The organism is Micromonospora sp. NPDC049523, from assembly GCF_040676775.1.
Classification (GTDB): domain Bacteria; phylum Actinomycetota; class Actinomycetes; order Mycobacteriales; family Micromonosporaceae; genus Micromonospora_G.
The window spans coordinates 1-115,343 of the sequence record NZ_JBFAPP010000013.1; the positions used below are offsets into that span (position 1 = coordinate 1).

Sequence of the window (115,343 nt, forward strand, 5' to 3'; positions counted from 1 at the left end):
GGGCCACCCACGAGCGGTAGATGATCATGTGCTCCCAGTTTGCTCCCAACGTAAGTTGACGGCCCTCGCCGGTCACGGCGGGCCCGAACCCCCACGACGGCGAACCCGAAACCCAGACAGCCGCCACAAGCGGCAACAGAGACCCCGCCGGTCCAATGTTGCACCGACGGTGACCCCGGCCGGACCCGCGCCTTCCTCGGTGCGACGGGTCCGGCCGGGCTCCGGCTGAGCCGGCGACACTCAGCTAAGCCCGGCGAGCTGATCGCGGGTGAGCGCCCCGTCGACGACCGCAACCCGATGCCGGCGACTGATCCGCTGCCCGGCCGGGATCGTCAGCGTCTGCCGGTAGGCCAGCGCGATGTTCACCCCGGGGTAGCCGTAGGCGCGGGTGAACCAGACGTCGCCCTCGCCCAGGCCGGAGAAGACCAGGGTGTACGGCGCACCCCCGGCGCCCTCCCCGACCAGGGCCAGCCACGGCTCGGAGGTCCCGTTGACCTGGTCCTCGCCCTCGCCCGACGCGGTGAGGACCCGTACCGTGCCGAGCGCCGCCCGCCAGAAGAACCCGCCGTAGCCGGCGCCGTCCGGCCGGCCGTTGGTGGCCGGGCTGCCCAGGGTGACGTCCCGGTCCGCCGGTGCGGTCAGGCTGTACGCGAAGTCGAGCAGCCAGGCGTCGTCGCGGCCGGCGATCGCACCGGCGGACACGGTCCGGTCCTCGGTGAGCAGGAGTTGCCCGTCGGTGCCGAGCCAGCGCAGGCGCTGCCCGAAGCCGTTGTCCGCCTGCCGTCCCCAACTCTCCGGCACGATCCGCCCGTGGTCGTCGAGCCAGGTGTAGCCCTGGTCGCGTACGTAGGTCTTGCCGCCCCACAGGTTGTAGCCGTCGACGTCCTGCACGCCGACGGAGACGCCGAGGTGGTGCGGGTGGTCCTCGGGCAGGATGTCGGTGACCACCACCCCGCCGAGCGTCCGTACGGGGTGCAGGTACGGCCGGGGCGACAGGCGCTGGTCGAGGTCTGGCGTCGGCACGTACTCGGCGACGGTCTCGCCGCGTACGCGCAGCCGGGTGGTGGTGGTTCCGTGGCTCATCTGTCCGCCTCTCGTGGTCGATCTGCTCAACTGCGGGTCGACCAGCCAGGTACGAATTGGAAAGCGCTTGCCCCCGATCGGCGCCACCCTACCGGGCGCGGCCGCTCGACTGCTGCCGGTAGGGTCGGCGCCACGACGCGCGACCGGTGGCGCGGGGATCGATCCGGCAACGCTATTCTTGACACGTTTCAGTCGGCGCGACTAGCCCGACTGCGAGAAGGAGGCGACGGTGGCGGGACCAGCCGTGAGCATCCGTGACGTGGCCACCCGCGCGGGTGTGTCGGTCGGCACGGTTTCCAACGTGCTCAATCGGCCCGACATCGTCGCGGCGTCCACCCGTACCCGCGTGCTCGCCGCGATCAGCGATCTCGGCTTCGTGCCGAACGACGCGGCCCGGCAACTGCGCCGCGGCCGGGGGCGCACGCTGGGCCTGGTCGTGCTCGACGTGGCGAACCCGTTCTTCACCGACGTCGCCAAGGGCGTCGAGGAGGCCACCGGCGCGGCCGGGATGGCGGTCATCTTCTGCAACAGCGACGGCGATCCGGTACGCGAGAGCGCCTACCTGGACCTGCTGGAGGAACAGCGGGTCCAGGGCGTACTGATCACCCCGGTCGACGACGCGAACGAGCGACTGGTGCGGCTGCGCGACCGGGGCGTACTGGTGGTGTTGTTGGACCGGCGCTCGACCCGGCCGGACGTCTGCTCGGTCTCGGTCGACGACCGGCTCGGCGGTGAGCTGGCCGGCCGGCACCTGGTCGAGACCGGACACCGGCAGATCGCCTTCGTCGGCGGGCCGTGGCGGTTGGAGCAGGTCCGTGACCGCTACGCCGGTGCGGTGCACGCGCTGCGCGAGGCCGGTTTGGACGAGGACCGGCTGCGCCGCTTCGACACGGCGAGCCCGACCGTGGCCGCCGGCCGGGACGCGGCCGCCCGCATCCTGGGTCAGCCTCGTTCGGCCCGCGCCACCGCGGTCTTCTGCGCCAACGACCTGCTCGCCCTCGGGGTGTTGCAGGAACTGACCCGCCAGCAGGTGCGGGTGCCCGAGGAGATCGCCCTGGTCGGGTACGACGACATCGAGTTCGCCGCCGCGGCGGCGGTGCCGCTGTCCTCGGTCCGCCAGCCCCGCCAGCGGCTCGGCCGTACCGCGGCGGCGCTGATGCTGGAGGAGTCGAACGAGCCGGACGTGCACCAGCACCAGCAGGTGATCTTCGAGCCCGAGCTGGTGGTCCGCGAATCCAGCCGGTACACCCGCCGGGAGAGCTGAGCCGAGCCGTCCGGCGGCCCTCGGCACCGAGGCCGAGGGCTTCGTTTCCTTGACATCTCCGCGCGCTCGCTCGTAGTTTGAGGGCGGGATTATTGAAACGGTTCACAACTAAGGGGGCCCGGTGCGGAGAGTCTGCTTCGTCCTACGGGTACGACCCGATCGGCTGACCGAGTACACCGCGCGGCACGCCGCCGTCTGGCCGGACATGCTGGCCGCGCTCCGGGACGCCGGTTGGTACGACTACTCGATCTTCCTGCACACCGACGGACTGCTGGTCGGCCACTTCCGTACCGACGACCTGGCCGAGTCGCTCGCCGCGATGGAACGTACCGAGGTCAACGCGCGGTGGCAGGCGGAGATGGCGCCGTTCTTCGAGGGACTCGACGGGCGCCGCCCGGACGAGGGCTTCACCGTCCTGACGGAGATCTTCAACCTCGACGCCCAACTCGACGCCCTCACCCCCGCCGCCGCGGCCCATCCCGCCGCACCCGCATCCGCATCCGCATCCGCCGCACCCGCATCCGCATCCGCACTCGATTCCACTCAGGAGCTATCGTGACCGCCACCGCAGCCTCGCCGGAGGTCCGGGCCGCCCTGCGCGGCCAGCGGATCGAGGTGCCCTCCTGGGCGTACGGCAACTCCGGCACCCGGTTCAAGGTGTTCTCCCAGCCCGGTGTGCCGCGTACGCCGCAGGAGAAGATCGCCGACGCGGCACAGGTGCACGCGTACACCGGGATCGCGCCGATCGTCTCGCTGCACATCCCGTGGGACCGGGTCGACGACTACGCCAAGCTCGCCTCGTACGCCGCCGACCTCGGGGTACGGATCGGCGCGATCAACGCGAACGTCTTCCAGGACGACGACTACCGGCTCGGCAGCGTCACCAACCCCGACCCGGCGATCCGGCGCAAGGCCCTGGGTCACCTGCTCGAGTGCGTCGACATCATGGACGCCACCGGCTCGCGGGACCTGAAGCTGTGGTTCTCCGACGGCACCAACTACCCCGGCCAGGACGACGTCCGGTCCCGGCAGGACCGGCTCGCCGAGGCCCTGGCGGCCACCTACGAACGGATCGGCGAGCACCAGCGGATCCTGCTGGAGTACAAGCTGTTCGAGCCGGCGTTCTACGTCACCGACGTACCGGACTGGGGCACCGCGTACGCGCACTGCCTCAAGCTCGGCGAACGGGCCCAGGTGGTGATCGACACCGGGCACCACGCCCCCGGCACCAACATCGAGTTCATCGTGGCGTTCCTGCTGCGCGAGGGGAAACTCGGCGCGTTCGACTTCAACTCCCGCTTCTACGCCGACGACGACCTGATGGTCGGTGCGGCCGACCCGTTCCAGCTGTTCCGGATCATGCACGAGATCGTCCGGGCCGATGCGCTGAAGGTCGAGTCGGGGGTGAACTTCATGCTCGACCAGTGCCACAACATCGAGCCGAAGATCCCCGGCCAGATCCGCTCGGTGCTCAACGTCCAGGAAGCCACCGCGAAGGCACTGCTGGTCGACGCCGACGCGCTGGCCGCCGCGCAGGCCGCCGGTGACGTACTCGGCGCGAACGCGGTGCTGATGGACGCGTACAACACCGACGTCCGGCCGCTGCTGCGCGAGATCCGGGCCGAGCAGGGCCTCGACCCCGACCCGATGGCCGCGTACGCCCGGTCCGGTTACGCCGAGAAGATCGCCGCCGACCGGGTCGGCGGGCAGCAGGCCGGTTGGGGCGCATGACCACCACCGGCAAGAACTCCGACAACGGCACACACGAGGGGAAACCGAGCACAGCGATGGGTACGCATCCGGAGGTGGCGGCGCTGCTGGGGCGCAGTCACCGGATCGGCGCCGACCGGCGCAACACCAACTTCGGCGGGGGCAACGTCTCGGTCAAGGCCACCGGCGAGGACCCGGTCACCGGTACGCCGGTCGAGCTGATGTGGGTCAAGGGTTCCGGCGGTGACATCGGCACCCTCACCGAGGCCGGGTTGGCGGTGCTGCGGCTGGACCGGCTCCGCGCCCTGGTCGACGTCTACCCGGGCGTCGAGCGCGAGGACGAGATGGTCGCCGCGTTCGACTACTGCCTGCACGGCAAGGGCGGCGCCGCGCCGTCGATCGACACCGCCATGCACGGCCTGGTCGACGCCGCCCACGTGGACCACCTGCACCCGGATGCCGGTATCGCGCTGGCCACCGCCGCCGACGGCGAGGAACTGACCCGGCGCTGCTTCGGCGACCGGGTGGTCTGGGTGCCGTGGCGCCGCCCGGGCTTCCAACTCGGTCTGGACATCGCCACGCTGGCCCGGGACAACCCGCAGGCGATCGGGGTGATCCTCGGCGGGCACGGCATCACCGCCTGGGGCGCCACCAGCGAGGAGTGCGAAGCCCGCTCGTTGGAGATCATCGCCACCGCCGAGCGTTTCCTGGCCGAGCACGGGCGGCCCGAGCCGTTCGGCCCGCTGCTGCCCGGCTACGCCGCGCTGCCGGCCGAGCAGCGCCGCGCCAGGGCCGCCGCCCTGGCCCCGGTCATCCGGGGTCTGGCCAGCACCGACGCCCGGCAGGTCGGGCACTTCACCGACGACGAGGCGGTGCTGGACTTCCTGGCCCGCACCGAACACCCCCGGCTCGCCGCACTCGGCACCTCCTGCCCGGACCACTTCCTGCGGACCAAGGTCCGGCCGCTGGTGCTGGACCTGCCGGCGGACGCACCGCTGGAGCAGGCGGTGACCCGGCTGCGCGAGCTGCACGAGGCGTACCGCAAGGACTACCGGGCCTACTACGACCGGTACGCCGAGTCGGACTCCCCCGCCATCCGCGGTGCCGACCCGGCGATCGTGCTGGTTCCCGGCGTGGGCATGTTCAGCTTCGGCAAGGACAAGCAGACCGCGCGGGTGGCGGCCGAGTACTACCTCAACGCGGTCAACGTGATGCGCGGCGCCGAGGCGGTTTCCACGTACGCACCGATCGACGAGTCGGAGAAGTTCCGGATCGAGTACTGGCTGCTCGAAGAGGCGAAGCTGCGCCGCCTGCCCGCACCGAAGCCGCTCGCCGGCCGGGTCGCGCTGGTCACCGGCGGCGGCTCCGGCATCGGGGCGGCGATCGCCCGCCGGCTCGGCGCCGAGGGCGCGGCCGTGGTGGTAGCCGACCGGGACGCAACCGCCGCCGCGACGGTCGCGGCCGAGATCGGCAACACCGACCGGGCCGTCCCGGTGACCGTGGACGTCACCGACGGCACGGCGATCGAGGCCGCGTTCGCGTCGGCCGCCCTCGCCTTCGGCGGGGTGGACCTGGTGGTCAACAACGCCGGGCTGTCGGTGTCGAAGTCGCTGCTGGACACCACCGAGGCGGACTGGGACCTGCAGCACGACGTGATGGCGAAGGGTTCGTTCCTGGTCTCCCGGGCCGCCGCGCGGCTGCTGATCGACCAGGGCACCGGCGGTGACCTCGTCTACATCGTCAGCAAGAACGCCGTCTTCGCCGGCCCGAACAACGTCGCGTACGGCGCCGCCAAGGCCGACCAGGCGCACCAGGTACGGCTGCTCGCCGCCGAACTCGGCGCGTACGGCATCCGGGTCAACGGGGTCAACCCCGACGGCGTGGTCCGGGGCTCCGGCATCTTCGCCGGTGGGTGGGGCGCCAAGCGGGCCGCGGTGTACGGCGTACCGGAGGAGGAGCTGGGCGCCTTCTACGCCCAGCGGACCCTGCTCAAGCAGGAGGTGCTGCCGGAGCACGTGGCGAACGCGGTCTTCGCGCTCACCGGCGGGGACCTGTCGCACACCACCGGGCTGCACGTGCCGGTCGACGCCGGCGTGGCCGCCGCCTTCCTGCGCTGAGCCACGACCATGGACGAACAGCGATGAGGAGTAACGCGTCGAGGTCGGCGGCGGTCGCCGCGGTCGACCTCGGCGCGTCCAGCGGGCGGGTGATGCTCGCCGAGGTCGACCGCGACCGGGTCACGCTGACCGAGGCGCACCGGTTCGACAACGGCCCGGTACGCCTGCCCGACGCCCTGCACTGGGACGCGTTGCGGCTGTACGCCGAGACGACGACCGGGTTGCGGACCGCCCTGGCCCGCCGCCCCGACCTGGCCAGTATCGGGATCGACTCCTGGGCGGTCGACTACGGCCTGCTCGACTCGGGCGGGGCGCTGCTCGGCAACCCGGTGCACTACCGCGACCGGCGTACCGACGGGGTGCCGGAGCGGGTGGTGGCGGCGCTCGGCGCGCAGCGGCTCTACCGGGTGACCGGGCTGCAACTGCTGCCGTTCAACACGCTGTTCCAGCTCACCGCGGCACTCGGTACGCCCGCCCTGGCGGCGGCGCAGCGGATGCTGCTGGTCCCGGACCTGCTGTCGTACTGGCTGACCGGGGTGGTGGGCAGTGAGGTCACCAACGCCTCCACCACCCAACTGCTGGACGTACGGACCCGCGAGTGGTCGACCGAGCTGATCGAGCAGGCCGGGCTGCCGGCGCGGATCTTCGGCCCGCTGCGCCGTCCTGGTGACCACGCCGGGGAACTGCTGCCCGAGGTCGGGGAGGCGATCGGGGCGACCTGGCCGGTGCCGGTCACCGCGGTCGGCTCGCACGACACCGCCTCGGCGGTGGTCGCGGTGCCAGCCGAAACCGACCGGTTCGCCTTCATCTCCTGCGGTACCTGGTCGCTCGTCGGCCTGGAACTGACCGAGCCGGTGCTGTCCGCGGCGAGCCGGCGGGCGAACTTCAGCAACGAGGCCGGGGTGGACGGCACGATCCGCTACCTGCGCAACGTCATGGGGCTCTGGCTGCTCCAGGAGTCACTGCGCGCCTGGCGGGCCGCCGGCCTGGACGTGGAGCTGACCGACCTGCTGACCGAGGCGGCCCGGCGGCCGGCGCTGGCCGCCGTGATCGACCCCGACGACCCCGAGTTCCTGCCGCCGGGTGACATGCCGACCCGGATCGCCAAGGCCTGCGTACGGCTGGGGCAGCCGGCGCCGGCCGATCCGGCGGCGATGGTCCGGTGCATCGTGGACAGTCTGGCGCTGGCCCACCGGGTCGCCGTCCGGCAGGCCCAGGAGTTGTCCGGTCGGGACGTCGACGTGGTGCACGTCGTCGGTGGCGGTGCCCGCAACGAGCTGCTCTGCCAGCTCACCGCCGACGCCTGCGGGCTGCCGGTGGTGGCCGGTCCGGTGGAGGCGACCGCGCTGGGCAACGCGCTGGTGCAGGCGCGGGCGCTCGGCGTACTCGATGGTGGGCTGGCCGAACTGCGGGCGGTGCCGCGCCGCGATACGACGCTGCGGACGTACCGCCCGGCGCCCGGCGCCGCCGCGGCTTGGCAGGCGGCGGCGGACCGGATCGGCCGACCGGGCTGAGACCTCCCGCGGGAGGGGTGCCCGCGGGTACGGGAAGGGGGTGCCGTGTCTCGTGCGGTGGCACGGCACCCCACCCCCGATCGACCTCGACGGCGGAACGAGCAGGGCGGTGCGGTAGCGGTCGAGACCTCTGCCGCGCGGCCGCCGAGCAGCAGGAACCCGCCGAAGCCGAGCACGTAGCCCGAGACGACCGACCCATAGCAGGCGGCTGATCGGCATACCGAGCGCGCCCTGAATTGAGGGGAGGGCGGCAGCCACCAGTGAGGTGTCCAACGCGTCGAGGAAGAACGCGGCGCACAGTACAGCGAGCAGACCAGCGGCGCGTCCGCGCAGCTTGTCGGCCTCTTGGTGGCCCTTGGTGGCGGCCGTCAGGTCGGTTTCAGTCATGCCAGGAATGTGGCGCGTGCCGCTATGGTCTTACCTATATCGCCGCTATAGCGCGGGACTCGGATGGTGTCGGACACCACCTGTCGGCGGCGCGCAGCGATGTCGGCTCCGCCGGATTCCTCGAACAGTCGGACACCGGCGAGTAGCAGCCGGTCACGGACGGGACTCTCGATCCAGGCAGACCCCTACCGCTACAGTAATATCTATAGCGGCAGGTGGTCCTGGTACGCCTGCCGCGCGGCCCCACTCCGCTCCGTGGCACCGCGCAGCCAGGTCCCCCGTCCACCCAGCCCCCACGCACAACCTCCGGCCACCCCCTGTCCCCGCATCGAGCACGTCAGGGACGAGGTCCGGAGCCATCCCGAAACGGTGTGATCCCATCCATGAGCACCCCCCAGGCGACACAACCCAGGCACCTCAGCCCGGTCCTGGCGGTGACGCCGTGAGATGCACCCGACGGATCTCGCCCCCCGGCCCCGCCGGCAGCACCCTCCACCGGTGGCCACACGAATCGGTTCGGATGACCACGGCCGCATATCGGCAGCGGTGGGTGGTGGAGACGATGGCTCCCGCTCCGGACGACCGCGTGTTGGAGATCGGGTGCGGTCGGGGAGTTGCCGTGTCGCTGGTTTCCGAACGGCTCAGCACCGGCAAGATCATTGCGATAGATCGCGCGGCGGCAATGGCGCGAATCGCATCGGAACGTAACGCGAGTCATATCAGCTCCGGCAGAGCCGAGATTCGACACGCCCGATTGGAATCTGCCAATCTTCCGTCCGGTCGTTTCGACAAGATATTCGCGGTCAATGTCAACCTGTTCTGGTTGGGTGCCGGCACCGCACAGATCGACCTGATACGGAAGCTGCTGGCGCCAGGGGGCATCCTCTACGTATTCGGCGAACGACCCACGTCCGCGAACGCCACCGCCAACCTCAGGTCGACCGAGGCCCTGCTCCGAGGGCACGGCTTCGAGGCGGCGGGATCGACCGCGGCCCGCGGGCACGGAAGTCTCCTCACCTGCGTCGCCGGCATGCCGATCTGACGTTCGGCGATGCGGTCCCGGCAACGGCCGACGATCCGGGCACGACCGTCCGTCGCGGCTCGCGTCCCCGGCACCACGACCCGTCACAGGCACGGGTGTGTCGAGCTCGCCCGGGCGAGCGCCCCGCCCGCTTCGCCAGGCGGCAGATTCGTCCGGGGGAAGACCTTGTTCCGGAACCGTCCCAAAGCATTGACTCTGGGCAATAGAGGAGTCAAAGTGATGCCAGAGAGCGCTCTCACTACCCAGTTCGACACTCGTCCGTAACCCGTCCGACACAAGCTCCGGTGCGATCGACGATGCCCCTTCGGCGCCGCCACCGGCACAGCGGAGTCGGGCGCCACCACACCCCACCTACGGACGTTGCACCGGTGGCGACTCCCACGCCGCTCTCCTGCCCATGCCCCGAAGGAGCCCCATGCACCCGGTCGCACCACCAACCCGTTCCAGACCACGCCGCCTGCGTCTCGTCACCGTGCTCACCGGACTCGTCGCCCTCGTCGGCACCTACCTCGCGGTCGGCGTCGGCCCGGCCGCAGCCGCCGAGGTGACGCTCTCCCAGGGTCGTCCCGCCACCGCGTCCTCGGTCGAGGGTGGCTACGCCGCCAGCGCCGCCGTCGACGGCAACGCCGGCACCCGCTGGTCCAGCGCCTTCAGCGACCCGCAGTGGATCCAGGTCGACCTCGGCTCGGCCCGCCCGATCAGCCGGGTGGCGCTGAACTGGGAAGCCGCGTTTGCCAGCGACTTCCGGATCCAGACCTCCAACGACGCGACCAACTGGACCACCATCCACACCACGGTCGCCGGCACCGGCGGCAGCAAGAGCATCGCCGTCTCCGGCAACGGTCGGTACGTCCGGCTGCACGCCACCAAGCGGGCCACCGCGTACGGGGTGTCGCTCTGGGAGTTCCAGGTGTTCGGTGACGACGGTGGCGCCCCGCCGCCGCCCCCGCCGAACGGGCCGATCGTCCGGGTGGCCGAGTTCCTGGCCGACTGCCCGTTCACCCGCCGGCTGCCCGACGACCCGATCATCTTCCCGGGTCTGGCCGGCGCGTCGCACATGCACAGCTTCTTCGGCAACCTGTCGACCGACGCCAACTCGGACTACACGAGCCTGGCCAACGCGTCCAGCAACTGCAACCCGTCGATCGACCTGTCGTCGTACTGGGTGCCGACGCTGTACAACAACAACGTGCCGGTGGAGCCGACCATCGTCACCTTCTACTACCTCGGTGAGGGCGTACGCGCCGACATCGTCGCGCAGACCCAACCGATGCCGCTCGGCCTGAAGATCGTCGCCGGCAACGCCAGGGCCACCAGCGGCGACGAGAGCATCGCCCGCTGGTCCTGCCTGCACGCCGGACAGGTGCCACCGGGCAAGGACTTCGTCAACTGTCCGGCCGGCACGATGATGGAGTCGTACCTCGACTTCCCGCAGTGCTGGAACGGCCGTGACCTGGACTCGCCCGACCACAAGAGCCACATGGCGTACCCGGTCAACCAGGCCTGCCCGTCCACCCACCCGGTGCACGTGCCGAAGCTGCGCCAGGTGCTGCGTTACCCGGTGAACGGCAACCCGGCCAACTTCCGGCTGGCGTCCGGGCCTGGCTACACGATGCACGGCGACTTCTTCAACGTCTGGCCGGCGGCGGAGATGGAGCGGCGGGTGCTCAACTGCATCCGCCCGGTCATCAAGTGCGGACATGACGGAACCTACTGAACGTGATCCACTAGGCAATGGATGACACCGACGGCGGGGCCCGGCAAGCCGGGTCCCGCCCCGGTCCGTCGCCGACCGCCGGCACCAGGGAGGACGAGATGACTTCGACCGTACGCGGCGCGTTGCTGCTGACCCTGCTCGCCGTACTCCTCGGCGGTTGTGCCGGCGGTGGCGACAAGCCGGCGGCCGGGCCCGGTGCCGGTGCGGCGGCGAGCCCGTCCGCGACGGCCGGCCCGGCTGGCGCACCCGGTGCGGCCGGGGCGGCGGGAAACTTCAACCCGACCGACATCGCCTGGACCCAGCTCATGATCGCGCTGGACGAGAAGACCCTGCTGCTGACCGACCTCACCCCGAAGCAGACCTCGGACACCGGCATCCGCGGCATGGCCGACCAGGTCGGTACCAACCACCGGGGTGAGCTGACCGGGCTGCGGGACCTGCTGCGGCAGGCCAGCGTCGCGGAGAGCAACGAGCACGAGGGCCACGACATGCCGGGCATGGTCACCGCCGACGACCTGCGCGCGTTGACCGCCGCCTCCGGTCCCGCGTTCGACCAGCTCTTCGTCAGCAACATGCGCGACCACCTGGAGCAGACCCTGCGGCTCGCCCAGGCGGTGGAGAAGTCCGGCAGCGAGCCGAACATCCGGGCGCTGGCCACCGAGATCGAACGCACCCGCACGGCCCAGCTCGACCAGCTCACCGCGCTCGAATCACCGGGGCGCTGAACCGACGTACGGGGCGGCGCAGACGTCAGGACCCGCGATACGGTCGACGCCATGCCGAGGGTCCTTCTGGTACCGGGGCGCAACAAAGCCCGACCGGAGCACTGATCACACCACTCCCCTGCACTCGGCGCTGCTGGTGGCGCCGCCGTACCTGGACCCGGACTGGATCCTCGGGCCGGACGACCGGCCGGGCGAGCACTTCCCCCGGTTCGTCCACCGGGAACGGCTGCCGTTGCGCACCATCGTGGTGGCCAGCCGCACCGACCCGTGGGCGACGTACGAGCAGTCGGCGACGTACGCCTCGGACTGGGGTGCCGAACTGGTCGACGCGGGCGACGCCGGGCACCTCGACACCGCCGCCGGCTACGGCCCCTGGCCCGCGGGTGAGCGCCTGCTGGCGGACCTGCTCGGACGGGACCCGCGGGTCAGGTAGTGGGGTTGATCGCGACCTTGAGCCAGCCGGGCTGCCGGCGGTCGAACTCGCGGTAGGCGTCGACGATGTCACTCATCGGCTCGTCCTCGGTGACCAGTCCGGACGGGTCGACCGTGCCGTTGCCGATCATCTCGACCAGTTGCGGCAGGTAGTGCCGGTGGTTGGCGTTACCGGCCTTGATGGTGAGGTTCTTGTTCATCGCGATGCCGGTCGGGAAAGAGGTCATCGTCGGCGGGTACACCCCGAGGATGCCGAGCGTGCCGGCCTTCGCCAGGGCGTCGACCGCCCAGCGCAGGGCCTGGCCGGGCGCGTTTCCCGGCACCCAGTTGTCGTCCTGCGGTGCCGCGTGCGGTGACACGTCGGCCATCTCCCGGGCGATCAGGTCGGCCTGCTGGTCGGCCCGTGCCCCGGCAGGACCCCCGCTCGGACGCTGCGCGTCGACGCCGACCGCGTCGATGGCCCGGTCCACGCCGATGCCCCCGGTCAGCTCGTCGATCACCGACACCGGGTCCTCGGCACTGAAGTCGATCACCTCGGCGTGCTGGCCTTTCGCGGTGGCGAGCCGGTCCGGCAGTTGGTCGACCGCGATCACCCGGCCGGCGCCCTGTAGCTGCGCGGACAAGATGGCAAGTTGGCCGACCGGTCCGCAGCCGAAGACCGCCACCGTGTCCCCGGCGGAGACGTCGGCGATCCGGGCCCCGAACCACGCGGTGGGGAAGATGTCCGACAGCAGGATCGCCTCGTCGTCGGAGACGTCGTCGGGGAGCGCGACCAGGCCATTGCTCGCGTACGGGATGCGGGCGTACTCGGCCTGGAGTCCGGCGAAACCACCGGCACTGTCCGGAGCGCCGTAGTACGCCGTACCGGCGCGACGGCCGCCGGGGTTCGCGTTGTCGCACTGGGCCTGATAACCGGCCCGGCAGTAGGAACAGAACCCGCAGGAGATGGTGGACGAAATCACCACCCGGTCACCGGGCGAGAAGTTGCGTACCGCGCTGCCGACCTGGACCACCTCGCCGACGCCCTCGTGGCCGAGGATGCTGCCCTCCCGCAGGCCGGGTACGGTGCCCCGGGCGAAGTGCAGGTCGGTACCGCAGATGGCACTTGCGGTTATCTTGACGATCGCGTCGGTCGGTTCCTCTATCCGCGGATCCGGAACCTCGTCCAACCGGATATCGCCGACACCGTGCCAGACCGCTGCCCTCATCGCCGAGCCCCTTCCCCAGGTCCCAAACCGTCCGTTGGGCCTACCCGACCCGGCGGTCGGAAAACCGTCCCGACCTCCCGCACCCGGAGCCGACGGGTGCGCCACCGTACGCCGAAGACACGGCGGTGCCCGATTGCCGGAGACACGGCGGTGCCCGATTGTCGGAGACACGGCGGTGCCCCGGTCCAGGTGGACCGGGGCACCATCGGGTCGGCACTCAGCCGAGCTGAGTTGGGGGGGCGCTCAGCCGAGCTGAGTCGGGGGCGCTCAGCCGAGCTGGCTCTTGGCCTCCGAGATCAGCCGCTTGGCGCCTTCCTGTGGCGGGATCCGGCCGAAGATGACCTCGTCGTAGACCCGCTGGAATTCGGCCTTGACCGCGCCACCGCCCTTGGGCTGGGCCGGCGGGGTCGGCAGCAGCTGGTCGGTCACCGAGCTCTCGAACTCGTAGACCAGCTTGTCGTTCTCGGCCAGGGTCGGCGCGAGCGCGTCGCGTACCTTGCCGTTCGCCGGCATGCCGCGGGAGACCGCGAGGACCTTGCCGGCCGCCTCGTCGTTGATCAGGAAGTCGATCAGCATGGCCGCCTGCTTCGGGTGCTCGCTGCGCTCGGCGACGCTGTACGCCATTGCCATCGAGGCGATCATCCCGCGCTTGTCGGTGTCGCTGGGCATCGGCGCGATCGCCAGCGGGGCGCCGTACGCGGCGATCATCGGGCTGAAGCTCGAGTCGTAGTTGACCTCCGCCGTGACGCCCTTCTTGATCAGCGAGGAGTTCTGCACCGAGCCGTCCATCTGGGTGGTCAGCTCGGCCGGGGCGAGCGCGCCGGCCTTGCGGTACTCACCGGTCATGGTCCAGAACTGGGTCAGGTCGCTCTCTTCGAAGCCGAGCTTGCCGTCGTCGGTGTAGATCTTCTTGCCGCGCTGCTGCAACCAGATGTCGAACCAGTCGATGGCGAAGCCGAAGTCACCGAAGCCGGCGACCTTGCCACCACCCGCCTGGTTCAGCTTCTGGCCGGCGGCGAGCAGGTCGTTCCAGGTCCAGGTGGCGGTGGGGGCGGCGACACCGGCCTTGCTCCAGAGCGCGGGGTCGTAGATGACACCCTGGGTGTTCTGCGCGATCGGGATGGCGTAGGTCGCGTCGCCCACCTTGCCGGCGGGGAGCAGCGTGGGGGTCAGGTCGCCGACCTTGAGGGTGCCGTCCTTGATGTACTTCTCGAGGTCGAGCAGGGCGTTACGGTCGGCGTACTCACGCAGGTAGGCGCGGTCCATCTGCACCACGTCCGGGGCGTCGCCGCCGGCGATCTGGGTGGAGAGCTTCTGGAAGTACGCGTCGAAGGCACCGAACGAGGTCTGCACCTTGATATCCGGGTACTTGGCCTCGAACAGGTCGATGGCCTCCTCGGTCACCTTCGCCCGGGCGTCGTTGCCCCACCAGGTGAACTGGAGGGTGACGGGGCCGTCGTCGGCCGCGTCGTCACCGCCGCCGCACGCGGCCAGCGGCAGGGCGAGCAGCGCCGACACGGCGACCGCGGCGGCCCGTGCGACGCGGTGGGCCCGACGGGTTCTGAACATAGGGGTTTCTCCTTCGCTGGGGGCGCGTGGAGCAGGGGGTAAGCGCTTGCCCGGCACGGGCGGCTTGGCCATATGAAACGGTTTAACTAGACCGGACGCTAGGTCCGCTCCACCCTCTTGTCAAGGGATGGTTACCAACCCGCGTCGCCTCTGTTACCTGGGCCAGCGCCCGGTCTCGGCGACGCGGGTTGAATCGTTACATATTCTGTGGGTAGCCTCGCCCGCATGTCCCAGCCCACACCACCGACGGTGGCACTGATCGGCGCGACCGGCTACGGCGTCCAGCACCGGGAGGCCATCGCCGCCCTGGAGCGGGCCGGCCGGGTCCGGCTGGTCGCCCTCTGCGACACCCGGCCACTTCCCGAAGAGGCCACCGGGGCGGTCGCCGTACACACCGATCACCGCGCGATGCTGGCCGCCGCCCGCCCGGACATCGTGGTGGTCAGCACCCCGCCGCACACGCACCTGCCGATCGCCCTGGACGTGGTCGCGGCCGGCGCCGACCTACTGCTGGAGAAACCGCCGGTGACCAGCCTCGCCGACCACGACCTGCTGACCCGGGCCCTGCGCGACGCGGGCCGGATCTGCCAGGTCGGCTTCCAGGCCCAGGGCTCGCACGCGCTGGCGGCACTGCGGGACGCGATCCGCGACGGGAGGCTCGGCAAGGTCACCGGCATCGCCGCCGCCGGCACCTGGATCCGCGACGACGCCTACTACGACCGCTCCCCCTGGGCCGGACGGCGCTCGGTGGACGGCCAACCGGTGGTCGACGGTGCCCTGGTCAACCCGTTCGCGCACACCCTGATGCTCGGTCTCGACCTGGTCCGCGCCGCCGCACCCGGCGCGGTGCCGACCCGGTTCACCCTGGAGCGCTACCGCACCCGGGAGATCGAGGTCGAGGACACCGCCTGCCTGCGGGTCGAGTTCTCCGCCGGTCCACCGCTGCTGATCGCGGTGACGCTCAGCGCGGCCGGCTTCCGCGAGGGCGACATGCTCGTACACGGCACCGACGGGTCGGCGGTGCTGGAGTATCCGACCGACCGGCTGCTGTTCGGCCCGGACTCCGCCACTGTCCCCGGTGCCGCCGCCGGGCTGGCGAGCGGTGAACGGACCGGCCTGCTGGCCAACCTGCTCGACCACCGGCGGGACCCGTCCGTCGCGCTACTCGCACCGCTCGACGCGACCCGCGACTTCACCGCGCTGGTCGAGGCGATCCTGACCGCACCGGCACCCGCCCCGGTGCCGGCCGAACACCGGCACCAGCAGCACGACACCGGCAGCCCGGCCTGGGTGATCGACGGCGTCGACGCGGCGGTCACGGCCGCCGCGACCACCATGACCACGTACGCCGACCTCGGCCTGCCGTGGACCACCACGCCGTACGCGGGCACCCTGCCGGTGGCCAAACCGAATTAACCGGAAACATCCCCGCAACTGGTCTAATGTCGATCCGAAATCCGCAAAAACGACTTGACGACTGGACCATGCGCCGGCTGGCGGGGGTGAACCGGGATGACCGCGCTGGCGAGCCGCGACGAACGTGAAACCCGCTCCCGATCGGGCTTCCGGGGCGACATCCAGGGCATGCGCGCCCTGGCGGTCGTACTGGTGCTGCTGTTCCACGTCGGACTCGGCGTACCCGGCGGCTTCGTCGGGGTGGACGTCTTCTTTGTCATCTCCGGTTTCCTGATCACCCGGTTGCTCCTCGCCGAACTGGAGCGGACCGGCCGGATCTCCCTGGTCCGCTTCTACGCCCGTCGCGCCAAACGGCTGCTGCCGGCGGCGTTCCTCGTGTTGGTCGGATCACTGCTGCTCACCTACCTTTTCCTGCCCCGCACCCGGTGGGCACAGACCGGCTGGGACGTGGTCGCCAGCGGCGCGTACGTGATGAACTGGCGGTTGGCCACCCAGGCGGTCGACTACCTGGCCGCCGCCGAGGCCCCGAGCATCCTGCAGCACTACTGGTCGCTCGCCGTGGAGGAGCAGTTCTACCTGCTCTGGCCCCTGCTGCTGATCGTGGTCGGGGCTCACGCGGCGAAGCGCTGGCCGGGGCACCCGCGCCACCGGCTGCTGCTCTGCCTGGGCCTGGTCGCCGTCGCCTCGTTCGCCTGGTCGGTGCACCTCACCCGGAGCAACCCGGAGTCGGCCTTCTTCGTCACCACCACCAGGATCTGGGAACTTGCCATCGGCGGCGTGCTGGCCATCCTGGGACGACACCTCCTCCGGCTGCCCCGCCGCGTGGCAGCCGCGCTCGGCTGGGGCGGGCTCGGCGCGATCGTGCTGGCCGCCCTGCTGCTCAGCGAGACCAGCCCGTTTCCCGGCTACCTGGCGCTACTGCCGACCCTGGGTGCGGCGGCGGTGATAGCGGCCGAGGTGGCCGGGCGGGCAGGACCGGCCCGGCTGCTCGACCGGCGGCCGATCCGCGCGGTCGGCGCGATCTCCTATTCGCTCTACCTGTGGCACTGGCCCCTGGTGGTCAGCGCCGAAGCCCGCTTCGGTGAACTGAACCCGCTCGGCGGGCTGGTCGTGGTGGCGCTCTCGACCGCGCTGGCGGTGCTGACCTACCGGTACGTGGAGAATCCGCTCCGTACCAGGCGGGTCTTGCGCCGCAGGCCGCTGCTGGCCCTGCAACTCGGCCTCGCCTGCACCGCCACCGCGGTGGTCATGGGCCTGCTGTTCCAGTTCACCGTCTGGCCACCCGCGCGGGTCACCCCCTCGGCCGCCCTGCCGCCCCGCCCGAACGCCACCGCCAGCGGCAATCTGCCCACCGGCCCGCTCGGCGCCGCCGTACTCGGCGCGCAGCCACGGCACGACCCGGCGGGTGAGCCGGTGGACCGTGTCGACTCGATCTTCCCGGCGCCGCTCGCCGCTCGCAAGGACCTGCCCGACGTGTACGACAACAAGTGCCTGGTGGACCAGCAGGACAACAAGGTGCTCAGCTGCGTGTACGGCAACCGGGAGTCCGACTTCACGGTCGCGCTCGCGGGCGACTCGCACGCCGCCCAGTGGCTGCCCACGTTGCAGCCGATCGTCGAGGCGAACGGGTGGCGGCTGGTGACGTACATCAAGGCGGCCTGTCCGCTGATCGCCGTCACCGTGGTCCGGGCCGGTCGGCCCAACTCCAGTTGTACGGAGTGGAACCGGTCGGTGCGGTCCCGGCTGACCGGTGCGGAGCGGCCGAAGCTCCTGCTCACCACCAGTTCGCTCTACAGCCCCGTACGCGACGGCCGCGCGGTCAGCGGCGAGGCCGGTCGGGGTCTACTGGCCGACGGCTTCCGGGAGACCTGGTCCGGGCTGGCGGGGGCCGGGATCGCCACCGTCGTGCTGCGCGGCACTCCGCAGCCGGGACTGGACGTCCCCGAGTGCGTGTCGGAACACGGGGACCGGTTGACCGAGTGCGCCGTCGACCGGGAGACCGCCGTGGGCGGGGTGGGTCCGATCCAGCAGGAGGCGGTCACCGGGCTGAGCGGCGTACACCTGCTCGACCTCAACGATGCGATCTGCCCGGCCGACCGGTGCGCGGCGGTGATCGGCGGGATGCTGGTCTACCGGGACACCAACCACCTGACCGCGAGCTACGCCCGCAGCCTCTCCCCTCGGCTGCGCGCCGAACTCGACCGCGTGCTGGCCTGATCGGGTGCTGGCCTAAGCGCGGTGCACCCGCCACACTCGACGCCCGACGCCGTGACCGGCGCGGATGAGCGGGGAATTTCACCCACTGTCCTCTAATATCAGCTCGAAAGTGGGCATAGACGACTTAGCTTGTCCGTCCGGCGCCGGCGCGTAGGGGGTAGGCGAGATGACTCAGCTGGCGAGCCGGACCGGGAGCGAGGCCACCGGTCGGACCGACCGGCGGGGTGACATCGAAGGGCTGCGCGGGTTGGCAGTCGTACTGGTGCTGCTCTGTCATGCCGGGCCGTGGGCCGTACCCGGTGGATTTGTCGGGGTGGACGTCTTCTTCGTGATCTCCGGTTTCCTGGTCACCGGCCTACTCGCCGACGAACTGGGCCGGACCGGGAAGATCGCCCTGGTCGAGCACTACGGCCGACGGGTACGGCGACTGCTGCCCGCCGCGCTGGTCGTGCTGGTCGCCACCCTGCCGCTGGCGTACCTGCTGCTGCCGCGCTTCCGCTGGGCCGAAACCGGCTGGGACGTGGTCGTCGGCGGGCTGTGGGTGACGAACTGGCGGGCCGCCGGTGTCGGCGGTGACCAGCTCGCCGCCGACGCCTGGGCCAGCCCCACCCAACAGTTCTGGGCACTCGCCGTCGGCGCCCAGTTCCAGCTCGTCTGGCCGCTGCTGCTGCTCGGCATCGGGCTGTTGGCCGCCCGCCGGGACGGCCCGCTGCGCCGGTGGCTGCTGATCGGCACCGGCCTGGTCGCACTCCCCTCGTTCGCCTGGTCGGTCGTGTACAGCCACGGCGAACCGGCGGCGGCCTTCTTTGTCACCACCACCCGGGCCTGGGAACTGGCGCTCGGCGCCGGCCTGGCCCTGCTGATCAGGACGCCGGCTCTTCCGCTGGCCAGGACGACGGCCCTGGCCACCGAACCGGTGCTCCGGCCGGGCAACCCGCCGACCCGGCCACTGCTCCGGGTCACCGGGCCGGTCGCCGGAGCGCTCGGCTGGGCCGGGCTGGTCGCCGTCGGACTGGCCGCGCTGCTGCTGGGGGAGGCGACGCCGTACCCCGGTGTCGCGGCGCTGCTGCCCACGCTCGGTACGGCGGCGGTCATCGCCGCTCGTGGCGCCGGGCCGGGGCGGCTGCTGTCGCTGCGACCGGTACGCGCGGTCGGCGCGATCGCCCTCCCGCTCTACCTCTGGCACTGGCCGCTGCTGGTGGTCGCGCACGCCCAGTTCGGGGACCTGCACCCGGTCGGTGCCCTGGCGGTCCTGCTCGCCGCCGCCGCGCTGGCGGCGCTCACCCACCGCTACGTGGAACGCCCCCTGCGTACGCCCAGGTTCTCCTCCCCCTGGCAGGCCGGGCAGGCGCTGCGACTCGGCCTGCTCGGCACCACCGCGGCGGTGGCCGCGGGTCTGCTCTTCCAGCTCACCGTCTGGCCACCACCGCCACCGAACCCGGCCACCGGGGTGGCCGCGCCACCGGCAAGCGCCAGCCCGACGCCCGCACCCACACCGTCCAAGCCCGAGGGCGCGGCGGTGCTCGGGGACAAGCCACGCGGCAGCAAGGCCGGCGAGCCGGTGGACCGGGTCGAGAAGATCGTGCCGGAGCCGGCGAAGGCCGGTGACGACCGACCCGAGGGGTACGACGACAAGTGCCTCACCCCGGCGCAGGAGAGCAAGCCGCGCTCCTGCGTGTACGGCGACAAGGAGTCCGCGTTCACCGTCGTGCTCGCCGGTGACTCGCACGCCGCCCAGTGGTTGCCCGCGTTGGAGCCGATCGCGCGGTCGAACAAGTGGAAGCTGGTCACGTACACGAAGGAGGACTGCCCGCTGCTCTTCGCCCCGGTGGCGCGGGCGAAGCGGGCGTACCCGAGTTGCACCGAGTGGAACCGGTCGGTACGGACCAAGCTGACCGGCGACGACCAGCCGCAACTGCTGATCACCAGTAGCGCCACGCACAGCCTCTTCGCCGACGGCTACACCCTGACCGGCGAGTACGGCCGGACCGAGCTGACCGGGAGCTTCCGGGAGACCTGGTCCGAACTGGCCGACGCGGACCTGCCGACGGTCGTGCTGCGCGGCACCCCGCAGCCGGGACGGGACGTGCCCGGATGCGTGACCGGGCACCGGCAGCGGCTGACCGAGTGCACCGCCAAGCGGGAAATCGCGCTGGCCGGGATCGGCCCGGTGCAGGAGAAGGCGGCGGCCGGGCTGGACGGCGTACACCTGGTCGACCTCAACGACGCGATCTGCCCGGCGGCCCGGTGCGCCGCGGTGATCGGCGGGATGCTGGTCTACCGGGACAACGAGCACCTGACCGCCAGCTACGCGGCCAGCCTCTCCCCGCGGCTGCGCGGCGAACTCGACCTCGCCCTGGCCTGACCCCACCCCGACCTGCGCGGATCCGCCCCGGCCCTTCACCGCAGGATCACATTCGGACCACCGAAAGTGATCTTCCCTTGCCAAGATCGGGTGCCGGCTGGTATCCACGTATCTATACCTATGCACCTCCGTCAACCCCTCGAGCCGACCGAACCGGTCGGCTCTTTCGCAGCCCCGTCCAAGGAGGATCCCTTGCGTCTACCGGAGCGAACAGTGTTCGGCAACAGATGGCGGGTCATGCCCGCGTTCGCCACGGCCGTCGTGATCGCGGCCACGCTGCCCGGTGCCACCGCCGCCAACGCCGCACCCGTGAAGGCCGCACCGGCGGCTCCGGCCGCCGCAACGGACTCGTCCGTCGACGAGCACAACCACCAGGCCCGGGACAAGGACAACCGCCGGGGTACGGCGAGCCCGAGCAGCACCCAGCGCTCCCGCGCCGACAAGGTCGACTCCTCCGTACGGTGGAACGCGTTCGGCACCCCGCACGCGCTCGGTCCGGTCGACGCCGGCCTGGCCACCGGGCTCGCCGCCGACCCGGAAACCGCCGCCCGGCAGTACCTGCTGGCGCAGCGGGACCTGTTCGGCCTGGACGAAGCCGCCGTGGCGAGCATGGAGAAGCTGCTCGTCCGGCAGATCGGCACCGGTGCCGTGGTCACCCTGCGGCAGCGCTTCGGTGACCTGCCGGCCGGATTCGACGGTCTGGTCAGCATCGCCGTCGACCGGGGCACCGTCGTGCACGTCAGCTCCTCGCTCACCCGCGACACCAGCGCCCCGGCGCCGCTGACCATCACGGCCGACGAGGCGTACGCCGCCGCGCTGGCCGACGCCGGCCTGCGCGCCGACCAGGTGGCCAGCCACGACCTGCGCAAGGTCGCCGTGCCGACCCCGGTCGACGGCAACCGGGCCGCCTGGGAGGTGACGCTGATCGGCAAGGAGAGCAGCGAGCCGACCGCCTTCACCACCTTCGTGGACGGTACGGACCACAGCGTGCTGGTCCGGGAGGACCTGGTCGACTACGACTCGGACAACCCGCAGTGGGCGGTCTTCCCGGCCAACCCGCCGAGCAAGACGAACCCGCGGCACGACGACCGGGTCACCTGGTGCTTCACCTGGACCCGGGGCTGCGAGAAGACGGTGCAGGACGCGGCCAGCGGCCAGGCCTGGGACGTCGACCTCGCCACCGGTGAGCCGACGCTGACCACCCGGGGCAACTCGGCGAACAACGTCGTCTCCTGGGGCGCGGGCACGCCGGTCCTACCGGCCACGCCGAGCCCGACCCGCGACTACGACTACCCGTTCACCGACCAGTGGCGGCAGTCGAAGTGCAACCCGGAGGTGTTCACCTCGTTGCAGCGCAACGACATCGACGCCGCCACCGCGAACCTGTTCGCGATGCACAACCGGATGCACGACTGGGCGTACAAGCTCGGCTTCGACGAGGGTGCCTGGAACCTGCAGGCGGTCAACCTCACCGCCGAGGGCCTCGGCAACGACGCCGAGCAGGGTCGCGCCCAGCAGGGCGCGCTGACCGGCAACCGGAACAACGCCAACCAGTCGACTCCGCGCGACGGGCTGCCGCCGAGCACCAACATGTACCTGTGGCAGCCGATCGCCGGTACGTCGTACCCGCCCTGTGTGGACGGTGACTACGACATGACGGTGATCGGGCACGAGTACGCTCACGCGATCACCAACCGCATGATCGGTGGACCGGACTCCGGCATCGGCGGCCACCAGGGCGGCGCGATGGGCGAGTCCTGGGGTGACCTGCTCGGCACCGAGTACCTGGTCCAGAACGGCTGGAAGCCGGCCGGGAAGACCCCGTACATCGTCGGTGGTTACGTCACCGGCAACCTGGAAAGCGGCATCCGCAACTACGACCTCAGCCGCAGCCCGCTGAACTACTCCGACGTCGGCTACGCGCTGTCCGGTCCGGCGGTGCACGCCGACGGGGAGATCTGGGGCGCCACCAACCACCGGATCCGCTCGGCCCTGGTCGACCGGTACGGCGACGGCAACGCCCTGACCCAGTCGGCCTGCGCCGAGGGCAAGCTGGCGGTCGACAAGTGCCCGGGCAACCGGCGCTGGACGCAACTCGTCTTCGACTCGTTCCTGCTCCAGGCGGTCAGCCAGGTCAGCATGCTCGACATGCGGGACAACATGCTCGCCGCCGACGTGCTCCGCTTCGGTGGCCGCAACCAGGACATCATCTGGAACGCGTTCGCCGAGTCGGGCATGGGCCGGGACGCGGCCACGGTCAACGCCGCGGACACCGACCCGACGCCGAGCTTCGCCTCGCCGCACGCCCGCAACGCCACGGTCACGCTCCGCCCGAAGGGCGACAGCGCGTCCGCACCGGTCCGGCTCTACGTCGGCGAGTACGAGGCCCGCGCGGTCCCGATCGCGGACACCGACCCGGCCACCGCCCTGCCGGACACCTTCGAGATCGTGCCGGGCAAGGAGTTCTCCTTCCTGGCCGTCGCCCCCGGCTTCGGGCACTCCCGGTTCACCGAGAAGTTCAAGTCCGGTGAGCGGGAGAAGCTGGACCTGGATCTGGAGCGCAACCTCGCCTCGCTGACCGCCGGCGCGGTGGTCAGCGGTGACGGGGTCAACCTGGACCGGATCGCCGACGACACCGAGACGACCAACTGGGCGTCGCTGGACGGGGTCGCCGGCAAGCGGGTCACGGTCGACCTGCCCGGTGACCGGGCGCAGACCGTACGGCGGGTGAACGTGAGCGCGTTCCTGCGGCCGGCGATCGCCGGTGACGTGGACACGGGCAACCAGAACGCGCTGTCGGCGCTGCGGTCGTTCACCGTGCTCGCCTGCGACGAGCGTCGGGCGGACTGCACCGACGACGCCAGCTTCCGGAAGGTCTACACCAGCCGGTCGGACGCGTTCCCCGGTGGGGCGTTCCGGCCGTACACCCGGGAGTTGAACCTGCGGTCGTTCGAGATTCCGAAGACGACCGCGACCCACCTGCGGCTGGAGGTGACCGCCAGCCAGTGCACCGGCGGTCCGCTCTACGCCGGTGAGCAGGACAACGATCCGGCCACCGCGACCGACTGCACCGCCAACAGCCCGTTCCGGACCCAGGTCCGGATCGCGGAGTTCCAGGCGTTCGAGCGGTAGTGGTCGAGTGACGGGTCCGCCTCCGGCCGCTCCCCCGGCCGAAGGCGGACCCGTACCCGGTATGCCGCGGTCGGGGGCACGACCGGAGGAGGTCGGTGCGGCAACCGGGGGTCAGTGGTACGTCAACGACGGCGCCAGACCGGAACGGTGGGCTCGTCGGTTTGCCAGACCGGTCGGCCGTACCCCTCGCCCGGGCCCGTACCGAGGTCGATGGCGCCGTCGGCGCCCGAGTCGGCGCGGCGGCGCCGGAACAGCCCTCCGCCGGATCGGCCGGCTCGTGGGACAGTCCGGCCGAAGCCGCGGCCGGCACCACCGGTGACCGCGCCGAGCAGCCGGTGCCGGACCCGCATCAGCAGTCCGACGCCGAGGAAGAGCAGCAGCGCCCCGGTCAGGAAGCCGACCTGGACCAGTCCCAGCCGGCCGGAGTTCGCCGCCGGGTCGGGGCGGCCGCCGCCGGTTCCGGAGGCCACCACGGGCTCCTCCGTCGGCACCGGGATCAGTTCGTCGGGTTGCTCTTCCTCCGCCGACTCCTCCGGTGCCGCCTCGGTTGCCTCCGGTGACGGCGACCCGGTGGGGCGGGTGGCCGACGGGGTGGCCCTGGCCCGGCTGCCGGCCACCGTACGGGTGGCGGATCCGCTGGCCAGTAGCCGGGACCGGGCGTCGAACGCCTCCGCGGTCACGGTCACCCGACCGCCGGCCGCTTCCGCGCCGAAGGCGATCCGGTAGCGCGCGGTGACCGTCCGGTCCCGACAGAGTTCGCCGGGGTCGAGTTCGGTGTCGGTCAGCCGGGCCGTGTCACCGTCGGCCCGCACCTGTACGGGGAAAGAGCCGGTCTCCTCGACCCGGTCGACCCGTACCTGGTCCAGCCGGAGCCCGGCCACCCGCAGCACCAGTGACCAGCGGACCTTGCGGCACTCGCCGCGCTCGCTGGTGCCCACCACTGCGGAGATGGTCGCCGGGTCACCACCGGCGGTGAACTGACCGGGCAGGTCGAGCCGGGTGTCGAACCCCGGCGCCGCGCTGACCGGTGTGCCGGTGGCGAGCAGGCCCACCCCGGTCACTCCCGCCAGTACGACACCCAGCCGGCCGATGATCTGCCGCACCGCCACCACCGCCTCCATTCACGTACACCTATTGGTTTCGGTGATCCGATTACTCCCCGCAACGCTAGAACGGGATCAGGCAGCCGGAAAGGGGCGTAAGTCAGCACCCAGCGCCAATGAAACCCCCTACTTTCACCGACAGTGTTGAACCGGTGACCCAACCCCCGCGACACGCCCGGAGCACCGGCCCGGCACAATCCGGGTGGTGTCCGAAACCTCGGCGGCGTTCGTCCGCCTGCACGCCCGGCTGGCCCCGGTCGCCTTCGTCCCGGAGGTCCTGCTGCACCAGGCCGACGAACCGATCGGCCTGTGGCAGCTCACCGAGGGCGAGTTCCGCAGCGAACAGCCGCCACCGTTCTGGGCCTTCGCCTGGGCCGGCGGCCAGGCCCTGGCCCGCTACCTGCTCGACCACCCGGACGAGGTGGCCGGTCGCCGGGTGCTCGACTTCGCCTCCGGCTCCGGCCTGGTCGCCATCGCCGCCGCCCGTGCCGGCGCCCGGCACGTACGCGCGGTCGAGATCGACGAGCGGGCCGGCGCCGCCATCGAGCTGAACGCCAAGGCCAACGACGTCCCGGTCGACATCACCGTCGCCGACATCCTCGACGACGACGGGGCCGGCGACGCCGACCTCGTGCTCGCCGGGGACGTCTTCTACAGCCAGGCGATGGCCAACCGGGTGCTGCGCTTCCTGCTCCGCGCCGCCCGAGGCGGGGCGCGAGTGCTGGTCGGCGACCCGGACCGGGCGTTCCTGCCCCGCAACCGGTTCGGCAAACTCGCCGCGTACGACGTGCCGGTCCCGCCCGCGCTGGAGAGCGTACGGGTGAAGCCCACCACGGTCTGGGAGCTTGACCCCGGTCGACCGGGTGCCGCTGGGTAGCGTATCGCCGTGTTGTTCCGCAGCTGGGCGGCGGGGACGGTGGACCGGCCGTGGCCGGACGTCGCCACCGTCGCCGACCACGTCGACGTCGACCATCTGGTGGTGACCCGGCACGCCCTGGTCCGCCAGGTGCTCGCCGACCCGCAGACGTACCGGCCGGACAACGCGCTGGACGCGATGAGTCCGGTGCCGATCGCCGCCCTGCGGATCCTCGCCGGGTACGGCTTCCGCCTGCCGCCGACGCTGGCGAACAACAGTGGACACAGCCACCCGGCGATCCGGACCATCGTCGCCGACGCGCTGCACCCGAAGCGGGTCGCCGAGCAGCAGGAATGGCTGACCGGCGTGGTGCGTACGCGGGTGGACCGGCTCTGCGCCGAGCTGGCCGCCGGCCGCCCCGTCGACCTGTACGCCGACCTCGCCGCCGACCTGCCGCTGCTGGTGCTCGCCCGGCTGGTCGACCTGCCCGACGCCCGGATCGACGTGGTCAAGGAGTTCACCCGGTCCGCGCTCGAACTGTTCTGGGCCCCGGTCGACCCCGTACGCCAGCAGCACCTGGCCGCGATCGTCGGCCGCTTCCACACCGTGCTGCGGGAGTTCGCCACCACCGGTTCCGGGCTCGCCGCCCGGTTGCGCGAAGCCGGCCACCCCACGGACGTGGTGGTGGGGGCCCTGTTCTTCCTGCTGGTCGCCGGGCAGGAGACGACGTCGCAGTTCCTGACCCTGCTGCTGCACCGGCTCACCGGGGAACCGGAGGTGCTGCGCGCACTGACCGACGGCACGGTCGAGGTGGCCGACGTGGTGGAGGAGGGGCTGCGGCTGGAGCCGCCGATCGTCACCTGGCGTCGGGTCGCCGCCCGGGACACCACACTCGGCGGGGTCGACGTACCGGCGGGGCGCAGCGTCGTACTCTGGCTCGCCCGTGCCGGACGCGACCCGGCGGTGGTCGCGGAGCCGGAGGAGTTCCGGCCCGGCCAGCCCGGCTCGCGCCGACACCTCGCCTTCGGTGCTGGCGCACACCGCTGCGTCGGCGCCCAGCTCACCCGGATGGAGGCCGCGGTCGTGGTGGCCGCAACCGCGCCGCTGCTGCGCGACGTCACCGTGCTGCGCGCACCCTGGTGCCCGGACAACCTCTCCTTCCGCATGCCGGACGCCCTGGTCGTCGCCCGCCCGCGCTAGCCAGTACGGCCGGGCGACGACCGGGCCTGACGAAGGTCAGGACCGTTCGGTGCCGTTCGGGTGCGGCGCCCGACCCTGCCGGATTCCTACCGTCGACCCATCACGACGGGGGAACCCAGGGAGGCTTCATGATCACCTTGACCGGGCTGACGAAACGCTTCGGCGCCTCGACAGCCGTCGACCACCTGAGCCTGGACATCGCGCCGGGACGGGTCACCGGTTTCCTCGGCCCGAACGGCGCCGGCAAGTCCACCACCATGCGGATGATCCTCGGCCTGGACCGGCCCACCGCCGGCACCGCGCTGGTCGGCGGTCGGCCGTACGCGAGCCTGCGGCACCCGCTGCGGCACGTCGGCGCGCTGCTCGACGCGAAGGCCGTCCATCCGGGCCGGACCGCACGCGCACACCTGCGCGCGATGGCGCACAGCAACGGCATCCCGGTCCGACGGGTCGACGAGGTACTGGCCACGGTCGGCCTGACCGGCGTCGCCGGCAAGCGGGCCGGCACCTTCTCCCTCGGCATGGGCCAGCGGCTCGGCATCGCCGGCGCCCTGCTCGGTGATCCGGGGGTGCTGATGTTCGACGAACCCGTCAACGGGCTCGACCCGGACGGGGTGCGCTGGATCCGCCAGCTCATGCGCTCCCTCGCCGCCGAGGGACGTACCGTCTTCGTCTCCAGTCACCTGATGAGCGAGATGCAGCTCACCGCGGACCAGCTCGTGGTGATCGGCAGGGGCCGGCTGATCGTCGACGCCCCGATCGCCGAGGTGATCGCGGGCAGCTCACGCACCGTGGTCCGGGTGCGCAGCCCACAACCGGCGGGACTCGCCGCGCTGCGCGACCGGCTGGCCGCGCGGTCGGTCACCGTCGAGCCGGGCGACGCCGACGAGCTGCTGGTCTCCGGGGCCGACGTCGCCCTGGTCGGCGACCTGGCCCACGATCTCGGCGTACGACTGCACGAGCTGAGCACCCGCGAGGCGTCCCTGGAACAGGCGTACCTGGAACTGACCGCGGACAGCCTCGAATACTCCGGCCCCGCCACCAGCCCTGCCACCGGGCCCGCCACCAGCCCTGCCACCGGGCCCGCCACCGGCCGTGCCACCAGCCCTGCCACCGTGACCGCTACCAGCCCTGCCATCGGGCCGGACCCGCAGGAGCGCGCATGAGCACCGTACCGACCCGTGGACTCGACCCGGCCGCATCCTCGTCACCGGCCCGGGGGTCGGCGCCGACCGCTGGGGTGCCGACCGGCGGCGGGCTCGCCGCTGGAGTGCCGACCGGCGGCGGGCTCGCCGCTGGGCCGCCGACCGGCGGCGGGCTCGCCGCTGGAGTGCCAACCGGCGGCGGACTGGCTGGCGCGGTGGCCAGCGAGTGGACCAAACTCTGGTCGGTCCGCTCGGTCTGGTGGGCGCTGCTCGCCGGTTTCCTGCTGATGGCCGCGACCGCCGCCCAACTGGCGATCTACGTCCAGAACAGCAACACCAGCGTCGACCCGACCGACGACCGGGGCGTGGTCGCGCTCGGCCGGATCGCGATCGACTCGGTCGAACCGACCCAGTTCGCCGTGCTCGCGATGGCGATGCTGGTGATCACCGCCGAGTACAGTTCCGGCACCATCCGGGCCACCCTGCAATGGACCCCGTCGCGGGGTCACGTCATCCTCGCCAAGACCATCGTCGTCGCCGGGGTCACCTTCGTACTGGGGGTGCTGCTCGGGGCGCTCGGTACGCTGGTCGCCGCCCCGATCCTCGGTGACTGGGGCCGGTACGAGCCCACCGAGACCCTCGGGGACGTGCTCGGAGTCGGGGCGTACCTGGCACTGATCTCGGTGTTCACCCTCGGGGTGGGGGCGGCGCTGCGGGGCGCGGTCGCCACCCTCACCTCGGTTTTCCTGGTCCTCACCGTGGTGCCGGCAACACTCGGGCTCACCAACGTGACGTTCGTCCAGCGGATCGCCGACGCCATGCCAGGCACCGCCGGCCTGCATTTCCTACGCGGCGACACCGACCCGTACCCCCCGCCGGTCGGCCTGCTCCTGCTCACCACCTGGGCAGCACTCGCTCTCCTGTCCGGCCACACGGTCCTCCACCGCCGCGACGCCTGACCCAACCCAACCCCGCGGGGCTGTGGCGTTCCGTTACCCCAATAGGGGCAGTGATTCGCCACAGCCCTGCGCCCGGCCGTGCCTCTTGCTGGGACCGCACGGTGACAGGTGGCACGGCACACGGTGGGATGTGCGTACGTCGGCGCCGGTCACGGCTCACGATCTGACCGTTGCCATGGACTACCGGCAGTTCAGCCTCTCCGGCGGGATGCTCGGTGACGCGGACCTGTCACTGCTCTTGAGGGAGGCGTACTCCGGGCCGCACATCGCCACCGACCGCCACACCGCACTCAGGCCCTGGCCCCCCACCCCGACCACCCCGACCCGAGGGGTTGATCATGAAGTTAGCGACTCAAAATCGCCCTGGCGACGTCGCTAACTTCATGATCAACGGGGCGGGGTGGGGTGGGGGTGGTCAGGTTGGCTTCGTGGGCGAGGATGGCTGCTTGGACGCGGTTGCGGACGTTCAGGCGGGTGAAGATGGTGCTGAGGTAGCCCTTTACGGTTCCCTCTACCAGGAAGAGCCGGCGGGCGATCTCGGCGTTGGAGAGGCCGGCCCCGACCAGCGCCAGCACCTCGCGTTCCCGTTCGGTGAGCGCCGAGGTCAGCTCCCGGGCGGCCGGGCCGCGGGACATCCGCTCCCCACCGAGGGTCAGCACCCGCCGCGCCACCGTCGGTGACAGGTACGCGGCACCGTCGGCGACCGCCCGTACGCCGGCGATCAGTTCCCTCGGGTCGCCGGACTTGACCAGGAACCCGCTGGCCCCGTCGCCGATCGCGCGGGAAATGTAGTCGTCCTCGCCGAACGTGGTCAGCATGACCACCTCGGTCTCCGGCACCAACCGACGGATCTCCGCCCCGGCGGCGAGGCCGTCCAGCCGGGGCATCCGGATGTCCAACAGCGCCACCCGGGGCCGGTGCGCGCGGACCAGCTCGACCGCGGCCCGACCGTCGGCCGCCTCGGCGACCACCTCGATCTCCGGGTCGGTGGCCAGGATCGCCCGTACCCCGGCGCGGATCATCGCCTCGTCGTCGGCCAGCAGGACCGGGATCATCACATCTCCTCGTAGCCAGGGCTCAGCCGGGCAGTTCGTCCTTGGCCACCAGCCGCCCGTCCGCGAAACAGAGCCGGTACGCGGGCAGCGCCAGCGGGAAGTTGCCGTCGGTGTAGAACTCGCAGGCCGCGTTCGCCGGTACCGGACCGGTATTCTTGGCCAACCCCTGCGCCTGCCGGCCGGGCAGCATCGATGCCAGCTCCGTACGCGGCGCCCCGATCCGCAGCCGCTCGAACTCGGAGCGATGCAGCACCGAGTCGAACGTGACGAACGGGTAGTAGACCAGCGACAGCATGGCGGCGATCGCCAGCGGGGCGGTGACCGCCACCAGCAGGCTGCGCCGGACCCGGCGCCGCTGTGCGCGTAGACCGTCGTCGGTCGCCGACCCGGCGGGTGGCCGTACCGTCGTGTCGGGGTCGGCGGTGACACCGTGGGTGACCAGCGGCAACCGGGCGACCACCGCGAACCCACCGGCTTGCGGCCCGGCGGCCAGCGTGCCACCGGCCAGCCGCACCCGCTCGCGCAGCCCGAGCAGCCCGGTGCCGGCCGACACCGGTACGGGCAGCGGTCCGGCCGGCGGCCGACCGTTGTGCACCCGCACCTCGATCCGTTCCGCCGTCCGGTCGACCTCGACCGTCACGGGTGCGCCGGGGGCGTGGCGGGCGGCGTTGGTCAGGGCTTCCTGCACCACCCGGTGCACCGCCCGCCCGACCATCATCGGCAGCTCCGGGTCAGTCTCCGCCGGGCGGGTTTCCGCCGGGTACTCCGGGTCGGTCTCCGCCGGGCGGGTTTCCACCAGGTACTCCGGGTCGGTCTCCGCCGGCAGCTCCGGGTCGGTTTCCGCCGGGTGCTCCCCGTCGCGAGGCCGAGCGAGGTGGTCTGCGCGCCGCTGCGGCCAGCGCAGCTCGACCGCTAGACCGGCCGCCGTCGCCCGGTCGACCAGTTCGGTGACGCTTTCGTCGACCGGCCGGGTCGGTGCCGTACCCGCGTCCTCCCGCAGCACACCGATGATCTCGCGCAGCCGGTCGGTGGCGACGGCCACACTGGCCCGGAGTTCACCCGCGGCGGCCCGTTGCCCGTCGTCCAGGCCGGGGGCGAGCTCCAACGCACCGGCACGCAGCGCGATCAGGCTCAGGTCGTGGCCGAGCGAGTCGTGCATGTCCCGCGCGATCCGTGCCCGTTCCCGCATCCGGACCCGTTCGGCCGCGCCGGCCTGCTCCCGTTCGAGCAGTTCCGCCCTGGCCCACCCGGCCCGGACCAGCTCACCGTGCTGACGCCGGTAGCGGCCCAGCAGCCAGGGGAAGACCCCGAGGAAGAGCAGCATGGTGGCGAGCAGGAACCAGGTGGCCAGTCCGCTGTCCAGCACCCAGAGGTTCAGGCCGGAGCCGCCCGCCGCGATCACCGCGAAGACCAGCCCGGCCGGTCGGGCCCGTGCCATCCGCAGACCGGCGAGGTAACCCAGCACCGGGATCGCGAACAGGAAGTTGCCGTCCAGCAGGGTCGGCAGGATCACCAGGACCAGGGCGACCAGTGGTTGGCGCCGGCTGACCGCCACCGCGATCCCCAGCAGCAACGGTTCGGCGACGAGCAGAACTTCGTCGTACGGTCGGGCCGGCGGGCTGGCCAGCGCAGCGACGATCGGTGCGGCGAGCGCCGCCCAGAGCAGCAGGTCCAACACCGCACCCCGCCGCCGGTCCCCCAGGCCCTGCCACCAACCCACCACTCGGCCAGGCTAGCGGCCCCCGACCTGCACCGACACCGACGAAAGTCAGGTGGGTACGCCGGTCACCCGCTCAGTGCACATCGTCGGCCCAGGTGCGCCAGTCGTCGAGTACGCCGTACAAGGCGGGGGTGAGCCAGCCCGGGGCGGACCGCCGGAACACGCCGGGATCCATCCCCCCGGCCCCGTCCGGCAGCGCACCCACCATGTTCGGCACCAGCTCGCTGAGGTTGGCCCAGTGGACCAGTTCCGGCTCGTTCGGCCACGCCCCGAGCACCACCCCGGCCGGCACCGCCCGCCGCTCCAGCGCCTCCAGGGTGAGCGCGGTGTGGTTCAGCGTGCCCAGCCCGGCGCGGCTGACCACCACCGCTGGCGCACCGAGCGAGACCGCGAGGTCGGCGACCGTCCACGCCTCGCCGGAGGGGCGTACGCCCATCGGCACCAGCAGCCCGCCGGCTCCCTCGACCAGCACCAGGTCGTGCTTGTCGGCTTCGGCGCGTACCGCGTCAACGACCGCGTACAGCTCCAGCGGCTCCAGCGCCGCGACCCTCGCCGCGGCCAGCGGGGCGAGCGGTTCGGGGAAGTTGGCCAGCGTACGGGCGGTCAGTGGGGCGGCGAGCCGGTTCACGATGTCGATGTCCGACGGTGCGCCGGTGGCCGTACCGGTCTGGCCGGGTTTGATGACCGCGACCCGCAGCCCGGCCGCCTGCGCGGCGGCGGTGATCGCGGCGGTGACCACGGTCTTGCCGACGTCGGTGTCCGTGCCGGTGACCAGGATCGGGCCACGCCACGAGCTGCCGCTCACCGGACACCCCCCACGACCGTGCCACGGCACGCGGGCTGCCCGGTCCCGGACCGATCGCGGGTGCGGCACGCGGGCTGTCCGGTCCCGGACCGATCGCGGGTGCGGCACGCGGTTCCGTTCACGGGGCACACTCCACGATCACGTCGAGGGCCCGGTCGAAGTCGGCCCGCGGTACCCCGGTGTTGATCGTCAGCCGCAGCCGGGACCGGGTGTCCGGAGTGGACGGTGGGCGGAAGCAGCCGACCGCGACGCCCCGGTCCAGGCAGTCGGCGGCCCAGGCGGTCGCCGCCTCGGGGCCCGGCGCGGTCACCGAGATCACCCCGGCCGCCGGTGTCGACACGTCCAACCCGGCCAGGCCGAGGCGGCGCGCGGCCGTGGTCGCCCGGTCGGCCAGTTCCGCGCGCAGCGGCTCCCCGGCCCGGGCCAGCCCGGTCGCGGCGAGCACACCCGCGGCCACGGCCGGCGGCAGCGCGGTGTCGTAGATGAAGGTGCGGCCGGTCTCCACCAGGTGCCGGACCAGCTCCGCCGGGCCGGCGACCACACCGCCGGCTCCGCCGAGCGCCTTGGAGAGCGTCGCGGTGACCACCACGTCCGGTGCGCCGGCCAGGCCGGCGTCGGCCACCGCGCCGGCTCCACCGGGACCGCGTACGCCCACCGCGTGCGCGTCGTCGACCAGCAGCAACGCACCGTGGCGGCGGGCCACCTCGTGCAGCCGGGCCAGCGGGGCGAGATCCCCGTCGACGGAGAAGACCGACTCGGTGACCACCACCGCCGGACGGCCGGGTGCCGCCGCCAGGGCGGCCTCGACGGCGGTCACGTCGTTGTGCGGGGTGACGACGGTCTGCGCGCCGGACAGCCGGCACCCGTCGATCAGCGAGGCGTGGTTGTGCGCGTCCGAGACGAGCAGCGTACGCGGGCGGACCAGGGCGCGTACGGCACCGAGGTTGGCCAGGTATCCGGAGGAGTAGACGAGGGCCCGCTGCGCACCGAACCAGTCGGCGAGGGCCTGTTCCAGTGCGGTGTGCAGGTCGGTCGAGCCGCGTACCAGGCGGGATCCGGTGGCGCCCAGGCCGTACCGGTGCAGTGCCTCGGTGGCGGCGGCGGTGACCTCCGGGTGTCGGGCCAGCCCGAGGTAGTCGTTGCCGGCGAGGTCGGTCACCGGGTCGTCGTCGCCGCGCGGGCGCAGTTGCCGGGTCAGCCCCGCCTTGGCCCGTAGCTGGGCACGCCGGTCCAGCGCCTCCAGCCAACTCGCCACGTCGACTCCTCGTCTGCCCGTCCCGCGTCGGGACCTCCCGACCCGTCCCGTGCTCCGCCGGCCCGATCAGTTTCCGCGACCAGCCGACCCGTCCCGACCGGCGAAAATTACCACTTCGCCGGGCGCCGCCCGGGAAGGCGGGCCGTACGCCGGACCCGATCCGCGGGGCCGACGCCGGGCGACGGTCACCTTAGCCGGTTCGGGCGTGCGGCACGACGGGGCCGGTTGCGGTGCTGGCGACGGCGGTTACGGTCGGACCGGTGGCGGGGCCCGCGGACACGATCACCCGGGCAGCCGGCGGCTCCCATCGATGGCCGAACCGCCTTGTAGGGTACGACCATGCCAGAGATCCTCGACCGGGCGCGTGCCCAGGTGCTCGGTGAAGGCGTCGGTCTCGACCAGGCCGGTGTGCTCGCCGTGTTGCGCCTTCCCGACGAGCACCTGTCCGCCGCCCTGCAACTCGCCCACGACGTGCGGATGCGCTGGTGCGGGCCGGAGGTCGAGGTCGAGGGCATCGTCTCGCTGAAGACCGGCGGCTGCCCGGAGGACTGCCACTTCTGCTCCCAGTCGGGGCTGTTCGCCTCCCCGGTCCGCTCGGTCTGGCTGGACATCCCGTCGCTGGTCGAGGCGGCGAAGCAGACCGCGAAGACCGGTGCGACCGAGTTCTGCATCGTCGCCGCGGTACGCGGCCCGGACGCGCGGCTGATGAAGCAGATGCGCGAGGGTGTGGCCGCGATCCGGGCGGAGGTGGACATCCAGGTCGCCGCCTCGCTCGGCATGCTCAACCAGGAGCAGGTCGACGAGCTTGTCGACATGGGCGTGCACCGCTACAACCACAACCTGGAGACCTGCCGGTCGTACTTCCCGAACGTGGTGACCACGCACTCCTTCGAGGAGCGGTGGGAAACCCTGCGGATGGTGCGCGAGTCCGGCATGGAGGTCTGCTGCGGCGGCATCCTGGGGCTGGGTGAGTCGGTGGAGCAGCGGGCCGAGTTCGCGGTACAGCTCGCCGAGCTGGACCCGCACGAGGTGCCGCTGAACTTCCTCAACCCGCGGCCGGGCACCCCGCTCGGCGACCAGCCGGTGGTGGAGGGCAAGGACGCGCTGCGGGCGATCGCCGCGTTCCGGCTGGCGATGCCGCGTACGATCCTGCGGTTCGCCGGTGGCCGGGAGATCACGCTCGGTGACCTCGGCACCCGTGACGGCCTGCTCGGCGGCATCAACGCGGTGATCGTCGGCAACTACCTGACCACCCTGGGCCGTCCGGCAACCGCCGACCTGGACCTGCTCGACGAGCTGAAGATGCCGGTCAAGTCCCTCTCCGCGACGCTCTGAGCGACGGTGTCACGGTGGTTGCAAGCGGAACTGATCCGGTGACGGCGACAACGGCGGTGTGGTGCGACCGGTGTGGCCGGTCGACCGGGGACGGTTCGCACGAGAGCTGCGCGGCGGCCCGCGCGCTGGAGCCGCCCCGGTTCTGCCCGCGGTGCCGGCGCCGGATGAAGGTGCAGGTCCTGCCGACCGGCTGGTCCGCCGTCTGTGTGGAGCACGGCGAAACCCACCAGTGAGCGGGCGGTTCGCCGAGTTCTCCGGTTGAGCCGTATTCGGCCGGCGGCCTACCGCGAGCGGCGGTGGTGTCGGCGGATCAGGAAGATCGGCAGTACGACGATCGCGGTGAGGATCCAGGAGAAGACCACCAGGCCCCAGATGAAGCCGTCCGCCTCCTCGGTCACGAACGCGCCGAGCGTCATCAGCAGCGCGAACCCGCCGACGCCGACGGTGGCTAGCCCGCTCAGCACCAGACCCACCACGGCCAGCCAGCCGTACGGCCGCAGCGGCGGCTTCGCCACCGGTTGGACCGGCGCCGGTACGGGGATCGCCTCCGGGGCCCTGGCCGGCATGTCGACCCGCAGCCTGGCCGGGATCCGGTCGTCGAGCAGCCGAACCGTGTCCGGGTGCAACTGGAACAGGGTCGGCTCGATCCGCATCCCGATACCGTCCAGCCCGATCACCTGGCGGGCGCCGTCCGGCCAGGCCAGCAGGGCTGCGGTCTCGATGTAGGGGACGCTCAGCGGCCCGCCCGGCCCGAGGTAGCTGACGCCGTCGGGGCCGAACCGCAGTTCCCCGTTGCCGTCGATCGAGGTGTACGACGTACCCGGCAGCGCGTCGGTGGAGCGGGTGGGTGCCTCGGCGAAACCGGCCCAGTCGGCGCGGCAGCCCTCCGGCACCATCAGCAGCGCCGAGGACATCACCTCTTCGGCGACCCGGTGCAGGTCGGCGACGGTGACCTGCTTCAGCTCGGCCCGGTACTCCTCCAGGCTCAGGTTGGGCGCCCCGACCAGGAGGTTGAAGGCGAAGCTCGGCAACCGGGCGGCGTGCACCGCCGCGGAGCCGAGCGCGTCGCTGACCTTGCCGACGTGCGCGTCGAGGTCGGACTGCTCGATCCGGCCGACGTTCAGCTTCGCCAGTACGTCGGCGAAACCGCCGAGTACGGCCCACTGCTTCTCCGGCAGCGCGTCGGCGAGCGCGCGGAGGCTGGCGTACTCGTGGTCGCGGGGCTCGTAGACGGCGGTGGCGGTGTAGGAGAGACCACCCTCCTGCCGCAGCGAGCGGAACAGTTCCCGTTCCAGCACCTCGGCGAAGACGCCAGCGGCGGTGTCCCGGCGGACCACCGCGTCGAGCGCGACGGCCCGGGACCCGCTGGTGAAGTAGGCGGGCGTGCTGGGCAGCGCGGACGACGGGGTGGGAACCGGGTGCCGGGTGCCCCCCGGCAGCGGCAGCCGCAGGCCGGCGGGCACCTGGGCGCCGGCAATCCAGAGCACCGCGTTCTCGCGGGTGAAGTACCGGCTCGCCCACGCCCGCAGGTCGTCCGGTTTCAGCATCGACAGCCCGAACTCCGGGTAGCTGGCCAGCCCGTGGTCACGGGCGCCGTGCCGCCACAGCGGCACCGCGTCCATCACGCCCGGCGAGCGGCTGCCCCATTCCGTACGGAGGATTTCCTTCTCCAGGTCGAACCGCTGCACCGGCAGATCGTGCAGGTTGCGGCAGACGGCGGCCAGGAAGTCGGCGATGTCCTGCTCGGAGCCCTGTAGCTGGAACCGGGTGACGGCCGGGCCGGTGGCGCCGTTGAAGTGGTAGTCGGCGAGTCCGATCGGCGCCAGCGCCAGGTGTTCCAGCAGGTGCGTGATGCCGCTGCGGGCGAGCGTCTCGTCGGCGGTGCCGACCCGGAAGGACAATGCGGCCTGCATCGGCCCGTCGGTCGGCGCGAGCAGCGTCGGTACGCCGTCCACCTCGAACTGCTGGATCATCGAGCGCCACCCTTCGCGTACGCCTCCGCCCGGAACTTCTGGAACTGCTCGGTCGCGTCGCCGAGGTAGCCGAACATCGCGTCGCTGCCGAGGTTGCCGAGGGCGGAGAACTGGGCTGCGGCCGCCTTGTGGTCGCCCATCAGGCCGAAGGCCATGGCGAAGGTGCCGCGTACGCCGAGCCAGCCCCAGCCGTGGCGGAATCCGGGGTGCCAGACCGAGCGTCGGGCCGCCTCCTGGATGCCCTGCCAGACCGGCATGCTGAGCAGGTACTCGCCGGCCTGCCGCGGGGTGTCCGATTCGAGTGCCTGCTCCAGGTGCGCGGTCACCACCAGTACGCCGTGGTGCCCGCCCTCGGGCGCCGCGTTCATGCACTCGCGGGCGAAGGTGTGTGCCGCATCCCAGGACCCGCCCCACTTCGGGCAGAGCTTCTGCAGCAGCGACTGCTGGCCGGGCAGGTGGTGCGGCTCGTGGCGGGCGAGCCGGTCGTAGCGTCGCCGCGCCTCCGACTGGCCCATCCCCAGGCCCATGGCGGTGGTGAGGCGCCAGTCCCAGGCGGTCACGTAGTCGGGGTGCCGGGCGGTGACGTCGATCAGGATCTGCTCGGCCTGACGCAGGTACGCGTGGAACTGGTCGAACTGCTCCCGGCTGACCTGGTTGGCCCGCTTGTCCGTACGGATCTTCCAGCCGGTCACGACGAGGCAGGCGGCGAGCAGGGTGGCCGGCAGGGCTTCACCGGGCTGCCGGGCCACCACCGAGCGGAGGAAGTCCTCGATCTCCGGGAGGTCGCTGGCGTGGTTGACCAGGTGCGAGACCGTCGTCGCGTCGCGCCCGTCGAAGAGCTGTTCCACGGCCGGCCAATCGGCGCCGGTCAGCGCCGCGCGCAGCCGCTTGACCTCGGGGAAGGCGGCCCCGGGGTCGAAATCCGGCGCGGGAAGGGGGGCGGGCATTGCGGGATCATAGGTGATCACGATGACGGCGTGGGTCCCGTGGCGAAGCACCGGCGACGGGTCGGATCGACAGCCGTCCACCCCGTACTCACTCGCGATATTAACGATTTGCCCACTTGAGCCCGATCTGCCTGGTTATGGTGCTTGACATCCACCAAAAAGGCGTTTAGCCATCAGCCGGCTGTTCGGTGCTCCCATGACCGCGGAGCCCCCTATTGCCGTCGGTGCTCATGGGAGGGCTGTTCTGTGGCGGGTCAAGTCACTTATCACGTTCGGCGGGCGATCCTGCCCGCATCAGCGGGGCTCGCCGCGGTTGCCGTCATCACCGCGATCGCCCTGCTGCTGGTCAACAGCAGGGGGGCGCAGGCGGCCCAGGCCCCCGTCGGTCTCGGCACGGCGGCGAACTTCTCCGTACTCGCCGGGTCCACCGTGACCAACACCGGCCCGAGCTTCCTCGCCCAGGACCTCGGCGTCAGCCCCGGCAGCTCGGCGACCGGCTTCCCGCCCGGACTCGTCGGCGGCACCATCCACCTCGCCGACGCCGTCGCCCTCCAGGCCAAGAACGACCTCACCACCGCCTACAACGACGCCGCCGGGCGCACCCCGTTCACCAACCTTCCCGCCGAACTCGGCGGCAGCACCCTCATCCACGGTGTGTACCGCATCGGCGCCGCCCAGCTCACCGGGCAACTCACCCTCGACTCGCAGGGCGACCCCTCGGCCGTTTTCATCTTCCAGATCGACTCGACCCTGGTCACCGCCGCGAACAGCAGCGTCATCTTCATCAACGGGGCCTCCCCCTGCAACGTCTACTGGCAGGTCGGCAGCTCCGCCACCATCGGCACGAACACCGCCTTCCTCGGCAACATCCTCGCCGCGACGTCCATCACCATGAACACCGGCGCCACCCTCCAGGGCCGCGCCCTCGCCCAGACCGGCGCCGTCACCCTCGACACCAACACCATCACCGAACCCCTCTGCCTGCAGCCGACCGGCACCCCCACCACCACACCGACGGGTACGCCCACCGCGACGCCAACCGGCACCCCGACGGGTACGCCGACCGGCACCCCGACGGGTACCCCCACCGGAACGCCGACCGGACCTCCCACGGGTACACCGACCGGCGGACCCACCGTCCGGCCGACCCGTACCCACCTGCCGATCACCGGTCCCGGAGGCGGGAACACCCTGGTACCGATGCTGACCGCGGCCGGAACCGGAATGGTCGTGGTGGGCGGACTGCTCGTCTTCCTCTACCGCCGCCGAATGCACGAGTCCTGATCCGGCAGTCCTGATCCGGCAAGTCCTGATCCACGACTCCTGATCAGGAGCGGCACGAGCCGGGACAGCACACCCATCGGGTTGGGTGTGCTGTCCCCGTGCCGTACGGGCCTGGGACTCAGAGACGACGGCGGTACGGCGCGAGCAGGAACCGCAACTGCCCGCTGACCCGCTCCCCCAGCGCCCCCCGTGGTTCGAGCGCCCAAGTGATCATCGTCCCGTTGTACGCGACGAGCAGCGCCTCGGCGAGCCCGTCGAGGTCGACGTCGGCAGCCAACTCCCCCGCCTGCACTGCCTCCGCCAGCAGGTCACGGATCCCGGCGCGCAGGGCGGCGGTGAAGTCCCCGGCCTGCGCGTACAGCTCGGGGTCGGTGAGGTCCATCATCAGGAAGGCCACGTGGTGCGCCATCTGCTCGTGCCGATGGATGCCCCCGGTCAACCCGACCAGCACGTCCTCCAACCGCCTCAGTGCCGGCACACCGGAGGCGCACGGGTGGTGGAATGCCTGGGTGACGTCGTGCACCCCGCGCCGGGACACCGCGACCAGCAGCCCGTGCTTGGACCCGAAACGCTTGACCAGGGTGGCCGGTGACGCGCCGGTACGCTGCGCGACATCGGCCAGGGTGAGGGCTCCCGGACCGAGGTCGGCGATCGCCGAGGCGGCGGCGGCGAGGATCTGGTCGTCGGTGAACGCCAGGGGGCGGGGACTCATGGACGGCAGTCTAGTTGATAGTAAATGAACCAGCATTTACTATCGGCAACGCACCCGACGGAAGGCAGGCAGGCCCGATGAGCACTCCCGAACAGCCCCTGACCGGACAGGTCGCTTTGGTCGCGGGCGGCACCCGGGGCGGCGGCCGGGGCATCGCCGTACAACTCGGCGCGGCCGGCGCGACCGTCTACGTCACCGGACGCAGCAGCCAGGCCGGGCGCTCGGACATGGACCGCCCGGAGACCATCGAACAGACCGCCGAGCAGGTCACCGCCGCCGGTGGCACCGGCATAGCGGTCCGGGTCGACCACGGTCAACCCGACCAGGTCCGGGCCCTGGTCGACCGGATCGCCGCCGAGCAGGACGGCCGGCTGGACATCCTGGTCAACTGCGTCTGGGGCGGCGACCCGCTGACCGACTGGACGAACCCGCTCTGGCAGCAGGACCTCGACACCGGCCTGCGGCTGCTGCGCCGGGCCGTCGACACCCACATCATCACCAGCCGCTACGCGCTACCGCTGCTCGTCGCGCGTGGGCGCGGGCTGGTGGTCGAGGTGACCGACGGCAACACGGCCCGCTACCGGGGCAGCGTCTTCTACGACCTGGCCAAGTCCGCCGTCATCCGCCTGGCCGTGGCCCAGGCCGCCGAACTGCGGCCGTACGGGGTGACGGCGGTTGCCATCACCCCGGGTTTCCTGCGCTCGGAAGCCGTACTCGACCATTTCGGGGTGAGCGAGGCGAACTGGCGGGACGCGATCGCCCAGGACCCGCACTTCGCCGAGTCCGAGACTCCGGCGTACCTCGGTCGGGCCGTCGCCGCCCTGGCCGCCGACCCGGAGGTGCTGGCCCACACCGGCCGGGCCCTCTCCACCGCCGCCCTCTACCCCAAGTACGGCTTCACCGACCTCGACGGCACCCAACCCGACTTCCCCGCCTACTGGGCCAAAGCCCTGGAAGCCGAACACGGCCCCCTCGGCACCCCCCTCTAGCCCCCACCCCCACCCCGCCCACCCCAGCGCACTAATACAGAGAATGAGTGGTGATCCGCGGATAACCCCTCATTCTCTGTATTAGGGCCGGCCTCGGCCCGGCGCGGGGGCGGGGGCGGGGCGGGGTTAGGTGAGGGTGCAGGGGGAGCCGTTGAGGGTGAAGGTGGTGGGGCGGGGGTTGGTGCCGGTGTGGGTGGCGTTGAAGCCGAAGCTGGTGGACGCGCCCGGCGCCAGCGTGCCGTTGTAGGAGAGGTTGGTCGCGGTCACCGAGGTGCCGGTCTGGGTGACGGTGGCCGACCAGGCCTGGGTGACCCGCTGGCCGGCGGTGTACGCGAACACCAGCGTCCAACCGTTGATCGTGCCGCTGCCGGTGTTGCGGACGGTGACAGTGCCGGTGAAGCCGTTGCTCCAGTCGTTGGTGGAGTACGTGACCGCGCACGGCCCGGCCGGGGCGCTGGGCAGCGTGGTCACGCTGACCGGTGCCGACGCGGCCGAGACGTTGCCGGCCAGGTCCACCCCGACCACGTAGAACTGGTACGCCGTGGCCGGCGTCAACCCGGTTACCGCGAGCGTCGTCGCGACCGGCGATCCGACGAGTACGTCCGTCGCGCCCGCCTCCCGGTAGACCCGGTAGCCGGCGAGGTCCCCGCCCGAGGACGGTGTCCAGGTCAGGGTGAGGCCGGTGGCGGTGACCGCCGAGGCGACCGGGGTGCCCGGCGTACCGGGTGGGGTGGTGTCGCCGCCGCCGCTGGCGGTGGTGACCGCGACCGGGGCGGAGGCGGTCGACCGGTTGCCGGCACCGTCGCGGGCCACCACGTAGAACTGGTACGCGGTCGCCGGGCTCAGCCCGGTCACCGCCAGCGACGCGGCGACCGGTGAGCCGATCAGGGTGTCGGTCGCCCCCGCCTCCCGGTACACGTCGTAACCGGCGAGGCCGCTGCCGCCGGTGTCGGTGGAGGCGTTCCAGCTCAGCGTCACGCCGGTGGCGGTGACGGCCGAGGCGACCGGGGTGCCGGGCGTGGTCGGCGCGGTGGTGTCCGGGGTGGTCGGGCCGGGCTCGGTGCCCCAGACCCGTACGCCGCCCTCGTAGAGCGGCACGTTCGGGTTCGGCCCGACGGCAGCCTGGTACGACGGGTCGTTGGCGGAGTTCCAGGTGCCGCCCTCCGGTACGCCGATCTTGAACTGGACCTCCATCCGGTGCGCCGACTGTCCGGCCGGGGCGATCGTGTACCCGGCGCAGTTGACCTCGACGTACCAGAGGTCGCCGGAGGCTTGGCGGGCGGTGCTCGGTGACGGGCAGCCCTGGGTGTATCCGCTGGTCACCTCGATGGCGCTGGTGCCCTCGTGGCGGAAGTAGTACCGGAACGTGGCGGCCTTGAGGGCGCGGGCGGGGAAGGCGGACTTGTTGTAGACGATCGCTTTGATGCCGGTGGACCGGGTCTCGTTCTGCATCATCGTGGTTTCGACGGTCAGCTCGTCGATGTCGGGTGTCTCGGTCGGCGGGAAGCTGGCGAGCGGGGTGCCGCCGTACTCGGAATAGAGCCGGACCAGCGCGGACGTGAAGCCGGCGTTGTAGTCGGTGGCGACCTCGTTCATCACGTAGTCGCCCCGGCTGTCGGTGTACGCGTCGTTCGGCGCGGACGGGCCGCCGACGAGCGCGCCGTAGAGCACGTGCCGGGTCTCGACCGGTACGGTCTGGCTGTCCCACCAGGAGCCGTGCGCGGTGCGGTGGTGCGGGTTTCGGGGCGAGTTGGCGCCGAAGCCGATCAGGTAGCTGGAGTTGCGCGGGTTGTCACCGAGCGCATAGTTGATCTGCTTGACCGCGAAGTCGTGGTAGCGCGTCTTGCGGGCGGTGTCGGTGGTCCGGTCGGCGTAGACCAGGGCGGCGAACGCGGTGTTGGCGGCGTAGCGCAGCGCTCCCCAGGTGTCGAGTACGGCCATCCCGCCGGGCGAGGTACGCACCTTCTCGCCGTTGACGCCGACGGTCCAGTAGTCGAGCCAGCGGTTGGCGTCGTCGACGTACTTCTGCCGGCCGGTCAGGTTCGCCAGCAGCACGTACGTGCCGAACTGCTTGTTGTCCCAGGCCACGGTCCACTTGTAGAGCCGGGTGGTGGACTGCGGTTCGGTGCCGAGGCGGTCGTACTCGGCTTCGGCCTTGGCCAGGTAGGCGGCCTCGCCGGTGGCCCGGTGCAGCCAGATCGCGCCCCAGACCAGTTCGTCCTGGTAGCCGCTCCAGGAGCGGTAGAAGCTGGTCACGTCGGTGATGCACTCGTGGTAGGCGCGGCGCACGGTGTCGGCGAAGATGTAGAGCTGGCGGGCGTGGCTGACCAGCCGGTCGGCGTAGGTCGGATCGGTGGGACGGAACACCATCGAGGAGGCGGCCATCGCGGCTGCCGTCTCCCCCGCCAGGTCCGCGCCGCCACAGCTCGCATCGATCTTGTACGCGGGCCGCGCCATCGGCAGCACCTCGGCCGGTCCCCACCACTTGTGGTCGTCGTCGCCCTTGCCGACCTGTCCATACAGGACGTTGGCGGACGGGTGCGCCTTGATGAAGTAGTCGTTGACGAAGCGCAGGTTGTCCAGCAGGTGCGGGAGTTGCCCGGATGCGGTGTAACCCGCCCGGTACTCGACCGCACCCCAGGCGAGCATGGTGGCGCTGAACGCCATCGGGAAGCCGAACTTGACGTGGTCGCCCGCGTCGTACCAGCCGCCGGTGAGGTCCAGGCCGGCGTCGGCACCGTCGGTGAGCGCGGAGTCGCCGCGCCAGGAGACCCGGTTCCAGTCGGGCAGGGTGCCGCTCTGCTGGGCCTCGTAGAAGAACAGCGACTTCTGCAACGCCTCGGCGTAGTTGTAGGCGGGTGCGGCGACCACCGGGCCGGGCGCGGCGGCGGCGGGTGGGCTGGTCGGGCCGGCGTGCAGGAGGGCGGCTGCGGTTACCGTGAGTAAGCCGAAAGTGGCGAATCTTCGGTACCACCGTCCGGGCCGGACCCTACCGGTGGGCCGGGCAAGTTGACCATTTGGCCAGGCCGGCGCGATGCTGGGCAGCACTAGACTCGCTCCTGTCCGTGGAGCCGCGCGCGGCAACGCGTAGCGGAGGACATTGGAGGGGCGGATGTGGGCGCATCCGCCCTTTCGCTATGTCATCGACTCGTGGGGGCGCGGCGGCAGCTTGGTGGGGTTCCGACGAGAGCGCGGGAGCGCTCCCATGGATGTGCACCAATGTAACCGCCCTGTTGCCGCTTTGTGAAGAGCGACCAACGCCAATGGCTGGTCGTCGCCGGGTGGCTGATCCCGCTCGGCTGAGCGTCCGCGTCAGCGACTGAGCGCGGGCGACCAACGGGTGGGCAGATCTGTCCTGGGATACGAACGTACGGTTGCCGCCCGCCAGCGGCTCGCGGGACAGTACGCGCAGATCAGCGGTGCCATCGATGCTGCCGCTCCACTGGAAACGATCTCCAGGAGGCAGCGATGGCACTACGCCTCGCCGACGGCACCGGATGGCAGCAGACCCTCGCCCGCGCGGTCACCGCCACTCCCGAAGCTTTCGACCCGGCCACGTCCGGCACCGTCACCCTGCGCAACCTGATCCAGGGTGCCTGGCAGTCGATCGGCACGCCGACGCCGGTCCGTACCCCGATCGACAACACCGTGCTGGTCGACCTGCCCCGGCTGGACGCCGACTCGGCCCACGCCGCGGTCGCCTTCGCCGCCGACGAGCACCGCGACTGGGCGGCCCGGCCGCTGGCCGACCGGAAGGCGCGGGTCACCGAGGCGCTGGACGAACTGACCCTCCACCGTGACCTGCTCGCCCTGCTGCTGGTCTGGGAGATCGGCAAGCCGTGGCGGCTGGCCTGCGCCGACGTCGACCGGGCGCTGGACGGCGTCCGCTGGTACGTCGACGAGATCGACCGGATGCTCGCCGACGGGCGAGAACCGCTCGGCGGCCCGGTCAGCAACATCGCAAGCTGGAACTACCCGATGAGCGTGCTGGTCCACGCCGAACTGGTGCAGTTGCTGGCCGGCAACGCGGTCATCGCCAAGACCCCGTCCCAGGGCGGAGCGGTCTGCCTGACCGTCGCGCACGCGCTGATGCGCCGGGCCGGTCTTCCCGCCACCCTGCTCTCCGGCGGCGGCGAGGAACTCTCCGAGGTGCTCGTACGCGCACCGGAGATCGGCGCGGTCGCGTTCGTCGGCGGCCGGTCCAACGGCGGCAAGGTCGCCGCCGCGCTGCTCGACTCCGACAAGCGGCACTTCATCGAGCAGGAGGGGCTGAACGCCTGGGGCATCTGGGAGTTCTCCCAGTGGGACATGCTCGCCAAGCACCTGAAGAAGGGCTTCGAGTACGGCAAGCAGCGCTGTACGGCGTACCCCCGGTTCGTGGTGCAGCGTGACCTGGTCGACCGGTTCCTCGACATGTACCTCCCGGTCGTCCGCTCCGTACGCTTCGGCCACCCGCTCGCCGTGGGCGACGACTGGGTCGACGGCGACGCCCTACCGGAGCTGGACTTCGGACCGCTGATCAGCGGCGCGAAGGCCGACGAACTGCGCCGCAAGGTCGAAGAGGCGGTACGCGGCGGCGCGATCCCGCTCTACCGTGGCCGGCTCGACGGGGCACCGTTCCTCGACGGCCAGGACACCTCGGCGTACGTCGCCCCCTCGGTGCTGCTCGCCCCGCCCGGACGGTCCCGGCTGATGCACGCCGAACCGTTCGGCCCGGTCGACACGATAGTGGTGGTCGACACCGAGGACGAGTTGCTGGCCGCGATGAACGCCTCCAACGGTGCGCTGGTCGCGAGCCTCGCCTGCGACGACGAGGACGAGGCGGCCAAGCTCGCGGTGGACCTCCAGGCGTTCAAGGTCGGCATCAACAAGCCCCGCTCCCGAGGCGACCGGGACGAACCGTTCGGCGGTCGCGGCGCCTCCTGGAAAGGCGCGTTCGTCGGCGGCGACCTGCTCGTGCACGCGGTCACCCAGGGCGGCTCCGACCAGCGGCTCTACGGCAACTTCCCTGACTACAACAGCTACCCCGCCACCTGACGCACCGGTCACCGGAGGCCGTAGCGCCGCCTCCGGGTGTTCCCGTATCCGCCGCATGCACGGTGACGGCCACACCTCCGGAAGCCGCACGTCGTCTGCACGGGTCGGCGGGTATCGGGATCGCGGGTCAGGCGGCCTCCGCGCTGCATGCCTCGACGGCAGGCCAACGCCGTACCGCGAAGGCGTGCGGGGTCGCGCCCATGACCCCTCGGAAATTCGCGCCCATGTGTGACTGGTCGTAGTAGCCAGCGTCCGTGGCCAGCTCAGGCAGCTTCTGTCCGATCCGGGCGAGCACCAGGCGAACACGGTCGATGCGTACGAACTGGCTTGGCGTCAGTCCCACGCCGTCGACGAAGACAGTGCGAAGGTGGCGTTCGCTGATGTTCAATCGTCGAGCGACGAGGCTGACGGGCTCACGTGGCGAGCCGTCACCGCCGGACAGCCTGGCTGTCGCCTCCGCGACGACCCGGCTGCGCAGACCGTCACGGTCGCCCTGCGCTGCCAGGGCCATCGGCAGGGCTCGGGCCAGCGACCGGAGTCGTGTCTCAGGAGAGTCCGGGGCAGACGACACGTGACCGTCTGCGATCAGCCGGACGAGAGTACGCATCGACTCGCTCTCCGCGTCGGCGACCGCAACGGCACGATCGGCAAGGTCTCGGAGCGGAAAACCGAGGACTTCCGCGGCTCGGCCGGGTCGGAACCGCAGTTGGAGGCAGTCCCGGCCCGGCCGGTCGACGTAGTACCTCGCCCGCGTCCGGGGACCCATGATCACGACCTCGTACGGGTCGGCAGACCCCGCGCGCCAGGTCAGCGTGGTGGCGTGATCGGGCTGTTCGAGCACGGCCGGGGCGTCGTGGACCACGGCCTGCGCTCCCAGCGTGATTCCGGAGAACCACGGCCGAAGCGCCCGCGCCACCTCCGGGCTGACCAACTCGTCGCGCTTCACGCTTCAGACCGTACGTCGTGGCCCGGGGCCGGGCCCAGCAGCCCGATCGAGCTGTGCCGAAAGTTCCTAGGCCTGGCTCGGGCGGTCCTGGAACCGTGACACCCATGATCCTCGTTACCGGTGCCTCCGGCACAGTCGGCCGGCACGTCATGCAGTTCCTCCAGCAGGGCGGGTATCGCGCTCGGGCGATGACGCGGGCCCGAGCCGGGCAGCCGCTGCCGCCCGGCGCCGACGTGGTACGAGCCGACTTCGACGACCCCGACTCGCTGCGCCGCGCGGTGACCGGCGTGCGTACCGTGTTCCTGCTGACCGCTCCGGCCGTACCGACGCCGGATCACGACCTGGCGCTGCTCGCAGCCGCTCGGTCGGCGCACGTCGGTGCGGTGGTGAAGCTTTCCGCGATCGGGACGGGCGAACGATTCGGCACCGCGACCGTTGGCGCCTGGCACCAGGCGGCCGAGGACGCCGTCCGCGCCAGCGGGATGGCGTGGACGGTGTTGCGGCCGTCGAGCTTCGCCTCCAACTGTCTCCACTGGGCGAGCATGATCCGCGCCGGGCAGCCCGTACCCAACCTCACCGGCGAAGGCACCCAGGGCGTCGTCGATCCCCGCGACGTCGCGCAGGTCGCGGTCGCCGCACTCACCGACCCCGTCCATGCCGGCAAGACGTACACCCTCACCGGTCCGGAACTGCTCCGCGTTTCCGACCAGGCGACTCAGCTCGCAGCGGTCATCGGCCGACCCGTCGTCACCGCGGACCTTTCCCCGACCGCCGCACGTCAGCAACTACTGGCCTCGGGGATGCCTCCGGCAGCCGTCGAAGCCACCACCGTCGGCTCCGCCTGGACACGCGCCGGGCACAACGCCACCCTCACCGACGACGTGAAAAAGGTGCTCGGGCGTCCTCCCGCGACCTTCCGGAGCTGGGCGCAGCGTCATCGGGAAGCCTTCGGATGAGATCCTCGGCTCGGCGGGATGCCAGCCAGTTTCACCTGACGGTCAACGCCGTACGGTCGTCCAGCTCGTCCTCCCAGTACCGCCTCAGCACGGCAGGCACGTCGCCGCGCAGCGCCTCACGTACCAGCTCCAACTCCTCGGCGGTCAGCGGGAAGGCGGGGAAGGCCCGACCGACCTCGGCGGCGAACGCCGACCCGCGCCGGGCCAGCGACGGGGCAACCCCGACATAGGCGGCGACGTACGGCGCGACAAGCTCCCGTTGCGACAGTGACCAGAGCCCGGTGGCCAACGCCCGGAAGCGGCGTACGGAGACGTCGGGGTGCTCGGTCATCGCCGCCCAGGCTGCCGATTTCGCCTCGATTGTGGGGCGGGCGGCCAGGGCGGTGACCGCACCGAGATCGCCTGCGGCAGTGCCGTCCCGCCGCCGCTCGGCCTCGATCTCCGGCGCCTCGATGCCGCCGAGTTCGGCCAGCCGGCGTACGACGGCCCAGCGCAGATCGGGGTCGAGCGGCAAACCCTGGTCGGTCGCGTCCGCGTCCAGCCAGCGTCGCAACAGCGCGGTGTCGCTCGTGGTACGGGTCAGCCCGCGCGCGAGCGCGATCGCGCGCTGCTCGTCCGGCTCGCCGTCGAGCGCGCACGCGGCGGCGATCACCTCGAGCGCGGCCGGTACGTCCGAGGGCGGCAGCACGCGCCGTACCAAATCGTTCAGGGTCCGGTCGAGGGCGGCGGTCACCAGGGTGGGTGACGACTCGCGCGGCAGCTGTCGCGCCAGCAGTTCCAGGTGCGTGGCCGGCGGAACTCGGTCGAGCACCGTCGTCCACAGCACCGCCCGCACGAGCGGGTCCGGCAGGGCGGCCAACGCGCGCGCGACGGTGTCGTACGACAACGGGTCCAGCTCGATCCGGGCGAAGGTCTCGCCGTGCGAGTTGGGCACGACGACCAGCCCGGCCCACTCCGGCAACTCCAGTGGCTCGTCCGCGAGGTCGACCAGACGCGAGCCGACCGGCTCCAGCGACGGGGAGTACGCCGTGACGGTGAACCGGTGTGGCCGGACGCCGTCCCGGGTCAGCACCGGAACGTCGCCCGTACGCGTGACCCGGATCATGTCGTGTCCGGACTGCCGCAGCCACACCTCGGCCCAACCGCGTACGTCGCGCGGCGAGGCGGCGTCGAGCGCCGACAGCAGGTCTTCGAGCGTGGCGTTGGCGAACCGGTGCCGGGTGAGGTGCGCGTTCACCCCGGCCAGGAAGTCCGCCTCCCCGAGCCAGGTCACCAGCTGCCGTAGGACCGCGTTGCCCTTGCCGTAGGAGATGGCGTCGAAGATCGTGGTGCCGGTGTCGACGTCGGGCACGTCCTCGGCGGCCGGTGCGACCGGGTGCGTGGAACGGCGCCGGTCGGCGAGGAATGCGCCGGGCTTGTACGCCGCCTCGAACGACACCCGGGTGCCGGCGTACCCGGCCACGGTCTCGGCGACCTCGAATCCCATGTAGTCCGCGAAGGACTCGTTGAGCCACGCGTCCTCCCACCACACCGGGGAGACCAGGTCGGCGAACCACATGTGCGACATCTCGTGTGCGATCACCATCGCGCGGCGCCGTCGGTCGTCGTCGGTCACCCTCTCGCGCGGCAGCATGGACTCGTTGAACGTGACGCAGCCCGGGCACTCCATCGCGCCCCAGTTGAGTTCGGGCACGAAGACCTGGTCGTAGGAGTCGAACGGGAACGGCTCGGTGAAGATCTCGGCGTAGTGGTCGAAGCAGACCTCGGTCACCCGCCGCAGCTCGGCGGCGTCGCGCTCCAGGTCCGCGGCAAGCGAGCGGCGCGCGTGCCATCCCATGGGTACGTCGTTGTGCTCCCACCGCACCGAGTGGTACGGCCCCGCCGCGACGGCGAACAGGTCGCACGGGATCGGCTGGGTGGTGGCGAAGCTGAACCGGCCCCCGTCGGTGACCGTGGGCAGCCCGTTCGACAGCACGGTCCAGGTCGGATCCGCGGTCACGGTCAGCGTGATCGGCGCTTTGAGGTCGAGCTGGTCGAAGCAGGCGAACAGGCGCTGGGTGATGTCCAGGCCGAGGTAGCCGCCGACGTACCGCTCGCCGTCGACCGGGTCGGTGAAGGTGTGCAGGCCTTCGCCGTCGGTGACGTATCGCAGCCGCGCGTCCACCACGACCTCGTGCGGACCGGGGGCCAGGCCGTCGAGCGCGGTCCGGGATCCGTCGTACGTCGGCGCGATCGTCGAGCCGTCGAGCGTCACCTCCAGCGACTCGGCCCGGTGCAGCTCAAGGAACGTATCGCCACCATTGGTGCGGAAGCGCACGACGACCCGGCTACGGAAGGCGTCCGGGGACGTGATGTCGAGCGCGAGGTCGTAGGAGACCTCGGAGAGCATGGCGGCCCGCGTACGGGCCTCGTCCAGGGTCAGTGACACCCCGACAGGCTACGGTCAGGCGATCGAAGCCAACAGCCGGGCGTTCTGCGCCGCGGCCGTCAGCGTCGAGCCGACCCCGTCGATGAATCGGCAGTCCGATCGCGGACTACGACGATTCGAAGGCCGGTGTCGTCGCGAAGGTGCCACCTCCGCGAGTCACTCAGTCGAGGCAGAACTCGTTGCCCTCGACGTCCTGCATCACGAGGCACGACTCGTTCTCGTCGTCGGCGAGCATCAGCCGTACGCGTACCGCGCCGAGCGCGATCAGTCGCGCGCATTCGGCCTCGAGTACGGCCACACGCTCCTCACCCACGAGGCCGGTGCCGACCCGCACGTCAAGATGCAGCCGATTCTTGACGACCTTGCCCTCGGGCACGCGCTGGAAGAACAGTCGGGGGCCCACACCCGAGGGATCGACGCACGCGAACGACGAGCCCTGACGCTCGGGCGGCAGCGTGCGATCGAAATCGTCCCAGGTGGCGAACCCCTCCGGCGGCGGCGGGACGACGTACCCCAGCACCTCGCACCAGAAACGAGCGACGCGCTCGGGTTCTGCACAGTCGAAGGTGACCTGGACCTGCTTGACCGACGCCATCGGTCCACCATAGATGCAGGTTGTTCCGCCGTCTCCACCCACCCCGAGAGGTACGGCTACTCCTCGTCGGCCAGGTCGGGCCGGTGCTCGCGGATCCACCGTTCGACATCCTCGGCGTTCCACACGTTGCCCTGCTGTAGTTCGGCGACGGGCGCCGGGAATCCCCGGTGTGACGTGATCGCGTAAACGCGCTGGCGGCTAATGCCGCCGAGCCGCATCCGGATCTCGTGAGCGCCCATGAGTCGCATACCCGGACCGGAGACACGCCGCAACGAGTCGCGAGACACGTCCGCTCCCATCCATCGGCGTCGGGCCTGGTTGTCCAGGCGTTGCGTCTGCGGGCTGCCGTGGCGCCCCTGCATCGACCGGCGCCCCCGAGCAGCCGGCCGAGCCGGCCACGCCGCCCCACCGAGTGAGACCACCGGCGACCCGTGACCAGGGCACGGCCGGAGCGTCTCTTGGCCCCTGTAGCGGCGCGGCGGTGATGGCCGTCAGGTCGGTGCGGACGCGAGGGTGTCCGCGACCGGGCGGCGTGCGGCGGCCAGCGCGGGGACGGCGGTGAGCGCGGCGACGGCGAGCAGGACGCCGAGTGCCGCGGCGAACATCGAGGAGGCGGGCGCGTACCGGTTGTCGCCCCCGGCGAAGAAGGTCACGAGACCGAAGGGGATCCCCGCGGCGACGCCCGGTATGGCGGGGAGCAGTTGCGCCACCGCCAGGCCGATGCCGGCCTGCGCGGGTGTCGCGCCGAGCGCGCGGGCGACCGCCAGCGGGTGCCGGGTGTCGAGGACGGCGGTCCAGGTGCTCACGACGGTGTTGAGCAGCGCGAGCAGGCAGACCACGCCGACGACGATGAGCAGGGCCTGGGTGGTTCGCTCGTCGCGGGCGTCGGGAAGGTCAGAGTAGCCGAGATCCACCGGCTTGCGCTCCTGCGCGAAGGCCATCAGTACGGCGGCGAGCGCGGTCGTGGTGACCAGGGTGTTCACCGTGACGAGCCGAGCGCGGCGCGGCCGGCGTGCGTTGATGCGTACGCCGATCAGCAGGGCGGTGGGCAGCCGGCGGGACAGCCAGATGGCCCACCCACGGCGGCGTGGGGGTGTGGCGGCATCGGCCAGCGCCTGGGTGGTGCTGGATGCGGCGGCGCGTACCACCGGCACCAGGGTCGCCGCGACCGCGATCCCGAGGGCGAGCCCGGTGGCGGCGACCACCAGACGCAGCGGTGGCGGGTCGACTCCCACCGAGCCGATGAGCCCCACCGTCGGGCGGAACAGCGCGGGCGCGGCCAGCCAGCCGGCGACCAGGCCGGTGCCGGCGGCGGCGAGGCCGATCACGAGATACTCGGCGAGGTGGACGGCGGCGATCATCGCCGGTCCGGCGCCGACGGCCTTGAGCAGTCCCACCCGGCGTCGCTGCCCAATGGCCCGACCGGCGACGATGCCGGCGACGCCGGCCACCGAGAGAGCGGTCAGCAGCCAGCTCCCGATCAGCAGGACCTCCCGTGCCTGCGCGTTCAGCCGGCCGTTGGCGTCGGCGATGTCCTGCCCGGTGCGGAAGTGCCAGCCCCGGAACCGAGGATTCCCCTGCGACGGGTCGACGACAGCGATCCCGGCCGCCGGGTCCGCGAGTTTCAGGTTCACCGTGTACGACAGCGGCCGACTGCCGGCGAGCCTGGCGATGTCACCACGGTCGGCCCAGAGCAGGCCGCCGCCCTCGGTCAGGATGCTGCCCGGCAGGTGCCAGCCGACACGCGGGTACGCGGGCCTGGCCGCGGTGACCGCGATCCCGGTCACGTGCAGCGGGTGACCCTCGACGCTGACCGGGTCGCCGGTACGCAGGCCGAGGGCGTCGGCGAAGGTCCGCTCGACGACCACACCGCCGGGGCGTACCCATGATCCTTCGGTAACCGCTGGCCGGTCGACCGCGGCCGGCGCCCCGTCGCGGCCCTCGACGACGACCCGTACGGTCGTGTCACGGGCGGTCAACGCCAGGAACGCCAGCGGGTACGGCCCACTGTGGGCGGCGACGCCGGGCAGGGCCGTCAGCGGCGCGAGCGCGTCCAGGGCCGCCGGCCCGGAAAATCCCGGCTCCACCACCAGGTCCGGTGCCGCGGTGGCGGCCCTGGTCTGCTCGTACGGGCGGGTGACGATCTCGTTGAGGGCGAGGCCGAGGGTCAGCGTCGCGGTCGCGGCGGTGACGGCGACCAGCAGCAGTACGGTCTCGGTCCGGCGCCGGGACAGGTCCCGCACCAGCAGCCGCCACACGAGCAGCAGGCGACCCGCCACGTCAGCGGCCCCCGCCGTAGACGGTCCCGGTGCCGGCACCGGCGAGCAGGCTGTCGTCGGCGAACGCCCCGTCACGCATGGCGATCACCCGGTCCGCGACCGCCGCGATGCGGGCGTCGTGGGTGACCACCACCAGCGTCTGTCCCCCGGCGCGCAACTCCTCGAACAGCCGCAGCACCTCCAGGGTGGCGGCGCTGTCCAGGTTGCCGGTGGGCTCGTCGGCCAGTACGACCAGCGGTTCGTTGCTCAGCGCGCGGGCGATGGCGACCCGTTGGCGCTGACCGCCGGACAGCGCCGACGGCAGATGCGTCGCCCGGTCGGCCAACCCGACCCGGTCCAGCAGGTCCAGCGCACGCCGACGGGCCCGCCCGGGTGCCCGACCGGCCAGCAGCGCGGCCATCTCGACGTTCTCCACCGCGGTGAGTTCGTCCATGAGGTGGAAGGACTGGAAGACGAGGCCGATGTGCTGTCGCCGCAGCCGGGCCAGGGCCCGTTCGCTCATCGTGTCGATCCGGTGCTCGGCCAGCCAGATCTCCCCGTCGGTGGGGCGTTGTAGTCCGCCGAGCAGGTGCAGCAGCGTGGACTTGCCGCAGCCGCTCGGTCCCATGATCGCCAGCGCTTGCCCGGCGGGTACGTCCAGGTCGACCTCGTCGACCGCGCGTACGAGCGCGTTGTCCCAGCCGTACCGCTTGGTCAGCCCGCGTGTCCGCAGCGCCGTGGATCCGGTCATGCCCCCGCCTTCCGTCCAGTGCGATCACGTCCGGTCCACATCCGCTCGCACGCCTCCAGCCACTCCAGGTCGGCCCGCAGCCGCAGTACGACGCCCTCCAGCAGCAGGCCGGCGACCGGATCCACCGACCGGTCCAGTGCGGCCCGCTGGGTGTCGCGCAGCCGGCGCAGCACCTCACGCCGCTGCGCGTCGACCAGGGCCACGGGGTCTGCCAACCGGGCGGACGCGGCTGCCACCAGCTTCAGGTGGAACTCGGTGAGGTCCGGCTTCGGCCAGCTCACCTCGGCCAGCCAGCCGGCGACCCGCTCCTGCCCCGCCGGGGTGAGCGCGTAGACCCGACGATCGGGCCGGTCCGGCAGACCCTCGGACCGCTCCGAGGCCACCAGTCCGGCCTTGGTCAGCCGGGCCAGCGTCACGTAGATCTGCCCGGCGTTCATCGCCTCGCCGAGCGGGCCGAGTGCGTCACGCATCCGGGCGCGCAGTTCGTACCCGTGCGTCGGCTCCTTCGCCAGCATGGCCAGCACCACGTCCTGCATCCCGGCACACCCCTCGAATAGACCGCTAATAGATAACCGCTAGCTATAGCGCTGTCAAATCACGGCCGGTCAGGGTCGGCCGTCACCGTTGGGTAGAGTGGCCGCGTCAGCGATGAGGGGAGGTGAGCCCGGTGAAGACCCGACGTCACGCCTGGGCGCTCCACCCGGCCATCCCTGTCCGCTGACTTCGCGTCGGGGAGAGCGCCCTCCTAACCGGAGGAACAATGACCCTCTCCCCGTTCCGCATCGACGTACCCGACGAGGTGCTCGACGACCTGCGGGCAAGACTTGCCCGTACGCGCTTCACCACCGCCAGCGGCGATCAGCCGTGGCAGGCCGGCACCGACCCCGACTACCTGCGACACCTGGTGTCCTACTGGCTAAATGGGTTCGACTGGCGCGCCCGGGAAGCCGAACTCAACGCACTGCCGCACCACCAGGCCCGGATCGACGGCCGCCGGCTGCACTTCCTGCACGTACGCGGGAAGCGGCTGGCCGGTGCGCCCGCACCACTGCCGCTGCTGCTGAGCCACGGCTGGCCCAGCAGCTTCGTGGAGATGCTGCCGCTGGTCGACCGTCTGACCGACCCCGCCCGCTACGGGGGCGACCCCGCCGACGCGTACGACGTGGTGGTTCCGTCGCTGCCCGGCTTCCTCTACTCGGATCTGCCGAAGGGTCCGCTCACCCGCGCGGCGATGGCACGGACGCTGCACCTGCTGATGACCGACATCCTCGGCTACCAGCGGTACGGCGCCTTCGGTGGCGATATCGGCGGTGTGGTCACCGGCTGGCTGGGCGCCCTGTACCCCGAGCAGGTCGCCGGCATCCACCTGATCCACCCGCCGTTCCCGGCCAACTTCGACGCCCGTCCGCTCTCCCCCGCCGAGCAGGCGTACCTCGACACCGAAGCCGCGTACGACCAGACCGACGGTGGTTACAGCGCCATCATGGGCACCCGGCCGGACACCATCGCGGCGGCGCTCAGCGACTCCCCGGCCGGGCTGGCGGCCTGGCTCGTCGACAAGTACCGGGACTGGAGCGACAACCACGGGGACCTGGAGAGCCGCTTCGACCGGGACACCCTGCTCACGATCATCACCCTGTACTGGGCGAGCGGCGCGATCGGCTCGACGTTCCGGCAGTATTTCGACTTCGACCACAACGGTCCACGGCCCGCCATCACCGTGCCCGCCGCGTTCACGGTGAGCACCGAACCGTCGCAGACCAACTTCCCGCGCGAGATCGCCGAACGCGCCTGCACCGACATCCGGCACTGGAGCGAACCGGGTAGGGGCGGGCACTTCATGCCGCTGGAGGAACCGGACCTGCTCGCGGGCGAACTGAGGCGGTTCTTCACGTCGCTGCGCCCGTACTGATCGGTCGAGGAGCCGGGTCGCGTCGGCCCGGCTCCGCTGCCGGGAACCTGATGCCGGCGTGGTGACTCGCAGGTGCATGAGAGTTTCGCGGTCGGCTGTCCTGCTCGTTCCGGTCGTTGTCGGTCTGCTCGCCGGGTGCACGGCCGCAGACCCCTCCGTACGGTCGGCTCCCGCTGTTCCGGCAGCGCCGAGCCCGGCCAGGACGGGCTGCGGTTCGCTGGTCGAAACCGGTCCGCTGCCCGAGTGGGCTCGGGCCGGGTTCTCCGGTGATTCGAGCATGCCGCACGTCATGGGCGACCGGGGAGACATCGTCGGCGCGATCTTCGGGTACCCGCTCACGGTTTCCAGGCCGGAGGGTCCGACCAACAAGATCCTCTGGGTGTCGAAGCTCCCGGACCCACCCGGCGATCTCGTGATCGACGCGGATCTCGACGGCTCGGACACCTCCGTCACCCGTCGCGTCGCCGGTGGGCCCGGACCGTCCATCGTCGACCTACCGGAGCCCGGCTGCTGGCATCTCACCCTCACCTGGTCGGGGCATACCGACACCATGGACCTCACCTACCGTTGACCGGCAGGGGCCGGTGCCGGTGTTCAGCCGGGCAGTGAGCTGCGCTCGCCGCCGTTGGCGACCACCACCGTTCCGTTGACGTAGCTGCTGCGGCCGTCGACCAGGAACAGGACGACATCGGCGATCTCGTCCGGCTCTCCCACCCGACCGCGGATGTTGGCCTGACCCAGCACCTCCACGCTCTCGCCGAGCATCTGCTCGGTGCCGGCGGTGCGTACGGGGCCCGGCGAGACGCCGTTGACGCGCACCCCGCTGGCGCCGAACTCGGTGGCCCAGGAGCGGGTGAGCAGTTCCACCGCGGCCTTGGACGCGCCGTACGCGGCACCGACGGGTGCGACCGTGGTGGCCGCGGTCGAGGTGACGTTGACGACGGCACCGTAGCCGCGCTTCGCCATCGCCGGCGCCAGCGCACCTACCAGCAGGAAGGGTGCGCGGGTGTTGATGGCGACGTGCCGGTCGAAACTCTCCGCACTCGTCTCCGGCGTGCTGGTGAAGACGTAGATGCCGGCGTTGTTGACCAGGATGTCCACCTGGCCGGCGTTCTCGGCCAGCCGTACGACCTCGTCGGCGTTCGCGAGGTCGGCGACCACGAAACGCGCCCGGCCGCCGCGTGCGGCGATCTCGTCCACCACCTCGCTCCCTCGGAGCGGGTCCCGGCCGTGTACGACGACCTCGGCGCCGCGGTCGGCCAGTTTGAGGGCCACGGCTCGGCCGATGCCAGCGGTTGCGCCGGTCACCAGAGCGGTACGACCTGCGAGATCAGTGCTGTCGGACATGACATCCCTGCTTTCTGGGTTGGGCTACCCAATTTTTAGCAGCATGTTTTGGGTTGTGCAACCCATTCCGGTAGGCTGGTCCCCGTGACAGAGAGCCCGGACACGCCCCGCCGGTTGACGCGCAAGGGGCAGGCGACCCGTGAGCGGATCCTGCAGGCGGCCACCGACCTCATCGCCGTACACGGGGTGGCCGGGACCGGCACCGAGGATGTCCGCAAGGCGGCCGGGGTGAGCGGCTCGCAGATCTACCACTACTTCGACAGCAAGCAGGCCCTGATCCGGGCGGTCATCACCCGTCAGGCCGACGCGGCGCCGGTCCCCGGCCAGCCGATGATGGGCTTGCTCGACAGCTTCGACGCCCTCCGCGCGTGGGCGGACGCGGCGATCGAACGTCAGGAACAGAACGACGGTCGCGGCGAGTGCACGCTCGGCTCACTGGCCGGGGAACTCAGCGCAACCGACGAGGAGTCGCGCGAAGACCTCAGCAAGGGGTTCCTCCGCTGGCAGGCACTGCTGCACGACGGCCTGCTCGCCATGCGGGACCGGGGCGAACTGCACCCGGACGCGGACCTCGACGAACTGTCCCTCGCCCTGCTCACGGCGCTACAGGGCGGGACCATTCTCGGCCAGACGATGCGGAACACACGCCCGCTTCGGGCGTCGATGAACGCGGCCCTGGCCTACGTCCGCTCCTTCGCGCTTCCCGGGTGAACACCACGAAAAGCCCTACCCGGTACGAGCGGACGCCGTCACAGGCCGAACACCGGCAGGCAGGCCGCGACGCCGTCGACCGTAACCGCGGGCCGCTGCTGCTGGCGCCACCTCTCTCGGGTGAGCCGTAGGCGGTCGGATACCACGGCCTCGTCGCCACGGGCGTCGACGGAGATGCCGTCGCTCTCGTAGCCGAGCTTGCGGGACACGCCCTGGGAGGAGTGATTGTCCTGGAAGACCTCGGTGAGCGCGGCATTGGCGCCGAGGTGTTCGAAGGCCAGCGTGAGCAGACCGATTCGCGCCTCGGTTCCGTAGCCCCTGCCCTGGTGTTCGATCCCCAGCCATGACGACGTCGTGACCTCCCGTACGACCAGGAAGTCACGTGCTCGAAGGGTGACCAGGCCGAGCGGGATTCCCTCGCGGAAGACACCGAGCCCGAGCCGCCAGGCCGACGTGCTCCACCCGCCGAGCCCGCCCCAGTGGCCCTGCAACACGTGCCGCGCCCGGTCCCCCGGGCCGCCCTCGGTCCACGGCGTCAGGAACGGGCGCTCGTCCGCGCGGTGCACGCCTCTGCCGGCAAGGTGGGCGAGTTGCGCCAGTTCCTCCTCACGTGGCAGACGAAGCTCAAGCCTCGGCGTGGAGATGGCGAGACCGTACTGGGGCCACAGGTCGACAAGCACGAGCCCGATCCTGACCATCAGGCCCCTGCCGCGCTACCGGTTTACGACCAACCCCGGTCGTCGAAAGGACGCCCGAGCTGGCGGGGCCGGAGGATCGCCGCGAGCCGGACCAGCCCGGCAGGATAGTTTGGCGATCATGGCGGACTGGGAGATCCGGCCGGCTTCGGTGGCGGATATCGAGGCGGTGGCCGAGTTGCGGGCCGTGGTGCTGCGGGCGGACCTGGAACGGCTCGGGCGGTACGACGAGCAACGGGTCCGGCAGCGACTACGGGACGGGTTCACACCGCAGCACACCTGGGTGATCGAGGTGGACGGGGCGTTCGCCGGCTGTGTGTCGCTGCGGCCGGCCGAGGACGCCCACTGGCTGGAGCACTTCTACCTGGTCCCGTACCTGCAGGGCAGCGGCATCGGTACGGCCGTGCTGCGTGGGCTGCTGGAGCGGTGCGACCGCGATGGCACCCTGGTCCGGCTGAACGTGCTGCAGGGCAGTGCGGCGCGTCGGCTGTACGAGCGGCACGGGTTCACACCTGAGACCGAGAATGCGGTGGACGTCTTCATGGTGCGCGAGCCGACCTTGGCGGTGCCTGACGCGTGATCAGCGCAAGCGATCACTAGTGGTGTCCGGTGGTGCTCTACCGAAGTAACGGAGAGAGGGTCCCTTCCTGCCGTCCCACAGGAAGGAACCCTCTCTCCTTCGCCCCAGTCAGGCTGTACCGGCGGCCCGGCTCCGCACCGGAGCCGGGCCGCTGGGGTCTTCGTCCGCCGCATCGGCGGAAGCATCGGCCGGGTCGGCGGCTGTCCGCCCGGTGGTCTGGTCGACGTCGGCGTCGGGCGCGACGGCCAGCTGCGCGCCGTCCAGTGGCAGGGTGACGGTCACGAGGTCACCGTCGGTCTCGACCGGCTCCGGCCGCCCCACCCGGTGCAGCACCCGCAACAGGCCGAGGTTGTCGGCGTACGCGTGCGCCACCAGCGCCGCACAACCGCCGCGGCTCGCGTACGCGACCAGCCGGCGCATCAGCGCGCCGCCCAGCCCACGCCGCTGCCAGGCGTCCTCGACCAGCAGTGCCACCTCGGCCAGCGCACCCTCGGGCACCAGGTTCGCCATCGCCACCACCCGTTCCGGGGTGCCGTCGACACCGCCGGCCACGGCCAGCAGGGTCATCCCCCGCGCCGGCTCCAGCAGTTGGCGCAACCGGTCCGGGGTCGGGGTGGCCGCACCCAGGTAACGCTGCCAGCGGGTCCGGGCCGAGCAGCGGTTCTGCATCGCCAGCACCGCCGGCAGGTCCTCGGCGGTCGCCGGTCGTACGGTCAGCTCGGCGCCGTCGGGCAGGACCAGGGTGACCTGCTCGGCCGTACGCCGCACCACGTTCGCGGCCAGGTCGACCAGCGCCTGGGCGCGGGCGTACTCGGCCGGGGTGAAGCCGGGTGCGGCGCGGAGCACCTCGTAGGAACCGCCGGCCGGGTCGGCCAGTCGCATGGTCTCCAGCCCGGCCTGCGGACGGCTCTGTCCGGGTGCCGGGCGCCAGGTGACCGCGTCGGCCCCGAGCAGGGCCCGCAACGCCTCGCCGAGCGAGTCGGGATCACGGACCAGCCGACTGGCCAGCCCCAGGGCGCGGGTCGGCTGGTCCACCAGGCCACGCGCCTCGCTGCGCGCCACCCAGCAGTTCCGGCCGCGTCCGCGTTCCACCGCCGCGACCAGGTCGGCCGCGGTCAGTCGTTCCGGTGCGTCGACCAGGAAGTCGTCGAGCGCACCGGCCTCGGTGGTGTGTACCTGCACGGTGAGGATGTTGACTCCGCGCAGCGCGAGACTGGCGGTCAACACCGCCAGGTAACCGGGCCGGTCGTCGACCGTCGCCCTGATCCGCCATAGCGCCATCTCAGCTCCTCTCCCGGATCCGGCCGGCTCCTCTGCCGGGCTCGTCACGGGTCATTCCGCGTCAGCGTCGAGCGGTCACGATCGGACGGCCGCCGGGGGCGCACTGACCAGGTCGAGCCGGTCACCGAGGATGACCGCCGCGGCCCGTACCAGTTGCGCCACCCGGTCCACCTCGGTGATGTGGAAACCTGCCGCCGACAGGCCTTCCGCATCCACCCGAGCCACCATGAGCACCAGCCCGGCCCGGCCGAACGGCGCCGCCACGTAGTGGGTGCCGACCGGCCCGTCCAGCGCGCGGGCCCGAAGTGGCGTCACCTCCGGCAGGGTCAGCGGGTTCGGCGCACGCCAGCTCGCGTACGCCACCGCCGGTGCCCCACCGGGCGCCCCGGGAAGCGCTGCCCCCCGCCGGGACGCCCAGTCCGCCGGGACCACCGCAGCCGCCGCCCAGTCCGCCGCCAACAGACCCGGTACGGCGTCCACCAGCGTCGCCAGCCCTTCGCCGGGATTTCCCGCCACCTGGGCCAGCAACTCGGCGTCCTGTCCCCCACTGGTGGGCGCGCCGATCGCCCGCCAGACGCCGTCCACCTGTACGCCGGGTATCGCCGCCAACCCGGCCATCAGCCGTTCGACCCGGGACGCACCGGGCCAGACCACGGTAAAGTCGTCGACGGCTCGCCCGCCGAGCCGCTCCAGCACGATCACCTGGACGATGTCGGCGCCCGCGACGCCCAGCGTGCGTGCCACCTGACCGAGCGCGCCCGGTCGGTCCGGCAGGGTCACCCGTACCCTCAGCAACATCTCTGTTCCTCCGTCGACGAGTCGGCGCGGGAACCCCGGGCGCCTGCTGACGGCGTCTGCGCGCCGCCTTACCTGACCCAAGATTGCCCGCTGACCATTTCGCCCCTGTTGCCGCACCATGTCCCGGCCGCAAACACCCGTCCTTGACAAGTTGGCCTAGGTGCCATCAACTGTTCGGATGACCGAGCCGCCGGGCAGCGCCGTCCGGCCGGAGCAGACGTCGGCCGCCCCGCGTCCGGAGGCCGTACCGACGCAGGAGTCGCCGGCCGGTCTGGATCTCGACCGGCTCGCCGGGCATCTACGCGTACACCGTCCCGACCTGCTCGACGGGGCACCCCGGGCCGGGCTGATCGCCGGTGGCCGGTCCAACCTGACCTACCGGGTACGCGCCGGTGACCGCGAGTTCGTGCTGCGCCGTCCCCCGCTGGGCCATGTGCTGGCCACCGCGCACGACATGGCCCGCGAATTCCGGGTCATCTCCGCCCTGGCCGGCACGGGTGTCCCGGTCCCGGCCGCCCTGCTGCTCTGTCCGGACGACACGGTGATCGGGGCCCCGTTCTACCTGATGGAGTGGGTCCGCGGGGTGGTCTACCGCGACCGGGCCCAGACCGACCGGCTCGGCCCGCGCCAGCGGCGCGCACTGGCGCTCGCGATGATGGACACCCTGGCCGTGCTGCACGGGGTCGACCCCGCCTCGGTCGGCCTGGCCGACTTCGGCCGGCCCGAGGGTTACCTCGCCCGGCAGGTACGCCGCTGGGGCGGACAGCTCGACCAGTCCCGCAGCCGTCCCCTGCCCGGAGTGGCGGAACTGCGCGAGCGGCTGGCCGCCACCGCCCCGGACGGCGCCAACGCGGGCCGGATCGTGCACGGCGACTACCGCCTGGACAACCTGCTGGCCGAAGCCGGCGCCGAGACGAGCGCCGAACCGCAGACCGGAACCGGCCCGGACGTGACCGAACCACCAACCGGGACCGGCCCGGACGCGACCGGCGAACCGCAGACCGGAACCGGCCCGGGCGGGACCGGCGAACCGCAGACCGGAAGCGGCTCCGGCCCCGGCTCCGACGGGACCGACAGGTCCGGAACCGGCGCGGCGGCGGGGAGGGTGATCATCCGGGCGGTGCTGGACTGGGAGATGGCCACGCTCGGTGATCCGCTGGCCGACCTCGGGCTGCTGCTGACGTACTGGGACGTGCTCGGTGACCGGGAGGAGACGGCCGGCAACCCGGTCGCCGACGGCCTCGGGCCCCGCGCCGGGTTCCCGTCCGGTGCCGAGCTGATCGAGCGGTACGCCGCCCGCAGCGACGTCGACGTCGGGCCGTTGGACTGGCACATCGCGCTGGGCTGCTTCAAGCTCGCGGTGATCTGCGAGGGCATCCACTACCGGCACACGCTCGGGCAGACCGTGGGTGAGGGCTTCGACCGGATCGGCGAGATGGTGGCTCCGCTGGTCGAGCACGGGCTGACCGCCGTACCTCGGGGCTGAGGGCGGTGTTCGGCGGGGACGCCTCGGGGCAGACGCGGGTGCCTGGCGAGGATCCCGTGCCACGGGCGACGGCTACCACGCCCCGGACAACCGCCGCCGCCCGGCGCGCGCTGGTCGTCTTCGCCCTCGCGTACGGGCTGCTGCACCACCTCGGCGGGGCGCTCGGCGGGCTCGGTACGGTCGGCCCGACCCGCTGGGCCGACTGGGCCGAGTTGCTGGTGCCGTACGCGGTGCTGGTCCCGGCGGCGGTGGCGCTCGCGGCCGGCGGCGCGCGGCGGACGGTGTGGGCGGTCTACCTGGCCGGCGCGTTCGCCTACGCCGAGGGCAAGGGCGTGCACGTGGCCGCGAACTCGATCGGCAACGTGGCGCCGGGGCCGGCGGCCCACCTCTGGGACGAGGTCGTCGGGCACTACCTCTGGTACGCCGGAACCGCGCTCGTCCTCGCCGCGCTGGCCGCCACCTTCGGCCGGTCCGCCCCGCCGCACGGGATCGGCGCCTACCTGCTGGCGCTGCTGGTCGGGCTGACCCACGCGACGAACTCGCTGGAGGGCGGCACGGCGGTCTTCGGCCTGCTGGTCGCGATCGTCGGCTGCGGTTGGGGCTGGTCGACCCGGGCCGGGCTGGGCCGGCTGCTGCTGGTCGGGTACGTGCCGGCGGTGTTGGTGCTGGTCGGGTACGGGCTGTGGCACGGCGGCTACCCGCAACCCTCGGAACTCGGCTGACCCGCCAGGAGAGCCGACCCGGAGCCGCCTGAACCGCCAGGAGAGCTGGACCGCCAGGAGAGCTGGACCGCCAGGAGAGAAGGAGCAGAGCAGATGGACTTCGGATTCGACGCCCGTACCGGCGAGCTGCACGAGGCGCTGCACGACTTCATGGTCGAGCACGTCTACCCGGCCGAGCCGGTGCACGCCGCCCAGGTGGCCGGGGCGGCCGACCCGTGGACCCGGCCGCCGGTGCTCGACGAACTCAAGGCGCAGGCGCGCAAGCGTGGCCTGTGGAACCTCTTCCTGCCCGACCCGGAGTACGGTGCCGGCCTGACCAACCTCCAGTACGCGCCGCTGGCCGAGCTGACCGGGCACAGCCCGTACCTGGCGCCGGAGGCGCTCAACTGTGCCGCCCCGGACACCGGCAACATGGAGTTGCTGGCCGAGTTCGGCTCACCGCAGCAGCGGGAACGCTGGCTGCGTCCGCTGCTCGACGGGGAGATCCGGTCCGCGTTCTGCATGACCGAACCCGAGGTGGCCTCGTCGGACGCTACCAACATCGCCACCCGGATCGAGCGCGACGGCGACGAGTACGTGGTGACCGGGCGCAAGTGGTGGTCGTCCGGGGCGATGGACCCCCGGTGCGAGATCTTCATCGTGATGGGCAAGACCGATCCGGGCGCCGAGCGGCACCGGCAGCAGAGCATGGTGCTGGTGCCCCGGGACACGCCCGGTGTGACGGTCGAGCGCGGGATGACCGTCTTCGGTTACACCGACGGGGCGCACGGCGGGCACGCCGAGGTCAGCTTCGACGGCGTACGGGTGCCGGCGGAGAACCTGGTCGGTGCCGCCGGGGACGGGTTCGCGATCGCCCAGGCGCGGCTCGGTCCGGGGCGGATCCACCATTGCATGCGGCTGGTCGGGATGGCGGAACGGGCGCTGGAGCTGCTCTGCCGGCGTACGTCGGAACGTGTCGCGTTCGGTCGGCCGCTGGCCGAGCAGGGGGTGATCCGGGACTGGATCGCCGAGTCACGGGTGCGGATCGAGCAGGCCCGGCTGCTGGTGCTCAAGACCGCGTGGCTGATGGACACGGTCGGCAACCGGGGGGCGCACACCGAGATCCAGGCCATCAAGATCGCCACCCCGGCGATGGCCGAGTGGGTGATCGACAAGGCGATCCAGGCGTACGGCGCCGCTGGCGTCAGCCAGGACACCCCGCTTGCCGCCCTCTGGTCCCAGGCCCGCACCCTGCGCCTGGCCGACGGCCCCGACGAGGTCCACCGCGCCTCCCTGGCCCGCCGCGAACTCCGCCGCTGGTCCCCCGCCTAACCTCGCCCCTCCGAGCGCCTCTTGTAGAGAAAGAGTGCCTATCGCGCCCCGAATAGCCACTCTTTCTCTACAAGAGGGGGGTCTTGGGGCGCGTGGGGCGGGTTAGGCGGAGGCGCGGTGGACTAGGTGGGTGTCGAGGAGGATGTAGGGGGTTTGCAGGTCCTCGTGGCGGATCCGGGACATCAGCAGGCGGGCCATCTGGCGGCCCATCTCCTCGACCGGCTGGTAGACCGTGGTCAGCGGCGGGTCGGACTGGCGGGCGATCGGCGCGTCCTCGAAGCCGACCACGGAAACGTCCTCGGGCACCCGCCGGCCGGCGTCGCGCAGGGCACGCAGCGCACCGCAGGCCATCAGGTCGGAGGCGACAAAAACCGCGTCGAGGTCCGGGCACTGTTCGAGCAGCCGGCGCATGGCCGCGGTGCCGCTGCTCTCGCTGAAATCGCCGTACGCGATGAGGTGTTCGCTGACCGGCCGCCCGCTGGCCTGCACGGCCTGGCGGTAACCGGCGAGCCGGGCCACGCCGACGCCCATGTCCTGCGGGCCGGCGATCGTGGCCACCTTCGTCCGGCCCCGCCCGACGAGATATTCCACCGCCTGCCGGGCCCCACCGGCGTTGTCCACGTCGACGAAGTAGGCGGCCTGGGCACCGGGTTGCAGCATCCTGGCCGGGCGGCCGCCGAGCACCGCCGGCAGGGAGCGCTGCTCCAGCAGGGTCGGCAGCGGGTCGGAGTCGTGCAGGGAGAGCAGGAGTACACCGTCGACGTGCTGCGGGGTGAGGTGGTGCTCGACCCGCTCCCGTTCCGCCGGGGACTGGGCCATGGCGAGCCAGAGCTGCATCGGGGTGTCGAGCAGGCCGGAGCTGATGCCGCGCACGATGCCGGCGAAGAACGGTTCGCCGAAGACCCGTTCCTCCGACTCCGACACCACCAGCGCGACGGAGTCCGTACGCTGTGTGACCAGCGCGCGGGCGGCGCGGTTGGGTACGTAGCCCAGCTCGGCGATGGCCTGTTGGACCGCGGCCCGCGCCTCCGGGCTCACCTGGGGTGACCCGTTCACGACGCGGGAGACCGTGCCCCGGCCGACCCCGGCACGGGCGGCGACCGCGTCCAGGGTGGGCCGCCCGAGTGACCGGGTGCGCTGGGTTGTCATGGTGTGCTCCTCCGACGGTGGGGTGGGTCGGCACCGACCCGGCGAGGGTTGGTGCCGACACCCCGGTTACTGGCTGGCCCCGGTTATTGTGCGGCCAGACCGTTACGTCGGATCACGTCGGCGTACCACCTGGCACTGGACTTGGGGGTACGAAGCTGACTGTCGTAGTCAATGTGGATCATGCCGAAGCGCTTCGTGTAGCCCCATGCCCATTCGAAATTATCCATCAGGGACCAGGCGAAGTACCCACGCAACGGCACGCCCGAAGAGATCGCGGTGTGGCAGGCCCTCAGATGGGCGTCGAAGTAGGCAACCCGGTCGATGTCGTCGACCTCACCGTCGACCACCTCGTCGACGAAGGCCGCCCCGTTCTCGGTGATGTAGAGCGGCAGCTTCGGGTACTCCCGGTGCACCCGCTCCAGCACCTCGACCAGGCCGGGGGCGTCGATCTCCCAGTTCATGTCGGTCACCGGGACACCCCGGGTGACAAACCGGACGTGCTCGCTGCCGGGCCAGTTCGACGGCGCCCGCCAGTACGGCTCCGGCTCCACCCCCTCGATCGGGGCGGCCACCACGTGCCGGCTGTAGTAGTTGATCCCCAGCACCGACAGCGGGGTGGAGATGATCTCCATGTCGCCGTCGCGTACGTGCTTGAAGTCGGTCACCTGGGACAGGTCCTCGACCACGTCCGGCGGGTACTCGCCGAGCAGGATCGGGTCGAGGAAGAACCGGTTGGCCAGCCCGTCGATGCGCCGGGCGGCGTCCGCGTCGGCGGCGGTGTCCCGCTGCGGCGAGACCGCGTACAGGTTGAGCGTGATGCCCAGGTCGTGGTCGGGCCGGGCCTCCTTGATCGCCCGTACGGCGAGACCGTGGCCGAGCATCAGGTGGTGACCGGCCTGGACCGCCGCCTCCGGGTCGCTGAGTCCGGGCGCGTGCGCGCCGGAGCCGTACCCGAGGAAGGCCGAGCACCACGGCTCGTTCAGCGTGGTCCAGTAGCGGACCCGGTCGCCGAGGGCGTGGTGGGCCAGCACCGCGTAGTCGGCGAACCGTTCGGCGGTGTCGCGCAGCGGCCAGCCGCCCGCGTCCTGCAACGGTTGGGGCAGGTCCCAGTGGTAGAGCGTCACCCACGGCTCGATGTCGTGTTCGAGCAGGTCGTCCACCAGCCGCTGGTAGAAGTCCACCCCCTCGGGGTTGACCGGGCCGACGCCGCCGGGCTGGATCCGGGTCCAGGACAGCGAGAACCGGTACGACTTCAGCCCCATCTCGGCCATCAGCTTGATGTCGTCGCGGAACCGGTGGTAGTGGTCGCAGGCGACGTCGCCGGTGTGCCCCTGCTTGGTGAGACCGGGGGTGTGGCTGAAGGTGTCCCAGATCGACGGGGTACGGCCGCCCTCGGTGGCACCCCCCTCGATCTGGTACGCCGCGGTGGCCGCACCCCAGAGGAAGGTGCTCGGGAAGATGAGCTCGTTGGTCACGACTTGACGGCGCCTTCCATGATGCCGCCGATGATCTGGCGGCCGAAGAGTACGAACACGATGAACAGCGGCAGCGTCGCGATCAACGTGCCGGCGAAGATCTGCGAGTTGTCGGCGAAGTAGGCCGAGTTGAGACTACGCAGGGAGATCTGCACGGTCGGGTTGGCCGGATCGGCCAGCACGACGAACGGCCAGAAGAACTGGTTCCACTGCTCCATGAAGGTGAGCAACCCGAGTACGGCGGCAGCCGGCCGCAGTGCCGGGGCGACCACGTGCCAGTAGACCCGCCAGGTGGAGCAGCCGTCGACCCGGGCCGCCTCGATCAGCTCGTTCGGTACGGCCTGTTCGGCGTACTGACGCATCATGAAGATCCCGAACCCGCCGATCAGGAACGGTACGGTCACCGACGGCATGGTGTTGAGCCATTCGAGCTTCGCCATCAGGATGTAGAGCGGCAGCACACCGAGCTGGATCGGCACCATCATCGAGGCAAGGATGATCAGCAGCAGCGCGTTCTTGCCCTTGAAGCGCAGTTTGGCGAAGGCGAAGCCGGCGAGCGAGCCGAAGAACACGGTGGCGACGGTGATCGTGCCCGAGACCAGGAACGAGTTCATCAGGCCCTTGAGGATGTTCGCGTCCCCGTTGGCGAGCACCCGTTCGATGTTCTCGCCGAGCTTGCCGCCGGGCAGGAACGGCGGCGGCCAGGAGTTGGCCGCGTCGTTCGTACGCGAGGCGATGACGATCATCCAGTAGAACGGGAAGAGCGACAGGATCACCGCGAGGACCAGGCCCACCCAGGTCAGCGGGCTGGCCTTCCAGAGCCGCTCGGCGCGGTTGCGAGGTGGGCTGCCCTTGGGTGGGGCGAGTGGCGAGGGCCGGGGCCCGAGCGTCGTCGTAGTCATCTTCGGTTCCCTCACTTGTCCGAGCTGATGCGGCGGGCCAACAGGTAGTTGATCGCCGACATCGCCGCGATCAGCACGAAGAGCACGAGCGCCACCGCACCGGCGTAGCCCCAGCGGAACCGGGTGTTCATGACGTCGAGCAGGTACATGGTGATCGTCTGGAACTGCCCCTGCGAACCGCCGGAGATGCCACCGGAACCGCTGGTGAACAGCAGCGGCTCGGTGAAGAGCTGCAGGCCGCCGATGGTGGAGATGATCAGCGTGAAGATGATCGTCGGGCGGAGCTGCGGGATGGTGATCGACCAGAACTGCCGGGTCTTGGAGGCGCCGTCGAGTGCCGCGGCCTCGTAGATGTCCTTGTTGATCGACTGCATCGCGGCGAGGTAGATCAGCGCGTTGTAACCGACCCAGCGCCAGTCAACCATGGTGGAGATGGCGAACCAGGAGGCGTACCGGTTGGCCCGCCAGTCGATCGGGTCGATGCCGACCAGGTCGAGCAGCCAGTTGGCCAGGCCGAACTCCCGGGCGTAGATCATCGAGAAGATCAGCGCCACCACCGCGGTGGAGGTGATGATCGGCATCGCGATGGCCATCCGGAAGAACGTCTGGCCCTTGATCCGCCGGTTCAGGGCATTGGCCAGCAGCAGCGCGATCAGCAACTGCGGCACGGTCGACATGGCGAACATGCCGAAGGTGTTCACCACCGCGTTCCAGAACTGCGGGTCCTGGCCGATCTCGACGAAGTTGTCCAGACCGACGAAGCTGATGGTGGCGTTCATCGGCGACCGGTCGGTCAGCGCGATCCAGACGGTGTAGCCGATCGGATAGGCGCTGAAGATCGCGAAGATGACGAAGAACGGCAGGATGTACAGGTACGGCGAGACCTTGAGGTCCAGCCGGGTGAGCGAACGTCGGGGGGCACGCCGGGGGCCCCGCTCGTCGTCCGCCGGGTGGCTGTGCCGGCCGGCCGGCGGGGCCGGGTCGAGATCCAGGCTCATCGGAAGTCCTTCAACTAGGGCGTGGCGCCGACAGGGCGAACCTGTCGGCGCCACCCGCGCTCACGGCCGGGGTCACTTACCGGCGGCCGCACCGTTCTTCAACGCGTCCTTCCAGGCCGCGTCGGCGGCCTGTCCCTGCTCGACCGCGCGCAGCGCGTTCTCCACCGCGGTCCGTACGGCCTGGTTCTTCGGGCCGAGGTAGACCGGCTTCAGCTCGGTGGCACCGGCGGCGAAGATCTTGCCGATCGGGGCGTTGCTGAAGTACTCGTTGGTCGCCGAGGTCACCGCCGGGTCGTTCAGGGCGGCCGGCTGCGAGGGCAGGTTGCCCAGCTTCTTGAACACCTCGATCTGGCTCTGCGCACTGGTCAGGTACTTGGCCAGGTCGGCCGCCGCCTTCTGGTGCTTGCTCGACTTCGGTACGGCCAGGAAGGCGCCGCCCCAGTTGCCGCCGTTGCCGGGCGCCTTGGCCACGTCCCACTTACCGGCCGCCGCGTCGCCGGCCTGGCCCTTGATCACACCGGTCATCCAGGCGGGGCAGGCGATGGTGGCGAAGGTGCCGTTCTTGAAGCCGGCGTTCCACTCGTTCGAGAACGACTGGAGGTTGTTGGAGAGCTTGGCGCTGATCATCTTGGTGGTCAGGTTGAACGCCGTCTGGATGTCCGGGTTGGTTTCCAGCACCAGCTTGTTGCTCTTGTCGTAGTACGTGTACCCGGTGCCGCCGCCCGCCGTCTGGCTCAGTACGACGTTGTAGAAGTTGGTCGCCGAGTCGACGAACTTGTTCTTCTGGTCGGCGGCGGCGAACTTCACGCCCTGCTCGATGAACGCGTCCCAGGTCGGCCAGAGCGCGCCGACCTCTTCGCGGTCGGTCGGCAGGTTCGCGGCCTTGAACAGGTCGGTGCGGTAGCAGATCGCCATCGAGCCGACGTCGGTGCCGAGGCCGAGGACCTTGCCGTCGGGCGTCGTGCCCTGCTCCCACTTCCACGGCAGGTAATTGGCCTTGAGGTCGCCCGCGCCCTCGTCGGCGAGGTTCACGAACTTGTCGGCCTGCGCGTAGAACTGCACGATCGTGCCCTCTTCGAGGGCGACGATGTCACCGGCACCGGAGCCTGCGGTGATCTGCTGGGTCAGCCGGGTGTTGTAGTCGCCCAGGCCGAGACCCTTGCCGCGCTCCTGGATGGTGACGTTCGGGTGGTCCTTCTTGTACTGCTCGTACAGGCCTTCGTAGCCGAAGCCCTGGTCGCCGAAGACGTCGACGATCAGCGTGACGGGCGCGTTGGGATCGGCCGATTCTGTTGACGAGTCGTCGCCACAGGCCGTCGTGGCGAGCACGGCGACGGACGCGATCGCGATTGCCGCGAACCGCCGACGGCGGGACGTGACGCTCATCCTGACCCCTCTCAGGTCGCATGTATGTGTGGTGGGGGGCGGTGGTACGGGTTGGGGACGGCTACCCGGACGGAGATCGTGGATCGACACTGTGGCGCGAGCCACAGTTAGCCGGGAGCGCTCCCATGAGATTGCCGGGGGGTTTCCGGAGTGTCAATACCCCGATGGGAGCGTTCCCATTTCGTTACCGCCGCAGCCCAAGGTCACCAAGGGAGTAGGAGCCGTTACGTCCAGCTACCTGCCGAAGGCCGGAATGAACGGCGTGCTGGTCGCGCCCCTTGAAATCGCCGCACGCTCAGCAGAGCCGGCGGGTCAACGTGGTCGCCCGGTCGGCGGCGAACGCCTCCGCGTCGAACGACCGTCCGATCCACTCCCGCATCGACTCGTGGTCCGGATGGTCGGGATCCGCGAGCGCGACCAGGAACGTGCGGTAACCGAAAGCCCCGCCGACGTCCTCCGGCGGGCAGGCGCGGGCACCGCTCACGCAGACCGGGTAGCGCTCCCCCGGATCGGCACCGAACGCGTCCTCGACCGTGACATCGTGCTCCCACCAGTCACCGAAGTCGTAGGTGTAGCGGAACCGGCTCCCCTTGCCGACCACCGCGTCCAGCCGGGTGTCCAGCTCGTCGCGCAGGGTCAGCTCACCCTCCGGGTCGGGCTCGCCGTACTGGAGCCCGTCGATCTCGAACGAGTGCAGGTGGCAGTCCTGCCAACCCATCACAAGCTGGAAAACGCGGTGCAGCCGGTCCAGGGTGTAACCCCCCGGCACCAGCACCCGCCGCCACACCACGGGCGTGACATCGGAAAGCGAGACCTTCAGTTGGAAGATCTGCCGTTGCGGGCTCGACAGTTCGCGCACCATCAATCAATACCATGCAGGTCAGCGGCATAGCACAGACTCGACGGAATAGCCGCAAATCTATTTTGTACGGCCCCCCGCCGCCCGCGACGGCGGTGGGCGCGTACGTGGTCGTTCGGCGGCGCCGGTGGGCTCAGGTGCGGAACGGACCGGTGACGCAGTACGTAATGCCGCCGGACGAGGAACCCGAGGTGCCGCGCTGGGACGAGAAGTACAGCCGGTTCCCGGCCGGGGTGAACGCGGGACCGCAGATCTCCGACGAGCCCTGGCCGGTGATCCGGAGGAACACGGAGATCTTGTCGTCCGGGGTGATCACGCAGATCTCCATGTTGCCGCCGTCCTCGGCGACGTAGAGGTCACCGAACGAGGAACCGGTGATGTTGTCGACGCCGGTCAGCGGCGCCGAGCCGGGGCTGACGAGGTTGTCGTCGTAGGCGAGTTCGTAGGTGTTGTTGGCGAGGTTGAGCTGCCAGACCCGGTTGTCGCCCTTGGTGGTGAACCACAGCGTGTTGTCGGAGTAGTGGCAGCCCTCCCCGCCGTTGAACGACTTGGCGCCGGACACCTGAGAGCGGGTCACGGTCGGGGAGCCGTCCGGATCGGGTACGGCGGCCCAGCTGAACGAGCCGGACGTGGCGCTGCCGGCGACCAGCACCTGGAGCGCACCGGCGGACAGGTCACCCCAGGTGTTCGGGATGAACCGGTAGAGCTTGCCGTTGGTCTCGTCCTCGGTCAGGTAGATGACCCGCCGGTCCGGGTCGGCGGCGGCGGCCTCGTGCTTGAACCGGCCCATCGCCGGACGGACCACGGCGGTGCCGCCGAGCGGGTACGTCTCCCACACCCGGCCGAGGCTGACCTCCTCGCAGGACAACCAGGTGTTCCACGGGGTCTTGCCACCCGCGCAGTTGTTGTTGGTGCCGGACAGGATCCGGGACGCCCCGGTGACGGCGCCGCTGGAGTTGAACAGGATCCGGGACGCGCCGCCGCCGGAGCCGGCGCTGGTCTCGGAGTTGGAGACGTAGACCCAGCCGGTGCCGTTCGCGTACACCGCGCCGCCGTCGGGCGCACTGTGCCAGGTGTACGAGGTGCCGGGCACGACCTGGCCGGAACGGGCGACGATCTGGCTGGTGAAGCCGGCGGGGAGCTGGATGCCGTGGCTGTTGGCGGCCTGAAGCGGACCGTACGGGCCGGTCGCGTTCTGCGCCGGTGCCGCGTACGGCCGCCGACCAGGCGGTGAACGGCAGCGCTACGGCGCCAGCGCCGAGCACGGTGGCGCGCAGCATGTTCCGTCGATCCATCTGGACCTCCTTGGTGGTGGGTCCGAGGAACGTAACGATCCGCTGTTGCCGTAAAACGGTACGTAAATGAACGACTGCCATCGATAAGTGAACAAGATTGTCGGTAGGCTGCGCCAGATGAAGATCCTCGAACCGGGTGTGGTGATTGATCGGCGCGAGGTGCTGCATGGGCGACCTTGGTTGGTGACTCCCGTTCGGGTGGTCCACGACAGCGGTGAGGTTTTGGTGACCTACCTGGCTGAAGGCACCCCGCTGATCTTTCCGGAGCACCCTTTTGGACCCCACCCCTGGAGCAGGACCGCGCAGTGGCTCGGAACCAGTTTGCTGCAGGTGCAGCGTCTGGGTGACGCCCACGCCGTCTGGGGCTTCTATGAAAAGGGTGTCTTCACCGGCTGGTATATCAACTTTCAGGCGCCGATGCGCAGGTGGGCACAGGGCTTCGACACCGTGGACCACGGCGTGGATATCTGGATTCCGGGCGGCGGGTCGCAGTGGCAGTGGAAAGATCTCGGAGATGTCACCGAGTTGGTGCGGGTTGGCCGACTGACGCCGCAGGAAGCCGACGAGGTATGGGCCGAGACAGAGAGAGTGGCGGCGGCCTTGGACAAGGGCGAGCGGTGGTGGAACCGTTGGACAGGTTGGATGCCGGATCCGAGCTGGCCGGTTCCGGCGGCGACAGCGTCGTTGGCGAGGCTTACCGACTGACGGCTGATCCGCGTGTCCTAGGTCGACTCGGGCGGAGTTAGTCGATCCAGCAGATGACGGCGGCGCCGCGCCTGGCGGCGGTGGCGAAGAACCGGCGGGCGTCGGGCAGGAAGTGGGCGACCCAGACGAGTTCGTCGGGCCGGTCCCAGTGGTTCGGGTAGATCTCGGCGTGCTGCAACTCGGCCGGGTCGACGCCCCGTATCAGGTCTTCCGGAGTGATGGTGGCGAGTTCGGCCGCAGCCGAGGCGACCTGCTCCGGGGTGAGGTAGCTGGGCGGGCCGTAACCCCAGTCCTGGTCCGACTCCGCGAAATCGTCATCGGATGGGTCGACGAACGCCGCGGCGCCTTCCACGATCGGAACCCCGAAGCCCCGCCGTCGTAGCAGGAAATCCAGGGCCTGCCACGCCTTGCCCGTGCCCGACGACCGGTCGTCAGCGGCTTCACCGGCGGCCTCGGCCAACTCGTACGCCCATTCGAGGTCGTCCTTTGCCCGTGCCAGCTCGGCCGGCGTCACCCGTAGCCAGTTCCCGTTCATGCTCACGGACGGCAGATTAGGCGTACGGTCCGACAAGATCTGCCGCTGCTCAGAAGATGCGGTTGGCGCCTTCGGTGCGGGCGCGGGACTCGGCGGCGCCGGGTGCGAGGTTGTTGCAGAGGATCACCGACGCACCGGCGAACAGCGGGGCGAGCAGCCAGATCACCGGCTGTTCCTGCCCGGCCGTGTCGACCAGCACCCGGTCGCCCGGCCGCAGGTCGCGGGACTCGGCGATCCCCTGTGCCACCGTTGCCCACTCGCGGTAGCTGGTGCCGTCGACCGTGGCGGCGTCGGTGGGCCGGACCGAGGCGTACGGCGGCGTGCTGTCGCCGTGCGCGCGGACCTCGACCAGGTAGTCCCGGTAGCCGGCCGGCACCTCGCGCATCGGTTCGGCCCCCGGCGCGAGCCCGAGCACGAACTGGTGTTCCGCCTCGGGTACGTCCTCCAGCCAGTTGTCGAGCCGGTCGTGGGCCACGAAGGTGACGTCGGCCGGCAGGTCGGCACCAGGGCCGATGCGCGGCAGACCGGCGGTGGCGGCCAGGTGGAAGGCCACCGACACGCCGGCCGACCAGGCGCCGAGCAGCACCGCGGCAGTCTGCCAGTGCGGCGGGAGCAGCACCGCCGCGCGGTCACCGGGATTCAGCCGGCAACCGTCGACGAGCAGGTTCGCCGTCCGGGCGACCCACCCGCCCAACTCGGCCGCGGACAGCTCGGTCCGCTCCCCGGTCGCGTCGTCACAATAGGTGAGCAGTGGCCGCGAGGTGTCGACCGCCGCCGCGTCCAGCAGGGCGGGAACTTCCTCGGTACGGCGTGCAGCAGTCACGTCCATCAGGGCGACGATACCGAATCCCGCCCGAAAAGGACTCACCCGGAGGTGTAGCGGAAAAACGCTGTACGGCTTCCAGCGAGGCTATGCATCGTGACCGGAGAGGCAGTAGCGGGCGGGGGTCAGTCGGGGCGGATTTGCACCAGGGCGGCGGCACGGCCGAGGGCGGCCTTCTCGGTGGCGGTGAGGGTGGGATTGACCCGGCGCAGGTCCAACGCCCGCCGCAACTGGCTGGCCCGGGGCGGCTGCACCCGTTGCTGGAAGGCGGCCAGCATCAGCCGGCCGGGGTCGGCGAGCTGGACATCCTCGCCGACCGCGACCTCGGCGAAGATCAGCGCGGTCATGGCCACGTCGAAGTCGGCCTGGCCCTCGATCGCGTTGCGCCAGTCGATCAAGACCGGGCCGCGCGAGGTCAGCATGACGTTCAGCGGGTGCAGGTCGAGGTGCAGGATCCGGTCGGCGGGATCGGTGCTGAGCCGGGCCGGCAGGGCGTGCAGTCGGTCGTGCAGGTCCACCAGCAGGTCGGCGGCCGGGTCGACGTCGATCCGGCCGGCGAGCAGGGCGCCCAGCAGGGTTTCGCCGTCGAGTCGTTCGAGCACCATCTCGGGCCCGCTCGCGGAGTGGACCGTCGGCACCGGGTAGCCGACGCTGGAGAGATACGCCATCACCGCCGCCTCCGGGGCGGTGTCGCCGCCGTCGCGGTAGCGGCGCAGCACCCGCCTCCGGTCGAGCGCGAACACGTCGGCGTCCCGACCGGAGGCGAGCAGGGTGGGTTCGTTCACGGCTGCTGACGCTAGTTGCCCCAGATCGCGGTCGCCCACTCCGGGTGGTCGATGAACGGGTTGCGGTTGCCCTGCCACTCGTCGTAGATGACCTGGTTGCGGCGCTTCTCGAAGGCGTCCGGCGGGTCCGACCGGTTCCACTGCAACAGCACGGACAACTTCCCGATGTACGGGTTGCTGCCGTTGTTGACCGACTGGTTCATCTCCAGGTTCGGCCAGCCGTCGCCGCCCTCGTACCGGACCGCCATGTACATGATCATGCGGGCCACGTCGCCCTTGACCGCGTTGCGCGGTTCGAACGAGTCGCTGTCGGTGTAGTTGCCCGGAGCCTCCGCGACGGTGCTGCCGCCGCTGTCGAAGTCCTTGTTGCCCCGGGAGGCGTTGACCGATACGTCCTCGGGCCGCAGATGGTGCACATCGGTGCCCGGTCCGGTCGCGGTGCCGAAGTCGCCGTGCGACTTGGCCCAGACGTGCTCGCGATTCCAGTCGTTCGGGTTGCCGCCGTTGGTGTTCTTGCTCTGCGACCGGCCGCTGTAGAGCAGGATGACGTTGCCCGAGTTGTTGGGATCCTGGTCGGTGTCCTTCAACGCCTCCCAGACCTGGTCGTACGTGAGCCGGGTCTGCACCCTGATCACGTTGTGCAGGGCACTACGCAGCGCGGTGCCGGTCTTGCCGATGGCGCTGGCGTAGTACGTCCGGTCGTAGTCGCCTCCGGGCGGACTCGTCGTCGGACCGGCCGTCGGCGTACGGGTCGGTGTCGGGCTCGGGGTGGAGCCGCCGAGGGTAATCGCCGTCGGGTCCTTCAACCCGCCGTGCGCGAAGTACGCGGTCAGCGTGCCGGTGACGGTGACCAGCCGTCCCCGCAGGCCCGGATTGGTCTGTAGGCCGAAGGTGCTCCGGTAGGAGCTGGTCACCTGGACGTAGAGCATCCTCGACGTCGCGGTCTCGCTCGCCAGGTCGGCGATCGCGATGGCGGTGTCGCCGGTGAAGCCCGACCTGAGCACCGTGTTGGTGGCCGTCGGCTGACCGATGACGTACCCGGTGACCGAAGCGGACCTACCGTCCTGGGCGGCGAGTGCGCCGGCCACCGTCAGGCTCGCCGCCGCCGAGGCCGAGATCGCCGCGACCGGCAACCCCACCCCGAGCACGAGCGCGAGCCCGGCCGCCAGTCGCCACGTACGGGCGCCGACGATCCTCTTGATATCCATATCTGGCGATGCTAATCGAGATCATCAGGATCACGTCATGCGTGCATGGTCATACTTCCGGCGTGGAGGCCACCACGACGATCGGCTCGTGGCGGACCGGGAAGTTGACCGAGTTGGCGATGAAGCAGGCCCGGTGCGCGTCGGCGTGCAGCCTGGTGGCGGGCTCGACCATGTCCGGCTCCGCCACGGTCACCTCGGGCCGCAGCAGCACCTCGGTGAACCGGCCGCCGTCCGCGTCCTCGGTCATCGCACCCACCGCCCGGTCGACGTAGTCGGTGACCACCACCCCCGCCTCGGCGCAGAGATGCAGGTACCAGAGCAGGTGGCACTGCGAGAGCGAGGCGAGCAGAAGCTGTTCCGGGTTCCACCGGGTCCTGTCCCCCCGGAACGCCGGGTCGGAACTGCCGGCGATGGTGACCGGGCCGTCGGCGGCCACCTCGTGGTCGCGGTCGTAGTCCCGGTAACCGCTGGTGCCGGTGCCGCGGTTACCGGTCCAGGTGACGACGGTGTCGTAGCTGTGCTGTCGGGCCATCTCCGGTCCACCCTCCCGCCGGGGCGCGTCGGAAACCACGCGCGCGTCCGGCCAACGTCATGATCGGATGGGGACCAGCCAACCATGGGGAGCGCCACCGATGACAGCCAGTTCCGACCGGGCGGCGGCGGGCCGTACGCCGTCGGTTTCCTGTGTTTTCGTCTGCCACGACGGTGCCGGGCGGGTGCTGCTGGCCCGGCGCGGCGCCGGCGCCCGCGACGAGCCCGGCACCTGGGACACCGGCGCCGGAGCGCTGGAGTTCGGCGAAACCTTCGAGGCCGCGGTGCGCCGCGAGGTCGGCGAGGAGTACGCGACCCGCCCGCTCGACATCACCACCCTCGGCGTACGCAACGTGCTGCGCGACGAGCCGCCCTCGCACTGGGTGGCGGTGGTCTTCGCGGTACGGGTGGACCCGGCGACGGTGGCCGTCGGGGAGCCGCACAAGTTCGACGAGCTGGGCTGGTTCACGCTCGACGCCCTGCCCGAACCGCTGCACTCCCAGCTCCCACCCACCCTGGAACTGTTCGGCCGGACTGCGGCGGACCCGCGACGCGCCACCGGTCGTACCGCATAGGGTTTCGGCATGATCTGCCGAGCGTGCCGCGAACGGCGGCATGACCAGTGCCCCGGCCGGAACTGGTGCGACTGCCAGCACCGGGTTGCGGTGCCGACCCCTCCGGTGACCGGGCCGGCCGGCGAATGACCGAGCCGACCTCGGCCGCACCGGCCCCGACCACCGACCCGCGTACGCCGATCCACCGGCTCTGGCCGGCACCGGACGGTACGCCCCTGGACGACGACGCCCTCGCCGCGCTCTACGGACGGCCCGAGCAGCCGCACCTGCGAGTCAATTTCGTGTCCAGCATCGACGGGGCGGTGGCCGTCAACGGGTTCTCCGCCGGACTGTCCAACGGCCCGGACAAGCGGGTCTTCGGCGTACTCCGGATGCTCTGCGACGCCCTGGTGGTCGGCGCCGGCACCCTGCGCCAGGAGAACTACGGCCCGGTACGCCTCGACGAGCGCCGCCGGGCGTGGCGGCGCGCGCACGGGATGTCCGAGTACCCGACGCTGGTGGTCGTCTCCGGTGCGCTGGACCTCGACCCCCGGCAGGCGGCCTTCGCGCAGGCCCCGGTACGCCCGGTGGTGCTCACCCACGCCCGCTCCACCGCACCGGCCGGGCTGGCCTCCGTCGCCGACCTGATCAGGGTCAGCGCGGACACCGCCGATCCGTTCACCCGGTTCGAGGAGTCGAGCGAGATCGGCCTGGTCAACCAGGTCGGCCTGGTGGACCAGAACGACCGGATCGACCTGGTGGACCGGGTCGACCTCACCGCCGGGCTCGCCGAGTTGCACCGGCGCGGCCACCGGCAACTGCTCTGCGAGGGCGGGCCGTACCTGTTCGGCGCGCTCACCACCGCGGACCTGGTGGACGAGGTCTGCCTGACCGTGGCGCCGCTGCTGGCCGGCGCGGGCGCCGGCAGGATCACCGCCGGTACGCCCAGTCCCCCGCGCGGGATGGGACTGCGGCATCTGCTCGCGGCCGAGTCGACGCTGCTGCTGCGCTACGCCCGGGACTGATCGGCGGCGGGTCGGAGCGGCGACTCAGCCGGCCGGCCGATATTGATCTACGTTCGTCTATGGAACGGGAAACGGTTTCCTGTCAGTCTGCGTGAGGCGGATCTCTACGGCCCGCCCAGCCGACGCCACGGGGAGACTGTCGATGACCGCGCCTGTAGCCGACCGCCCGGACGGACCGGAAGCAGCCCCGGAGCCGCTTCCGGAGACGCCCTCGGAGCCGGCTCCGGAGACGCCTGCGGAATCGGCCGGGCAATCCGATCCACCGGGTGGGAGGTCGTCGGCCGGGCGGGTCACGGCGGCGGTGGAGACGGCGCTGCTCGCGGTCGGGGTGATGCTGCTGGCCGTCACCCCGAAACCGCCGATGATGGGCGACGGTCTCGCCCGCTACCAGGCCCTGCTCGAACTGCTCGAACAGCGGCAACTGCCGGGCACCCAGTACTCGATGATCGGCCCGCTGTTCGCGACGCCACTGTGGTTGGTGGGGCACTGGTACGGCAACACCCAAATCTGGCTGGTGCAGTACAACTTCCTGCTGCTCATGGTCGGACTCGCCGCGATCCACCTGCTGCTGCAGGGCCGGGTGGCGCCGCGTACGCACCGGCGGTTGCTGCTGCTGCTGGTCGCCGGGAGCATGGTCGCCGCGCACGTACAGGACTTCTACGGCGAGATGTTCACCGCGATGGCCGTCGGCGTCGGCCTGCTCGCGGTGACGCTGCCGGACACCCGGTGGGCGACCAGGGCCGCCGGTTGGGTGGCCATCGTCCTCGGCGTCGCCAACACCCCCGGCTCCATCGTGGCGCTCGGACTGGTCGTCGTGGTGCTCTGCCTCATGCGCCGCCGGTTGCGCTACCTGGCGGCCCTGCCGGCCGCCGCCGCGCTGATCGTCGGCGAGAACTGGTGGCGCTTCGGCGACCCGCTGCACAGCGCGTACGCCGGGCACGGCGGCGGCGCGACGGTCATGCCGTACTCCGGGCAACCCGGTTTCTCGTACCCGTTCCTGGTGGGCCTGGTCGCCATCGTGTTCTCGTTCGGCAAGGGCCTGATCTGGTTCACCCCGGGGTTGTTCCTGCCGGCCCGCGACCGGCTGCGGGAGGCCGGGGCGAACCTGTGGCGGGTCTGGCTGCTCTGGGCGGTGTTCGTGGTCGGCCTGGTGCTGCTCTACTCCCGCTGGTGGGGCTGGTACGGCGGCATGTACTGGGGACCGAGGTTCTTCCTCGTCGCCATGCTGCCCGCCGCACTGGCCCTGGCCGTCTGCCTGGAACCGGGCCGGGCCCGGCCGTGGACGAACGTCGCGACGGTGGTCGTGGCCGTGCTCTCCGTGTGGGGCGCCGCGAACGGTCTCGTCTTCGGTCAACTGCGACCGTGGACCTGCTACGAGAACAACTACCACCTGGAAGCGCTCTGCCACTTCACGCCGGAGTTCAGCCCCCTGTGGTTCCCGTTCGTCGACACCCCGGAACTGACCAGCCTGCAACGCGGCACCCTGCTGTTCTACGCCGTGGTGCTGCTGTGGCTGGTCGCCCCGGTGCTGGGCCGGCTCGCCGGCCAGGTCAGGGCGGCGCTCGGCGGACACCGCGACCTGCTGGCCCGGCGCACCTGGCACTGGTAGGCCAGAGTGCTACCGCTCGGTGGGCAGGATGGGCCCGGCGAACAGGTCGGTCTGCTCGTCGACCCGGAGGTCCGTGGTGGCGTGTGCCGGCGCGGGGCGGTCGCTGACCGGCAGCCGGGAGTAGAGCCGTACCTTCGGGTCGGGGCCGCGCCGGGAGGTCACCGGGCAGGTCACCAACCGCACCGGAAGCGGTGGCGTCTCGAAGCCCCGGCTGCCCCATCGCAGCCAGATCGGGATCCGGCCGGCGCCGGCCTCGGCGAGCAGCTTCTCCACCGAGCGGCGGCGGTCGGTCTTGTCGATCTCGACGGCGACCGGCGGGCCGTCCGGCCGGGCGCAGGCCACGTCGAGGAACGAGTGCCGGTGGGCGTACGGCGGAGGCAGCGGCAGCACGCTCGCCGCCCGGCGGTAGACCCGCCAGCCCCGACCGGTGGCCCAGGCGGCGACCTCTTCCACCAGCAGCGCGGTGACCTGCTCCGGTGTCCGGTCGACGAAGGTGAGCGCGGCCAGCCGGTCGGCCAGCGACGCGGCGATCAGTTCACCATCCCCGGCAACGTCCACCGCGTCACGCTAGCGCCTCGGGTCCCCCCGCACCCACAGGCGCTAGCGGCTGGTCCGCCCGCCCTTGCGGAGGTTCTCGATGGTCAGGTCGAGCGCGGCTTCGAGGTGGGTGATCCGGCCGGTGGAGAGCATCATCAGCACGCCGCCCTGGATCCCGGCGAGCAGGGCCGAGGCGGTCCGGTCGGTGTCCAGGTCCGGATCGACCTCACCGGCGTCCCGCATGTGGCGCAGGCCCCTGTTGATCTCCGACTCCCACTGCTGCATCAGCGCGCGTACGACCGCCTGGGCGCCGGGGGTGCTGCGACCGAGTTGGGACACCAGCACGTTGAGCGGGCAGTGCTGACCCTGCTCCAGGTAGCGGGCCACGACCGCGTCGCGCCAGGCGTACCAGGCGGGCCAGGAGGTGAGGTCGCCGAGGAAGGGCTGCTGGTCGGTGAGCACCCGGTCGGCCTCGAACTGGGCCACCGCGAGCAGCAGTTCCTCCTTGCCCTCGGGGAAGTAGTGGAAGAGCTGGCTCTTGCTGGTGCCGGTCCGGGCGCGTACGTCGTCGAGGGTGGTGACGGCGATGCCGCGCTCGCGGATCTCCGCGGCGGCCCCCTCGATGATCCGTTGCCGGGTCGCGGCACCCTTGCGGGTCAGGGTCCCGGTCACAGCGGCCACCTCCCTTTTTAGGACTAGCGGGTCCACTTTACCGCGCGCTCGCCGGCACCGTCGACCACTCGACGATCTGGCCCGTACCGATAATTTACGGCCACAATATGGCTTCCCACCTGAGGATACTTATAGCTATCTATCTCTTGTGCAGTGAAAACTTTCGATCCATACTTCGGAATGTTTCACCACCGTGGGCGATCCGGCAAGCCCTGCTCCCGATCGACCCCCACCACCATGAAGGGGAACGCATGAAACGACTCGTCCGGCTGCTCGGCGCGGCCGGTGCCGCGGCGGCGCTGGCGCTGCTGAGCCTGACCGTCGCCACACCCGCGTCCGCGGCCACCCTGACCGAGGTGACCAACTTCGGCACCAACCCCAGCAACCTGCGCATGCACCTGTACGTGCCGGACCGGGTCGCCGCCCGACCCGCGATCCTGGTGGCCGTGCACTACTGCACCGGAACCGGCCCCGCCTTCTACTCCGGCACCCAGTTCGCGCAGCTCGCCGACCAGTACGGGTTCATCGTGATCTACCCGTCGGCGACCCGCAGCGGCCAGTGCTTCGACGTCTACTCGCCGCAGGCCCTGCGCCGCGACGGCGGCAGCGACCCGGTGGGGATCCTGTCCATGGTCCGGTACGTCCAGCAGCGCCACAACGGCGACCCCGACCGGGTGTACGCCACCGGCGTCTCCTCCGGCGCGATGATGACCAACGTCCTGCTCGGCAACTATCCCGACGTGTTCAAGGCCGGTGCCGCCTTCGCGGGCGTACCGCACAGTTGCTTCGCCACCACCGACGGCTCGACCTGGAACAGCCAGTGCGCCAACGGGCAGGTCATCCGTACCGCGCAGCAGTGGGGTGACCTGGTGCGCAACGCGTACCCCGGTTACACCGGCGCGCGGCCGAGGATGCAGCTCTGGCACGGCACCAACGACGAGACGCTGCGTTACCCGAACTTCGGCGAGGAGATCAAGCAGTGGACCAACGTCCACGGGCTGAGCCAGACCCCGACGTTCACCGACACCCCGCAGTCCGGCTACACCCGCACCCGGTACGGCAGCAGCGGGGGCAATGCCCCGGTCGAGGCGATCAGCATGCAGGGCGTACCGCACAACCTGCCGGTGAACGCGGCCGAGGCTATCCGCTTCTTCGGCCTGAACAGCACCACCCCGCCGACCACCCCGCCACCGACCACTCCCCCGCCGACGACCCCGCCGCCGACCACGCCTCCGCCGACCACCCCGCCACCGACGACCCCGCCGCCGACCACGCCTCCGCCGGTGGGTGGGACCTGTGCGGTCGGTTACACGGTCAACGCCTGGAACACCGGCCTGACCACCGCCGTCACCATCAGCAACCGGGGTAGTGCCCCGATCAACGGCTGGACCCTGGCCTTCACCCTGCCCGCAGGGCAGAACATCACCTCCGGCTGGAACGCCAGCTACAGCCCGACCAGCGGCGCGGTGAGCGCCCGTAACGTCAGCTACAACGGCACGATCCCGCCGAACGGCTCCACCAGCATCGGCTTCCAGGCCACGCACACCGGCAACTCCGGTCGGCCGGCCGCCTTCACCCTCAACGGCGTCGCCTGCACCGTCGTCTGATCCGGTCACTGTCCGGGGTGACAGCAACCCGTCCCGTCACCCCGGACAGTGCCGTACCGCCCCGCAGGCGCGTCAACTTGGCGTGCTGTCGTACAGGTGGGGCAGGATGCAACACGTGTCGTGTCTTGAGCAAGAATCGCCCGTGGTCCGCGCCTCGGTCCCGACCCACGGGCCGACCCCGGTCGGTGCGTCGGCGCCGAGCGGAGCCCGGCGATGAGCACCGCGCCGATCGGTGACGAGTCGACCGACCCGGGCGCGGTGGTCGGCCGGGTGCTCGGCACCGCCGACGCCACCCCGCTGCAGTTCTGGACGGCGGTCTCACCCGGCAGCTACCTGCAACTCGACGACGTGGTGGTGACCCGACGCGAGCTGCCCGACCGAGAACCGGTGACGATCGCCGGGGTGGTCACCCAGGTCAGGGCGCGACACGAGGGCGCGCAGTTCGACTCGGACGTCTTCGCCATCGCCGACGGGACCCTGCCGGCCCAGGTGCAGGAGGCCGCCGAGATCACCACCACCCGGGTCGACCCCGAGTTCTACGTGCCGCCGTCACCCGGCGCGCTGGTCTACCGGGCGCAGGGCGAGGCGCGCGACTCCGCGCTGCACTTCGACCGGATGGAGCGGCGGGTGCCGATGGGCACCGGCCGCGACGGAGTGCCGGTCTTCCTCAACGCCGACTTCCTCGACGGCAGCCGGGGCGCGCACGTGTCTATCTCCGGCATCTCCGGGGTGGCGACCAAGACCAGCTTCGCCACCTTCCTGCTCTACTCGGTGTTCCGCTCCGGTGTGCTCGGCGGCGACGCGGTCAACGCCAAGGCACTGATCTTCAACGTCAAGGGTGAGGACCTGCTCTTCCTCGACCACCCGAACACCCGGCTGGACGCGGCCACCACGGCGGCGTACGCGAAGCTCGGGCTCAGCGCGGGCGCCTTCCCCGACGTACGGGTCTACGCGCCGCCGCGGGCCGGGGACGCCTCCGGCACTCCGGACGTGAGCAGCCGGCTGACCGGGGTGGACAGCTTCTACTGGACGCTGACCGAGTTCTGCTCCGACCGGCTGCTGCCGTACGTCTTCGCCGACGCCGACGACGAACGCCAGCAGTACACGATGGTGGTCCACTCGGTCACCGCCCACCTGCACCGCTACGCCCAGCCGGCCGACGGCGGGGTGAGCATCGACGGCGTACGCGTGCACTCCTATCCCGACCTGGTCGACCACATCGTGGAGCAGCTCACCGACGAGGAGACCCGGTCCACCTGGGCCGGCAGCGCGATCAACACCGGCACGGTCAACGCGTTCGCCCGCCGCCTGATCAACAGCAAGAAGGACCTGGCCCGGCTGATCCGCGGTGACCTGGCCACCCGCCGACCGCACCGGATCAACACCGCGGAAAGCGCCCAGGTCACCGTCGTCGACCTGCACAACCTGCCGGACCGGGCGCAGCGGTTCGTGGTCGGTGTGACGCTGAAGACCGAGTTCGAGAACAAGGAGAAGACCGGCACCGCCAAGCCGCTGCTCTTCGTCGTGCTGGACGAGCTGAACAAGTACGCCCCGCGCGAGGGCTCCTCCCCGATCAAGGAGGTGCTGCTGGACATCGCCGAGCGTGGTCGCTCGCTCGGGGTGATCCTGATCGGCGCCCAGCAGACCGCCAGCGAGGTGGAGCGGCGGATCGTCACGAACTCGGCGATCCGGGTGGTCGGCCGGCTCGACCCGGCCGAGGCATCCCGCCCCGAGTACGGCTTCCTCCCCCCGGCGCAACGCCAGCGCGCGCTGCTCGCCAAACCCGGCACCATGTTCGTCAACCAGCCGGACATCCCGGTTCCGCTCTGCCTGGAGTTCCCCTTCCCGGCCTGGGCGACCCGGGTCTCCGAGGCCGGCCAGGCCCCGTCGGAGACGCTGCGTTCGATCACCCAGGCGGCCGACCCGTTCGCGGTGGTCGGCTCCGGGGCCGGCGCGCTGACCGACGACGACATCCCGTTCTGAGGACTCCGCCGTGAAGATCCTGCACACCTCCGACTGGCACATCGGCAAGGTCCTCAAGGGACAGTCACGGGTCGCCGAACAGGTGGCGGTGCTGGCCCAGGTGGTGGAGGTCGCCCGGGCCGAGCAACCCGACCTGGTGATCGTCGCCGGTGACCTCTACGACACCGCCGCGCCCACCCCGGAGGCGACCCGGCTGGTCACCCGCGCGCTGACCGCGCTGCGCAGCACCGGCGCGCAGGTGGTCGCGGTAGGCGGCAACCACGACAACGGGCCGGCGCTGGACGCGCTGCGGCCGTGGGCCGACGCGGCCGGGGTGGCGCTGCGCGGAAGTGTCCGGGACACCCCGGAGGAACACCTGGTCGACGGGGTCACCGCCGGTGGCGAGCGGTGGCGGCTGGTCGCGCTGCCGTTCCTCTCCCAGCGGTACGCGGTCCGCGCCACCGAGATGTACGAGCTGACCGCCGCCGAGGCCAACCAGACGTACGCCGACCACATCGGGCGGCTGATCCGGCGGCTCACCGAGAGCTTCACCGAACCGGACCGGGTGCACCTGGTCACCGCCCACCTGACCGTGGTCGGCGCGATGGCCGGCGGCGGCGAGCGGGAGTCGCAGACCGTACTCGGTTATGCGGTGCCGGCGACGATCTTCCCGACCAACGCGCACTACGTGGCGCTCGGCCACCTGCACCGGTCCCAGCAGGTGCCCGGACCGGCCCCGATCCGCTACAGCGGCAGCCCGCTCGCGATCGACTTCGGCGAGGAGGAGAACCGGCCCTCGGTCACCATCGTCGAGGTGGGTACCAGCACCGCGGCCCGTACCCGGGAGGTGCCGATCACCGCCGCCTCGCCGCTGCGTACGGTCCGGGGCACGCTCGCCGAGCTGGCCGAGATCGAGGCGCCGGACGGCTGGCTTCGGGTGTACGTACGCGAGACACCCCGGGCCGGGCTGCGCGAGGAGGTGCAGGCCCTGCTCCCCCGTGCGCTGGAGGTCCGGGTCGATCCGGAGCTGCTGGCGGCGGCCGGCCGTACCCGGGCCGCGCCCCGGGCCGGTCGCTCGGCTCGGGAACTGTTCGGCGACTACCTGGACAGCCGGGGCCCGGACGACGACGGCGTACGCGACCTGTTCGACGAGCTGTACGAGGAGGTGGGCGGGTAGTGCGTCCGCTCCGGCTGGACCTGGCGGGCTTCACCGTCTTCCGGGAGCCCACCACGATCGACTTCACCGACGCCGACTTCTTCGCCTTGGTCGGTCCGACCGGTTCGGGCAAGTCGACGGTGCTCGACGCGATCTGCTTCGCCCTCTACGGCACCGTGCCCCGCTGGGGTGGCGTACGCGGCATCGCCAACGCCCTCGCCCCGTCCGCGGTCGAGGCACGGGTCCGGCTGGTCTTCGACTCCGCCGGTTCGCGTTACGTGGCCACCCGGGTGGTGCGGCGCGACAGCCGGGGCAACGTCAAGACCGGCAACGCCGGCCTGCAACGGATGCCCGACGGCTTCGACGTGACCAAGCTCGACACCGGGATGAGCCCGGAGGATCTCGGCGAGGCGCTGGCCGGCACCCCGGCCGACATGGAGGCGGCGGTGCTGACCGCGGTCGGCCTGCCGTACGAGCAGTTCACCAGCTGTGTGGTGCTGCCGCAGGGGCAGTTCGCCGACTTCCTGCACGCCAAGCCGGCCACCCGGCAGCAGATCCTGGTCAACCTGCTCGGGCTCGGCGTCTACGAACGGGTGCAGCAGGCCGCGACCGGCCGGGCGGTCGGGGCCGAGGCACAGCTCGCCGCGGTCAACCAGGTGCTACAGGGGCTCACCGACGCCGACGAGGAGACCCTGACCGCCGCCACCGAGCACGTCGACGCGATGCACCGGCTCGCCGACGACGTGCGGGCCGCCGTACCCGAACTGGAACGGGCCCGTGCGGCGGCGGACGCGGCGGCGGCCCGGCTGACCGCGCTCGACGGCGAACTCGCCGAACTGGACCGGATCCACCCGCCGGCCGACGTCGCCGCCGTGGCGCGGGCGGTGACCGACGCGCGGGCCGTGGCGGCGGAAACCGTCGCGGCGGTCACCCTGGCCGAGGAACGCGAAGAGAAGGTACGCGGTGAGCTGGCCTCGGCGGGTGACCCGACCCTGCTGCGGCTGCTGTTGCAGGCGCACACCGAACGGGACCGGGTGGCCGCCGAGGCGGAAGCCCTCGGGTCCGGGCTGACCAGCGCGGAGGTCGACCACACCGCCGCGCTGGCCGCACTCGACCGGGCCCGCGCCGACGCCGAGCGGGCGGCGCTGGAGCTGGAGGCGGCGCGCAAGGCGTACCAGGAGGCGCAGACCGCGGATCGGGCCGCCGCGCTGCGCGGACACCTGACCGCCGGGGCGCCGTGCCCGGTCTGCGAGCAGGAGGTGCACGTGGTGCCGGCGGTGCCGGCCGGTTCCGCGGTGACCGCCGCCGAGGCCGCCGGCCACACCGCCAGGACCACCGCGGACGCCGCCGCCAAGGTCCTCACCGAACGCGAGCGGGCCGCCCGCGCCCTGGAACGCGACCTCGACCGGGCCCGCGCCCGGCACGACCAGCTCGCCGCCGCACTGTCCGAACTCGACGCCCGGCTGGTCGACTCACCCGGCCCGGCCGCCCTGCGCCGCGAACTCGCCACCCTGGACAAGCTGCGCGGCCAACTCGACCAGGCCGGCACGGCGGTACGTACCGCACGGGAATCCTCGCGTCGGGCCCGGACCGGCGTCGAGGCGGCCGAGGAGCGGGTCCGGCTCGCCGGGCGGGAGTTCGACACCGCCCGTGACCGGATCGCCCGGCTCGGCCCGCCCGCCGCCGACCGGGACGATCTCGCCGCCGCCTGGGAGGTGCTGCGCGACTGGGCGCGGCGGGAGGCGGACCGCCGCCGGGCCGACCGGGTCGACGCCGCGAGTGCGGTGGCCGAGGCACGGGCCGCCGCCGACACCGTCGCCGCCGGCATCACCGCCCTGTTCACCGCCGCCGGGGTGCCCGCCGGCAGCGAAACCGGCCGCTCCGGCACCGACCCGGTGGCCGCCGCGGCGGTCGCGGTGGTGGCCGCCGAGGCCGAACAGCGGCGCCTGGCCCAGCGACGGGAGCAGGCCGAACAGCTTCTCCAGAAACGCGTCGAGCATGAACGCGCCGCCCGTACGGCACGGTCGTTGGCGGGGCACCTGCGGGCCAACAACTTCGAACGGTGGCTGCTCGCCGAGGCGCTGGACCTGCTGGTCGACGGCGCCTCCCGGATCCTGCGCGAACTGACCGGCGGCCAGTACGAACTCACCCACGACAAGGGCGAGTTCTACGTCGTCGACCAGCACGACGCCGGGCTGCGCCGGGGCGTACGGACGCTGTCCGGCGGGGAGACGTTCCAGGCCTCGCTGGCCCTGGCACTGGCCCTGTCCGAACAGCTCGCCGGCCTCTCCACCACCACCGCCAGCCTGGAGTCGATCCTGCTCGACGAGGGCTTCGGCACGCTCGACGTGGCCACCCTGGACACGGTCGCGGCGACCCTGGAGACCCTGGCCGCCCGCGGTGACCGGATGGTCGGCGTGGTGACCCACGTACCGGCGCTGGCCGAACGGGTGCCGGTCCGCTACGAGGTCAGCAAGGACGCCCGGACCGCACGGGTGGAGCGGATCGGATGACCGGCGTGCAGGCGCCACCGCCCCGGTACTACGTCGACGGCTGGGATCCCTCCTACGGGGCCTCGTTCGAGGCGGCCGGCGGGCCGGCGGCACCGAGCAGTGCCAAGGTGGAGCCGGACGTCGAGCTGCCCGCCGACGAGTGGCGGGCGGTGGGCGTACCGGACGGGTTGGCGGCGCCGGACGTGGTGCTGCTGGTCGACGGGGTACGCCGGATCGACGCCAGCGTCTGGACCCGCGAGGACGACGGCGCCTCGTACCCGGGCATCGCCGCCTCGTACGCCGCTGGCGTGGTCCGCTGCGACCTGCGGCGCGGCGCAGCCGAACTGGCCGGTACGCGGGTCGCCCGGGGACTGTTCACCGCCAGCCCGTCGGCCGGGGACGTACTCGCCGGACAGGTCCGCTACACGCTGCACCGGGTCGGCGGCAGCGGCGAGCTGAGCAAGCTGCCGGCGGCCGTGCAGGGGCCGCTGACCGCGCTGGAGGTCGAGGTCTCCGACGCGGCCAGGACCGACGACGACCTGCTGGTGCTCGACGGGCCACTGCGCAACCGGCGCCACCTGCCGCGCACCATCGGCTACATCAAGACCCAGCACAGCCAATACCTGGACGCCGGGCTGACCGCCGTGGTGACCCGGCTGGCGCCGGGGGAACGGTCCCCGGTGTTCAAGCTCGGCACCGCCTGGGGCGGCTACTCCTGGTACCTGCGGCTGCCGGGCACCACCGGGGCGCCGTGGGCCGGGATCGTCCGGGTCGAGTGCTCGGCCGAACTGAGCGTGCCGGAGGCGATCGGGCTCGCCGACCGGTCCCTGGTGACGCTGCCCCGGTTCGCCTCGTCGCCGTACAAGGACCCTCGGGCACCGCAGAACCTGATCCCGATCGCCGGGCTGGAGCGCCGGCTGCGGGCCCTGCTCGGCGATGCCCGGCTGCTGCACCGCACGCTCACCATGGCCGCCAACCGCCCGTACCGCTGAGCCGGCCCTGCCGCTGGGGCAGCCGCCGGACGGGCGCGGGGTCGACCGACGATACTGGCGGTATGGCACGCAAGCGAGGTCCGGACCGGCTCGCCGTACGGGTCGACACCGGGCTCGCCGAGTTGGTGCCCGACCCCGACCGGCCGCGATCGTTCACGCTCAATCTCGACGGCACCCCGCAGTCGCACGTCGACCTGGACGACCCGACCCACCTCGAATTCGAGTACATCCGCCGGATGGCCGCCGCGATCGACCTGGTCGCCCCGGCCGGTACGCCGCTGCGGGTGCTGCACCTCGGCGGCGGCGCCCTGACCCTGCCCCGGTACGTGGCACAGACCCGCCCCGGCTCCACCCAGCGGGTGGTCGAGATCGACGCCGCCCTGGTCGAACTCGTCCGCCGGGAACTGCCGTGGCCACCGCAGGCCCGGCTCAAGGTACGGGTCGGCGACGCCCGCGAGGCGCTGAGCGGATCCCCGGAGGACTCCTACGACCTGGTGGTCGCCGACGTGTTCGCCGGTGCCCGGACCCCGGCCCACCTCACCTCGGTCGAGTTCGCCGCCGAGGTGGCACGGGTGCTCCGCCCGGCCGGCAGCTACCTGGTGAACGTCGCCGACGGGCCGCCGCTGAAGCACATCCGGGGTCAGGTCGCCACGATCCGGTCGGTGCTGCCGATGGCCTGCCTGGTCGCCGACGCGGCGGTGTTGCGCGGTCGCCGGTACGGCAACCTGGTGCTGGTCGCCGGGCGGGTGCCACCGCCGGTGGCCGAATTGACCCGCCGTGCGGCCGGTGACTGGTTTCCCGGCCGGGTGCTGGCCGACGAGGAGCTGGAACGGTTCGTCGGCGGCGCCAAGATAGTGGTGGACGCCACCGCGACCGGTTCCGCCGCGCCGCCGGCCGGCACCTTCGGCGTCGCCGGGTGATCCGCGCCACTGCGCGACGTGTGAGCCGCTCCGCACCGGGCTGATTTCCGGTCGCCACGGATCAGGTGCAATGCCGTTGATCCGTTCCCGGTCCGAATCCGTACCCCTCGGTGGCTGGATGACCGGAAGCGGAGGGGTGAATGCACACGGTGACCGAAGAACGGCCCGCCGACCTGGTCCGGGCGGACTGGGTGCGCGCACCCCAACCGCGACGGGATATCGAAGCCGGGGGCGGTATCGACGCCCGGATCGCGGCCCGCAATGATGTTCGCGTGACGCCACGATCGGCTACCGGCCGCCACCAATCCGGATCAGCCGAGGCCAACCGTTCAGACGATCTGGTCCGGCTCCTATATGAGCAGCATGCCGGCCCTCTGTTGATGTTCGTGCTCCGGCTTACCGGCGGGGACCGACAGCGGGCCGAGGATGTCGTACAGGAAACGCTTTTGCGTGCCTGGCGAAACGCGCACCGACTCGGTGCCCAGGGGCAGACGTCCCTGCGGCCCTGGCTGGTCACCGTCGCCCGCCGGATCGTCATCGACGAACATCGCAGCGGGCAGGCCCGGCCGGCGGAAACCTACGACCGCGACCTGGAAACCTTTGCCGAAGCCGACGAAACCGAACGGGTGCTACGCCTGATGACGGTTACCGACGCACTCCGCACACTGAGCGACTCGCATCGCGAGATCCTCGTCGCCACCTATTTCCGGGGCCGTACGGTCCCGGAGGCCGCCGAGGAGTTGGGGCTGCCGCTGGGCACCGCCAAGTCCCGGGTCTACTACGCGCTACGCGCCCTGCGGACCGCGCTGCAACAGCGGGGGGTGACCGAATGAGCCGGTCCGACCACTTCGACGTCGCCTCGTACGCGTTGGGCGTGCTCGACGAAGAGGACACGATACGGTTCGAGGAGCACCTGGCGGACTGCTGGGCCTGCGCCGGTGAACTGGAGTCGATGCTGCCGGTGGTGGACCTGCTCGCCGAGGTCGACCGGGACGACCTGGCGGTGATGGAACGGGCGACCGCCGACGACACGATGGTCACCCGCGCGCTGACGGTTGTCGGCCGGGACCGGCGCCGGGCCCGCAGCCAGCGGATCCTGAGCCTGGCCGCGGGTGTCGTGGTGGTGGCGCTGCTCAGCGGGCTGGCCCTGGTGGCCGGCGCGAACTGGGTCGGCGGTGACTCGAAGACGCCCGGTCCGTCCGGACCGGTGACCCAGGTCGGCGCTCCACCGTGGACCAACGGCAGCTTCCCGGACGTACCGAACGGGGAGAAGGTGACCGTCACCGACAAGGACACCGGCGTCCGCGCCGACCTGCTGCTCGACGCCCGGCCGTTCGGCACCCAGGTCTCGTTCGCGCTGCGCAACCTCACCGGCCCGCGGGTCTGCCGGCTGGTGGTGCTGCGCAAGAACGGTGATCCGGAGGTGCTGTCGAGCTGGACCGTGCCGACCGAGGGTTACGGCACGCCGGCCCGCCCGGAACCGCTGCTGCTGCAGAGCACCACCTCGGCGCCGCGTACCGAGATCGACCGGATGCAGATCCAGGCGCTCGACGACAAGGGAGCCGCGACGGCGCTGGTCACCATTCCCCTCTGAACGCGGCGAACCACCGGATCACCCTCGACGTCGCCGGGGTACGCGAGTTCGGCGACACGTACCCGTTCGGCCCGGGCCGACCCCCCTCTGGGCGGGCCAGCCCGGGCGATGGCCGGTGGCGGTTGCCGATCCGGGTTACGGGCGGACGGACAGGGTGTGGTGGAAGACGCCGCGGGGGTCCCAGCGGGCCTTGACCCGGCGCAGGCGGGGGTAGTTCCCCTTGTAGTACAGGGCGTGCCAGGGCACCCCGGACGTGTTCCACCCGGGGTCGGCCAGGTCGGTGTCCGGGTAGTTGACGAAGGAGCCGTCGTTGACAGGGCCCGGCACCGGCACGCCGCCGGTGTCGGCGTACATGTCCCGGTAGAACTCGCGGATCCACCTCAGGTGCCGGGCCTCGTCCTTCGGGTCCGCCCAGGCCACGAGGTAGAAGAGCTTCAGGATCGAGTCGCGCTGGGCGGCGGCGGTCGCCTCCGGCGCGACGGCGTTGACCTGACCGCCGTACGAGTTCAGGCTCAGCGTCCCGCCCACGATGTCGTAGTCGTCCCTGGTCAGGTGGCGGTGTACGACTTCCACCTGTCGGTCGGTGAGGCGCCGCCGCAGGTACCCCGCCTTGGTCTTGAGCCGCCACCGGCCGGGGTCCTCGCCCGGACCGCGCAGCGCCGAGGCGAGCCACGGTAGTCGCTGCTGCGTGCGGGCCGAGGGCGGAGCGAACCCGGCGCTCAGCGCGGCGACGTGCTCGTCGAGCAGCCGTTCGGCATTGGCGCCGGCCACCTGCCCGAGCATCATGAGCCGGCCGGACTGGCGGCGGAAGAGGAGCAGCTCGCTGTAGAGGCCGGCGTACGGCGTACCCGGTCCGCTGTGTCGCTCGAACCATCGCCCGTGGTTGCCCACCAGCCGCGCGAACGCGTCCGGGCCGAGTCCCTCCCACGACCACTCCATCTCGAACGTCAGCACCGAGGCCGGCGGCTGGGGTAGCAGTCGGGTCGGGTCGGCGCCGCGTGCGCCCGGTGTACGAAACCAGTAGCGGGTGACGACGCCGAAGTTCCCGCCACCGCCACCGGTGTGCGCCCACCAGAGTTCACGGTTGGGGTCCGACGGCTCCCTGGTGGCGACCACGCTCCGTGCGGTGCCGTCACGGTCCACGACTACCACCTCGACCCCGTACAGGTAGTCGACGACCAGGCCGAGCAGCCGGCACAGCGGCCCGTATCCGCCGCCCTGGACGTGCCCACCGGCACCTACCTCCGGGCAGTAACCGCCGGGGATGGTCACCCCCCACCCCAGGAAGAGCCTCCGGTACGCCTCGCCCAGCGTCGCGCCCGCCTCGACCGCGAACGCGTTGTGCCGAGGGTCGAAGTAGACGCCGGTCATGCCCGACATGTCGATGACCACGCGTACGGCCGGGTCGTCGACGAAGTTCTCGAAACAGTGCCCACCGCTGCGCACCGCGACCCGCTTGCCGGCGCGTACGGCCTCCTGGACCGCCCGCACGACATGGTCGGTCGTACCCACCACGCGTACCTGCTCCGGCGTGCCCTGGAACCGCAGGTTGTAGCGACGCTGTACCAGGTCCTGGTACCGCGGGTCGTCCGGCGTGACCCGGATCGGGCCGAGCGGTGGCGGCCACGCCGGTCCCGGCGCACCGGACGCGGGTGACGCCGCCAGTCCCTGATGGACGGCCACGCCGGCCGCGGCGGCGATGGCTGTACTGCGTAACAGGCTCCGCCTGGTGTGATCCCCCATGGACGTGTCTCCTTCGTGCTCGGTGGCGACCTTGCCGGACCGACGCTACGCAGCGTGATGCGCTCGGGAAATCCCGCTGACCGGAGGCTTGAACCGGGGGCTGGCCCCACCACCGATGGGGGGCGTGGTGGTGCCGCGACCACTCTGCTGGCGGTCGCCGGCCACGACGGAGATTCCCGGTTCGCGGAAGGGAACCCTAGGCGGCGGGCAGGTCGGCCCGGCCGCCGAGGCGGCGGAAGGTGTCGTGGGTGGCGGAACCGGGTTCGGCCACGTAGACGATCATCCGCTGGTCGGAGTCGGCCAGGTGCAGCACCTGGCACTCGAACTCGAGCGGCCCGACCTCGGGGTGCGCCACCCGCTTGACGATCCGCCGCCGGACCTCGACGTCGTGGTCCGCCCACAGCTCGGCGAACCAGGACGAGCTGGCCAGCAGTTCGGTCACCAGCTCCTCGATGCCCAGGTCCCCCGGATAACGCCCGTACGCGGCGCGCAGGTCCGCGACCGAACTGCGGGCGAACCGCACCGCGTCGGCGTCCTCCCAGTGCTGGTCGTTGGCGGGCCGGCGGAACATCCAGCGGATCGTGTTGCGGTCGAACTCCGGCACCGCCGTCAGGTCCCCGACGAAGTACGTCGCCAGCCGGTTCCAGGCCAGTACGTCGTACTTGGCGTCGACGACGTACGCCGGGGTCTCGACCATCGAGTCGATCAGGTGCCGTACGCCCGCCGTCACCTCCCGGCTCGGTCCGGCCGTCGCGGGCGGGTTCTCCCCGGCGATCCGGAACAGGTACTCGCGCTCGTCCCGGTTGAGCATCAGCGCCCGCGCCAGCGCCAGCAGCACCTGCCGGGACGGGTGCGGGCCCCGCCGCTGCTCCAGCCGGATGTAGTAGTCGATCGACATCCCGGCGAGCTGTGCCACCTCCTGCCGGCGCAGCCCCGGCGTACGGCGACCGATGCCCTCCGGCAGGCCGGCGTCACCGGGCCGCAACCGGGCCCGCCGGCTGCGCAGGAACGCCGCCAGCTCGTCGCGCCGCAGCCCGGACCCGTTCGCCGTGCTCATAGCCGCCCGTTCCCCGTGTTCATGACTTCCATGGTGCTCCCGATGCCGGTCCCGCCGCACCGGGCGTGGGTGGTACCGCCGGTACCAGCCCCGACCGGTCTCTCCCGCCCGGCCGCGCCCGTCGGCACGCTCGGGTCATGACCACCAACATGACCGCCCTGATCACCGGGGCGAACAAGGGAATCGGACTTTCCACCGCCCGGCAGCTCGGCGAGCGCGGCTACACCGTGCTGGTCGGCGCCCGTGACCCGGAGCGGGGCCGGGAGGCCGAGCGGGCACTGCGCGACGGCGGTGCCGACGCGTACGCCGTGGAACTCGACGTCACCGACGAGGATTCGGTGGCCCGGGCGGCGAAACGGATTTCCGATCAATACGCACACCTGGACGTACTGGTCAACAACGCCGGGATCGCCCGGGGCGACGGGACCGGTCGGCCGAGCGAGACCACGCTGGCGACCCTGCGCGAGGTGTACGAGACGAACGTGTTCGGTGTCGTCACGGTCACCAACGTCCTGCTCCCGCTGCTGCTGGCCGCCCCGGCGGCGCGGATCGTCAACGTCTCCAGCGAGGTCGGGTCGATCGGCATCATGACCGATCCGGCGCATCCGCTGTTCCCGATCGCCTCGGTGGCGTACCCGTCGTCGAAGTCGGCACTGAACATGGTCACCGCCATGTACGCGAAGGAACTGCGGGACACCCCGATCAGGGTGAACGCGGCGAATCCCGGTTACTGCGCCACCGACCTGAACGGCAACAGCGGATTCCGTACGCCGGACCAGGGCGCCGAGGTGAGCGTCCACCTGGCCACTCTGGGTGAGGACGGGCCCACCGGGCTGCTGTGGGGCTTCCTGATGGACGGCAGCAACTCGTACGGCGTACTGCCCTGGTAGAGCCATCCATCAGGACGGGTACGGGAAACCGGAGGGAACAGTTCAACGATTTGCTGTGAAATTGTCCACCGTCTATCACCTCATCCGCCGGCCGTTAATCGCCGTACTTCCCCGTGACCTGCCAAGCTGAGGAGGACACGTGGCACTGATCAAGCGAACCGCGACCATTGCGAGCACACTGGCCGCAATGACCGTGGTGGCCGCACTGACGGCCTGCGCCCCGGCCGGGTACGACCCGACCCAGCCCGCCGCCGACACCGAGCCGGTGGCGAACGCGGCGGCCGAGGCGGCGGCAGCGCCGAGTGCGACCCCGGAACCGTCGGCCTCCGCCGCGCCGAACCCGCCGTCGAACGCGCCTCTCACCACGGAACTGAACGGCAAGAAGGTCGCCAAGATGGGTTCGGTGGTGACCGACCAGAAGGGCTGGATCCTCTACCGGTTCGACAAGGACTCGGCCAACCCGCCGACCAGCAACTGCAACGGTGACTGCGCCCGGCTCTGGCCGCCGGCACTGACCGACGGCAACACCGAGGTGACCGGGGTCGACGAGGAGAAGGTCGGCGAGGTCACCCGCGAGGACGGCACCCGTCAGCTCACCATCGGCGGCTGGCCGGTCTACCGCTACATCGGTGACCTGAAGCCGGGCCAGTGGAAGGGCCAGAAGGTCGGCGGCACCTGGTTCGTGGTCGCGCCGGACGGCAAGAAGAACCTGAGCTGCCTGCCCGAGGGCACCCCGAAGCCCGTTCCGCTGCCGCCGGCCGACGGTGAGGGCGGTGCCGCCGAGAGCACCGGCGGCGACTCGTACTCGTACTGACCGGTGGCCACCGACGCGGCGGCCGGCCGTTGCCGACAGGGCGCGGCCGGCCGTCGCCGGTGGTCGGTCGGAGCGTGTCCGCTCAGCTCGCCGCGGCGAGCCGCCGCGGGGCGGCCGGCTCGACCGCCGGCACCGGAACCGGTGCGGAGGCGGACACGGAAACGGGTGCGGGCACGGTGATCGTGGTGCTGGCGAGCATGGTCCGGGTGATGGAGGTGAAGGCGTGCGGGGCGTTGACCGCGACCAGTCCGACGAGTCGACCCTCGTCGTGGTAGCCGACCAGCACTCCGGCCCGGGCCACGTCACGTCGCCCCGGACGGAGTTCGGTGACGGTCACCTCGGCGTTGCCCGGCAACTCGCCGCAGACCTGGATGCGCAGCCCGTACTGGTCGGACCAGAAGCGTGGCACCAGGGTGACCGGTTCCACCGCACGGTCCCCGGCGAGCAGGGTGTGCGCGGCGGCGCGTCCCTGCTGCAGCGCTGCGATCCACTGTCCGCAGCGGACCGGGCGGTCGGAGTAGCGCAGGTTCGGCCAGCGGGCGACGGTGCCGGCTGCGACGATTCCCTCGGCGCCGAGCACCCGCAGGCTCTCGTCGCAGAGCACCCCGTCGGTGATGTCGAGACCGGCGCCGTCGAGCCAGTCGACGTCGGGACGCTCACCGGTGGTGGTCACCACCAGGTCGGCCTGGATCTCGTCGCCGTCGTCCAGTTCGACCAGCCAGCCCCGACGCCGACGGTTCAACCCGGTGACCCGGCGGCCGAGCCGCAACTGCACCCCGTCGCGGGCCACCTCCTTGCCGACCAGCCGGCCGACGGTCTCGCCGACCGCGCGCCCCAGGACGTACGGCTTCGAGTCGACCAGCACGGCGTCGCGGGCCAGGGTGCGTACCGCGGAGGCGACCTCGCAGCCGGTCAGGCCGGCCCCGATCACCACCACCCGGTCGGCGTCGCGCAGGGCGGCGCGCAGCGCCCACGCGTCGGCGAGCGTGCGCAGGGTGTGCAGCCCCGGTTCGCCCACCGGCCAGTCGCGCGGCAGGGCCGCCTGGGCGCCGGTGGCGATCACCAGGCCGTCGTAGCCGAAACGCTCGTCGGTGTCGGTGGTGACGATCCGGCGGTCCGGGTCCAGGTGCACCGCACGCCGGCCCAGGTGCCAGGTGATGTCGGCGCCGTCGAGCACCGGCATGCGTACGTCGCTGGGCCGTCGGTGTCCGGTGAGCAGACCCTTCGAGCAAGCCGGTCGGTCGTAGGGGGCTTCCGGCTCGCCGCCGAGCACCCGTACGTCGCCCCGGAAACCGGCCCGCCGCAGTTCCTCGGCCGCGGCCACACCGGCCCGGCCCGCTCCGACCACCACCACCCGGTCGTACGCCGAGCGTGGTCCACGCCGCCTCACGGCGCACCGTCGCGGCGGTGCACCCCCGTGGCGCTGCCCGAGGGTACGGATCGCGGACCCGGACGGGGCCGGGGTCGCCGGGCGGCGCGGCTGGGCCGGGCCGGTTCGGTGTCGGGATTGGACGGCGGTTCGAGGTCGAGGTCGACCGGGAGCGGGGTCAGCACGGTGGTCGGCACGCGGTTGAGGGTAATCGCCCGCGCGGGACAGACCTCGACCGCTCGGATCACCGCGTTGGTCTGGTCCGCCGGGACCATCGCCTTGTACGCCAACCGCCCGTCGCCGCGCAGCGTGAACACGTCCGGCGCCTCGTGTTCGCAGAAGCCGAACCGGGCGCACCGGTTGGCGTCCACGTCGATGGTGACCTCCTGCCCGCGCCGCCGGGCGGTGAACCGGTCGCCCAGGTCACGACGCAGGTCGCTGGCCCAGGGTGTGGTCGTGAACCAGAGCGCCACAGTGGACAACCAGGCAACCAGTACGCTGCCCCAGACGGCGGGCGGCCCGACATCCGAGCCGGAGATCAGCACGTGTGCGACGAGCAGCATGAACGCCACGTACGTCAGCGCGTGCAGCGCCCGCCACCGGGAGTACCCCAGCCGACGCTGGATCAGTACGGACAACGTGGTGGCGAGGAGCAGTTCCAGCGCGATCACCCCGACCCCGATGCCGATCGGGTCGTCCGGGTTGAGGAAGGGGATGAACTGGTCGACCAGCCGGACCGGGCCACCGGTTGAGGCGAGCTGGACGAGGGCGTGCACCAGCCCGAGACAGAGCCCCAGCAGGGCGATCGTGGAATGGGTGGCGTGTGCGGTCGAATGGCGGATCCGGGTCAGCGCCCAGCCGTTGCGCAGGACCAGGCCGGACAACACCGCGAGCCAGAGCAGGAAGAATGAAATAAATCCCACGGTCGCGGCGATGAGATGCACACTTTCCTGCGCACTGCGCACGCCTGCGGTCCTCCTATTTCCGATGGCACCAACCCGGCGGTAGGTGTCTATATCATTCCGGGCTACCAGCCAGTATGGTGACCTGGGCGCAAAAGTCAAGGCGACCCTGACCAACGTTGTGGCCTGGGCATTGAACCGTACCCATCGGCCGAACGGACGATGTCCGGGGTTGACCTTCGCCGACATAAGTTCCACTTAAGTAAGACCTAAGAATTCCCTATCTTGTTGACCCCGGATTGACGACCGGACAATACGATCCGTACGGTTTCCGGGCAGTCGAAAATTTGCTGATTGTCAGGGGAGGTGAGCCGATGTTGACCGCACTGCCTCGTTCGCGGCGCCGGTCGAACTGGCCGGTGACGATGATCACCGGAATTGCCGGCGCCCTGCTCGGTGGTGTCCTCGTCGCGCCGATGGCGGCCGTTGCCGCCCCACTCACCGGCCAGCCGGTGCAGGCCCCGGTCCCGCACTCGTCGGGCGCCCCGGTCAGTGGCGAGGTGCCGAACCCGCTCGCCGAGCTGCCGGGCAAGCCGTCCGTCGCCGGGCCGGTCGGTCCGGCCGACCGGGACCTGCTGGTCAAGGTGAAGCTGGCCGGGCTCTGGGAGATGCCGGCCAGCGACATGGCGGTGGCCAAGGGCGCCTCGGCGAAGGTCAAGGAGGTCGGCGGGAAGATCGGCCCCCAGCACATGACGCTGGACGACCTGGTGAACAAGGCCGCGGCGAAGCTGGGCGTGCCGCTGCCGACCGAACCGACGCCCGAACAAAAGGGCTGGCTCGCCGAGATGCAGCGCGCCTCCGGCCCCCAGTTCGACCTGGTCTTCGTGGACCGGCTCCGGGCCGCCCACGGCAAGATCTTCCCGGCCATCGGCGCCGTCCGGGCCGGCACCCGCAACGAAGTGGTCCGTGAGCTCGCCGCACAGGCCAACGCGTTCGTACTGACCCATATCACGCTGCTGGAGAGCACCGGGTTGGTCGACTACGAATCCCTCCCGCTGCCTCCGGCGCCCGCCCCCGGGGCGGCCGCGGCAGCGGCAGTCGGCACCGGCTCGCTGCTCAGCGGCGTCGACACCCGCGCCGCCACCGGCGGCATCAACCCGACCGTCGTCTGGCTCGTGCTGCTGGCCGCGCTGATCGCCGGCGCCTACAGCATGGTCCGCCTGATCCGCCCTCGCTGATCAACCCTCGAAGGAAGAGGTGGCTCCACGTGTACGACACCCCCGCCCGTAACGCCCGGCAACGCCGGTCGCCCCGCCCGCCCCGCCGTACCCGGCTGATCGCCGTCATCGCCACCGTCGTCGTCTTCGGCGGCATCGTCGCGGTCACCCAGGTCTCGTCGGCGGGCACGAACTGGCGCGGTAGAGGCGCGCCATGCCCACCGGCGACCAGCGCGGCTCAACAGCCCCCGGCGAGCGCCTCACCCGGCGCGAGCGCTCCGGCGGCGACGCTGAGCCCCGGTGGCGCCGCCCCGAGCGGCAGCGCACCGAACCCGGCGAACCCGGCCGCGGCGTACCACGACCACGGTGCCATCCAGCACCCCGGCGACGGCCAGGAAGCACCGATCGCCGGAGCGCAGAACCGCCAGCAGGACCGCAACCGGGGCCGCAACTGCACCCCCCGCCCCGGTACGACGACCGCCGCTCCCCCGGTCGGCAACCCGGCCAACCCGGGTGCCCCGCTGGAGATCCTCGGCAACAGCTGCGAGCAGAGCCAGAAGCAGCCGCACGACGGCTTCCAGAACGGCGACCGCTGCGTCAGCACCGAGTTCGGTGAGGTTGCCACGGCCGAGGACAACCCCTCGCTGCTGATCACCAACGCGCCGCGCCGGGTACGGGTGAACCAGTCGTTCACCATCCGGGTCAGCACCCGCAACCTGGTCCGGGACCGGTTCCTCGCGGCCGGCCAGGGCGGCTACTACAAGGAAAGCTCGTTCCTGAACGAGGACGGGCTGGTCCGCGGCCACTTCCACACCGCCTGCCGGATGCTGACCAGCGACCGGGCCGCGCCCGACCCGGCGCCGGTCCCCGCGTTCTTCGTCGCCACCGAGGACGGCAAGGGCGGCGCCCAGGCCGACGAGGTCACGGTGACCGTGCCCGGCCTGCCGGCCGCTGGCGAGGCACAGTGCGCCTCCTGGGCCGGCGACGGTTCGCACCGGGTGCCGATGATGCAGCGGGCCAACCAGATCCCGGCCTTCGACGTGGTGCGGGTGACCGTCACCAGGTGATCCGGCTCCCCCGGCGCCGATCCCGGCGCCGGGGGCGGGACTTCCCGGAGCAGGCGCGGGCACACCGACGACGGTCCCCTCCACCCTCGGTGTGTCACAGGTCCCCAACCATCCCCCACAGCTGGTCCGGCGACCATGCGGACGGACAGGAAGGACGGCCCCACCAGCCAGGACAGCTGACCTGCTCCGGGTAGGACAGGCACCGGGACGCGCACGGGCGTCCCGGTGCCTGTCCGTCGCGGTGTCCTAGAGTGGGCCGGTGACCGAGACCGGGCCGACGGCGACGCGGACGATCCGTCCGCCCGACGGCTACGCGCTCGCCGCCTCGGTCGGGCTACTCGCGATGGGCGGACACGACCCCTGTGCCCGGTTCGCGGACGGGGCGTTCTGGTGGGCCACCCGTACCCCGCAGGGGCCGGCGACGCTGGCGCTGCGGCGTACCGGTGGGGAGTTGCTGGCCACCGGCTACGGACCCGGCGCCGACTGGGTGGTGGAGCGGGCCGACGCGGTCGCCGGGCTCCGCGACGACCTCACCGGCTTTGCCGAACTCGCCGCCCGGCACCCGGTGGTGGCCGAACTCGCGCACGTGCACCGCGGACTACGGCTGCCCGCCACCGGGCAGGTCTTCCCCCGGCTGCTGCGCACGATCATGGAGCAGAAGGTCACCGGCAAGGAGGCCTTCCGGGGCTACGCCGCCACCGTCCGGCACTTCGGCACCCCGGCCCCCGGGCCGCTGGCGTCGCTCTGGGCACCACCGGACCCGGCCGACGTCGCGGCGGCGCCGTACTGGGTGTTCCACCCGTTCGGGGTGGAGCAACGGCGGGCCGACACCCTGCGCCGGGCCGCCGCGGTCGCGGACCGGCTGGAGCGGTGCGCGGACTCGGCCGAGGCCACCCGGCGGCTGACCGCCATCGCCGGCATCGGACCGTGGACCGCCGCCGAGGTCGTCCGGATCGGGTACGGCGACGCCGACGCGGTCAGCGTCGGTGACTACCACATCCCGAACACGGTCGCCTGGGCGCTGGCCGGGCAGGCGCGGGCGGACGACGCCCGGATGCTCGAGCTGCTGGAGCCGTTCCGGGGACATCGCGGGCGGGTGTGCGTACTGCTGGCGGCTGCCGGCGTACAGGCACCCCGTTTCGGGCCCCGGATGCCGATCCGCTCCTTCGCCCGCTTCTGACCGCTGCCCGTCAGCGGGTGAGGCGGCGCAGGGCGGCGGCGAGGTTCCGGGCGTACAGGTGCTGGAAGGCCACCCCGAACGGCCCGGCGGCGGCCATCAACCAGCCGGCCGGGCGGCTGAACGCGGTGACGCTGAACCAGACCTCGCCCCGGTCGTCCCGCTCGACCAGGAACGCCTCCTCGCCCCGGGCCGGATGGCCGGGCAGGGTGCCGTAGCCGAAGCCGGCGCGCGACCCGTCGGCCACCGCCCACACCACCCGGCAGGGCGCGTGCAGCCGCAGCGGGCCGAGACCGAGCCCGGAGACCACGGTGACGCCCTCGGCCGCGCGGGGTTCGGACGCCTCGATCCTGACCCCGGCGGCCCGGTGCAGCCGCCAGTCGAGTACGGCTTCGCCGGCCGCCGCGAGGTCCACCCGGCCGATCGAGGTGCGGTACCGCAGGTGCCGGTAACCCGGCGGAAGCCGGCCGGTACGGGTCGCGCCGACCTCGTCGTACGTCAGTGCGTCCATCCCGGCCGACCTCCCGCCGCAGTCAGCTCGGCGGGGTACGACCCGGCCGGGATCATCCGCGTACGCCTCAGGCTGCCTCGCGCAGGTCCGCCAGGGTGAGCGGGGTACGGGCCCGCAGCAGCCGGTCGAGCGCGTCGACGGTCGCCACCTCGCCCAGCACGTTCCGGCCCCCGCCGACCTCGGCCGGATAGCACCGCACCAGCCGGTACAGGTACCGCCCCTGGATCCGCTCGACACTCACCTGCCACCGCCCGCAGCAGACGCAAACCCAACCTCGCACCCGGCGAACATAGCCCTGACCTGCGAAAACGCCGACCCGCCCGGGTCAGGACGAGGCTGGAGGGGCAGCCGGGGCGCCGGTGACGGGAGGGACAGGTCACCGGCTGGTCAGCACGTCGGCCAGGTTGAACCGCACCGCCCGTTCGAGCTGGGCGTAGGTGCAGGTGCGCGGGTCCCGGTCCGGTCGCCAGCGCTCGAACTGGGTGGTGTGCCGGAACCGCACGCCCTCCATGTAGTCGTAGCGGACCTCGACCACCCGCTCGGGGCGCAGCGGCACGAAGGAGAGGTCCTTGCCGGCGTTCCACCGGCTCACCTCGTTCTTGCGCGGGGTGCGTTCGCCCTGCTCGTGCGCGGCGAAGTTCCACGGGTGCCCGTCCATCGAGGTGACCAGTGGCTGCAACTCGACGAACAGTTCCTCCCGTACGGCCATGGAGAAGGCGCCGATCACCCCGACCGAGACGAGTACGTCACGGTCGTCGTAGAGGCCGAGCAGCAGCGAGCCGATCCTGTTGTCGGCTGACTTGTGCACCCGGTAGCCGGCGAGCACGCAGTCCGCGGTGCGCTTGTGTTTGATCTTCGTCATGACCCGCTTGTCCGGCTGGTACGTCAGCCCGGGATCCTTGGCGATCAGGCCGTCGAGTCCGGCGCCCTCGAACTCCTCGAACCACCGCCGGGCGGTCGCCTCGTCCTCGGTGACCGGGGTGACGTGGATCGGCGGTTTCGCATCGGCGAGGCAACGCTCCAGCAGCTCGCGCCGCTGCGCGAACGACCGGTCGGTGAGGTCGTCGTCGCCGAGTGCCAGCAGGTCGAAGGCGACGAAGCTGGCCGGGGTCTGTTCGGCGAGCAGCTTCACCCGGCTGGCGGCGGGGTGGATGCGCTGCTGCAACGCCTCGAAGTCGAGGGTGTTCCGGTCCGTGTCGGCGACGATGATCTCGCCGTCGATGACCGCGCGGGCCGGGAAGTTCGCCCGTACGGCCTCGACGATCTCGGGGAAGTAGCGGGTCATCGGCTTCTCGTTGCGGCTACCGATCTCCACCTCGTCGCCGTCGCGGAAGATGACGGACCGGAAACCGTCCCACTTCGGTTCGTAGAGCTGCCCGGCGGGGATGTCCGCGATCGGCTTGGCGAGCATGGGCGCGACGGGTGGCATCACCGGTAGATCCATGCGGCCATCGTCCCCGCTGCGGTGTGGCCGTGTCCACGAAATCATCGGCGCGCCGGCCGGGCGGATGGTATCGGAGATCAGGAGGACCGCGGTCGGAGCACGGTGACCGGCGATCCGGTACGCGGACGACCGCGTAGCCTGGCCGGTGAGCCGATCGGGAGGACCTCTGGTGACCAGCACGCCCCGCCCACCGCTGCGCCGCAGGTTTACCCGACGTTGGCGGGCGCTCGCCGCCGCCGTCGCCGCCACCCTGGTGCTGAGCGGCTGCACGTTGCCGGTCTTCGCACCGCGTACGGACGGCGACTCGGAGCGCGTACCGGCCGGGCCGGTCGGCGCCGCGGCGAACTGGCAGCCCTGCCCGGAGACGCCGAAGGAACTCGTCGGCCGGAGCGCACCGGACATGCGCTACGACTGCGCCACGATCGCCGTACCCCGGGACTGGCAGGCGGCCGGTGCCAGCGCGGGCGCCACCGCGACTCCCGGCGGAGCCGGCGCGACCTTCGACATCGCCCTGATCCGGGTCCGCTCGACCAAACAGCGCGACCGGATCGGCTCGCTGCTGATCAACCCCGGTGGGCCGGGCGGCTCCGGCGTGGACACCGCCGTCTACCTCTCCTTCGGGTCCGCCTTCGGCGGCCTGCCCGACGACATCACCGAACGGTTCGACCTGGTCGGCTTCGACCCGCGCGGGGTGTCCCGGTCCAGCCCGGTCAAGTGCATCTCCGACGCCGACCTGGACTCGAACTTCGGGTACGACCCCGACCCGCAGACCCAGGCCGAGTTCGACGCCGCGGTGGCGCTGTCGCAGCGGATCGGCGAGGAGTGCGGCGACAAGTACGGCGACCAGCTCCGCCTCTTCTCCACCGAGCAGGCGGCCCGGGACATGGACGCGATCCGGGCGGCCGTGGGCGACGAGAAGACGACGTACCTCGGCTACTCGTACGGGACGCTGCTCGGCGCGACGTACGCCCAGCTCTTCCCGCGCAACATCCGGGCGCTGGTGCTCGACGGCGCGGTCGACCCGGAACAGGACGTGGTGGCCGGCTCGGAGAGCCAGGCCAAGGGGTTCGAGCTGGCGTTCACCAACTTCACCCAGTGGTGCGCGCGCACACCCGCGCGCTGCCCGATCGCGCCGGACGCACGCGGCGCGGTGACCGACGCGCTGGCCAAGGCGGACATCTCCCCGGTACGCGGACGCAACGGCCGGACCGCCACCGGCGGCTGGGTGATGTACGCGGTGATCTCCTCGCTCTACACCGAGTCCGGTTGGGAGGAGCTGGCCAAGGGGATCGACGAGTTGGCCGCCGGCGACCCGACCCAGGTGTTCGAGCTGGCCGACTCGTACGCCGAGCGCACCGCCGACGGTCACTACTCCAACCTGTTCGACGCGAACCTGGCGATCAACTGCGCGGACGAGGACAGCGTCCCCGACCTGGCCCGGATCCGTGAACTCCAGTCGCAGTGGCGGACGAAGTACCCGCTGTTCGGTGCGCCGCTGGCGGTGGGTCTGCTGAGCTGCCGGTACTGGCCGGGGCAGCGGGACCCGTACCCGACCGGGGCGGCGACCGGGGCACCACCGATCCTGGTGGTCGGCACCACCGGCGACCCGGCCACCCCGTACGCACAGACGCCGAAACTGGCCGGCATGCTCGGCGTCGGCAAGGTGCTGACCTGGGAGGGCGAGGGGCACACCGCCTACCCGCAGACGGCGTGCATCACCCGGGCGGTGGACGCGTACCTGCTCGACCTCACCGTGCCGGCCGCCGGCCTGCGCTGTCCGCCCCGCTGACCCCGTGACGGGCTGTGTCAGGCTGGCCGGTGTGACGCAGACCAGTTTCCGGGCCGCCCGGCGAACCGACGTACCGGCGATCGTGGCGCTGCTCGCCGACGACGAACTCGGCGCCACCCGGGAGATGGTCGGCGAGGGGACCGACGCCGCCTACTGGGCGGCGTTCGAGGCGATCGACGCCGACCCGCGCAACGTGCTGGTCGTGGCCGAGCAGGGCGGCGAGGTGGTCGGCACGTTGCAGCTCACCTTCATCCCGTCGCTCACCCGCGGCGGTGCCGAGCGCGCCGAGATCGAAGGCGTACGGGTACGCGCCGACCGCCGGGGCAGCGGCCTCGGCCAACTGCTGATCGGTTGGGCAGTGGAGCAGGCCCGGGAACGCGGCTGCGGGCTGGTCCAACTGACCACTGACAAACAACGTACGGCGGCGCAGCGTTTCTACGCCCGGCTGGGTTTCCGGGCCAGCCACGAGGGTTTGAAACTCTCGCTGTAGTCAGCACATGTCGCAGGCCGCCACGGGCGGCCGGAGTCAAGGGATCCGGGAGCCGGGACCACCGGACTCACTGGCGAGGATGTACTCCCGCAGCCGCTCGATGGTGGCGTCCGCGGCGAAGATCGCACGCTGCCACCGACGGATGAGGGCGGTCAACTCCTGGACCGCGTCGCGCAGTTCCCGAATCTCCCGGCTGGCGACCGCGGCCTGCCGTCGAGCCCGCTGGATCTCCGCCTCCAACTCACCCACCCGGGTCTTGAGCGGGTCGACCAGGGTCAGGGCGGTGTCGGTCAGCACCTCGGCGGCGTCGGCCCGGAACTTGCGTCGTTGCAGTGCGACGGTGGCGATTGCGGTCACCCCGCCGGTGCCACCCAGCAGTCCCACCACGGAGAGCAGGATCTGGATCCAGGGCGGACCGGCCGACGGGGGTTCGGCGGCGGTGATCACGACGAATCTTCCTTTATCAGCAGGGGGACTTCGACGACGGTGCAGGTGGTGCCGACCCCCGCCAGTTGACGAAGGTCACGGACGATCTGGTAGCAGCGCCAGTACGAGGCGACGGCGACGGCACCGACGAAGGTGCCCGCGGTCAGGCCGGTGAGGCCGGTGATGGCCAACACGGCGAGGGAGTACATCGCGGAGAAGGTGCCGAACAGGACGATGGCGCCGAGTTCCACGCCCAGACCGGTGGAGAGCTGGCCGCGCCAAGTGATGCCGACCAGACCGGCCACGCCAGCGATGATCAGTCCCACCTCCCAGGTCGCCTGTACGGCCGTCGGCATCGCGACGGTCACCGACCGCGGCCGGGCGTCGGCGAGCAGCAGGCCCGCGCCACAGACGATCGCGGCCAGCAACAGGGTCACCTCGAACGGATGCCGGCCCGAGACGATCATTACGGGGCGCATGGTGAACTCCCCCGCGATCGGGGCCGGCGGCAACACGTCGAGACGCGGTCGGGTCGGTTGTGGTCGGTCGAGGTGTGCCCGCGCGAGCGGTGGGCGGTACGCATCATGATTGCCCCCTGGGATCAAGTGGTAGCACGGCCGACGAGCCTGCACCGATCCGCCCTGTGTCGCGTTTCAGCAGCTCAGAGCGGTGGGTGGGCGTCGATCGGCGGGTGGGCGGCGGGCCGGGCCGGGGTGCGTCGGACAGCCGGCCCGCCGCCCTGGGGACGCCGCCCGATCCGCCGCCGAACACGGCGGACCGTCGGCGCGCGGGGCGGATCCGGCTACCCCGCGAGCAGTGGTCAGGTCGTGCGCGAGGTGGTCGCGATCCGTCGCAGCATGGCCTCGGCCAGCTTGTCGTAGTCGATCGGCGTCGGCTTGACCGCCGCCTCCGACTGGAACTTCAACACGGCCGTGACGTCGCGACGGAGCTGGTTGAACTCACGGACGAAGCGCATCTCCCGACCGCCGCCGTCCGTGGTCTCCTGCATGTCGAGCAGCGCGTCGGTGGCCTGCCAGGCCACGGACAACGCACCATCCTGCGCCGGGGTCATCATGTCGCTTTCCTCATCCTTCGGTGGGTCTCCGAGCGCGATCGAGAGGATCCGCTCCATCAGTGGGCGGTCGGCGCAGCGGCGCCGGTCGAGGCTCAGGTGCCAGTGCCACAGGTGTGAGCTGTCCGAGGTGGCCGACACGTTGCGTACGTTGTCCCAGCCGTCCACCACCTTGTCGCCGTCGACGTTGCAGTAGATCTCCCGGACCTCCTCCAACACACCGGCCTTCATCGCGGTGAGCAGCCGCTTCGACTGGGCGATCATGGGTTCGGTGGCACCGGGGGTGAAGTCGAACCCGGCGACGTGCCGTAGTTGTTCGGCGGTCAGCCCGGTCTGGGTGGTGTACGTGCGATTAGTGCAGAGTGGACTCTTCTCCACGAATTCCTGCGATCGGTGTGCACCCCTGAGGTGCAGGTAGTCGCCCTTGCTTCCCGCGGCGGCGCGGGGGCGACCGGTACGCCGGCACAGTTCGTCCCCGAGCCAGTCCAGCTCGGCGGTGACGATCTCGCGACGTACCCAGGGATCGGCGTTGAATTCTGCCTGCGTGGCCATGTAGGCACCGCTTCCCGAACACGTACCGACCTGTTCGTGGGCAGGGTGGGGCGTACCGCCGGCGGCGGCGAGCGGTGCCCGCCCGAGAGGTCGAATGGCCGGTTCGTGGTCTGCTTGTTCGATGATCTCCTCGACGTGGCGAGGACTCCTCCGATCGGTCCGCGTTGGCCGACCGGTGCCGGGCCGCATTGCCCGGCCGACGTGCCGACGGGTGCCTCACACCGGTCCCGGTGCGGGCCGGCCAGGGGGGACATCACTCCGTCCGAAACCACCTGCCGACAACGTCGTCACCCTAAGCAACGACCACCCTGACCTGCGGTTTCGTGCCGGCGGGAAGGATGGCACATTTTGCGATCACGCCGAGCCGCAACCAGGTCGGCCAACCCGTCGTTATTCGGATTTCCCGTCGGTCTGACGGGCCCGGCTGGGCTGGACGCGCTTCGGCTCGCCCGGCATCTTCGGGTGGTCCGGCGGGTACGGCAGGTCGCCCGAGCCGTCCCGGTCATCGCGCTGCGCCCACTCCAGCAGCGGGCTGATGTCCCAGGGTGCCTCGTCCATCCCGGCGTGCGGGTCGCCGATCTTCGCCACCCTCGGCGGGACCGTGCGCAGGTCGAAGTCGTCCGGCTCCACGTCGGGCAGCTCGTCCCAGGTGACCGGGGTGGAGACGGTGGCCCGCGCGTTGGCGCGCAGCGAGTACGCGCAGGCGATGGTCCGGTCGCGGGCCATCTGGTTGTAGTCCAGGAAGACCTTCTCGCCCCGCTGTTCCTTCCACCACGCGGTGGTGGCCAGGTCGGGCCGGCGCCGCTCGATCTCGCGGGCGAAGGCGATCACGGCACGGCGTACCTCGGTGTAGGTCCAGCGGGGCTCGATCCGCAGGTAGACGTGCACGCCGCGACCACCGGAGGTCTTCGGCCAGCCGGTCGCGCCGAGTTCGTCGAGCAGGGCGCGGACCTCGCCGGCCACCGTCACCGCGTCGGCGAAGTCGGTGCCCGGCTGCGGGTCGAGGTCGATCCGCAGTTCGTCCGGGCGGTCGACGTCGGCGGCCCGTACCGGCCAGGGATGGAAGACCACGGTGCCCATCTGCGCGGCCCACGCGACGTGGGCCAGGTCCGCCGGGCAGAGCTCGTCGGCGGTACGACCGCTGGGGAACTTGATCTCCGCGGTCTGGATCCACGGCGGTACGCCCCGGGCCGGCACCCGCTTCTGGAAGAACATCTCCCCCTCGATGCCGTCGGGGAAGCGCTGCAGGGTGGTGGGACGCGATCCCAGCGCCTGCATGATCCCGTCGCCGACGGAGAGGTAGTAGTCGAAGACGTCCTTCTTCGTGTAGCCGCGGCTCGGGAACATGATCCGGTCCGGGCTGCTCAGCCGTACCTGATGTCCCGCCACCTCGACCTCGACGGCCGCTGCCTTCGCGCTGCCAACCATGCCGCGACCATATGCCAACCGCGGGCCCCGCACGGCCCCGGCGGGCCGGTCCGGGCCGATACTTCGGCTCGCCGCAACCTCAGGTTCCGTCGTCGGTCGCGTCGCCCGCTCTCGGTTCGGGGGTGCAGGCCGGCACCCGCCAGTCCCGGTGGGTCTCCCAGACGTGGCAGATCAGGAAGAGTTTGCGCTCGAACTTCGGATCCCGGCCGAGCGCCCCGTCGTAGGGTGCGCGCAGCCGCAGGGTGGCGCCGCTGTGCAGGTAGACCGCGACCAGGGTGCGTCCGTGGCGGCGTTCCGCCCGGATGTCGACGACCAGCCGCCAGGGCGCGAAGCCGTCCAGCCCGAGCGGGACGCTGCGTACGCCCAGTTCGTCCAGGCGGACCCCGATCCGGCGCCGGACGGCCAGGCCGTAGATCAGGCCGAGCGGCACCGGCACCAGCACCGCCACCAGGACGGACTGCGGCGGGGCGCGCAGGTTCCAGGTCCCACCCACGAGTACGGCCAGCAGGGTCGGCCCGGTCACCGCCGACGCGGCGAGCACTATCGTGCCCACGACGCCGGCCCAGAGCCCGCTGACAATCGCTTGGCGCCAGGTCGGCCGGAAACTGGCCAGCACCGCTAGCTGATGCTTGCCGTCCTGGTCCCCGCCCGGCCTGGTGGCCGCCCGCATGCCCTTCCAACGATCGTCGTGGGCAGTTGGTAATCAGCCGTTCGGCGGCCGTCGTACCGTTGGAGTATGACTCTTGACAAGAAGGAGCTTCCCCGTACGGAGGACGAGTGGCGGGTACGCCTGTCGCCCGAGGAGTTCCGGGTGCTGCGCCAGGCCGGGACCGAGCGGGCCTGGACCGGCGAATACGTCGAAACCAAGACTCCGGGGACATATCGCTGTCGCGCCTGCGACGCGGAACTTTTCGCCAGTGACACGAAGTTCGACTCGCACTGCGGCTGGCCGAGCTTCGACCAGGCCCTGCCCGGCGCGATCCGCTACATAGAAGACCGCTCCATGGGCATGGTCCGGGTGGAGGTGCGGTGCGCCAACTGCGACTCCCACCTCGGACACCGGTTCGACGGCGAGGGCTTCACCCCGACCGACGCCCGGTACTGCATCAACTCGGTGTCGATGCGGCTCGACCCGAACGACGTACACTGACCGACCCTGATTCCGGCGGACGGCCGTCAAGCGGCGGCCGTCCCGGCAGAGTTGGGCCGTAGGCGCTCGTGGCGGCCGAGCCCGGCTTCAGCGCAGCAGCAGCCGGCCGCCCTGCTGGTCCACCTGGTCGGCCTGGTCGTCGTCGAGCCAGATCCCTCCGGTGGCCAGGTAGCGGAACCGGTATTCACCGGGAGCGAGCCGGACCGTCACCGTACGACTGCCGTCCCGGCGCGGGACCAGCTCGTGCCGACCGGGTTCCCACCCGTTGAAGCAGCCGACCACACTCACCGTGCCGGTGGGCGCGTCCTTCGGCAGCGAGAAGGTCACCCGGGTCTGGTTCCCGAACAGTCGGTTCCGTTTGATCATTTCGCCCCTCCAGCCCACTGGCCTGCGGTGATGTCATCCGCTGCCCGGTTCAACGGGCCAGCCGGCGGACGAGTGGCGGGCCCGTTTTACCGGTTTCGGCCGCCTTCGCCGGTCCATCCCGTCAAGCTGGATGCAGTGTCCGAAACGGGGGGATTGTCATGGCAACCTGTGAAGTCTGCGGCAACGACTACTGGCTGGCGTTCGAGGTACGGACGGTGAGCGGCGACTCGCACACGTTCGACTCGTTCGAATGCGCGATCCAGAGCCTCGCGCCGATCTGCGAACACTGTCAGGTCCGGATCGTCGGGCACGGCGTGGAGGTGTCCGGCCGCTTCTTCTGCTGCGCGCACTGCGCCCGCGCCGTCGAGGGCGACCGCGGCGCCGCGATCAAGGACACCGTCGGCGCCCACCCCGCCTGACCCCCATGATCGGTTGACGGACACCCGCATACGATCGCGGGATGCATCCGCGGCAGAGCACCCTCCACCTCGCCTCGTTCGCCGACCTCAGCGCCCGTACGCTGCACGACCTGCTCCGGCTGCGGATCGACGTGTTCGTGGTCGAGCAGGAGTGCCCGTACCCGGAGTTGGACGGGCGGGACGTGGAGCCCGGCACCCGGCACCTATGGCTGGAGCAGGACGGGGTGCCGGTGGCGTACCTCCGGATCCTGGCCGACCCGGACGGCGTGGAACGGATCGGCCGGGTCGTGGTGGCCAAGCAGGCACGCGGCGACGGCCACGCCGGGCGGCTGATGACCGAGGCGCTGGCCGTGATCGGCGCCCGGACGAGCGTGCTGGAGGCGCAGGCGCACCTCGCGGGTTTCTACGCCCGTTACGGCTACTCCCCCACCGGCCCGGAGTACGTCGAGGACGGCATCCCCCACCTCCCCATGCGCCGCGTCCCCGGCTGAGCCGCGAAGGTGTCGGGGCGAGTTCTGCCGTGCCCGATGACGGACATCGACCACCGGACTCATCCGCTGACCCCGCCGACCCGGTACGTCGAATTCCGGCGGCATTTCGTACCAGAGCGACAGCTCACGGCACGCTAATTTGGGGGCACCCCAAGCAGAGGAGAGCCCCGTGGGCAAGGTGGTCATGTACAGCTCGGTGTCGGTGGACGGCTTCGTCGCCGACGAGAATGACCAGCCCGGACCGCTGTTCGACTGGTTGTCCGGCGGTGACGTCCCGTTGGACGAGAGCGGCGAGGTGAAGGTGTCGCAGACGTCCTACGACTACACCCGGGCGTACTGGGACCAGATCGGGGTGACAATTGTCGGCCGCCACGTCTTCGACCTGACGGACGGCTGGGACGGGAAGCCTCCGGGCGGGATCGACCATGTGGTCGTCGTGACGCACCGGCCGGCGCCCGAGGGCTGGGACCCCGAGGCGCCGTTCCACTTCGTCGACGGCGTCGAGGCAGCCGTGGCCAAGGCGCAGGAGCTTGCGGGTGACCGCATAGTCGAGGTCGCCGCCGGCGACGTCGGTGGCCAGGTGCTTGCCGCGGGCCTGATCGACGAGGTACGCATGGACGTCGTACCCGTCGTGCTCGGGTCCGGCAAGCGCTACTTCGGGTCGGTCCCCGCGCAGCACCTGCTGGAAGATCCTGACGTGGTGATCCAGAGCAACCGGGTGCTTCACCTGCGCTACGGGGTGCGCCGCTGATCACCCACCGCGACGCCGGTCGCGGCGACTCCTACAGAGAAAGAGTGGCTATCCGAGGCGGGATAGCCACTCTTTCTCTACATCGGTGCGGGTGCTGGAGCGGGGAGGGGTAGGGAAAAGGGGCGGGTTAGAAGTCGCTGAAGAGGTAGGGGACGGCACGGGGGAAGAGGGCGCGGAGTTCGGCGGCGGCCTCGCGTGGGACGGTGCCGAAGCCGCGTAGCGGCAGTTCGTCCGGGTCGAGTACGCCGTAGGCCAGAGCGGAGATGCCGGCGGCGGTCAGCGTGGCGGTGGGCGGGGAGGCAGACGTGGCGGCGGACCCCGAGCCGGAACCACGGGTGACCTCCAATCGGCCGTCAGCACCGTCGAGCAGGTAGCTGCCGGCGACGAACGGGTCGTCGACGATGTCGACGCGTACCCGGCCGGGGGCGGTCGACAGGCCGTGCAGGGCGTCGAGCGAGAGCAGCCGGGCCATCGGCGCGACCGAACTCGGAAACGAGAGCCTGCTCTCGGTGTGGGTGGCGAGGTCGGTACTCCAGAGTTCCGGGGTCTCGTCGGGGGCGACGACCGTGCTGATCCGGGCCACCTGGTCGACGTGGCGGGCGAAGAACTGCAACAGCAGCGCCCGACCCAGCGGGCTGACGGTGAGCAGGTCGTCGGCGTGCAGGGTGCCGCCGTGCCCGTCGATCGTGTACGTGACCGCGCCGACCACCTCGCCGTCGTGCCGGGCGCTGACGATCCAGCGTTTGTCGTCCTCGCGGCGCTGGACGTCCCGGTAGTCGGGCAGGAGGGAGAAGCCGTGCCGGGACGCCAACAGCCGCTCGGTGAAGCCCCGGTGGGTGTCGTAGCCGTCCCGGATCCGCTGCCAGCGCAGTTCCCCCGGCAGGTCGGCGCGGAGCCAGCCACCGAGGTCGGCCGGGGAGAAGCTGACCGTACGCGGGTGCGGCAGCGCGGCGTAACCGAACCGGCCGTAGAAGGAGGGGCGGAACGGATACAGCGCGCTGACCGCGTACCCCTCGTCGCGCAGCTCGCCGAGGAGCTGGGTGAGCAGCGTACGGATGTGGCCCTGGCGGCGGGCCAGCGGATGGCTGACCACGCCGGAGACGCCCGCCATCGTGTGTACGGTGCCCCGGACGTTCTGCCGCATCGGGATCATGCTGACCGCCGCGAGCGTCTCGGCCCCGTCCTGCACCACCAGCGTGACGTTGCCCTCGTGGTACGGCAGGTACTCGCGGAGTTTCGCCGCCTGTTCCGGCGGCATCGGCGACCGCTCGAACGCGTACTCCTGTAGGCGCCAGCTGGTGCTGGGGCGTTCCTCGTTGGCCAATCGGCGGATCTTCATCGCCCCATCCCAGCGTGCGCGCCGTCCGGGTTCAACCCCGTTTCGACGCCGGAGCGGA

General features: G+C 71.4%; 102 protein-coding genes and 3 pseudogenes. 53 read left to right on the plus strand and 52 right to left on the minus strand.

The genetic code is table 11. The features are described 5' to 3' along the window. Positions 1-240 precede the first annotated feature (240 nt). Positions 241-1,083 carry a PmoA family protein gene (locus AB0J90_RS21010; protein WP_363598239.1) on the minus strand — a complete coding sequence of 281 codons (843 nt, stop codon included), beginning with the start codon at positions 1,081-1,083 and terminating at the stop codon, positions 241-243. Between the two features lie 229 nt (positions 1,084-1,312). Between AB0J90_RS21010 and AB0J90_RS21015 the strand changes: the two genes are divergently transcribed. The 5 genes from AB0J90_RS21015 (at position 1,313) to AB0J90_RS21035 (ending at position 7,688) form a co-directional block, all read left to right on the plus strand. Beyond that, positions 1,313-2,347, plus strand: a complete 1,035-nt coding sequence (locus AB0J90_RS21015; RefSeq protein WP_363598241.1) for a substrate-binding domain-containing protein — start codon at positions 1,313-1,315, stop codon at positions 2,345-2,347. Between the two features lie 121 nt (positions 2,348-2,468). Continuing rightward, positions 2,469-2,906, plus strand: a complete 438-nt coding sequence (locus AB0J90_RS21020) for an L-rhamnose mutarotase (protein ID WP_363598243.1) — start codon at positions 2,469-2,471, stop codon at positions 2,904-2,906. Beyond that, positions 2,903-4,078 (plus strand): L-rhamnose isomerase, encoded by a 1,176-nt coding sequence (rhaI, locus tag AB0J90_RS21025; protein ID WP_363598245.1) that lies wholly within the window; start codon positions 2,903-2,905, stop codon positions 4,076-4,078. The genes AB0J90_RS21020 and rhaI overlap by 4 nt, the downstream gene beginning before the upstream one ends. Then, on the plus strand, positions 4,075-6,174 hold the full coding sequence (locus tag AB0J90_RS21030) for a bifunctional aldolase/short-chain dehydrogenase (RefSeq protein WP_363598247.1): 2,100 nt from the start codon (positions 4,075-4,077) through the stop codon (positions 6,172-6,174). Before rhaI ends, AB0J90_RS21030 begins: the two co-directional genes overlap by 4 nt. Before the next feature lie 23 nt (positions 6,175-6,197). After that, the gene (locus AB0J90_RS21035; protein WP_363598249.1) at positions 6,198-7,688 is read left to right on the plus strand and encodes a rhamnulokinase family protein; all 1,491 of its coding nucleotides are present in this window, start codon (positions 6,198-6,200) and stop codon (positions 7,686-7,688) included. 125 nt (positions 7,689-7,813) lie between these two features. Here the strand turns inward: AB0J90_RS21035 and AB0J90_RS21040 are convergent. Beyond that, positions 7,814-8,015 (minus strand): annotated as a pseudogene (locus AB0J90_RS21040) (MFS transporter); the annotation flags it as partial. A gap of 622 nt (positions 8,016-8,637) precedes the next feature. On the opposite strand from AB0J90_RS21040, the gene AB0J90_RS21045 reads away from it, so the two are divergent. From AB0J90_RS21045 to AB0J90_RS21060, 4 genes are all read left to right on the plus strand, one after another. Further along, entirely contained in the window at positions 8,638-9,117 is a 480-nt protein-coding gene (locus tag AB0J90_RS21045) for a class I SAM-dependent methyltransferase (RefSeq protein ID WP_363598584.1), read from the plus strand. Positions 9,118-9,532: 415 nt separating this feature from the next. Then, positions 9,533-10,834 (plus strand): DUF1996 domain-containing protein, encoded by a 1,302-nt coding sequence (locus AB0J90_RS21050; protein ID WP_363598251.1) that lies wholly within the window; start codon positions 9,533-9,535, stop codon positions 10,832-10,834. Between the two features lie 98 nt (positions 10,835-10,932). Beyond that, complete coding sequence (locus tag AB0J90_RS21055; protein WP_363598253.1) at positions 10,933-11,559, plus strand: DUF305 domain-containing protein; 627 nt, start codon at positions 10,933-10,935, stop codon at positions 11,557-11,559. Positions 11,560-11,677: 118 nt separating this feature from the next. Further along, positions 11,678-11,992: an alpha/beta hydrolase gene (locus tag AB0J90_RS21060; RefSeq protein WP_363598586.1), complete on the plus strand. Its 315-nt coding sequence runs from the start codon at positions 11,678-11,680 to the stop codon at positions 11,990-11,992. Here the strand turns inward: AB0J90_RS21060 and AB0J90_RS21065 are convergent. Together AB0J90_RS21065 and AB0J90_RS21070 are read right to left on the minus strand one after the other, a co-directional pair. Then, entirely contained in the window at positions 11,985-13,199 is a 1,215-nt protein-coding gene (locus AB0J90_RS21065) for a zinc-dependent alcohol dehydrogenase (protein ID WP_363598255.1), read from the minus strand. The two genes, AB0J90_RS21060 and AB0J90_RS21065, sit on opposite strands and share 8 nt — an antisense overlap. Positions 13,200-13,466: 267 nt before the next feature. Beyond that, positions 13,467-14,768 (minus strand): extracellular solute-binding protein, encoded by a 1,302-nt coding sequence (locus AB0J90_RS21070; RefSeq protein WP_363598257.1) that lies wholly within the window; start codon positions 14,766-14,768, stop codon positions 13,467-13,469. A 225-nt stretch (positions 14,769-14,993) separates the two neighbouring features. Here AB0J90_RS21070 and AB0J90_RS21075 point away from each other — a divergent pair, with 225 nt between their 5' ends. The 4 genes from AB0J90_RS21075 to AB0J90_RS21090 all read left to right on the plus strand — a co-directional run bounded on the left by AB0J90_RS21075 (position 14,994) and on the right by AB0J90_RS21090 (position 23,898). Next, a complete protein-coding gene (locus AB0J90_RS21075; RefSeq protein ID WP_363598259.1) occupies positions 14,994-16,184 on the plus strand; it encodes a Gfo/Idh/MocA family oxidoreductase in 1,191 nt (396 codons plus the stop codon). 96 nt (positions 16,185-16,280) lie between these two features. Next, positions 16,281-18,401, plus strand: a complete 2,121-nt coding sequence (locus tag AB0J90_RS21080) for an acyltransferase family protein (protein WP_363598261.1) — start codon at positions 16,281-16,283, stop codon at positions 18,399-18,401. 166 nt (positions 18,402-18,567) lie between these two features. Then, positions 18,568-20,766, plus strand: a complete 2,199-nt coding sequence (locus tag AB0J90_RS21085; protein WP_363598263.1) for an acyltransferase family protein — start codon at positions 18,568-18,570, stop codon at positions 20,764-20,766. Between the two features lie 213 nt (positions 20,767-20,979). Beyond that, on the plus strand, positions 20,980-23,898 hold the full coding sequence (locus AB0J90_RS21090) for a M36 family metallopeptidase (RefSeq protein ID WP_363598265.1): 2,919 nt from the start codon (positions 20,980-20,982) through the stop codon (positions 23,896-23,898). A gap of 122 nt (positions 23,899-24,020) precedes the next feature. On the opposite strand, the gene AB0J90_RS21095 is transcribed toward AB0J90_RS21090, so the two are convergent. Then, entirely contained in the window at positions 24,021-25,019 is a 999-nt protein-coding gene (locus tag AB0J90_RS21095; RefSeq protein ID WP_363598267.1) for a hypothetical protein, read from the minus strand. Positions 25,020-25,206: 187 nt separating this feature from the next. Here AB0J90_RS21095 and AB0J90_RS21100 point away from each other — a divergent pair, with 187 nt between their 5' ends. From AB0J90_RS21100 to AB0J90_RS21115, 4 genes are all read left to right on the plus strand, one after another. Then, positions 25,207-25,878: a 50S ribosomal protein L11 methyltransferase gene (locus AB0J90_RS21100; protein WP_363598269.1), complete on the plus strand. Its 672-nt coding sequence runs from the start codon at positions 25,207-25,209 to the stop codon at positions 25,876-25,878. 9 nt (positions 25,879-25,887) lie between these two features. After that, positions 25,888-27,057: a cytochrome P450 gene (locus AB0J90_RS21105; RefSeq protein ID WP_363598271.1), complete on the plus strand. Its 1,170-nt coding sequence runs from the start codon at positions 25,888-25,890 to the stop codon at positions 27,055-27,057. 128 nt (positions 27,058-27,185) lie between these two features. Beyond that, positions 27,186-28,223, plus strand: a complete 1,038-nt coding sequence (locus tag AB0J90_RS21110; RefSeq protein ID WP_363598273.1) for an ATP-binding cassette domain-containing protein — start codon at positions 27,186-27,188, stop codon at positions 28,221-28,223. Beyond that, positions 28,220-29,161, plus strand: coding sequence for an ABC transporter permease (locus tag AB0J90_RS21115; RefSeq protein WP_363598275.1), 942 nt, complete (start codon positions 28,220-28,222; stop codon positions 29,159-29,161). The genes AB0J90_RS21110 and AB0J90_RS21115 overlap by 4 nt, the downstream gene beginning before the upstream one ends. A gap of 344 nt (positions 29,162-29,505) precedes the next feature. On the opposite strand, the gene AB0J90_RS21120 is transcribed toward AB0J90_RS21115, so the two are convergent. The 4 genes from AB0J90_RS21120 to AB0J90_RS21135 form a co-directional block, all read right to left on the minus strand. Then, positions 29,506-30,216: a response regulator transcription factor gene (locus tag AB0J90_RS21120; protein ID WP_363598277.1), complete on the minus strand. Its 711-nt coding sequence runs from the start codon at positions 30,214-30,216 to the stop codon at positions 29,506-29,508. Positions 30,217-30,238: 22 nt separating this feature from the next. Continuing rightward, on the minus strand, positions 30,239-31,939 hold the full coding sequence (locus tag AB0J90_RS21125; protein WP_363598279.1) for a histidine kinase: 1,701 nt from the start codon (positions 31,937-31,939) through the stop codon (positions 30,239-30,241). 70 nt (positions 31,940-32,009) lie between these two features. After that, entirely contained in the window at positions 32,010-32,714 is a 705-nt protein-coding gene (gene bioD, locus AB0J90_RS21130; RefSeq protein ID WP_363598588.1) for a dethiobiotin synthase, read from the minus strand. 145 nt (positions 32,715-32,859) lie between these two features. Then, on the minus strand, positions 32,860-33,996 hold the full coding sequence (locus AB0J90_RS21135) for an 8-amino-7-oxononanoate synthase (RefSeq protein WP_363598281.1): 1,137 nt from the start codon (positions 33,994-33,996) through the stop codon (positions 32,860-32,862). A 339-nt stretch (positions 33,997-34,335) separates the two neighbouring features. Between AB0J90_RS21135 and bioB the strand changes: the two genes are divergently transcribed. Both bioB and AB0J90_RS21145 read left to right on the plus strand, forming a co-directional pair. Continuing rightward, on the plus strand, positions 34,336-35,331 hold the full coding sequence (gene bioB, locus AB0J90_RS21140) for a biotin synthase BioB (RefSeq protein ID WP_363598283.1): 996 nt from the start codon (positions 34,336-34,338) through the stop codon (positions 35,329-35,331). Positions 35,332-35,369: 38 nt separating this feature from the next. Then, complete coding sequence (locus AB0J90_RS21145) at positions 35,370-35,564, plus strand: hypothetical protein (RefSeq protein ID WP_363598285.1); 195 nt, start codon at positions 35,370-35,372, stop codon at positions 35,562-35,564. A gap of 48 nt (positions 35,565-35,612) precedes the next feature. Here AB0J90_RS21145 and AB0J90_RS21150 read toward each other — a convergent pair whose 3' ends face one another. Both AB0J90_RS21150 and AB0J90_RS21155 read right to left on the minus strand, forming a co-directional pair. Beyond that, positions 35,613-37,304 (minus strand): insulinase family protein, encoded by a 1,692-nt coding sequence (locus AB0J90_RS21150; protein ID WP_363598287.1) that lies wholly within the window; start codon positions 37,302-37,304, stop codon positions 35,613-35,615. Then, positions 37,301-38,251, minus strand: a complete 951-nt coding sequence (locus AB0J90_RS21155; RefSeq protein WP_363598289.1) for a hypothetical protein — start codon at positions 38,249-38,251, stop codon at positions 37,301-37,303. The genes AB0J90_RS21150 and AB0J90_RS21155 overlap by 4 nt, the downstream gene beginning before the upstream one ends. A gap of 246 nt (positions 38,252-38,497) precedes the next feature. Between AB0J90_RS21155 and AB0J90_RS21160 the strand changes: the two genes are divergently transcribed. Further along, entirely contained in the window at positions 38,498-39,535 is a 1,038-nt protein-coding gene (locus AB0J90_RS21160) for an ice-binding family protein (RefSeq protein ID WP_363598291.1), read from the plus strand. A 118-nt stretch (positions 39,536-39,653) separates the two neighbouring features. On the opposite strand, the gene AB0J90_RS21165 is transcribed toward AB0J90_RS21160, so the two are convergent. Beyond that, positions 39,654-40,247, minus strand: coding sequence for a TetR/AcrR family transcriptional regulator (locus AB0J90_RS21165; protein WP_363598293.1), 594 nt, complete (start codon positions 40,245-40,247; stop codon positions 39,654-39,656). 77 nt (positions 40,248-40,324) lie between these two features. Here AB0J90_RS21165 and AB0J90_RS21170 point away from each other — a divergent pair, with 77 nt between their 5' ends. Further along, complete coding sequence (locus AB0J90_RS21170) at positions 40,325-41,236, plus strand: SDR family oxidoreductase (RefSeq protein ID WP_363598295.1); 912 nt, start codon at positions 40,325-40,327, stop codon at positions 41,234-41,236. Positions 41,237-41,362: 126 nt separating this feature from the next. Here AB0J90_RS21170 and AB0J90_RS21175 read toward each other — a convergent pair whose 3' ends face one another. After that, positions 41,363-44,107, minus strand: a complete 2,745-nt coding sequence (locus AB0J90_RS21175) for a glycoside hydrolase family 9 protein (protein WP_363598297.1) — start codon at positions 44,105-44,107, stop codon at positions 41,363-41,365. A gap of 597 nt (positions 44,108-44,704) precedes the next feature. On the opposite strand from AB0J90_RS21175, the gene AB0J90_RS21180 reads away from it, so the two are divergent. Beyond that, the gene (locus AB0J90_RS21180) at positions 44,705-46,273 is read left to right on the plus strand and encodes an aldehyde dehydrogenase family protein (RefSeq protein WP_363598299.1); all 1,569 of its coding nucleotides are present in this window, start codon (positions 44,705-44,707) and stop codon (positions 46,271-46,273) included. 127 nt (positions 46,274-46,400) lie between these two features. On the opposite strand, the gene AB0J90_RS21185 is transcribed toward AB0J90_RS21180, so the two are convergent. Next, on the minus strand, positions 46,401-47,219 hold the full coding sequence (locus tag AB0J90_RS21185; RefSeq protein ID WP_363598301.1) for a helix-turn-helix domain-containing protein: 819 nt from the start codon (positions 47,217-47,219) through the stop codon (positions 46,401-46,403). Between the two features lie 104 nt (positions 47,220-47,323). Here AB0J90_RS21185 and AB0J90_RS21190 point away from each other — a divergent pair, with 104 nt between their 5' ends. Beyond that, complete coding sequence (locus AB0J90_RS21190) at positions 47,324-48,175, plus strand: NAD(P)H-binding protein (protein WP_363598303.1); 852 nt, start codon at positions 47,324-47,326, stop codon at positions 48,173-48,175. A 31-nt stretch (positions 48,176-48,206) separates the two neighbouring features. Here AB0J90_RS21190 and pepN read toward each other — a convergent pair whose 3' ends face one another. The 6 genes from pepN to AB0J90_RS21220 all read right to left on the minus strand — a co-directional run bounded on the left by pepN (position 48,207) and on the right by AB0J90_RS21220 (position 54,743). After that, positions 48,207-50,603, minus strand: a complete 2,397-nt coding sequence (gene pepN, locus AB0J90_RS21195) for an aminopeptidase N (RefSeq protein WP_363598305.1) — start codon at positions 50,601-50,603, stop codon at positions 48,207-48,209. A gap of 160 nt (positions 50,604-50,763) precedes the next feature. Then, complete coding sequence (locus AB0J90_RS21200) at positions 50,764-51,198, minus strand: VOC family protein (RefSeq protein ID WP_363598307.1); 435 nt, start codon at positions 51,196-51,198, stop codon at positions 50,764-50,766. A gap of 56 nt (positions 51,199-51,254) precedes the next feature. After that, positions 51,255-51,446 carry a DNA-binding protein gene (locus tag AB0J90_RS21205; protein ID WP_363598309.1) on the minus strand — a complete coding sequence of 64 codons (192 nt, stop codon included), beginning with the start codon at positions 51,444-51,446 and terminating at the stop codon, positions 51,255-51,257. 243 nt (positions 51,447-51,689) lie between these two features. Further along, the gene (locus AB0J90_RS21210) at positions 51,690-53,477 is read right to left on the minus strand and encodes an FtsX-like permease family protein (protein WP_363598311.1); all 1,788 of its coding nucleotides are present in this window, start codon (positions 53,475-53,477) and stop codon (positions 51,690-51,692) included. A 1-nt stretch (position 53,478) separates the two neighbouring features. Continuing rightward, positions 53,479-54,207, minus strand: a complete 729-nt coding sequence (locus AB0J90_RS21215) for an ABC transporter ATP-binding protein (protein ID WP_363598313.1) — start codon at positions 54,205-54,207, stop codon at positions 53,479-53,481. Continuing rightward, entirely contained in the window at positions 54,204-54,743 is a 540-nt protein-coding gene (locus tag AB0J90_RS21220; protein WP_363598315.1) for a PadR family transcriptional regulator, read from the minus strand. The genes AB0J90_RS21215 and AB0J90_RS21220 overlap by 4 nt, the downstream gene beginning before the upstream one ends. A 224-nt stretch (positions 54,744-54,967) precedes the next feature. On the opposite strand from AB0J90_RS21220, the gene AB0J90_RS21225 reads away from it, so the two are divergent. Next, positions 54,968-56,119 (plus strand): epoxide hydrolase family protein, encoded by a 1,152-nt coding sequence (locus AB0J90_RS21225; RefSeq protein WP_363598317.1) that lies wholly within the window; start codon positions 54,968-54,970, stop codon positions 56,117-56,119. Between the two features lie 277 nt (positions 56,120-56,396). Continuing rightward, positions 56,397-56,690, plus strand: coding sequence for a hypothetical protein (locus AB0J90_RS21230; protein WP_363598319.1), 294 nt, complete (start codon positions 56,397-56,399; stop codon positions 56,688-56,690). A 23-nt stretch (positions 56,691-56,713) separates the two neighbouring features. On the opposite strand, the gene AB0J90_RS21235 is transcribed toward AB0J90_RS21230, so the two are convergent. After that, the gene (locus AB0J90_RS21235; protein WP_363598321.1) at positions 56,714-57,466 is read right to left on the minus strand and encodes an SDR family oxidoreductase; all 753 of its coding nucleotides are present in this window, start codon (positions 57,464-57,466) and stop codon (positions 56,714-56,716) included. 84 nt (positions 57,467-57,550) lie between these two features. On the opposite strand from AB0J90_RS21235, the gene AB0J90_RS21240 reads away from it, so the two are divergent. Further along, positions 57,551-58,177 carry a TetR family transcriptional regulator gene (locus AB0J90_RS21240; RefSeq protein ID WP_363598323.1) on the plus strand — a complete coding sequence of 209 codons (627 nt, stop codon included), beginning with the start codon at positions 57,551-57,553 and terminating at the stop codon, positions 58,175-58,177. 38 nt (positions 58,178-58,215) lie between these two features. Here AB0J90_RS21240 and AB0J90_RS21245 read toward each other — a convergent pair whose 3' ends face one another. Beyond that, positions 58,216-58,857, minus strand: coding sequence for a GNAT family N-acetyltransferase (locus AB0J90_RS21245; protein WP_363598325.1), 642 nt, complete (start codon positions 58,855-58,857; stop codon positions 58,216-58,218). Between the two features lie 136 nt (positions 58,858-58,993). Here AB0J90_RS21245 and AB0J90_RS21250 point away from each other — a divergent pair, with 136 nt between their 5' ends. Then, complete coding sequence (locus tag AB0J90_RS21250; RefSeq protein ID WP_363598327.1) at positions 58,994-59,452, plus strand: GNAT family N-acetyltransferase; 459 nt, start codon at positions 58,994-58,996, stop codon at positions 59,450-59,452. A gap of 108 nt (positions 59,453-59,560) precedes the next feature. On the opposite strand, the gene AB0J90_RS21255 is transcribed toward AB0J90_RS21250, so the two are convergent. Both AB0J90_RS21255 and AB0J90_RS21260 read right to left on the minus strand, forming a co-directional pair. Then, positions 59,561-60,733, minus strand: a complete 1,173-nt coding sequence (locus tag AB0J90_RS21255; protein WP_363598329.1) for a GNAT family N-acetyltransferase — start codon at positions 60,731-60,733, stop codon at positions 59,561-59,563. 75 nt (positions 60,734-60,808) lie between these two features. Then, on the minus strand, positions 60,809-61,531 hold the full coding sequence (locus AB0J90_RS21260; protein ID WP_363598331.1) for an amino acid-binding protein: 723 nt from the start codon (positions 61,529-61,531) through the stop codon (positions 60,809-60,811). A 346-nt stretch (positions 61,532-61,877) separates the two neighbouring features. Here AB0J90_RS21260 and AB0J90_RS21265 point away from each other — a divergent pair. The 3 genes and pseudogenes from AB0J90_RS21265 to AB0J90_RS21275 form a co-directional block, all read left to right on the plus strand. Continuing rightward, positions 61,878-63,017 (plus strand): annotated as a pseudogene (locus AB0J90_RS21265) (phosphotransferase family protein); the annotation flags it as partial. A 56-nt stretch (positions 63,018-63,073) separates the two neighbouring features. Further along, positions 63,074-63,739, plus strand: a complete 666-nt coding sequence (locus tag AB0J90_RS21270) for a hypothetical protein (RefSeq protein ID WP_363598333.1) — start codon at positions 63,074-63,076, stop codon at positions 63,737-63,739. Between the two features lie 93 nt (positions 63,740-63,832). Beyond that, positions 63,833-65,050, plus strand: coding sequence for an acyl-CoA dehydrogenase family protein (locus AB0J90_RS21275; RefSeq protein WP_363598335.1), 1,218 nt, complete (start codon positions 63,833-63,835; stop codon positions 65,048-65,050). Between the two features lie 102 nt (positions 65,051-65,152). On the opposite strand, the gene AB0J90_RS21280 is transcribed toward AB0J90_RS21275, so the two are convergent. The 7 genes and pseudogenes from AB0J90_RS21280 to AB0J90_RS21310 all read right to left on the minus strand — a co-directional run bounded on the left by AB0J90_RS21280 (position 65,153) and on the right by AB0J90_RS21310 (position 73,114). Then, positions 65,153-66,199, minus strand: a complete 1,047-nt coding sequence (locus AB0J90_RS21280) for a LacI family DNA-binding transcriptional regulator (protein ID WP_363598337.1) — start codon at positions 66,197-66,199, stop codon at positions 65,153-65,155. A gap of 83 nt (positions 66,200-66,282) precedes the next feature. After that, complete coding sequence (locus tag AB0J90_RS21285; protein WP_363598339.1) at positions 66,283-67,674, minus strand: GH1 family beta-glucosidase; 1,392 nt, start codon at positions 67,672-67,674, stop codon at positions 66,283-66,285. Then, entirely contained in the window at positions 67,671-68,576 is a 906-nt protein-coding gene (locus AB0J90_RS21290; protein WP_363598341.1) for a carbohydrate ABC transporter permease, read from the minus strand. Before AB0J90_RS21290 ends, AB0J90_RS21285 begins: the two co-directional genes overlap by 4 nt. A gap of 11 nt (positions 68,577-68,587) precedes the next feature. Beyond that, a complete protein-coding gene (locus AB0J90_RS21295) occupies positions 68,588-69,574 on the minus strand; it encodes a sugar ABC transporter permease (RefSeq protein WP_363598343.1) in 987 nt (328 codons plus the stop codon). A 72-nt stretch (positions 69,575-69,646) separates the two neighbouring features. Then, positions 69,647-70,960: an extracellular solute-binding protein gene (locus AB0J90_RS21300; protein WP_363598345.1), complete on the minus strand. Its 1,314-nt coding sequence runs from the start codon at positions 70,958-70,960 to the stop codon at positions 69,647-69,649. Between the two features lie 295 nt (positions 70,961-71,255). Then, on the minus strand, positions 71,256-71,822 hold the full coding sequence (locus AB0J90_RS21305) for a plasmid pRiA4b ORF-3 family protein (protein ID WP_363598347.1): 567 nt from the start codon (positions 71,820-71,822) through the stop codon (positions 71,256-71,258). Positions 71,823-71,952: 130 nt separating this feature from the next. After that, positions 71,953-73,114 (minus strand): annotated as a pseudogene (locus AB0J90_RS21310) (alkaline phosphatase PhoX). Between the two features lie 117 nt (positions 73,115-73,231). Here AB0J90_RS21310 and AB0J90_RS21315 point away from each other — a divergent pair. Then, entirely contained in the window at positions 73,232-73,819 is a 588-nt protein-coding gene (locus AB0J90_RS21315; protein WP_363598349.1) for a DUF402 domain-containing protein, read from the plus strand. Positions 73,820-73,856: 37 nt separating this feature from the next. Here the strand turns inward: AB0J90_RS21315 and AB0J90_RS21320 are convergent, their stop codons facing one another. The 5 genes from AB0J90_RS21320 to AB0J90_RS21340 form a co-directional block, all read right to left on the minus strand. Next, a complete protein-coding gene (locus tag AB0J90_RS21320; RefSeq protein WP_363598590.1) occupies positions 73,857-74,354 on the minus strand; it encodes a YfbM family protein in 498 nt (165 codons plus the stop codon). Between the two features lie 49 nt (positions 74,355-74,403). Then, positions 74,404-75,183: a TIGR03089 family protein gene (locus tag AB0J90_RS21325; protein ID WP_363598351.1), complete on the minus strand. Its 780-nt coding sequence runs from the start codon at positions 75,181-75,183 to the stop codon at positions 74,404-74,406. Positions 75,184-75,302: 119 nt separating this feature from the next. Beyond that, positions 75,303-75,962 carry a phosphotransferase gene (locus AB0J90_RS21330; RefSeq protein ID WP_363598353.1) on the minus strand — a complete coding sequence of 220 codons (660 nt, stop codon included), beginning with the start codon at positions 75,960-75,962 and terminating at the stop codon, positions 75,303-75,305. An 11-nt stretch (positions 75,963-75,973) separates the two neighbouring features. Beyond that, positions 75,974-77,170, minus strand: a complete 1,197-nt coding sequence (locus AB0J90_RS21335; protein ID WP_363598355.1) for an endonuclease — start codon at positions 77,168-77,170, stop codon at positions 75,974-75,976. Positions 77,171-77,219: 49 nt separating this feature from the next. Beyond that, positions 77,220-77,702 (minus strand): OsmC family protein, encoded by a 483-nt coding sequence (locus AB0J90_RS21340; protein WP_363598357.1) that lies wholly within the window; start codon positions 77,700-77,702, stop codon positions 77,220-77,222. 100 nt (positions 77,703-77,802) lie between these two features. On the opposite strand from AB0J90_RS21340, the gene AB0J90_RS21345 reads away from it, so the two are divergent. From AB0J90_RS21345 to AB0J90_RS21355, 3 genes are all read left to right on the plus strand, one after another. After that, a complete protein-coding gene (locus AB0J90_RS21345; RefSeq protein ID WP_363598359.1) occupies positions 77,803-78,276 on the plus strand; it encodes an NUDIX domain-containing protein in 474 nt (157 codons plus the stop codon). Between the two features lie 125 nt (positions 78,277-78,401). Beyond that, positions 78,402-79,280 (plus strand): pyrimidine reductase family protein, encoded by an 879-nt coding sequence (locus tag AB0J90_RS21350; RefSeq protein ID WP_363598361.1) that lies wholly within the window; start codon positions 78,402-78,404, stop codon positions 79,278-79,280. Between the two features lie 142 nt (positions 79,281-79,422). Beyond that, the gene (locus AB0J90_RS21355) at positions 79,423-80,889 is read left to right on the plus strand and encodes a hypothetical protein (protein ID WP_363598363.1); all 1,467 of its coding nucleotides are present in this window, start codon (positions 79,423-79,425) and stop codon (positions 80,887-80,889) included. A gap of 9 nt (positions 80,890-80,898) precedes the next feature. On the opposite strand, the gene AB0J90_RS21360 is transcribed toward AB0J90_RS21355, so the two are convergent. Next, positions 80,899-81,447 (minus strand): hypothetical protein, encoded by a 549-nt coding sequence (locus AB0J90_RS21360; RefSeq protein WP_363598365.1) that lies wholly within the window; start codon positions 81,445-81,447, stop codon positions 80,899-80,901. 42 nt (positions 81,448-81,489) lie between these two features. Further along, positions 81,490-82,098, minus strand: a complete 609-nt coding sequence (locus AB0J90_RS21365; protein ID WP_363598367.1) for a TetR/AcrR family transcriptional regulator — start codon at positions 82,096-82,098, stop codon at positions 81,490-81,492. Positions 82,099-82,349: 251 nt separating this feature from the next. Between AB0J90_RS21365 and AB0J90_RS21370 the strand changes: the two genes are divergently transcribed. From AB0J90_RS21370 to AB0J90_RS21405, 8 genes are all read left to right on the plus strand, one after another. Continuing rightward, on the plus strand, positions 82,350-83,705 hold the full coding sequence (locus AB0J90_RS21370; protein ID WP_363598369.1) for a PHB depolymerase family esterase: 1,356 nt from the start codon (positions 82,350-82,352) through the stop codon (positions 83,703-83,705). Between the two features lie 228 nt (positions 83,706-83,933). Then, entirely contained in the window at positions 83,934-85,688 is a 1,755-nt protein-coding gene (locus AB0J90_RS21375; RefSeq protein WP_363598592.1) for an ATP-binding protein, read from the plus strand. A gap of 10 nt (positions 85,689-85,698) precedes the next feature. Next, complete coding sequence (locus AB0J90_RS21380; protein ID WP_363598371.1) at positions 85,699-86,844, plus strand: exonuclease SbcCD subunit D; 1,146 nt, start codon at positions 85,699-85,701, stop codon at positions 86,842-86,844. Beyond that, positions 86,844-89,336, plus strand: coding sequence for an SMC family ATPase (locus AB0J90_RS21385; RefSeq protein ID WP_363598373.1), 2,493 nt, complete (start codon positions 86,844-86,846; stop codon positions 89,334-89,336). The genes AB0J90_RS21380 and AB0J90_RS21385 overlap by 1 nt, the downstream gene beginning before the upstream one ends. Continuing rightward, positions 89,333-90,307, plus strand: a complete 975-nt coding sequence (locus AB0J90_RS21390; RefSeq protein ID WP_363598375.1) for a hypothetical protein — start codon at positions 89,333-89,335, stop codon at positions 90,305-90,307. The genes AB0J90_RS21385 and AB0J90_RS21390 overlap by 4 nt, the downstream gene beginning before the upstream one ends. Before the next feature lie 62 nt (positions 90,308-90,369). Further along, on the plus strand, positions 90,370-91,227 hold the full coding sequence (locus tag AB0J90_RS21395) for a fused MFS/spermidine synthase (protein WP_363598377.1): 858 nt from the start codon (positions 90,370-90,372) through the stop codon (positions 91,225-91,227). Positions 91,228-91,367: 140 nt separating this feature from the next. Next, entirely contained in the window at positions 91,368-92,060 is a 693-nt protein-coding gene (locus AB0J90_RS21400) for a sigma-70 family RNA polymerase sigma factor (RefSeq protein ID WP_326560147.1), read from the plus strand. Further along, positions 92,057-92,821, plus strand: a complete 765-nt coding sequence (locus AB0J90_RS21405) for a zf-HC2 domain-containing protein (protein ID WP_363598379.1) — start codon at positions 92,057-92,059, stop codon at positions 92,819-92,821. Before AB0J90_RS21400 ends, AB0J90_RS21405 begins: the two co-directional genes overlap by 4 nt. A 135-nt stretch (positions 92,822-92,956) precedes the next feature. Here AB0J90_RS21405 and AB0J90_RS21410 read toward each other — a convergent pair whose 3' ends face one another. Together AB0J90_RS21410 and AB0J90_RS21415 are read right to left on the minus strand one after the other, a co-directional pair. Next, positions 92,957-94,564, minus strand: a complete 1,608-nt coding sequence (locus tag AB0J90_RS21410; protein WP_363598381.1) for an FAD-binding protein — start codon at positions 94,562-94,564, stop codon at positions 92,957-92,959. A 196-nt stretch (positions 94,565-94,760) separates the two neighbouring features. Beyond that, positions 94,761-95,621 carry a helix-turn-helix transcriptional regulator gene (locus AB0J90_RS21415; protein ID WP_363598383.1) on the minus strand — a complete coding sequence of 287 codons (861 nt, stop codon included), beginning with the start codon at positions 95,619-95,621 and terminating at the stop codon, positions 94,761-94,763. A gap of 137 nt (positions 95,622-95,758) precedes the next feature. On the opposite strand from AB0J90_RS21415, the gene AB0J90_RS21420 reads away from it, so the two are divergent. Then, the gene (locus tag AB0J90_RS21420; protein WP_363598385.1) at positions 95,759-96,511 is read left to right on the plus strand and encodes an SDR family oxidoreductase; all 753 of its coding nucleotides are present in this window, start codon (positions 95,759-95,761) and stop codon (positions 96,509-96,511) included. Between the two features lie 139 nt (positions 96,512-96,650). Further along, complete coding sequence (locus tag AB0J90_RS21425) at positions 96,651-97,325, plus strand: hypothetical protein (protein ID WP_363598387.1); 675 nt, start codon at positions 96,651-96,653, stop codon at positions 97,323-97,325. Between the two features lie 82 nt (positions 97,326-97,407). Here AB0J90_RS21425 and AB0J90_RS21430 read toward each other — a convergent pair whose 3' ends face one another. Together AB0J90_RS21430 and AB0J90_RS21435 are read right to left on the minus strand one after the other, a co-directional pair. After that, the gene (locus AB0J90_RS21430; RefSeq protein ID WP_363598389.1) at positions 97,408-98,715 is read right to left on the minus strand and encodes an FAD-dependent oxidoreductase; all 1,308 of its coding nucleotides are present in this window, start codon (positions 98,713-98,715) and stop codon (positions 97,408-97,410) included. After that, positions 98,712-99,659: a ferric reductase-like transmembrane domain-containing protein gene (locus AB0J90_RS21435; protein WP_363598391.1), complete on the minus strand. Its 948-nt coding sequence runs from the start codon at positions 99,657-99,659 to the stop codon at positions 98,712-98,714. Before AB0J90_RS21435 ends, AB0J90_RS21430 begins: the two co-directional genes overlap by 4 nt. A gap of 311 nt (positions 99,660-99,970) precedes the next feature. On the opposite strand from AB0J90_RS21435, the gene AB0J90_RS21440 reads away from it, so the two are divergent. The 3 genes from AB0J90_RS21440 (at position 99,971) to AB0J90_RS21450 (ending at position 103,060) form a co-directional block, all read left to right on the plus strand. Further along, a complete protein-coding gene (locus AB0J90_RS21440; RefSeq protein WP_363598393.1) occupies positions 99,971-100,834 on the plus strand; it encodes a DUF4142 domain-containing protein in 864 nt (287 codons plus the stop codon). Positions 100,835-100,863: 29 nt separating this feature from the next. Then, positions 100,864-101,880 (plus strand): Pecanex-like protein 1, encoded by a 1,017-nt coding sequence (locus tag AB0J90_RS21445; RefSeq protein WP_363598395.1) that lies wholly within the window; start codon positions 100,864-100,866, stop codon positions 101,878-101,880. Positions 101,881-102,139: 259 nt separating this feature from the next. After that, the gene (locus AB0J90_RS21450; protein WP_363598397.1) at positions 102,140-103,060 is read left to right on the plus strand and encodes a DNA-3-methyladenine glycosylase 2 family protein; all 921 of its coding nucleotides are present in this window, start codon (positions 102,140-102,142) and stop codon (positions 103,058-103,060) included. A gap of 10 nt (positions 103,061-103,070) precedes the next feature. On the opposite strand, the gene AB0J90_RS21455 is transcribed toward AB0J90_RS21450, so the two are convergent. The 3 genes from AB0J90_RS21455 to AB0J90_RS21465 form a co-directional block, all read right to left on the minus strand. Further along, the gene (locus tag AB0J90_RS21455) at positions 103,071-103,568 is read right to left on the minus strand and encodes a DUF1990 domain-containing protein (RefSeq protein ID WP_363598399.1); all 498 of its coding nucleotides are present in this window, start codon (positions 103,566-103,568) and stop codon (positions 103,071-103,073) included. A 67-nt stretch (positions 103,569-103,635) separates the two neighbouring features. Further along, positions 103,636-103,848 (minus strand): hypothetical protein, encoded by a 213-nt coding sequence (locus AB0J90_RS21460; protein WP_363598401.1) that lies wholly within the window; start codon positions 103,846-103,848, stop codon positions 103,636-103,638. A 96-nt stretch (positions 103,849-103,944) separates the two neighbouring features. Next, positions 103,945-105,012: an ATP-dependent DNA ligase gene (locus AB0J90_RS21465; protein WP_363598403.1), complete on the minus strand. Its 1,068-nt coding sequence runs from the start codon at positions 105,010-105,012 to the stop codon at positions 103,945-103,947. Between the two features lie 193 nt (positions 105,013-105,205). On the opposite strand from AB0J90_RS21465, the gene AB0J90_RS21470 reads away from it, so the two are divergent. Both AB0J90_RS21470 and AB0J90_RS21475 read left to right on the plus strand, forming a co-directional pair. Next, a complete protein-coding gene (locus tag AB0J90_RS21470) occupies positions 105,206-106,801 on the plus strand; it encodes an alpha/beta hydrolase (RefSeq protein ID WP_363598594.1) in 1,596 nt (531 codons plus the stop codon). A gap of 31 nt (positions 106,802-106,832) precedes the next feature. Beyond that, positions 106,833-107,291 carry a GNAT family N-acetyltransferase gene (locus tag AB0J90_RS21475; protein WP_363598405.1) on the plus strand — a complete coding sequence of 153 codons (459 nt, stop codon included), beginning with the start codon at positions 106,833-106,835 and terminating at the stop codon, positions 107,289-107,291. 36 nt (positions 107,292-107,327) lie between these two features. Here the strand turns inward: AB0J90_RS21475 and AB0J90_RS21480 are convergent, their stop codons facing one another. From AB0J90_RS21480 to AB0J90_RS21500, 5 genes are all read right to left on the minus strand, one after another. After that, the gene (locus AB0J90_RS21480) at positions 107,328-107,738 is read right to left on the minus strand and encodes a hypothetical protein (protein WP_363598407.1); all 411 of its coding nucleotides are present in this window, start codon (positions 107,736-107,738) and stop codon (positions 107,328-107,330) included. Further along, positions 107,735-108,196, minus strand: coding sequence for a hypothetical protein (locus tag AB0J90_RS21485; protein ID WP_363598409.1), 462 nt, complete (start codon positions 108,194-108,196; stop codon positions 107,735-107,737). The genes AB0J90_RS21480 and AB0J90_RS21485 overlap by 4 nt, the downstream gene beginning before the upstream one ends. A 341-nt stretch (positions 108,197-108,537) precedes the next feature. Further along, entirely contained in the window at positions 108,538-109,341 is an 804-nt protein-coding gene (locus AB0J90_RS21490; RefSeq protein ID WP_363598411.1) for a hypothetical protein, read from the minus strand. A gap of 390 nt (positions 109,342-109,731) precedes the next feature. Then, positions 109,732-110,769, minus strand: coding sequence for a non-homologous end-joining DNA ligase (gene ligD, locus AB0J90_RS21495; protein WP_363598413.1), 1,038 nt, complete (start codon positions 110,767-110,769; stop codon positions 109,732-109,734). Positions 110,770-110,848: 79 nt separating this feature from the next. Further along, entirely contained in the window at positions 110,849-111,439 is a 591-nt protein-coding gene (locus AB0J90_RS21500) for a hypothetical protein (RefSeq protein WP_363598415.1), read from the minus strand. 66 nt (positions 111,440-111,505) lie between these two features. Between AB0J90_RS21500 and msrB the strand changes: the two genes are divergently transcribed. Next, entirely contained in the window at positions 111,506-111,919 is a 414-nt protein-coding gene (gene msrB / locus AB0J90_RS21505; protein WP_363598417.1) for a peptide-methionine (R)-S-oxide reductase MsrB, read from the plus strand. Between the two features lie 87 nt (positions 111,920-112,006). On the opposite strand, the gene AB0J90_RS21510 is transcribed toward msrB, so the two are convergent. Then, positions 112,007-112,285: an isoamylase early set domain-containing protein gene (locus tag AB0J90_RS21510; RefSeq protein WP_363598419.1), complete on the minus strand. Its 279-nt coding sequence runs from the start codon at positions 112,283-112,285 to the stop codon at positions 112,007-112,009. Positions 112,286-112,443: 158 nt separating this feature from the next. Between AB0J90_RS21510 and AB0J90_RS21515 the strand changes: the two genes are divergently transcribed. The 3 genes from AB0J90_RS21515 (at position 112,444) to AB0J90_RS21525 (ending at position 113,946) form a co-directional block, all read left to right on the plus strand. Continuing rightward, positions 112,444-112,704: a Prokaryotic metallothionein gene (locus tag AB0J90_RS21515; RefSeq protein ID WP_363598421.1), complete on the plus strand. Its 261-nt coding sequence runs from the start codon at positions 112,444-112,446 to the stop codon at positions 112,702-112,704. Between the two features lie 41 nt (positions 112,705-112,745). Further along, positions 112,746-113,195 carry a GNAT family N-acetyltransferase gene (locus tag AB0J90_RS21520; protein ID WP_363598423.1) on the plus strand — a complete coding sequence of 150 codons (450 nt, stop codon included), beginning with the start codon at positions 112,746-112,748 and terminating at the stop codon, positions 113,193-113,195. Positions 113,196-113,364: 169 nt separating this feature from the next. Continuing rightward, positions 113,365-113,946, plus strand: coding sequence for a dihydrofolate reductase family protein (locus AB0J90_RS21525; RefSeq protein WP_363598425.1), 582 nt, complete (start codon positions 113,365-113,367; stop codon positions 113,944-113,946). Between the two features lie 127 nt (positions 113,947-114,073). On the opposite strand, the gene AB0J90_RS21530 is transcribed toward AB0J90_RS21525, so the two are convergent. Continuing rightward, positions 114,074-115,285: a GNAT family N-acetyltransferase gene (locus AB0J90_RS21530; protein ID WP_363598427.1), complete on the minus strand. Its 1,212-nt coding sequence runs from the start codon at positions 115,283-115,285 to the stop codon at positions 114,074-114,076. Positions 115,286-115,343: the final 58 nt, after the last annotated feature.

Coding starts and splice junctions, on each gene's coding strand:
- AB0J90_RS21165 (WP_363598293.1), bottom strand. CDS start 40,247: ATGAGTCCCCGCCCCCTGGCGTTCACCGACGACCAGATCCTCGCCGCC.
- AB0J90_RS21295 (WP_363598343.1), bottom strand. CDS start 69,574: ATGAGCCTGGATCTCGACCCGGCCCCGCCGGCCGGCCGGCACAGCCAC.
- AB0J90_RS21355 (WP_363598363.1), top strand. CDS start 79,423: ATGACCGCGCCTGTAGCCGACCGCCCGGACGGACCGGAAGCAGCCCCG.
- AB0J90_RS21030 (WP_363598247.1), top strand. CDS start 4,075: ATGACCACCACCGGCAAGAACTCCGACAACGGCACACACGAGGGGAAA.
- AB0J90_RS21235 (WP_363598321.1), bottom strand. CDS start 57,466: ATGTCCGACAGCACTGATCTCGCAGGTCGTACCGCTCTGGTGACCGGC.
- AB0J90_RS21415 (WP_363598383.1), bottom strand. CDS start 95,621: ATGAGCACGGCGAACGGGTCCGGGCTGCGGCGCGACGAGCTGGCGGCG.
- AB0J90_RS21070 (WP_363598257.1), bottom strand. CDS start 14,768: ATGTTCAGAACCCGTCGGGCCCACCGCGTCGCACGGGCCGCCGCGGTC.
- AB0J90_RS21290 (WP_363598341.1), bottom strand. CDS start 68,576: ATGACTACGACGACGCTCGGGCCCCGGCCCTCGCCACTCGCCCCACCC.
- AB0J90_RS21305 (WP_363598347.1), bottom strand. CDS start 71,822: ATGGTGCGCGAACTGTCGAGCCCGCAACGGCAGATCTTCCAACTGAAG.
- AB0J90_RS21080 (WP_363598261.1), top strand. CDS start 16,281: ATGACCGCGCTGGCGAGCCGCGACGAACGTGAAACCCGCTCCCGATCG.
- AB0J90_RS21075 (WP_363598259.1), top strand. CDS start 14,994: ATGTCCCAGCCCACACCACCGACGGTGGCACTGATCGGCGCGACCGGC.
- AB0J90_RS21325 (WP_363598351.1), bottom strand. CDS start 75,183: ATGGACGTGACTGCTGCACGCCGTACCGAGGAAGTTCCCGCCCTGCTG.
- AB0J90_RS21420 (WP_363598385.1), top strand. CDS start 95,759: ATGACCACCAACATGACCGCCCTGATCACCGGGGCGAACAAGGGAATC.
- AB0J90_RS21065 (WP_363598255.1), bottom strand. CDS start 13,199: ATGAGGGCAGCGGTCTGGCACGGTGTCGGCGATATCCGGTTGGACGAG.
- AB0J90_RS21215 (WP_363598313.1), bottom strand. CDS start 54,207: ATGACCGGATCCACGGCGCTGCGGACACGCGGGCTGACCAAGCGGTAC.
- AB0J90_RS21200 (WP_363598307.1), bottom strand. CDS start 51,198: ATGGCGTCGGTCAAGCAGGTCCAGGTCACCTTCGACTGTGCAGAACCC.
- bioB (WP_363598283.1), top strand. CDS start 34,336: ATGCCAGAGATCCTCGACCGGGCGCGTGCCCAGGTGCTCGGTGAAGGC.
- AB0J90_RS21490 (WP_363598411.1), bottom strand. CDS start 109,341: ATGGCCACGCAGGCAGAATTCAACGCCGATCCCTGGGTACGTCGCGAG.
- AB0J90_RS21520 (WP_363598423.1), top strand. CDS start 112,746: ATGCATCCGCGGCAGAGCACCCTCCACCTCGCCTCGTTCGCCGACCTC.
- AB0J90_RS21255 (WP_363598329.1), bottom strand. CDS start 60,733: ATGGCGCTATGGCGGATCAGGGCGACGGTCGACGACCGGCCCGGTTAC.
- AB0J90_RS21055 (WP_363598253.1), top strand. CDS start 10,933: ATGACTTCGACCGTACGCGGCGCGTTGCTGCTGACCCTGCTCGCCGTA.
- AB0J90_RS21110 (WP_363598273.1), top strand. CDS start 27,186: ATGATCACCTTGACCGGGCTGACGAAACGCTTCGGCGCCTCGACAGCC.
- AB0J90_RS21320 (WP_363598590.1), bottom strand. CDS start 74,354: ATGAACGGGAACTGGCTACGGGTGACGCCGGCCGAGCTGGCACGGGCA.
- AB0J90_RS21010 (WP_363598239.1), bottom strand. CDS start 1,083: ATGAGCCACGGAACCACCACCACCCGGCTGCGCGTACGCGGCGAGACC.
- AB0J90_RS21155 (WP_363598289.1), bottom strand. CDS start 38,251: ATGCCCGCCCCCCTTCCCGCGCCGGATTTCGACCCCGGGGCCGCCTTC.
- AB0J90_RS21260 (WP_363598331.1), bottom strand. CDS start 61,531: ATGTTGCTGAGGGTACGGGTGACCCTGCCGGACCGACCGGGCGCGCTC.
- AB0J90_RS21205 (WP_363598309.1), bottom strand. CDS start 51,446: ATGCGACTCATGGGCGCTCACGAGATCCGGATGCGGCTCGGCGGCATT.
- AB0J90_RS21180 (WP_363598299.1), top strand. CDS start 44,705: ATGGCACTACGCCTCGCCGACGGCACCGGATGGCAGCAGACCCTCGCC.
- AB0J90_RS21455 (WP_363598399.1), bottom strand. CDS start 103,568: ATGGACGCACTGACGTACGACGAGGTCGGCGCGACCCGTACCGGCCGG.
- AB0J90_RS21170 (WP_363598295.1), top strand. CDS start 40,325: ATGAGCACTCCCGAACAGCCCCTGACCGGACAGGTCGCTTTGGTCGCG.
- AB0J90_RS21050 (WP_363598251.1), top strand. CDS start 9,533: ATGCACCCGGTCGCACCACCAACCCGTTCCAGACCACGCCGCCTGCGT.
- AB0J90_RS21275 (WP_363598335.1), top strand. CDS start 63,833: ATGGACTTCGGATTCGACGCCCGTACCGGCGAGCTGCACGAGGCGCTG.
- AB0J90_RS21345 (WP_363598359.1), top strand. CDS start 77,803: ATGACAGCCAGTTCCGACCGGGCGGCGGCGGGCCGTACGCCGTCGGTT.
- AB0J90_RS21230 (WP_363598319.1), top strand. CDS start 56,397: ATGCCGCACGTCATGGGCGACCGGGGAGACATCGTCGGCGCGATCTTC.
- AB0J90_RS21315 (WP_363598349.1), top strand. CDS start 73,232: ATGAAGATCCTCGAACCGGGTGTGGTGATTGATCGGCGCGAGGTGCTG.
- AB0J90_RS21115 (WP_363598275.1), top strand. CDS start 28,220: ATGAGCACCGTACCGACCCGTGGACTCGACCCGGCCGCATCCTCGTCA.
- AB0J90_RS21485 (WP_363598409.1), bottom strand. CDS start 108,196: ATGCGCCCCGTAATGATCGTCTCGGGCCGGCATCCGTTCGAGGTGACC.
- AB0J90_RS21510 (WP_363598419.1), bottom strand. CDS start 112,285: ATGATCAAACGGAACCGACTGTTCGGGAACCAGACCCGGGTGACCTTC.
- AB0J90_RS21400 (WP_326560147.1), top strand. CDS start 91,368: ATGCACACGGTGACCGAAGAACGGCCCGCCGACCTGGTCCGGGCGGAC.
- AB0J90_RS21405 (WP_363598379.1), top strand. CDS start 92,057: ATGAGCCGGTCCGACCACTTCGACGTCGCCTCGTACGCGTTGGGCGTG.
- AB0J90_RS21350 (WP_363598361.1), top strand. CDS start 78,402: ATGACCGAGCCGACCTCGGCCGCACCGGCCCCGACCACCGACCCGCGT.
- msrB (WP_363598417.1), top strand. CDS start 111,506: ATGACTCTTGACAAGAAGGAGCTTCCCCGTACGGAGGACGAGTGGCGG.
- AB0J90_RS21300 (WP_363598345.1), bottom strand. CDS start 70,960: ATGAGCGTCACGTCCCGCCGTCGGCGGTTCGCGGCAATCGCGATCGCG.
- AB0J90_RS21035 (WP_363598249.1), top strand. CDS start 6,198: ATGAGGAGTAACGCGTCGAGGTCGGCGGCGGTCGCCGCGGTCGACCTC.
- AB0J90_RS21465 (WP_363598403.1), bottom strand. CDS start 105,012: ATGGATCTACCGGTGATGCCACCCGTCGCGCCCATGCTCGCCAAGCCG.
- AB0J90_RS21085 (WP_363598263.1), top strand. CDS start 18,568: ATGACTCAGCTGGCGAGCCGGACCGGGAGCGAGGCCACCGGTCGGACC.
- AB0J90_RS21500 (WP_363598415.1), bottom strand. CDS start 111,439: ATGCGGGCGGCCACCAGGCCGGGCGGGGACCAGGACGGCAAGCATCAG.
- AB0J90_RS21250 (WP_363598327.1), top strand. CDS start 58,994: ATGGCGGACTGGGAGATCCGGCCGGCTTCGGTGGCGGATATCGAGGCG.
- AB0J90_RS21410 (WP_363598381.1), bottom strand. CDS start 94,564: ATGGGGGATCACACCAGGCGGAGCCTGTTACGCAGTACAGCCATCGCC.
- AB0J90_RS21335 (WP_363598355.1), bottom strand. CDS start 77,170: ATGGATATCAAGAGGATCGTCGGCGCCCGTACGTGGCGACTGGCGGCC.
- AB0J90_RS21390 (WP_363598375.1), top strand. CDS start 89,333: ATGACCGGCGTGCAGGCGCCACCGCCCCGGTACTACGTCGACGGCTGG.
- AB0J90_RS21225 (WP_363598317.1), top strand. CDS start 54,968: ATGACCCTCTCCCCGTTCCGCATCGACGTACCCGACGAGGTGCTCGAC.
- AB0J90_RS21045 (WP_363598584.1), top strand. CDS start 8,638: ATGGCTCCCGCTCCGGACGACCGCGTGTTGGAGATCGGGTGCGGTCGG.
- AB0J90_RS21395 (WP_363598377.1), top strand. CDS start 90,370: ATGGCACGCAAGCGAGGTCCGGACCGGCTCGCCGTACGGGTCGACACC.
- AB0J90_RS21190 (WP_363598303.1), top strand. CDS start 47,324: ATGATCCTCGTTACCGGTGCCTCCGGCACAGTCGGCCGGCACGTCATG.
- AB0J90_RS21340 (WP_363598357.1), bottom strand. CDS start 77,702: ATGGCCCGACAGCACAGCTACGACACCGTCGTCACCTGGACCGGTAAC.
- AB0J90_RS21440 (WP_363598393.1), top strand. CDS start 99,971: ATGTTGACCGCACTGCCTCGTTCGCGGCGCCGGTCGAACTGGCCGGTG.
- AB0J90_RS21370 (WP_363598369.1), top strand. CDS start 82,350: ATGAAACGACTCGTCCGGCTGCTCGGCGCGGCCGGTGCCGCGGCGGCG.
- AB0J90_RS21280 (WP_363598337.1), bottom strand. CDS start 66,199: ATGACAACCCAGCGCACCCGGTCACTCGGGCGGCCCACCCTGGACGCG.
- ligD (WP_363598413.1), bottom strand. CDS start 110,769: ATGGTTGGCAGCGCGAAGGCAGCGGCCGTCGAGGTCGAGGTGGCGGGA.
- AB0J90_RS21150 (WP_363598287.1), bottom strand. CDS start 37,304: ATGATCCAGCAGTTCGAGGTGGACGGCGTACCGACGCTGCTCGCGCCG.
- AB0J90_RS21515 (WP_363598421.1), top strand. CDS start 112,444: ATGGCAACCTGTGAAGTCTGCGGCAACGACTACTGGCTGGCGTTCGAG.
- AB0J90_RS21095 (WP_363598267.1), bottom strand. CDS start 25,019: ATGGAGGCGGTGGTGGCGGTGCGGCAGATCATCGGCCGGCTGGGTGTC.
- AB0J90_RS21530 (WP_363598427.1), bottom strand. CDS start 115,285: ATGAAGATCCGCCGATTGGCCAACGAGGAACGCCCCAGCACCAGCTGG.
- AB0J90_RS21120 (WP_363598277.1), bottom strand. CDS start 30,216: ATGATCCCGGTCCTGCTGGCCGACGACGAGGCGATGATCCGCGCCGGG.
- AB0J90_RS21220 (WP_363598315.1), bottom strand. CDS start 54,743: ATGCAGGACGTGGTGCTGGCCATGCTGGCGAAGGAGCCGACGCACGGG.